This window comes from Corallococcus exiguus, assembly GCF_009909105.1.
Lineage (GTDB): Bacteria > Myxococcota > Myxococcia > Myxococcales > Myxococcaceae > Corallococcus > Corallococcus exiguus.
Window position 1 is genome coordinate 226,517 of sequence record NZ_JAAAPK010000009.1, and the last position, 114,344, is coordinate 340,860.

Here is a 114,344-nt window from a genome sequence, read left to right on the forward strand (position 1 = left end):
ACTCGAGCGCGGCGAAGGGCAAGAACACCATCACCCTCAACAACGACGGCAACAAGCCGATGACGGTGAACTTCACCCCCAACGCGGGCGAGAAGGCCGTCGACTCCGTCACGCTGAAGCCCGGTGAGAGCCGCACGGTGCAGTTCCCGGACAACTGGTCCGGCAACTTCCGCAGCGACAACGGCGACGGCAAGAACGCGACGCTCGGTGAAGTGAAGTTCGATGGCGGGTTCGGGAACACCTACTACGACGTCAGCTACATCGAGGGCCACAACACCTCGATGACCATCCAGCCGGACGGCGGCGGCCGCCTGTCGGGCACGATGGACAACCTGCTCTCCTCCGCGCCTGACTCCGTGAAGGCCAAGGGAGCGGACGGCTCCGCGTACGGCATCAAGAAGAGCACCACGTCCAACGTGCAGGATCCGGAGGTGGTAGACTTCTTCCGCAAGCACGTTGGCGCGGATCAGGGCTACGTCATCCCCACGGACGACGCGAGCACGCTGGGCAGCAAGAACAGCAACCTGGTTGTCCACCTGAAGGACCTGGCCTGATTCCCCTCACCCGAGGCCCCCATCCATGAGCGTCCGCCTTCCGTCTGGTCTTCCCCGCCCGGGCCTGCCCCTGCAGAGCCCCGCGCAGGAGAAGGAGGAGAAGGCGCAGTCCGGTGAAGGCAAGTCATCGGGCAAGGCCACGGGGAAGGGCGGCACCGGAAAGGGAGGCGTCGCCGTCAAGGGCGGCTCCGCGAAGGGCGCCTCCGCCAAGGGAGGCCTCGAGCAGAGCGGCCCCCAGGACGGCATGGACTTCGGCCGCTCGGGCGAGCCGGAGCGCAATGAAGGCGGCGGCGCCAGGGCGCCGCAGCAACAGGCAGGGATGGCGTCTGGCACCTCGCAGGGCGCCGCCAGCCTGGGCACCCTGGAGCAGCCCCCTGCCCTCGCGGCCCAGACCGCGCAGACGGCCCCGGCGCTCCCCCAGCCTCCGCCCATGGCGCAGCAGGTGCCAGTGGCGCCCCAGCTCGAGCGCCGGCCCGCCGCTTCCGAATCCTCCCGCGAGCGCACCGCCTCGGACGGCCAGTCGTCGGACGCCGCGAAGCAGGCGATGGAGGGCCGCGCGAAGCTGCGCATCGCCGTCCTCCACCGGCTCCACCGCGGCCTCACGGAGGTGGAGGGGAAGATGAGCGCCTTCCTCGCAAACCCCGGCCGCCAGGGCGTCGTCACCCTGCCGGTGGTGCTGAGCGTGAGCACCGTCACCTTCGAGTGGTGGAAGTCCGCGAACGCGGTCCCCGAGGACCGGGCCTACCTGGCCCAAGTCCTGGGCGAGCCCGGCACGGCGGATGACGCCACGCTCCTGGCCACGCTGCGCGCGGAGATTGGTCAGGCCTTCGCGGAGTTCCCGCGCACGCCGCAGGGCGTGGAGGCCCGGAAGCTGTACGACGCCGTCCTCCAGAAGTACGAGGCCGCCCGCATCCAGCCCATCATCGCGGGCCACGACAGCGGCCCCGTGGTGGAGGAGTGCGCGCGGCTGGGCCTGTCCTGCGAGATGGACTTCACCCGCTCCCTGCTCTTGTCGCCGTGGATGCTGGCCACCAGCCAGAGCCCGGAAGAGGGCAACGCGACGCAGGTGATGGTGGCGGGACTCACGCTGCCCCAGCTGGGCGCGCTGGTGGGCCACCTGCGCCAGCTCAACCCGCTGCTCAGCAATCCCCAGCTGCGCGCGCTGCTGCTGCGCGCCTCCACGGACAAGCGGCTGGCGCTGCGCAAGGTGATGGGCCTGCAGGAGGTGGAGCAGGTCCAGGAGCTGGCGCGCCAGCTGCTGCGGCTCCAGGCCGTGCAGCACCTCACCGTCTGAAGCCCGCGCGGCGGATGGATGCGAGTCCATCCGCCGTCAGTCTTTACGGCCTATGAGGACTCGCGGCCGAAGTTGGCCATGGCGCGGGAGCCGCCACCGTCCGTGTTGCCCAGCGCGACGGCCTTCTCGCCGCCCTCCTGCGCGGCCTGGGCCTCCGACATGCCCTGGGCGCTTTCGACGATCATCTGCCCGCCGCCCTGGTGCCGGTTCCAGCTGATGTCCACGGAGTCCGCGAGCCTCTGGGCGTCCACCGGAATCTTGGAGCCGGTGCTGGGGTCCTTGAGCAGGTAGCGGCCCTGGTCGTCCTTGCCCTCCACGGAGACCCAGTGCGCGCGGCCCGTCTCGCCCGGCTTCGTGGTGGGGTCCACCAGGCTGGAGTCCACCATCACCGCGCCCTTGGCGCCGCGCGCGAGCGCGTCATCCAGGGCCTTGGTGTCGAGCTTGGACGACGTCTGCGTCACCTTCGTGCCCTGGTTCGCCAGCATGTTGGACAGCTCATGCGGCGACGTGCCCTGGCCCTGCGTGAAGCGCGACTCCAGCGCGGACATCTTCTCCTTGTCCGACGCGGGCTGCGTCTTGCTGGTGCCAATGTCCTTGCCCAGCATCACCGCCACCGCGGCGCCGCAGTCATTCTGGTTGGCCTGCTTGACGACCTCGGGGTCCGTCCCCGCGGCCTCCCAGCCGCCAATCTCCGGAGCCTGGGGCGCGTTCGCGAGCGTCCCCTGGACGCCCACGTCCTGCGCGGAAGCGCCCGACACCGGCTGGAAGCGGTTCGCCCACGCCTGGTTGAGGGCCTGCACCGCCGCGAAGGCGTCCGTGGCCTGCTCCGTCTGCACGGGGGTGGGCGCGCCCTCCACCTGCGAGACGACCTTCTCCTCCGGCAACCCGACCTGCTGCGCGGTCTGCTGCGGCACGGCGGCGGGCTTCACCTCCGCCAGTTGCTGGAAGGTACGGAGGAGATTGGAGGAAAGATTCACGCTCACGGTCGTGCTCCGGGGGGGAGGGGGGATGTCATCCTACCTGTGATGCCGCCCCGTGTTAAGGCTCCCCGGATGGATCCAACCCGTGCTTGCGCAGGAGTTTCCGGAGGTAGACACGGTCGATATCAGCTTCGCGAGAAGCCCTGGAAATGTTGCCTTCGCAGCGCTCGATGAGGTTCTTCAGGTAGTCACGTTCGAACACTTCGATGAGGTGTTCTTTTGCTTCCTTGAAAGGCAGGTCCAGATCCGGACCCTTGCGGCCGTCCGCGCCCTGGGGCGCCTCCAGGTCCGGAAGGGCCTCCTCGCCCAGGTTGACGACCTGTTCCACCACGTTGCGCAGCTCGCGCACGTTGCCGGGCCAGGGGTACTGCATGAGCAGCGCGCGCGTCTGATCCGACAGCGCGCCCGGCTGCCGGCCCATCAGCTTGAGCATGTGGTCGATGAGGAGCGGGATGTCCTCCGGACGCTCACGCAGCGCGGGCAGCGTCACGCGCAGCACGGCGAGCCGGTGGAAGAGGTCGCGGCGGAACTTCCCCTGCTGGACGGCCTGCTCCAGGTTCACGTGCGAGGCGGCCACCACGCGCACGTTCACCGTGAAGTAGTCGTTGCCGCCCACGCGCTTCACCTGCCGGCGCTCCAGCACGCGCAACAGGCGCGGCTGCAGGTCCAGGGGCAGCTCGCCAATCTCATCCAGGAAGACGGTGCCGTTCTGCGCGCGCTCGAAGGCACCGGCGCGGTCGCCCTGGGCGCCGGTGAAGGAGCCCTTCACGTGGCCGAAGAGCTCGGACTCGATGAGGGTGGAGGGCACGCCCGCCAGGTCCACGATGACGAAGGGGCCCTTGGCGCGCGGGCTCAGCTGGTGGATGGCCTCCGCGCACAGGTCCTTGCCCGTGCCCGTCTCGCCGTGGATGAGCACGTCCGCGCCGCCGGGCGCCAGGCGCTCCAGCACGGTGAAGGCCTCGCGCATCTTGCGGCTTGTGCCCACGAGCGCGCCGAAGCGGTCCCGCGAGGACAGGGGCAGTGAGCGCTCGCGCGTGTCCTCCGGCACCAGCTTCAGCTCGGTGGTGCCCAGGGTGATGACGCTGCCGGGGCGCAGCTCCATGGCGGTGAAGCGCAGGCCCTCCACGAACGAGCCGTTGTGCGAGCCCAGGTCCGTGGCGACGACGTGCTCGGCGTGCACCTCCAGCTTCAGGTGCTGGCGGGAGACGGCCTTGTCGGTGAGGACGATGTCACACGTGGGGGCCTTTCCCACTGTGTACGTCCCCTGTTTGAGCGGGTGGGCCTTGCCGGCTTCCGCGCCGGAAAGCACCCGGAGCACCATCCGCACCTGTCCCGCCCGGCCCCGCTGCAGGGTGGCCGTGGCATCCAGGAGCTCCTCGTCCTCGTCTGGGGGCAGCGACACGGCGGGGGACGGTAGCACGCCCCGCCACGGTCGCCAGCAGCCGTGCGTGACGTCCTACCTGCGCCGGCCGCGAGAAGGCTTGCGGGCAGGTGGACGCGGGGAGTCCTTGGGCAGGGTCTCCAGCCACGAGTCCACCTCGCCCACGCGCTCGTCCATCCCGGACTCGCTGAAGCGCTCGCGGGCGCGGGTGGCCTCGCCCCGGGCCTCCGCCAGCGCCTCCGGAGACTGGCCCGTCTGGTACAGCGCCCGCGCCAGCGCGAAGCCGGACTCCGCCAGCGCATCCGGGGGCGCGGACGCGAAGGACACCGCCAGCTGGAGCGGCGCCACGGAGTCTCGCGCCCGGCCCAGGCCCAGCAGCGCCTGGCCCACGCCGTCGTAGGACGGCTGGAGTCCCTCGTCGCCCTCGGGCAGCTGCTCGCGCTTGAGGGCCACGGCCTGCTCGTAGGTCTTCAGCGCGTCGTCGTAGCGCTTCATCCCCAGCTGGCACATGCCCAGCTCGTCCAGCGCCTCCGCCACCTGCGCGCTCTTCTCGCCGTGCAGGGTCTTGTAGAGGTCCACCACCGCCTGGGCATGCGGCAGGGCGCGCTCGGGCTGGCTGGCGCCTCGCAGGGCCAGGGACACCAGGCCGTGCCGGTTGGCCATGTCTGGATGCACCGGGCCCACCGCCGCCTGGGTCTTCGCGAGCGACGCCTCCAGGAGCGGCACCGCCCCCTTCGCGTCGCCGGTGCCCAGCACCAGCCGGCCCAGGAGGAAGAGCGCCCGCGCGCGCTTGGGGTGCTCGGGTGGCAGCGCCTTGTCGTAGAGGGCGCTCGCCTCCGTCAGCCGCTTGCGGGCCTCCTCCATGTGGCCCTGGGACATGGCGAGGTTGGCCTGGTTCACCTTCACGTCTGCTTCCAGCGCGGGCTCACCGCCCAGCCGCTGGAGGGTGGCCTCCGCCAGCTCGCCCCAGTTCGCCGCCGGGTCGTAGTGCTTCTGGCCGTCCTCCACGTAGAGGAGCTTGTTGAGGATGGCGACCTTCAGCCGGTCCGCCCGGCCCGCCTCCGCGTCGAACACGGCGCGCGACAGCAGGCGGGACGCTTCCGGCGACTGGCCCGTCTGCTCCTGGAGCCAGCCCAGGTGGAAGCGCATCTCCGCCTTCAGCGGCAGGTAGCCCGTCTTCTCCACCGGCGCCTCCAGCGCCTTCACCGCCGTGAGCGCCGCCGGGTAGCGGCCCGCGTCCACCTGCGCGCGCACCTCCGCCAGCTGATCCTCCAGCGCTTCAATGGTGCCGCGCAGGGCGGGGTCGGAGGGGCGGCGCTGCTGCTCAGCCAGTCCCTCCACGTCCTCGCACTCATGCAGCGCGGGCAGCGCATGCACCATGTCCACGGACTTCACCACCATGGCGGCGTCCGCGCTCGCGAGCAGGTCCACCGTGGCGCGCAGGTCCTTGCGGCGGCGCTCCAGGCACACCACCTGCCGGTCCAGTTGCTCCTCCGGCTTCACGCCGCTCACGCGCGCGTCCTCGCACGCCTGGACGCGCTGGTGCTTCCACGCGTCCGCGTACTGCCCCAGCACCTGCACGGCGCGGACGGCCATGCCTTCCGCGAAGGGCTTCCCGGTGGCGCGGAAGGCGGACTCCAGCTTCGCCTTCGCGTCCGGCGTCCACACGCTGTCCATCAGCGCGCCCGCGTCCACGCACACCTGGGACTGCTGCCATGCCACGCCGCCCGCCACCGCGAGCGCGGTGGTCATGGCGCCCGCCGCTCCCAGCCAGCGCTTGCGCTGCCCGAGGCGCTGCTCCTGGGAGAGCGCGTCCAGCAGGGCCTGCATGGACGGGAAGCGCGCGTCCACGTCCAGCGCCAGCCCGCGCAGCACCGCCTGCCGCACCCAACCGGGCACCTTCGCGTCGCGCGGGGGCTCGCGGATGAGCACGGGCGGCGGCGCGATGACGGGGATCGCCTTCGCGGGCGCGGCGTTCAGCGACTGCGTGCCGCCCAGGGACTGCGTGCCGGTGGCCTCCTCCAACTCCGCGCTCCGGCTGGCGGACGCGTAGGCCTTGATGCTGCCCGGGTCGAAGGGGCGCGTGCCGTAGAGCGCGCCGTAGAGCGCCGCGCAGAAGCTGAACTGATCCGTGCGCGCGTCCAGCTGCGTGCCCCGGAACTGCTCCGGGGACATGTAGTTGGGCGTGCCCACCAGCAGGCCCGCTTCGGTGAGCGTGGTGTCCAGCATGCGCCGGTCCGAGGACTCCAGGACCTGCGCCTCCTCCGGTGAAACCGGGGCGTCCGGCCCGTCGCCCACCTGCCGCGCCAGGCCGAAGTCCGTCACGTAGACGCGGCCCGCGTGGCTCACCAGCACGTTGGCGGGCTTGAAGTCGCGGTGCACCAGCCCCGCCGAGTGCGCGGCCTGCAGTCCCCTGCCCGCCTGGAGGTAGCGCTCCAGCACTTCCCGCCAGGAAGGCTTCGCCTCCTTCAGCCACGAGCCCAGCGTGCCGCCTTCCACCAGCTCCATGGCGACGAAGACCTGGTCGCCCCACATGCCCACGTCGAAGACGGGGATGACGTTGGGATGGGAGACGCGCGCCATGGCCTGCGCTTCGCGCAAGAGCCGGGACCGCGCCTCCTCGTTGTCGTGGTTGGCGTTCGGATGCAGCAGCTTCAGGGCAATCTTGCGGTCCAGGTCCGGGTCATAGGCGGCGTACACCACGCCCATGCCGCCCTGCCCCAGCTTGCGCAGCAGCAGGTAGCGGCCCACCTGGGGAACGGGCGGGACGTCCTCCGCGCGGCGCGGACGAGGACCCGTTCCATATCCCGAGCCCCGGCCCGTCCCCGCGCCCGAGCGCACGGAGTCCGAGTTGCCGGTGCCTGTGTTTCGCCTTCCGGTTTCTCTCTTCGTCATGGGCCGTGACCTGATTCGCGAGTCTACCGCCGGCCCTCGCCCGCTCCGAACATCCTTCCGCGACGCGTCAGCCCCGCCCGCCTGCCTGGTGACGGCCGTCATCAGGCCCAGGACCGCAGTCACCAGGGGCAGCCCTCAGCGTGGGACACAAACCCCTGGAATCAGGGAGGGCTCGGCAGGCCGGAGGCTGGCACGCCAGACGCAATGGGTACGGACATCGCGGGAAACTTCGGGGTGCGGTTGGACCTCATCCGCAACAGGCCACACGAATATCGCCGAGCCGCATCGCAACTGAATGCGTGGCTCGGATGGAGGCGGCGGTGAACGGAGACACCGCCGCCTTCTTGCTTTTCAGCGCTTCGCACGCAGCGTGCGCTCGTAGTCCTCGTAACGCAGCTTCGCGATGGTGCGCCGGTCGCGGGTGCGGACGACGATTCCCTCCGGATGCTGCCCTGCCCCTGCATCCAACGCGCACCGGGTCGCGGGCGCGTGCGAGCGCAGCCAGGCGAACGCTCCCTCCAGGTCCTTCGGCATCGCGGCGCCGTCCTCTTCGAGGATGCGCGGCGTGGTCTCCAGGCTGTGCTCGCGGGTGAAGGCCATGAGCGCGTCCTCGGTCACGAAGGGCTGGCCTCCGGATTCGCGCCAGCCGGAGAGCTGCTCCGCGGACCAGGTGAGCGGCGTCTCGTAGTCGGTGAGACGAACCACGTCGAAGACGCGGTAGCCCACGCGCTTCTCGCCCGTGTACTGCTTGCTGTGGGCGGTGACGTTGCCGCCGTACACCTCGCCGAAGACGACGGTGATGCCGCCCGCGTCGAGCCGCTTCCCGCGCAGGGCGTCCGCCACCGGGCGCAGGTGCTCCACGATGCCCAGGGCCGGGTTCCCGATGAGGTCACCGCTCGCGTAGAGCAGCTCCTCGCGGCTGCCGAGCAGGTACGTGCCGTCCGGCAGGAACACGATGCGCGCGTTGGTGCCGTCCACCTTCTCCGTGCCGACCACGGGCCCGTCGAACGCGATGGCGGGTTCGGCCAGCCGGCCCTTGTCTCCCAGCGTGTGGTACGTCGGAATGGACGGGTACTTCGTCAGCGAGTTGAGCGTGCGCAGGTTGGCGGTGCGGACGGAGAAGGTCATGGCGCGGCCTCGGGGTGTGAGGGGCGACGGTAGCAAAAGCCCCGGTCAGGCTCGCGGGACGCGGCCGTCCGCCGGGGCCTGACACACGGAAGGTTCGGACGCATGGGCATGTACGGAGAGGTCCTGGGCATCGGTCCGTTCCGCCGCGAGCTGGTGCCCTTCCTCCAGCAGCCGGAAGCGTGGCATCGGAACACCCGCGACGGGGCCATCATCGTCGTCTCCGTGTTCCTGGCGCCGGAGGGCAGCTCGCGCAGCCGGAAGCTGGCGGGATGCATGGGAGCGGAGGCGTGGGACTTCAACACCCACGCGCTCGACCCATGGCGTGTGGACGTGGAGGCGGTGCGGCGGTTCCTGTACCCCGGCGAGGAGCACCGGCTGGAGTGCTTCCTGCGCCTGCGGGACGCGGGTTTCGAGTTCTTCTTCCAACCGAACGGCTAGCCCCATGCCGGAGCTCTCTCCCATCGTCGCGGGCGTCATCGCCATCGGGCCCTTCCGTCAGAGCCTGGTGCCCTTCCTCGAATACTCCGCGCGCGCCTACGAGCACACGCGTGAGGGCGCGCGGATCATCGTGACGCTCCTGCACGACTCCCACGACCCGGTGATGCTCCGGGACGTGGGCGAGTGCCTGGGATTGGACCCCTGGGACTTCAACACGCACGTCATCGACTTCGCGAAGATCGACCTACAGTGCCTGGGCATCGTCTGGGAGGACGACGGACTGCCGGAGCGCATGACCGCGCTGAAGGACGCGGGGTTCCAGTTCTACTTCCGCATGCAGCACTGGAAGTTCGCGGCCTGAGACTCATTTCACCGTGACCACGCGCGTGTCGCTGTTCTTCACGCCCTTCCAGTCCGTCGTGGCGGCGTCGCTGCGCTCCCCTCAGCGCTGGCGCATCCGGACACGCAGACACTCCGCGACGTCCTCCCGCAGCTCCTCCGGGAAGCCGGACAGGCCTGGCGTGTCATTGCATTCCAGCAGCGTGTAGGCGCCGTCCTTCGCCTGGAGGAAGTCCAGGCCCAGCACGTCCGCGCCCAGATGCCGCATGGCCCGGCGCGTGTGCTCCGCGAGCTCCGGCGGCGGGTCGATGACCTGGTACTTGCGCGTGTCGACATTGGCCTTCCAACCCGCGCTCGCCCGCGTCATCGCCCACATGCGCTCGCCCACCGCGAGGCAGCGGACGTCGCGCTCGTAGTCAATGAAGGGCTCGACGACCGCGTAGTCGTCCGCGGCGAAGAGGAGGTCCGCGATCTCCGGCCACGCCCCAGCGTCGCGCACCAGCGCCTTGCCCAGCCCCGCGTGGTGATTGCCAACCTTGACGACGAACGGCACGGGCCGCTCCAGCCGGCGCAGCATGTCGTCGCCGAGCGCGGCGTCGAACGGAATGACCGGCAGCCCCGCCTCACGCATCTCCGCCAGCATCGACAACCGGTCGTGACAGCGCGCCAGCACGGACGCCGGGTTGGAGCAGGGCACACCGCTCAGGCGGATGAGCTCCAGCGTCGCACGGTGCCTGGGGTCCGGGCGGATGGCGCCCACGCGCCAGAGCACGCCGTCCAGCCGTGTCGCGGACTCGCGGTTGACGCACCAGAGGTCGCCACCGCGCAGGACCCAGGAACACTCCTGAAGCCTGCGGAAGACGACCTCGTATTCCGGGAAGTAGCGCTGCCAGTACTGTTCACCGTTGATGACCACGAGGGTGGGCCGCATCCGGTCATCGTTCCATGTCCCGCCCCCTGCTGCTCGCGGACGCACCCTCCGTGCCCGTCCGGGCTGGACGGAAGCCGGACTCCCCGTGACGCGCCGGTTGACGCGCGCCCCCGGCGCCCCTCTTATCTGCCTCTCCCCTTGAGCAGGAGTTCCCGTTGGCAGGCGTACCGGTCGAATTGACCCCGGAGGATTTCGAAGCAGTCACCCAGAAGCCCGGCATGTGCGTCGTGGACTTCTGGGCGCCGTGGTGTGAACCCTGCCATGAGTTCGCTCCGGTCTTCTCCGAGGCCGCCGCGCGGTTCCCGGACATCACCTTCGCCCGGCTCGATGCGGAGGCCCACGAAGCCGTGGCCGAGCCGCTGGGCATCGACGCGTACCCCACCATCGTCGCGTTCAAGGACGGCCTGGAAGTCCGCCGCGTCTCCGAGGCGCTGTCCCCCGAGGCGCTGGACCGGCTGCTGGTCGCGCTGCGAGCCGTGGACGTCTCCGAGGAGGAGCGCCGCAAGACGAACCGCGAGCGGACCGAGGCGGGCGAGCTCCCCACCGGAGTCCCCGAAGGCGCCATCTGGGACGACGGTGACGAGGAGTGGTCCTTCGGCCCGAAGGACGCCAAGGGCCGGCCGCACGGCACGTGGCGGTACTGGCGCGCCGACGGCACCCTCTGCAACGAATGCATCATGGTGCAGGGCAATCCGCACGGCCCATTCAGGCGATTCCACGAGGACGGCGCGGTGTCCCAGGAGGGCGCCTTCGAGCAGGGCCAGCTCCACGGCCCCCGCACCTGGATTGCCTCCGACGGCTTCACCTCCGAGCGCATGCACGAAGGCGGCGTGAGCGAGCGCGTGCGCAAGACGGTGATGCACTACGACCGCGGCACCGTGCGGCAGGTGGAGCACTTCAACGGCGACGGCCAGCGCGTGGTGCCCTCCACCGGCGAGCCCTACCCCACCCGTCCGGCCCACCTGCCCGAGGACGCGGAGCTGCGCGAGGACTTGAACCAGTGGGCCAAGGTCACGCTCAACGCGGACCGCGAGCGCCACGGCCTCACCCGCTTCTGGGACGCGCAGGGACAGCTGCTCTGGGAGGCCGAGTTCGACAACGGACGGCGGCACGGGCGCTACTGGTCGCGCGCGGAGGACACCTACGCGGACTTCCGCGTCCACTTCGAGGAGGGCCGGGCGGAGGGCGACTTCGCGTGCGGCGAGTGGGCCCTGATGGACGCGCAGCGGGCGGTGGTGCTCAAGCGAGACCTGGGCCTGGCCATGGATGAGCAGACGCTGGCGCGCTCGCCGGTGTTCTCCAACCTCCCCCGGAGCGCGGAAGGTTGGCGCGAGCTAGCGAAGGAGGCCCGCGCGGACCGGCGCTACCGTGAGGCCCTGCTGGCCACGGCACGTGCGTGCGCCACGTCGCTGGACGTCCAGCCGCTGAAGCAAGGCCTGGAGGAGCTGACGCTGCCTCGCACACAGGACTCGGCTCGACAGGTCGCGGACAGCGTGGTGGGAAATGCGGGACAGGCGTGGGCCCCCATGGCGGACGCGCTCATGCGCGGCGGTGAGGCGGCCACGCTGCTGCGGGGCTACGCGGTGCTGCTGGACCAGACGGACCGGCCTCGCGCGGCGCTGGACTTCCTGCACGCGGCGATGCTGCTCGCGCCGGAGCGCAAGGCGTACCTGTTCACGCGCGGCCTCATCCTGTTGAACCTGGGCGTGGCGGATCAGGTGCAGAAGGACGCGGAGGGACTCGCGGAAGCGGAGCCGGACACCGCCCGGTTCCTGGCCACGTACGCGCGGGCGTTGTTCCCCCGGTTCGACTTCTGGGCGGGACAGGAGCCTCCGAGCTGCACCTACGACGGCCTGCCGGAGAAGCCCGCCCAGTCCCTGGAGGCCATCCAGCAGCTGGTGCGCAAGTACGCCACGCGGCTCCAGGCGATTCGCGGCGCGCTGCTCCAGCGGTACAAGCCCGGCGCGGCGGTGTCCTGGCTACCGCCGGACCTGTCGGGCCTGCTGGGTAATGGGCCCGTGGAACTGAAGCAGGAAGAGATGGAGTTGGGCGAGGACGAGCAGGTGGAGATCGACGAGACGCTCAACCTGGAGATGGGGTTCGCGGACCTGACGCTGATGCTGCGCGGGGACTGGAGCGCGCTGTCGTGGCTGCTGTGGTCGTGCGGCGAGACGACGTTCAAGATGCCCACGCGCATCGCGCCGCCGGCGGGTTACGGACAGGCCGCGGGACAGGCCTCGCAGCGACTGTGGCAGAGCCGGGACCGCAAGTTCCGGGGCAATTCCAGCGCGACGAAGCCCGGCCAGGGATTCCTCTTCGAAGGCGTGGCGCTGGGCGACCTGCACCCGAACCTGGTGTCCATCGCGGAGCGGCAGTACGCGGAGACGCAAGCGATGTTCTATTGGCTCAATGACCCGGACAATGTCTCTCCGTGGCAGAGCAATCTGAGGGGCAGCTAGGCATGAATCGGATTCGTGAAACCATCGAGGTCGCGGAGCCCCTGTGGCGGGCGCTGGAGCAGATGAGCCACGACCTGGGCGTGGACCGGAATGCCCTGGTCGCGCAGGCGCTGTTCATGCTCGCGAGACAGAACGGGTACGTGGCGCCCACGCCCGTGGCGCTCGGGGCGACGGACGCGGGTGAGCCCGTGCGGGCTCCGGCGGCCCGTGCCCCTGAGCCCGTGGTGCGTGTGGCGGAGCGCCCCGTGGCTGTTGCTGTCCCCGCGGCTGCCGTCGTCCCAGCAGCTGTTGCTGTCCCTGCGGCTGCCGTCGTCCCCGCGAAGGAGAACGTGGCCGCCGCTCCTGCCGCGGCAGCGGTGTCCGAACCCGTGAAGGCACAGTCCTCCGTGGACGAGGCCGCTCACGCGCGGGCGCGCATGCAGGAGGTCCTCGCGGCGGTGGATGCGGTCTCGCAGCCCCGAGACGTGCCGGTGGCGTCCGACGAGGAGGAGGAGGCGGACGAGGAGGAAGAATCCGACTCCGATGAGGACTCAGACGACGAGGAGTCCGACGACGAAGCGGCTGACGAATCCTCGGACGACGAGGAGTCCGACGACGAAGCGGCTGACGAATCCTCGGACGACGAGGAGTCCGACGACGAATCTTCGGACGACGAGGAGTCCGAGGAAGAGGACTCGGACGACGAGGAGTCTGACGACAACGCGGCTGACGAATCCTCGGACGACGAGAGCGCATCCGAGGCGGCGGCCGCCGCGGGCTCGGACGACGATGACGAGTCGCAGTCCTCCGAGGAGGACGACGCATCCGCGGCCGACATCGCAGCGGCGATCGGCTCCGAGGAACGCCCCGGCGCCGACGAGGACGACGACTCCGAGCCCGAAGAGGCCAAGACGGGAGAGGAGGCCACGGGCTCCGAGAAAGACGACGCGGACGATGAGGCCGCCGCACAAGCAGCCGCATCCGGCGAAGATGCCGAGCAGGCCGCCGCGCCCGCCGAGGACGAAGAGCAGGACTCGGGCTCCAACGAATCCGAGGAGCAGGACCTGCCCTTCGTGGCGCCTCCGGCCGCGAAGGCCCCCGCCGCCCGCAAGCAGGGCCGTGTGCTCCGTCCCTCCGAGCCCGAGGACGCCGCGCCCCCGGAGTCCAACCGGGGCCGCAAGCCCGCCGCACGGGCCCCCGCGCGCATGGACCTGTTCGTGCGGCTGAGCCCGGATGGTCCCGCCACGCGGGTGGACGTGGAGCGCTTCACGCTGGGACGCGGCCCGCAGTGCAGCCTCGTCGTGAAGTCCGGCAGGGTCTCCCGAGAGCACGCCATCGTCGTGCGCGATGGCGCTGACTACTTCATCGAGGACCTGGGCTCGTCCAACGGGACCTGGATCAACCACCAGCGCATCAAGCGCCAGAAGATCGCGGACGGGGACACCTTCAACCTGGGGACCGAAGCCGTGTACTTCTCCCTCCAGCCTTCCGAGGACTGACGCGCTCAGGCCTCCCGCGAAGGATTGCGGATGCCCAGGGCGGAGGTGACTCCGCCCAGCACCAGCAGCACGGCGGAGACGAGCATCGCCCGGTGGAAGCCCGCGACGTCCAGTCGCGGGCCCACGATGAGCCCCGCGAACGCGATGGCGATGAGCCCCGCGACCCGGGCGATGGCGTTGTTGATGGCCGAGCCGATGCCCGCCTGCGCCTTGTGCACGGACCCGAGCACCGCCGCCGTCAACGGCGCCACCGTCGTCGTCAGCCCCAGCCCGAACACCAGCACGCCCGGCAGCATCTGCGTCCAGAAGTCCAGCGGCGTGCCGACGCGAAGCATGAGCAGGAACCCGGCGCCCGCGACACACGGGCCCACCGCCATGAACAGGCGCGGCCCGAACCGGCCCGCGAGCCCACCGAACGTCGACGACAGCAGCAACATGATGATCGTCGTCGGCAGCAGCACCAGCCCCGCCATCGTCGCGCGAAAGCCTCCCACCTGCTGGAGGAACAGCGTGATGAGGAACTGGCTCAGCGCCAGCGCTCCGTAGATGAACGTCGTGGCCAGGTTGCCCACCCAGAAGTTCCGCACTCGGAAGAGGCCCAGGGGCATCATCGGGTGTGGCGACCGCCGCTCCTGCCAGAGGAACGCGATGAACGCCGGCACGCCCACGCCCAACGACGCCAGCACCGTGGGATGCGCCCAGCCCACCGTCCCCTGCTCAATCAGCGCGTAGACGGGACCGCCCAATCCCACGCACGCGAGCACGGCCCCCAACACGTCGATGCGCGCGCCTTCCGGGCGGGTGGGCTCCTCCATGCGCGCGAGCAGCGCCAGCGTCAGCCCGATGGGCAGCACGTTGATGGCGAAGATCCAACGCCAGCCCACCGTGTCCACCAGCAGTCCGCCGACCAGCGGCCCCGCGATGAACGCCCCGCCCGTCCAGCCGGTCCACGCACCAATGGCCTTCGCCTGTTCGGGGCCGGAGAAGAAGGACAGGATGAGCGCCAGCGAGCCCGGCACCAGGAGCGCGCCCGTGGCCCCCTGCAACGCACGCGCGAGGATGAGCACCGCGCCCGTCGGAGCCACCGCGCACAGGAGCGATGTGGCCCCGAAGCCCAACAGCCCCAACCGCAGGATGCGCTTGCGCCCAAACACATCCGACAGTGAGCCCGCGGCCAGCATCAGCGAGCCCAGCGTGATGAGGTAGGCATCCACCACCCACTGCTGGAGGCTGAGCCCACCGCCCAGGTCCCGCACCATCGCGGGCAGCGCGACGTTGATGATCGCCCCGTCCAGGAACGTGACGAGCGAGGCGAGCACGGCGATTCCCAGGACCAGCCGCTGTGGAGGCGTCAAGGTATCCGCCGACTCCCCAAGGTGTGCCGCACGCGCCCGGGGAGGTCGGGACGCTCATGGCCTTGTAGCGAGCCTCCTGCCGCGCTGTCTGCCCCGGTCGCCGTGGACTTCCAGCTCATCAACACTGTCGCCCCTGGCGTCCAGGGCTCCAGAAGTTGCACGCCCCCCGTGGGCTCCCACCCCAGGTCGCCTTGACTTACAAATTACGCCGATAATATTACATTCAAAATCAAAGGAGCCGCACATGACCGCCAGCTACATCATCGACGCCGTCCGGACCCCGCGTGGGCGCGGGAAGATGGGCAAGGGGGCCCTGACCGGACTGCATCCGCAGGAGCTGCTCGCCCAGACGCTCAACGCGCTCCAGCGGCGCAGCGGCTGGGATGCTCGGGAGGTGGGCGACGTCATCGCGGGGTGCGTGTCGCAGGTGAATGAGCAGGGCGCGAACATCGCTCGCAACGCAGTGCTCGCGGCGGGGTGGCCGCAGGAGGTGTCCGCCGTGTCGCTCAACCGCTTCTGCGGCTCCGGGCTCCAGGCGGTGAACTTCGGCGCCATGGGTGTCGCCTCCGGCGCCATGGACTTCGTGGTGACGGGCGGCGTGGAGAGCATGTCGCACCTGTCGCTGGGCGCGGACGGCGGCGGCCAGGACGGCGGCAACGTGCGACTGCGCGAGCGCGTCTACCAGGTGCCCCAGGGCATCAGCGCGGACCTCATCGCGACGCTGGAGGGCATCACCCGCGAGGACGTGGACGCGTGGGCCCTGCGCTCGCAGCGACAGGCGGCCCGCGCCATCGAGGAGAACCGCTTCGCCAAGGCCCTCTTCGCCGTGAAGGACCCGGCCACCGGCGCCGTGCTGCTGGAGCGCGACGAGTACCCTCGCCCGGACACCACCGCGCAGGGCCTGGCCGCGCTCAAGCCCGCGTTCGTCGCCATGGGTGGGACGGCCGTGGGCCCGAACGGCGAGACGCTGGATGGCATCGCGCTTGCCGCGTATCCGCAGGCGAAGCGCATCCAGCACGTGCACACCGCGGGCAACTCCAGCGGCATCGTGGACGGGGCCGCCGTGGTGGCGTTGGCGTCCGAGCGCTACGTGAAGGAGAAGGGGCTCAAGCCCCGCGCCCGCATCCGCGCCATGGCGACGCTGGGCACCGAGCCGCTCCTCATGCTCACCGCCCCCGCGCCCGTGAGCGAGAAGGCCCTGCGCATGGCCGGGATGAAGGCCGGTGACATCGACCTGTGGGAGATCAACGAGGCCTTCGCCGCCGTGGTCCTCCAGACGACGCGCGCGCTGGGCATCGACCCGGACCGGGTGAACGTCAACGGCGGCTCCATCGCGCTGGGCCACCCGCTGGGCGCCACGGGCGCGATGCTCCTGGGCACCGCCCTGGATGAGCTGGAGCGAACGGGCAAGCAGACGGCGCTCATCACCATGTGCATCGGTGGCGGCCAGGGCATCGCCACCATCATCGAGCGCATCTAGCGCCTGGCGTCCGGCAGGCGGCCGCCCCCTCGCGAGCACCTCGCGTGCTCGCCGGGCGGATGCGTTGACAGGAACCATCGTCTCCGACATTAGGAAGGGTCGCTCCCGCAGGCACCGGGGCGCGCGGTCCAGTCGTCTTCGCTGGCCGTGAGGCCTGAGAGACTGGAGCGCCCCATGGATGCACCCGCAGAGCTGCCCCCCCTCATTGCCCAGGCGTCGCAATGGCCCATGGCGCCGGTGATGACCCGGGTGGGGCTGGCCATCGCCATTGGCCTCTTCATTGGCCTGGAGCGAGAGCACAGCCGCAAGACGGGCGTGCGCACGTTCGCGCTCACCGCGCTGATGGGCTGTCTGGGCGGGCTCACCGGTCAGTCCTTCGCGTTGGTGTCTGCGGGCTTCGTCACGCTGCTGGTGCTGCTGATGAACGTCCGGGAGCTGATGCTCCACCAGCGCCTGGCGCTCACCACGTCCACCGCCCTGATGGTGGTGGCCTTCTGCGGCATCCTGTGCGGTATGGGCCACACGTTCACGCCCATCGTCGTGGGCGTGCTGACGACGGCGCTGCTCGCCTGGAAGCAGTCCATCGTGGGCTTCGTGGGCGGATTGTCCGACAAGGAGCTGCGCTCCGCCGTCCTGCTCGCGGTGCTGACGTTCGTCGTGTTCCCCGTGCTGCCCGCGCACCCGGTGGACCCATGGGGCCTCATCGAGCCCCAGTCCAACTGGGCCAGCGTCATCATCATCGCGGCGGTGGGCTTCGTGAACTACATGCTCCTGAAGACGCTGGGGCCCAAGGGCATGGAGGTCACCGCGTTCTTCGGCGGGCTGGTGAACAGCCGCAAGGTCATCGTGGAGCTGGCCACGCGCCTGAAGGAGGTGGGCGCGCCGCTGCTTCCTTCCGCCTACCGGGGCATCCTCCTGGCCACCGTCGCGATGCTGCTGCGCAATGGCCTCATCGTCATCATCTTCGCCTCGCAGGCCGCCGTGCACTGCGCCATCCCGTTCACGTTCATGCTGCTGGTGAGCGCGGTGCTGTGGCGCCGCTCTCCCGTGCAGGCGTCCACGGAGGGCACGCCCCGCCTGGCGCTGGAGTCGCCCTTCCGCCTGATGGCGGCCCTCAAGTTCGGCGGCGTGTTCCTGGCGCTCAACGTCGCGGGCGCGCTGGCGCAGCGCAACTTCGGGTCCGGGAGCTTCTACTTCGTCAGCATCCTGGGGGGCTTCCTGTCGAGCGCGTCGTCCATCGCCTCGGCCGCCACGCTCATCAGCCACAACGAGATTTCCGCGGTCACGGGCGTCAACGGCGTCATCCTCTCCAGCCTCACCAGCATCGTGGTGAACATCCCGCTCATCCGGAGCATGGCGAAGGAGGCGTCCTTCCGGCGCCGCGTGTCCACCGCCCTGCTGGCCGTGGCGGTGGTGGGGCTGGTGGGCGTGGGGCTCAACCTGATGGTCTTCGAGACCCTCCTCCACCACACCTGAGGCCGGGCGTCAGGCGTCCACGAAGGACACCAGCGCGTCGCGGATGGCGTCGAACGGCGCGATGTCTCGGCGGGCGCGGCAGAGGATCAACGCGCCCTCCACCGAGGCCAGGATGAGGGACGCCGCGCTGGCCGCCTTCGCCTTCGGCAATCCCGCCGTGGCGAGCCGCGCCTCCAGCTCGCGCTCCCAGGAAATGAAGACCTTCGCCGCGCGCGCGCCCAGCTCAGGGTGCGCGAGCCGCTCGTTCGCCACCGCCGCGATGGCGCAGCCCGCCTGACAGTCGGTCTTCACCAGCACCTTGCGCCAGGCCTCGAAGAAGCGCTGCACCACCTGCGCCGGGGTCGCGCCCTCACCTTCTCTCAATGCCGTGAGCACGCGCTCTCCCACCAGCGCGATGGCCTCCGCCGCGAGCGCGTCCTTCCCATCCGGGAAGTGGTGGTAGATGGAACCCCGGGGCGCACCACTGCGCTCGATGACCTCCGAGAACGACGTGCCCGCCAGGCCCCGCTCGCTGAGGAGCGCGGCGGCCGCGTACACCATCCGCTCCCGCGGGGTCCTTTCGGACGCGACCGCAGCCGCCTCCTCCTGCTTCTTCGTTCGCCGGGCCATCGGTCCCCATTGACTATGACGAGCGTCTTAATTAGTTCTGGGGCACGACTATGACAACCATCATACTGAACGAGGACCCCCGCCCATGCCGATGATCGACATCACCGCTTCCGACGGACTCTTCTCCCCCGCGAACGAGGCCGTGCTGCTGAAGCGGGCGACGGACTGCCTCCTCCAATGGGAGAAGGTGTCGGGCATCCCCTACGCGGTCGCGAACACCGGCGCGTTCCTGAACGTATTGCCGCGGAGGCGGACCACGTCCGGCGGCAAGGGTGCGGGCGTGGTCCGCATCCAGGTGCTCACGCCCGCGAAGTCACTGAACCAGGAGCAGCGCTCGGGCATCGCCGCGGGCCTCACCGACATCGTGCACGAGCTGGCCGACGACGCGGACATCCGCGAGCGCACCTGGGTGCTGTTCCACGAAGCCGTGGACGGCGGCTGGGGCATCGCGGGGAAGGCGTTCACCAACGCGGACCTCGTGGACGCGGTCCGCGCGAGCGCCATCGCCTCCCGCCGCTGAAGGCCCCCGCTGGGTCCACTTCAGCGGGAGCCTCCAAGGTCCTGACTCTCAGGGCGTGGGCGACACCTGGTGGGGCACCACGCGATAGCCCGCGTTGCCGGTGCCCAGCTGTCCTTCGCCATTGAGGCCCCACGCCCACACAGCCCCGGAGGCGCGGCGCGCGAACGAGTGGTAGGTGCCCGCCGCGACGGCCGTCGCGTCGATGATGCCCGGCACCTGGGCGGGCGCGAGCTGATCATCGGTGAAGCCGTCCCCCAGCTGTCCCAGGTCGTTGAGCCCCCAGGCCCACACGGTGCCGTCTGACTTCACGGCCAGCGAGTGCTCATTGCCCGCGGCGATGTCCACCACCACGCCGGTAAGCCCCGTCACCTTCACGGGCGCCAGTCGGTCCGTGGTGGTGTTGTTCCCCAGCTGGCCATACCGGTTGCGCCCCCAGGCCCACACGGTGCCATCCGCCTGGAGCCCCAGCGAGTGCAGCCGCCCGGCCCGCACCACCGTCCACGTGGGCGCCGTCACGGCGGCCCGCGCCACGCCCGGGTCCGCGGCCTCCTCCGCCGGAGCCACCGGGCCCGCGCAGCCCGAAAGCCAACCCAGACACAACACCAGCCCCAGGACGAAACGGTTCCGACCACCGCCGCGCACCGCTGACATGGCAGCCCCCCTGCAAGGAACTGGAATCAAACAGGCGCACCATGGCAGCAAAGCCTGTCTGATTCCAAACCCCGGGGGCCGTCAGGCCACGCAATGCCTTACGGCAGGTACCGCCACGACGCCGTCACGGCCGGCTGGAAGCAGTGCACGTGGGCCTTGGTGGCGCTGGGAATCTCCTGGACGACGCCCGCCCCGTAGCCCTGCGTGCGGCACCACTGGCTCACCTCCAGGCGCGAACCCGGGGCGGTGTAGTCGCCCAGGTTGGACACCGGCCCCAGCACGGACTTCTCCACATCTGTCCGGAGCCCGGAGTTGAAGCAGCCCACCCACGGCCGGGACGTGACCTCGAACACCTGCCCTGTCGTCCAGCCCTGGCCGTTGCAGAAGCGGTGCGCGGCGGCGGTGCAGTGGGTGCTCGTCACGCCGCGCTCGTCGGTGCAGCCCGCGTGGATACGCGTCAGCTCCTCGAACGTCACGGCCACGCTTTCATGCTGGATGGGCGCGCACGCCACCGTCAGGTCCGTGGCCGTGGACGCCACCGGCACGCCCGCCAGCGAGATGGGCGGACGGTTGCTGACGAGCTGCATGATGGTGTCCCAGGTGTTGGTGCTGCTCGCCATGGCGTCGCCCGCGCCCCGCTGCGCGCAGGCCCGGTGCATCGCGGACAGGCACGCCGCCGAGTTCAACGCGCTGGTGCCATTGCACGCCGGAGCCTGGGAGCTCATCACGAACTGACCCGCGGAGGGCGTGTGCTGGATGGCCTCCTCGCGGCAGTTGGCGCCGTGCGCGGTCATGCAGATGCTCCGGTTGGAGCGCGCGTGCGTGAAGATGCGCACCTCGTCGATGGCGCCCCGGAACGAGCCCTCGCCGTTCGCCGGGCAGCGCTGTGTGTCCAGGTTCGCGCCCGCGCCGATGTAGAGCGTCCCCGTGCCCAGCCGGGCCGTCCCCGGAGCGACAGGCAGCGCGCGGTTCGTGGGCACGCCGTTGAGGTACTCCTGGAAGACGCCGGTGGTGCCGTCCCACGTATAGGCCAGGTGGCTCCACTGCCCCACGGGCAGCACCGGGCCGCCGCCCAGTCGCACGCGCTGGCCGTTGACGACCAGGGAGAACTGCGGCTGGTTGCTGGCTTCGTAGATGATGTCCAGCCCGCCGGACTTGTGCATCAGGTAGCGGTAGGGATTGCCGGTGGTGCACCCCTGCTGGATGTCCGCGTCCGGCCGCACCGCGAACTCCACCGACAGGCCACGCACGAACGCGCCCACGCCGGGCACCGTGCTGGATGGATCCGCCAGGTTCACCGCGAGCGCGCTCCCGCCAGGCACCACCAGCGCCTTGCCCTTGCCGTGCGGCTGCCACAGCGAGTCCGGCGAGGAGCGCGTCAGCGCGTTGCCCGGCGAGATGGAGGCGCCCCCCACCAACGTGCCCGTGAAGAAGCGGCCGGACAGGTCCGGCGTGCGCGTGAGGTCATACGCTCCTGCGCGCGTGACGAGCTCGTTCATGGGCAGGAAGAGCAGGTGGAAGGGGTCCATCAACTCGCCCAGGTCCACCTCGTTGTAGTCGGCGGTGTTGCTGCCGAAGAGGGCCAGCACGTCGTGCGTCTTCGTCACCGGCAGGTAATGCGCGGCATTGCTCTGCCCGGGCGGGAAGCTCTGCGAGGGCAGGCGCTCCTGCTCGAAGTTCCACATGGGCCCCGAGTAGAAGAGGTGCGCGATGTCCATGCGGTCCGTGTTGATGGCCCCGTCGATGTGGTACGCGGTCCAGTTCGTGTCCGCGCCCACCAGGCTCACTGCCTCACGTCGCGCGCCGTCCGTGTACGTGACGGCGATGTAGACGAGGTTGCGGCCCTCGTGGTCCACCCACGCGTAGGCACCGCGCACCAGTGCACCGGAAGTGGTGTCGCCGAAGTCCTCGCCCGTGGCCGCCTTCAGCCGCTTCCATGCCAGCGGGTAGCTCTTCACGCCAGCGTTCGTGTCGTTGAACATCATCGACAGCGGACGCGGGTTGCTCCAGCCCGTGGCCGCGCACGGCGTGGGGTTGTACGCGTACATCATGTGGTCGATGCCGCCGGTGTTCGCGGGCGCGCCCTGGTAGATGATCAACCGGCCGTCGGACGTCATCGTGGGCTCGATGCCGCGAATCGTGGCGCCGGTGACGGTGCGCAGCGTCTCCAGCGGACCGGTGCTGAACGATGCAATGTCCGCCGCCGTCGTGAAGGGCTGGGACACGCGGATGTCCGTCGTGCGCCGCCGGAAGACGTTGTCCCCGTTGAACATCATCGAGTCGAAGAGGAACGGCTGGTACACCGCGACGCCGCTCGACAGGGCGTAGGGCTGGGCGGGGTTGGTGAAGCAGAACGCCAGCGCGTTCTCCCCGTTGCGCACGGTCACCGTCTTCCCCGCGGAGAAGGTGCCCGCGAACGACGGCTTGCCCGCCGAGTCGTACGTCACCGCCTCCGGACGGAACACACGGGCAATCCACGTGGTCGTCGTGGTCGCGTGGTCCTCGCCGATGTTGCCCACGAAGATGCGCCCGTCCACCGTGGACGAGTGCCCGTTCGCCCCGAACGGCGTCCCGATGCGCGTGTTCACCAGCGACGGCCGGCCTTGCGCGAACACCGCCCCGGGCAAGCCCGCGAGCGCCGTCCCAAGCATGACACCCAGGGCCCCACTAAGTAACTTTTTCATGGAAATAAGGTTAAGCCATTTTACCTGCTCTGGTCTAAGTGGGGCGGGTCCCGGCTCCCTGTCGGAGCTGGACACACCTTCGAGGAAGACGATGGCGACGAGAGCCGGGAAGACGCTGTGGGCGCTGGCGGCGGTGCTGGGGCTGACGGCCTGTGGTGGGGGTTCCGCTCCCGCGCAGGACTCGATGCTGACGACGCCGGTGGTGGCGGAGCGGGAGCAGTCCGCCACGGCGGCGCCGCTGGGCCAGACGGTGTGGCTGAAGGCGTGCACCACGCAGAAGTTCGTGTCGGCGGACCGGAACCTGGGGGCCACCGCGCCGCTCGTCGCCAACCGTGACAGCGCGCAGGGGTGGGAGCAGTTCCAGGTAGGTGACGCGGGCAACGACTTCATCTCGCTGCGCGTGGTGGAGACGGGCCTGTACGTGTCCGCGGATCCGAACGCGGGCGGTCAGGTGACGGGCTTCCGCACGGCGGTGGGTGACTGGGAGCGCTTCACCTGGGTGCCCTTCGCGGACGGCTCCGTGGGCCTGCGCGCCAAGAGCACCGGCCAGTACGTGTCCGCGGACACAAACCTGGGCGCCAGCGCGCCGCTGTACGCCAACCGTGCCACGGCTGGCTGCTGGGAGTCGTTCTCCTTTGGCGTCGTGGGCGGTGGTGGCGAGGACCGCTGGGTGCAGGTCTGGAGCGACGAGTTCGACGGCAACAGCGTCAACACGGCCAACTGGGCGCCCAACACAACGGTGCACGTGAACAGCGAGCAGCAGCAGTACACGAACTCCGGCGACAACATCTCCGTGAGCAACGGCACGCTGAAGCTCACCGCGCGCCTGCAGTGGAACAACGGCTACCCGTTCACCTCCGGCCGGCTGGAGAGCGCGGGCAAGCGCGAGTTCAGCCACGGCCGCATCGAGGCGCGCATCAAGATGCCGGTGGGCGCGGGCCTGTGGCCGGCGTTCTGGATGCTGGGCAATGACATCAACTCCGTGGGCTGGCCCGCGTGTGGCGAGCTCGACATCATGGAGAACGTCGGCTACGGCGACTGGGTGTCCGGGGCGCTGCACGGCCCGGGCTACTCCGGCAATACGCCCATCAACGGCCGCTTCTACCCGTCGTCCAGCGTGAGCAACTGGCACGTGTACCGCACGGAGTACTCGTCCTCGGACATCAAGTGGTACATCGACGGGGCGCTGGTGAAGACCACGACGCGCGCGGAGGTGCTGCGCTACGGCGCGTGGGCCTACGACAAGCCGCTGTTCATCATCCTCAACCTCGCGGTGGGTGGTGGCTATCCCTTCGGTGTGAATGGCGCCTCGACGCCGTACTACGGCGTGCCGCAGTCCACGGTGGACCTGGTGCGCAACGCGCCGCAGACCATGGAAGTGGACTGGGTGCGCGCCTACCAGTGGCGGTAGGCTCAACGGCATGACGCTTCCGCCCCTCCTCCTGCTGGCTGACAGCGCTCCGCTGTTCTGGCGCGTGGAGGGGCGCCCCTTCCTGGACTACGTGCGCGTGCTCACCGGCGCGGAGCTGCGTGTGCCTCCGGTGAAGGCCGCGTACCTGGGCGCGTCCAACGGTGACGTGCCGGAGTTCTACGACATCTTCGTCGCGGCCATGGAGGGCATCGGGCTCACGCGCTGCCGGAGCATCCCGGCCGCGCCGTCCGGCGAGGACCTGGCGTGGCTGAAGGACGCCGACGTCATCCTGTTGGCGGGCGGTGACCCACGCGTGGGATGGAACGCGTTCCAGGCCCACGGCGTGGACTCGATTCTCCGCGAGCGGCATCAGTCCGGCGCGGTGCTGATGGGCGTGTCCGCCGGGGCCATGCACCTGGGCCTGGGCGCGTGGTGTGAAGATTTGCCCGGCGAAGGCGAGCCCTTCCCGGTGCTGGGCCTCGCGCCCTACCTCATCGGCGTGCACGAGCCGCCCGAGTGGCCCGGCCTCAAAGCCGCCCTCCGGCGCATGGGATTGCCCACGCGGGCGTTGGGCATTCCGCAGGGAGGCGGCGTGCTCCTGCACGCGGACGGCAGCGTGGAGCCCGTGCGGCAGACCGTGGTGGACGTGACGGTGGACGTGGAGGGGCGGCTGCACGAATCGCTGCTCATGCCTCCGGCCACGCCGTACCGGGGCGAGCCCCCCGAAGCGCCGGTGGACCGGCGGACGCTCCAGTAGATGGCTCCCTTTCGAGGAACGACGATGGCGACGAGCACGTACAGGACGGTGACGGCGTGGGCGCTGGTGGCGGGGCTGATGGCGTGCGCGGGGGCGCCGAAGCGCGCGGGAACAGTGGCTGGCGCGGCGGACGGATGGGTCCAGGTGTGGAGTGACGAGTTCGACGGCACGGAGGTGGACGCGAGCAACTGGCGCATCCAGACCGACGTGCACGTGAACAACGAGCAGCAGCAGTACACGACGTCGCCGGACAACGTGTCGGTGAGCGGCGGCACGTTGAAGCTCACGGCGCGGATGCAGACGGCCAACGGATACCCGTTCACGTCGGGCCGGGTGGAGAGCGCGGGCAAGCGGGAGTTCAAGCACGGCCGCGTCGAGGCGCGCATCAAGCTGCCGGTGGGCGTGGGGCTCTGGCCGGCGTTCTGGATGCTGGGCGGAGACATCCACACGGCGGGGTGGCCGGCGTGCGGGGAGCTCGACATCATGGAGAACGTTGGCTACGGCGACTGGGTGTCCGTCGCGTTGCATGGGCCGGGATACAGCGGCAACACGCCCATCAACGGCCGCTTCTTTCCGCGCACGCCGGTGAGCGACTGGCACGAGTACGGCGTGGAGTCGTCGCCGGAGGCCATCCACTGGTACATCGACGGGGAGCGCGTGAAGACGTCCACCCGTGAAGAGGTGGAGCGCCACGGCGCGTGGGCCTACGACAAGCCCCTCTTCATCATCTTCAACTTCGCGGTGGGCGGCGGCTACCCGGAGGGCGTCAACAAGGCGAAGGAGCCGTACTTTGGCGTGCCTCAGGCCACCGCGGACCTGCTGCGCAACGCACCGCAGACCATGGAAGTGGACTGGGTGCGCGTCTCCGAAAAGCGCTGAGGCCTCCCTCCAACGGGGGATGGTTCGCACCGCGGCCGGGTTCCTAGGGTGTTCCTCCTTGGGAGGAGCAAGCCATGGCGGTCACGGTGGTGGTGGTGTCGGGGCCCATTGGCGCGGGGAAGACGACCCTCGCGCAGGGGCTCGCGCGGCGGTTCGTCGCGCTGCATCTCCACTCGAAGGATTTCCTGCGGAAGCATGGCGGTGACGGTTCCCGGCGCACGCGCCAGGAGTTGACCGTCGCGCTGGACCGCGAAACGGGAGGGCGCTGGCTGGCGGACGGAGTGCTCGCCGCGCTTCGGGGCCACGGCCTGGACGCCCCCAGGCTGATCATCGTGGATGCCGCGAGCAGCGAGGCACAGTTGGACGGCCTGCGCGGAAGCCCAGGGCTCCGCGTCGTGCACGTCCACCTGGAAACGCCGGAACCGGAGCAGGCGCGGCGCGACGCGGAGCCAGACAGTTTCGAAGCGGCCTGGGCGCATTCCGCCGAGCGTGCGGTGCACGCGTTGGCCTCGCTCGCGGAGCTCGTGGTCGACACGGCGAGGACTCCACCCGACGCCGTACTCGTGCGGGTGGCCAGTCGGCTCGGACTTTATGGACGGCTTGGCGAACGGCTCGTGGACCTCATCGTCCCGGGGCCCCATGACGGTGTGGATACGCGGCCCCTCACGGCGCAGCTCGCGCCTCACTACGCCGTGCTGTTTCGACCAGACGGGCCAGACCCGAGACCCTCACGTGAGGAACTGGAGGACGCCTTCGCCCGAGGACACCACGTGCTCGTCGAAAGCGAGGGGCCTTCCGCCAGCGGCTGCATCCAGGCGGCGGGCATCGCGCCGGGGCGGGTGCGGCGGGTGGTCCTGGCGTGCCGCTCGGAAGGCCGCGCGTTCGACTGGGTGGGGCTGCGCGAGGCTGCTTCCCTCAATGCACCCACGGACCTGGCGCTCATATTCGCGGGGGACCTGGCCGCGACCAACTGGGCCGCACGGCGCTTCGACCAGCTCACCGACGCGGCCCGTCACCACCTGGAAGAACTCGAGCGCGTCGCGGGTGCGCCCGTGTCCTTCCTCGCCCCCTCGCCGGAGGCCCGCCACCTCATCGAGCGGCGGCCCTGGTGAGCCGGGCGCCCACGAATCGCCGAAACCTTTTCTGATTTTCCGGGTTGGGGTGTCCGTACAGCAACCGTTCCCGGAGCCCGCGTGCCCCTCCCCTTCCCAACACCGAGCCGATGGCTGCTGCCCGGGCTGCTGCTGCTCGGGTTCGCCCCCCAGGCCGTGGCCATGCCCACCGGCCCCGGCACCTTCTGCGCTGAGTACCCTACCGCGCCCGCATGCCAGGGCACCCAGCCCGCCTGCACGTACTGCCACGTGGCCCCGCCCCAGCGGAACGGCTACGGCGCCGCGCTGGAGCCGCACCTCGCCCCTGGCAAGCCGCGCCCCCTTTCCGACGCGGACTTCGCCGCCGCCCTCCCCGCCGCGCTGCGCGCCATCGCCGCCGCGGACACCGACGGCGACGGCGCCCCCAACCAGTTCGAGGTCGAGCAGGGCTCGCTCCCCGGTGACGCCACCAGCGTCCCGCCCAGCGGCGTCTGCGGCGGCGGAGAGAACCCCCAGTTCAAGGTCTGCCAGTACGACCCGCGCTTCGCGTACCGCCGCATGCTCAGCGACTTCTGCGGCACGTCCCCCACCTACGCCCAGGTGGTCGGCTTCCTGGAGCTGGGCAACGAGGAGAAGCAGCGCGCCTTCATCGACCAGGAGCTGGACCGCTGCCTCCAGTCCGATTTCTGGCGAGGCAAGCACGGGCAGCTCTGGAAGGTGGCCCACCCGAAGATCCGCCCCGTCGGCTCCATCAAGTCCGGCGAGGACGCAGGCATCATTCCCCTGGCTGACTACTACGACGACTACGCCCTCTTCACCTGGTCCCAGACGGACGACCACGACGCGCGCGACGTCCTCACCGCCAGCTTCTACGTGAAGCGCTCGGGCTCGAGCCCCACCACGTACACCACCGCCAACAGCCTCTCCTCCCAGTTCGTGGAGGCCTCGCGCCGCGCCGGCAACATGACGAGCGCGTGGACGCTGACCTCGTTCGTCATGTTCACCGCGCTGCCACGCAACGCCGCTTCGCAGATGTACCGCGCGTATCTGGGCCTGGACATCGCGAAGCAGGAGGGCCTGCACAGCGTCCCCAACGAGCCGCGCGACTACGACGCCAAGGGCGTCCAGGCGCCCCAGTGCGCCGCGTGCCACGCGACGTTGGATCCGCTGTCGTATCCGTACCGCAATTACAACGGCCTGGGCGGGTTGCCCAACCGCTACATCCCCAACCGGCTGGAGCTGATCTTCCCCAACGAAGCGGCCACGCTGAAGAACACGCCCGAACAGGGCGTCATCCTGGGCCAGCCCGTGAACAACCTCATGGAGTGGGCCCGGGTCGCCGCCAACAGCGACGCCTTCGCCATCTCCACCGTCACGGACTACTGGAAGCTGCTCGTCGGCCACGCGCCCCTGCCAGAAGAGAACGAAGAGTTCGTCCGCACCTGGCAGGCCTTCCGCACGACGCACGCGTACCGCGTGCAGAAGATGCTTCACGAGCTCATCCGCACGGAGGCCTACGGTGCGCCCTGAACGCCTGCTGTTGACCTGTCTGCTGCTCACGGGCTGCTCCGACAAGCTCCCCCCCGCCGCCGACCTGGGACCGGACGCGAACCCCGGCGTGACGCCCGAATGGGACGGTGGCGTCGCGAAGTCCCAGAAGGGAAACCTGCGCTTCAAGGGCCCCGAGCGCCTGTCGCTCGACCTGGCCCAGGCGCTGGAGCTGCCCGCTGCGTCCGTGTGCAACGAACTGGGTCAGTACCCCTGCCAGAACGTGCACGGCGTAGCGCTGGGCGGCGTGGACCCCTATCAGCACAGCGTCTACGAGACCGCCCCCGTCACGGGCGCAACCACGCCCATCGCAGTGGAGCGCACCGTGCTCTCCGCCTGCAACGCACGCATCGCGCTGGACGTGAACACGCCCGCCGCCGCGGTGGTGTTCAAGAACGTGGTCCTCAGCGCGGACGGCAAGCTGGCGGACGCAGCGAGCCCGGCTGTCGCCACGGCGGTGACATCCCTGGTGCGCCGAGCGTGGTTGCGCGACCCGACCCAGGATGAGCGGGACACGCTGGTGCGTCTGTCCGCCGATGTACAGGCCACCGGTGTGGCCACGCCAGGAGTCGCGTGGATGCAGGCCGCGTGTCTCGCCGTCTTCTCTTCCGCCGAAGCCGTCTTCTACTGAGGAACCCCTCCCATGACCCTCAAGACCACCGGCCGGCTGTCGCGCCGGGAGATGCTGCGGGCACTGTCACTCTGCGCGGCGGGCACCACGCTCGCGCCCTTCCTCTCCGGCTGCCGGGACTCGCTCCAGACGCCCGAGTCCCTGGAGAAGCTGGGCCGCAAGCGCGACGCGCTCGACGGCAAGCCGAAGTTCCTCATCGTCATCGGGGCGGCTGGGGGCGCGTCCATCGTGGACAGCTTCCTCGCGGTACGCCAATCCGAGTCCTCCAACGCCGCCGCGTTCAACACCTTCCCGGACGCGCAGGTGCAGGGCGTGGCGGACAGTCCCTTCCGCGCGGTGAAGTACAGCAACTCGCGCATGGGCAGCATCAACATCCCGGTCGACACCGACCAGTTGGCGTTCGTGAAGAAGCACGCGAGCGAGATGCTGGTGGCCACCTCCGTGGGCACGTCCGTGAATCACGGCATCGCGCAGAAGCGCTCGCTGACCGGCAACGGCGCGTGGCGGGGCCGCACGCTCCAGGAGGCCGTCGCGCTCCAGTGGGGAGGCGGCATGCCGCTGCCCAACGTCAACATGGGCACGGGCGGCTACGCCGAGCGCGGCACCGACGACAGCCTGCCCCTGTCCTGCTTCGGGGAGCCCGTGGTCAACCCGTCGCTGTGGCCCCTGGGCCTGGATGGCTCGCGAGGCATCGCCGGAGCGCCGTCGAAGGACGTCATCGCGCTGGCTCGGAGCACGCGGGACGCCCTGGACCAGAAGTCCATCTTCGGCCGCACATTCCAGGACAGCGGCGCGCTGAAGCGCTGGAGCGAACAGCGCGGCGTGCAGCAACCGAAGCTGGAGGCCCTGGACCTCATCACGAAGCTCAACGTCCTGCCGAACCTGCCGTCCATTCCCCTGTCGAAGTATGGGCTGGAGAGCTCACCGGACGGGGCGCGGCTGCGAGAGGTCTTCCCCGGCTTCTTCACGGATCCCGTGCAGGGCCAGGCGGCGCTCGCGTTCCTGCTGCTCAAGTACCGCGTGTCCGTGTCGGTGACGCTGGGGCCGGACTTCAACGTCGCGGTGGGCGGGCCCAACGGCATCGCCAATCCACCGCTCGCGTTCGACATCAGCCACAACGACCACCGGGGCGGACAGGCCTTCATGTGGGCGCGCATCCTGTCCACGGTGGACTCGCTGATCACGCTGCTCAAGGCGGAGCCATTCGACGCGAACTCAGGCGAGTCCATGTGGGACCGCACGCTCATCTACGTGGCCACGGAGTTCGGCCGCACGCGTCCGCGCCCCTCCGGCGCCACGGAGTTCGGTTCGGGCCACGACCTCAACAATGGCTTCCTGCTGCTGTCGCCCATGGTGAAGGGCAACACCGTGCTGGGAGGCGTGGATCCGAACACCACCCTCACCTACGGCTTCGACGCGCGCACCGGCGAGCGCCAACCAGGCAAGGTGACCTCCAACGAGCCGGACATCTTCTCCGGAGTCCTCACCGCCATGGGCGCGGACCTGAGCGGCAGCGGCCTGCCCGACGCCAGCGCATTCAAGCGAACCTGAAGCCTCCCAAGTCCGGAACCGCCCGAACTGGGGCAACGGACGGAGGCGCCCGCCCGGGACCGGTTGCCTCAAAACCTGTCCGACAGTCGGACAGGTTTTTCTCCGACCGGGCCCGGAGGGTGCCCCCTGGCTGGCAATGAGAAGGGTGGGCCCGCACGTCCATGTCAGACCCCTGTGGTTGGATGGCGATGCTGTGACGAGGAAGGGGAATGGGGATGGAACGGCGAGGACTCGTGGCCTATGTGGAGGCGCAAATCGAGCGCGACATCGCGCTGGGGCGTCTGCACCCGAGCGGACAATTCGGCTCCGAAGCGAAGCTGGCGCGCCGCTATGAGGTGTGTCGGGGCACCATCCGCGAGGCGCTGCGGCGGCTGGCGGCGCGAGGCCTGGTGGTGCAGCGCTCCGGACGCAAGACGCGCGCGGTGCCGCTGGATGAGTCGCTGACGCTGGAGAATCTGGGGCTGGCGCTGCATGACGCGAGCAACCCGGATGCCCGGTGGCTTCTGGAGGGCTACTTCAGCCTCAAGCGGCAGGTGCTGGTGGAGCTGCTGGCCGACTGCTGCGCGAAGGCCTCGGACCTCGACCTGGACCGGCTGGGGAGCACGTGCTACCAGCTCCAGGACGCGGCGCGCTGGGAGTCGGGGGAAACCTGCGCGCAGGCCGAGTTCGAGTTGCTGCGGCATGCGGCGCGGGTGGCGGCGCGTCCCGGGCACGTGCTCCTCGTTCAGTCCCTGCAGCGGGCATTCCTGGGAGGTGCAGCCCAATTGCTGCCGCTTATGGGAGGCGACGCGCTGCGCGAGTGGGCCTTCCGCGTAATGGAAATCCTGCACGAGCGTGACGTGCAAGCACTTCAGCATGAGCTGCCGGCACTGCTGAAGGCGCGCGATGAGCGCGTGCTGAATGCCTTTGCCCCTGCGCCCCAGGAACCTGCGTCCCCCGAGGCCCACCTCACTCAAGAAGGCATCGTCGGTGCGCCTGCGTCAGCCAACGGGCTGGAGGAACCGCCGGCGGAACGCCCTTGCGTTGAGGAGCGTTGCGCCAGCGCCCCCGCGTCAGCCACCACGCAAGTCGAAGCGTTGGATGCATGTCCTTGCATTGAGGCGAGTGGCGCCGAATGCGTCGCGTCCACCGCCGAGCAGGATGATGCGCCGGAGGCACGCCCCTGTGGGGAGAGTCGTGGCATCGGAGCTCCCACGCCAACCATTGAGCCGTCCGAGACGCTGGAGGTATGCCCAAGCGTTGATGCTCATGGCCTCTGCTGCCTTACGCCCATCGCCGAGGACACCGGGCCACTTGGGATTGCACCTTGCCTCGATGTGCAGGCCCTCCTTGTGGAGTCGGACAGCGTGCAGTGGGTGGCTTCATCCGCGCCGGGGCTTGTCTCCTGTGAGGCTGGTGGGGAGCACGCAGGGCGGGACGAGATGGGCGCTGCCTGGGAAGACCTGGCCGACTGTCAGAGATGTCTTGGCGCTTCGCCTCCGGAGGGAGCCTCCATCAGCCCGAGGCTCGACCCACTGGTTCCCGCTGAATCCTCCGCGGGGCGTGTCGCAACGTGGGCGAGACGCTTCATGGACCCCTGGGCTTCGCTGGGGCGCTGGGCCGTACGCTTCTGGCGGTCCATGGCCGATTCCCCATGCCCTCCTGCTTCGTGAGCGACGACAGCCCTTCATGCTCGCTGTCATTCATGAGGCTCTGCGCGGACCCCTGGAGAGGCGCGCATGCTCCGATGGATCGAGGACGCATCCGTCCGTGCCTTGCCGCCGCGCAGGATGTATTCGCGAACTTCTGGCGGAGCGTGGCTAGAACGCTCCGGACAGGCCCACCATCTGGGTCCCGACCATCGGGTTGAGTGACACCGAGGACGGCCGCGCGCTGGCGGGCGGGGTGTCATCCACGCGGCCGTGCAGGAGCAGGGGCACGGCGACGCCGAACGCGGTCCCCAGCACGGCACCGGTGATCACGTCGGACAGGTAGTGCTTGTCCGCGCCCATGCGCAAGAGGCCCACGGAGGCGGCGAGCGGCAGGCCCACGCCCCAGACGACGGCCTGGTGCTTGTAGCCGCGCATCGTGGCGACAGTGCCGGCGGACACGGCCAGGGAGAAGGCCAGGTTGGTGTGGCCACTGTAGAAGGACAGATTGTTGTCGGTGGGGTGCGCGGTGAGGCCCTTTTCCGCCTCCGGGAGGACGTGGACGAAGGGCCGCTCGCGGCCCACGGCGAACTTCACGGCCTGGTTGGCGACGGAGGCGAGGACGGCGCTCTGGACCATGATGGTGGCGTCCTGGGCGAAGAACTCCTTGGAGGCGCCGCTGCTGCGCCCCACTGCGTACTGGGTGCCCAGCAGGCCCAGCGGCAGGCCCGCGAACCCGATGATGTTGCTCCAGGTGTCCGCGCGCTTGCGGGACGCTTCCGTGTTGCCCGCGATGCCTCGGCCCCAGCGGTCCAGGCGGTTGAGCCGGTCAGTGCCGTCCGGTGCACGGTCGCACCAGCGGCACTGTGCCGGGGCCAGGTTGTCCTTGAACACCGACTCGGTGGAGATCCACAGCACGCCCGCGGTGCCGGTGATGATGCCGTCGCGCGTCCAGTTGAAGCGCAGCGCGCGCGGCGCGTCGGAGGTGTCCTGTGCGGCGGCCGGGGTCAGCGGCGCCAGCACGAGCAGGCAGAAGGTGGCGAGGGTCCGGTAGGAAGCAAGCATGGGGCGGCGGAGCATAAGGGCGCTCCGCCCTTTTCCCGCAATCCGGGTGGTGCGGGCTCAGCGCGCCCCGGCTTCGTCCTCTTCGACGAGCCGCGCCAGGAAGTCGCCCAGGGCCTTCACCTTGGGCGGGGTGCGCCGGGCCTGGGGCCACACCAGCCACAGCGCGCCGCGTTCCAGGGAGTGCTCGCGGAGGAAGGGGCGCAGCGTGCCGGCGTCCAGCTCCGGGCGGATCATCAGCTCCACGAACTGGGCGATGCCGAAGCCCGCTCGGGCTGCGTGGGTGACGGCCTCGCTGTTGTTGAAGACGAAGGTCTCCGGGATGCGCGGCGAGGGGGCGCCCGCGGGCTGGCGCAAGGCCCAGGACTCCACGCGGCCGGTGGACACGAAGCGGTAGCGGATGCAGTCGTGTTCCTGGATTGCGTCGAGCGAGCGCGGCGTGCCGTGCACCTGGAGATAGGAGGGAGAGGCGCAAAGGATGAAGCGCTTGGGGCCCAGTCGGCGGCGCATGAGGCGTGAGTCGGTGAGCTCGCCGCAGCGCACCGCCGCGTCCAGCCCGTCTCCGACGATGTCGGCCACGTGGTCGTTGACGTCCAGATCCAGCTCCAGGTGCGGGTACTCGCGGCGGAAGCGCTGGAGGTTGGGGATGATGAGCCGCAGGGCGAGCATCTCCGGGACGGAGACGCGGACGCGGCCGCGAGGGGTGCGCACGGCGTGGGCGAGCTCCGACTCCGCGTCGCGAAGTTCGGTGAGGGCGCGCACGCAGCGCTCGTGGAAGCGGGCGCCCTGCTCGGTGAGATGCATGCGCCGCGTGGTGCGCTGGAAGAGGCGCGTGCCCAGGCGCTCCTCCAGGCGGGCCACGCTCTTGCTCGCGGCGGAAGGGGTGATGCCCAGCGCGCGGGCCGCGGAGGCGAAGCTGCCGGTTTCCGCGACGCGGGCGAAGACGCCGATGGCGGACAGGCTCTCCATGCATTCCTCCCGGGATTGTTGATTCAGGACTTTAATGTCCGGAGTGAGGTGGCAGACAGGGGCATTTCGCGCACGCCTTTTCCACCGCATGAATGCTGGCGAAAGGAAACACGCGCCATGTCCACGCCACGGAAGGCTCCACCCTCGTTCACTCTCCAGTCGTCCATCCGCGATGTGCCACCCGAAGAGCCCGGTCATCGTGAGCCAGAGCCGCAACCCTCGTCCGAAGGCGCGCGCACCGTCACACGGGCGCCTGGGGCTCGTCACCGCCCGTCGGCCGATGAGAAACCAGATTCCGAAGGCCCGCGTATCGCTGTGTGCGAACTGGAGGCTCAACAGCGCGCGTTGGCGGATGAGAGGTCGGATTCCGGGCTCACTCGTGTCTCCGTGCGAGAGCCCGGGGAGCAGCACCTCGCATTGGTTGATGAGAAGCCAGAGTCCGGAGGCACTTGCATCGCTGCGAGGGAGCCAGAGGCTCAACGTCACGTGTCGGGTGAGGGCACTGTTTCCCGTCGCGGAATGCTGAGCGCGGGAGCGGCCATGGTGCTCGCGGGCTGCATGAGCACCTCCAGTTCCGGCCGGCGCGAGCCTTCGGACAGAACGGTCCAGAAGGAACCATCGGCGTTCACCCAGCACCGGTTCACCTCCGCGGACGGCACGTCGCTGTCGTACTTCCGGCACGGGGCAGGGCCCGCGCTCGTCTGGATCTGCGGCACGCTCAGCACGTGGGGCGACTGGCGCGACGTCGCGTCGCGGCTGTCCCCGCGCTTCACGAACTTCGTGCTGGAACGGCGCGGACGCGGCGCCAGCGCGGACGGAGCGGCGTACACGCTGGAACGTGAGGTCGAGGACGTACTCGCGCTGATGCAGGAGGCCGGGCCCGGGGCCGCACTGTTCGGCCACTCGCTGGGAGGCATCCTCGCTCTGGAAGCGGCGGTACGACGGTCCCCTGCGCGGCTGATGCTCTATGAACCTCCATTCCCCATCTCCCAGTTCATCGCGCGCGAAGCCGTGGAACTCGTCCGGACGACCTGGAAGCACGAGGGCCCGGACGCGGCGCTCGTGGCCGCGCAGCACCACATCTTCCGGATGCTCACGCCGGAGCAACTCGAAGCCTTCCGTCAGACGCCGCAGTGGGCGAAGCAGCTCGGCATGATGGAGACCTTCCTGCGCGAAATCGGCGCGGTGGCGGACCTCCCCATGGGCGTGGAGCGCTTCCGCGCCGTTGACACCGCCACCCTCGTGCTCCTGGGCGACCAGAGTCCCCAGGTGCTTCTCGCGGAACCTGCCCATGCCCTGGCGAAAGTCCTCCCCCACGCGTCGCTCCGAGTGCTGCCGGGGCACGGCCACGTGGCCCACGTCTCCGCACCCGCGCTGCTCGCCCGTGAGGTGGAGGACTTCCTCTCCGCGCGCTGAATCGCCTGAGGAGCCTCACGCCCAGGCGCCCCTGGTGGCTTGTCGGGCAGGTTCCCGCAGCAGCGCGGCTCCAGCGGCGGTGTTCCAGAACCTGTCCGACTGTCGGACAGGTCCTGAGCCCTGGGCGCCTCCAGCCTGAACGGAGCTGTCCCGGGTCGGGCGGAAAGGCTTGCGTCCTTGGACTTCCCGGGTTCCGAGGGCGGCAGGCGAGCGGACAACGGGCCAGGGTGTGGGAATGCGCAGAAAGGAGCATGAAAACGGCGCCCCTGGCCGTTCTAGAGTCCTCGCCCCGCATGCCCCGTCCTGGCCGCACACTCCACGTCTTCCCTGATGCCGCGCGCCGCCAGGCTGCCCTGCGGTCGGAGCGGCGTGCGCGGGGCATCTCCGTGGGGACCCACCTGCTCACGTGGGACGACTTCGTCCACGCGCTGGGTGGGGCGCGCGAGCTCAACCGGCGGCCCTGTCCCGCGATGACCGCCCGCGCCGTGGTGGCTGGCCTGGGCGCCACGCTCGGCCCCACGCCGTTCGGCGATTACGTACGCGAGCCCGCCTTCGCCCGCGCCGCGGCGGACGTGCTGCTGGACCTGAAGGCGGGCCGGCTCTCCCCTCGCGAACTCCAGGACGCCGCGGAGGTGCTGCCTCCGGAGCGTCGCACCCGCGCGCGGGTCCTCGCCCGGCTCTATCACCTGTACGAACAGCGGCTGGCGGAGCTGGGGCTCGCGGACCGCGAGGACGTGCTCCGGGGGGCTCGTGAGGCGCTGGACCGGGGCACGTGGCCCTCGGGCTGGGACGGGGTGACGGGGCTGGTGCTCCACGGCGTCTACGACGTGCGCCCGTCGAAACTGGAGCTGCTGATGGGGCTCGCCGCGGCGTGCGAGGCCCGGCGCGTGTCGCTGCGCGTGGAGACGCCGGTGGGCGGCTCGCCGGTGGCCGACGCGGCGCTCGCGGCGCTGTTCCGCGCCTTCGAGAACCGGGGCGAAACCATGCCCCACGTGGACCTCTTCAAGGCGGACGTCACCTTCGAGGGCCGCCCCTTCACCGACCTGGGCCGGCACCTGTTCTCGCCCCGCGCCGCTCGCGACGCGCTGAAGGGCGCGGTGGACGGGCTGTCCGTGTGGAACGCGACGAACGCGCGCGAAGAGGCCCGCGTGGTGGCTCGCGACGTGCGCCGCCTCATCGACGCGGGCAGCGCGCCGGGCGACATCGCCATCGCGTACCGGGACCTGGGCCCGGAGGCGGGCTGGCTCGCGGAGGCCCTGGGCGACCTGGGCATACCGGTGCGTTTGCCGTGGGGTGAACCGCTCGCGCTCGCGGGGCCGGTGCGGCTGGCGCTGGAGCTGCCGGTGCTGATGGAGGACGGATTCCCGGCCGAACGCGTGGCGGAGCTCGTCTCCAGCCGCTACGTGCCCTCGCTGTCGCGCGGTGGGCCGGATGCACCCGCGACCCTCTTCGCGCTCGCCGCCGCGCGCGACGACCGCCTGGGCGCCACGCGAGGGAAGGGCGCCTACGACGTGCGCCTGGAGGGGCTCGCGCGCCGGATGGCCGCGCAGGGCGGCAAGCGCAAGGAGGACGCGGTCAAGGTGATGGCCGTGCGCGCGCTGCGCGACCGCGTGATGCGGCTCATCGACGAATGCCGCCACATCCCCCAGGAGGCCCCCGCCGCGGAGGCACTCGCCGCGTGGTGGAAGGTCGTGGAGCGGCTGGGTCTGCTGGACTCCGCGGGGCCCCTGGAGGCTCGCGAGGCCGGGTCCCTGGGCGCGCGCATCGAGGACGCGAGGGCCCGGGATGACGCGGCGCTCGCGGCGTTCCGTCAACGGATGGAGGCGCTGCTGCGCTCGCTGCGCGCCGTGGGCGGAGGTCCCCGCATCACCCGGCGCGTGCTGGGCCGGTGGCTGGCGGACGCGCTGCGCGACGTGCACCTGCCCGCGCGAGGCCCGTCCACGGGCGCGGTGGAGGTGCTGGACCTGTCGGAGGTTCCGGGCCGCACCTTCCGGCATCTCTTCGTCGCCGGGCTCACCGAAGGCCGGCTCCCCGGGCGAGACCCGCCGTCGCCGCTCCTCGGAGACGCGGATCGCGTGGCGCTCAACCAGCACCTGACCCGGGACGTGTTCCGCCTCACCGGCGGCGAGTTCGACGACCGGGCGCCCTGGCGCCTCACGGAAGACCGGCTGCTCTTCGCCAGCGCGCTCGCCGCGGCGGAGGGCTCGTTGAGCCTGTCGTTCGCGGTGAAGGCCTCGGGCGGACAGGAGCAGGTGCCCTCCGCGTTCCTGGAAGAGGTGCGCCGGCTCACCGGCCACAAGTGGTCCACGCGCACGCTGCCTCCGGTGCTTCCGCTGGACGAAGTGCTCACGCTGCCGGAGCTGCGGCGCACCGTGGCGCTGGAGGCGCTGGCGGGCCTGTCGTTCCCGTCGTTGCGTGTCACGGAGCCGGACCCCGCGGGACAGGTGCTCAAGGATCGCTTCGGCACGGACGACTGGTTCCGCAGCGCCCGCGAGCTGGCCCACATGGAGGCCGCGCGCCTGCGCTTCTTCGGCCGCGAGGACGAACTGCCCGGCGAATTCACCGGCGGCGTGCAGGGCCCCCAACTGGAGCAGAAGCTGCGCGACACGTTCCACTTCGGCCTGGAGCGTCCGCTGTCCGCGAGCGCCCTGTCGAAGTTCGGCAACTGTGGCTTCCAGGGCTTCGTCGCATACGGCCTGAAGGTGGCCGAGCCCGTGGTGGCCAACGAGGAGTTCGACGCTCGGGGCCGAGGCACCTTCTGGCACCGCGTGATGGAGGAGGTCTTCCAGGCGCTCAAGGAGAAGAAGCTCCTGGGTCAGGCGCCGGAGGACATCCCCGAGGAAGTGCTGGAGAAGGCGGTCAAGAAGGCCAGCCGACACTTCGCGGAGCTGTACCACGTGGGCCACCACGAACTGTGGAAGCTCGCGGGCGAGAAGGCCCAGGCCATGGCCCGGCGCATCCTCGCGGATCCGCGACATGGCCTGCCGTTTGATCCGCTGGTGCCCGAGGGCTTCGAGCTGCGCTTCGGCCCCGCCGCCGAGGACAAGCGCTGGAGCGACGTGAAGCTGATGGTGGCGGAGGACGCCATCGTCTTCGAGGGGCAAATCGACCGGCTGGACACGGCCGGTGTGGAAGTGGGCGTCATCGACTACAAGACGGGCCGCCTGGACAAGCGCACGCTGAAGGAGAACCTGCTGCGTTCGGACTTCCAGCTCCCGCTGTACCTCTACGCCGCGCGCGAGGCCGGCCACGTGGGCGCGCGCAACGCGGCGTGGTTCTCGCTGCGCACGGGAGATGCCATCCATCTGTCGGCGGTGATGCCGCCCGCGGAGCTGGAGGACCTGCTGTCCACCGACCCGGAGGTGCGTCAGCGCGTGGCGGACGCCGCCGGACTCAACCTGCCCAACGCGGTGGAGTCGCTGGTGCGCCAGCTGCGCAAGGGTGACTTCCCGGCGCGGCCCAATGACTGCGGCAAGTGCGGCTACCGCGCGGTGTGCCGCATCACCGAGCGCCGCATCTCGGACGAGAGGAGCGGATGAGCGACACCGCGCCCCACATGCTCGCGCTGGAGAAGAACCTGGCCCTGATGGCGGGCGCGGGCGCGGGCAAGACGTACAGCCTGGTCACGATGACGCTGCACCTGTTCGCGGGAGCGCGGCAGGCGGATCCGTTGCGTCCCTCCCGGCTGTGCATGCTCACGTTCACGGACAAGGCCGCCGCCGAAATGCGCAAGCGCGTCCGCGAGCGCCTGGACGCGCTGGCCCAGGGTGACGTCCCGCTCGACGCGGAGAAGGACCTGCGCGCGTCGCTCGCGAGGCTGGAGCGCCCGTTTCCCACGCAGGACGCGTGGCGCAAGGTGCGCGAGGAGCTGGGCGCCGCGACGGTGGGCACGTTCCACTCGCTCTGCGGTCAGCTCCTGCGCCGCGCTCCGCCCGCGGTGGGCATTGATCCCGCCTTCGAGGTGCTCGACGAACTGGAGGCATCGGGCCTGCTGGAGGACGTCACCGAACGCGTCGTCCTGGACGCGCTGGAGGGCGGCGACGCGCGCGTGCGCGAGCTGTGCGCGGAGCTGGGCTTCTCCGGCTCCGGCTTCTCCGACGGGCTCGTGGCCGCGCTGATGGACGTCTACGGCACGCTGCGCGAAGAGGGCCTCAAGGCCGCCACCGCGCGCGTGGGCGACGGCGTGGCGGACAAGGCGCAGCTCGAAGCCCTCATCGACGACTGCCGCCGCCTCTGTCTGGACGCCCGCGCCCAGGACACCAAGGGCGAGTGGAGCAACCTCCTGTCCGCAGCCGAGCCCGCGCTGAAGGGCATGACGCCGGACACGTTCATGCAGCCGGCCCACTTCCCGACGCTGCGCAATGTGCTGCTGTCGGAGCCGCGCAACCTGGCCAACCTGCGCAAGGGCGCGGGCGCGTGCTTGAAGGAACTGCTCTGGAGAGTGAAGGGCAAGAGCGACGGCTCCGTGCGGCGGCTGGAGGACGCCTACGCCGCGTGGCGCACGGCGCCCTTCGAGGCGACCTTCCGCGACCTGTTGACCCAGGTGGAGGAGCGGCACGACGCGGAACTGACCCGGCGCAACGTGTTCGACTTCACCTCGTTGCTGGTGAAGGCGCGCGACCTGCTGCGCGACCATCCGGAGTTCCGTCAGCAGGTGCAGGAGCGGCAGGGCGCGCTGCTGGTGGACGAGTTCCAGGACACCAACCGGTTGCAGCTGGAGCTGGTGCTGCTCCTGTCGGAGAAGCGCGAAGGCGGCCCGCGCGAGCTGGCGCCGGACGCGGACCTCGTGACCGCGCTGCCCCTGGAGCCCGCGTTCCTGTGCGCGGTGGGTGACCGCAAGCAGTCCATCTACGAGTTCCGTGGCGCGGACGTGTCCGTGTTCAAGGTCCTCGCGGACAAGATTGACGCCGAGGGCGGCATGCGCGGCTTCCTCCAGAACAACTACCGCTCGTTGCCCGGTGTCCTGTCCTTCTTCAACCGCGCGTTCGCTGGGCTGCTCGTGGCGAAGGAGTCAACGCCCCGTCCCTTCGAGGTCGTCTACGAACCCGAGACGGACGACCTGTCGCCCACGCGCCCGGACCTGGCGGATGGGCGCGTGGTGGAGCGGCTCACCCTGCCGGAGGCCGACACCGCCCCGGAGCTGCGCGAGTACGAAGCGGACGCGGTGGCCCGCAGGCTGCGGGTGATGCTCGCGCCGGGTGCTCCGCCGGCGGTGATGGCGGAGGACAAGAAGGGCCTGCGTCCCGCGCGCGGCGGCGACGTGGCCATGCTCTTCCGGACCTTCACGCACCTGGAGGAGTACCGGCAGGCGTTGATCCGCCATGGCGTGCCGCACCGGGTGCTGCGAGGCCGCGGGTTCTACGGGGCGCAGGAGGTGCGCGACCTCGCCTCGTTGCTGGCGCTGCTCGCGGACGCGGACGACGCGCTGGCGTTCGCCGCGGTGCTGCGCTCGCCGCTGGTCGGCCTGTCGGACGCGTCGCTGTTCCGGCTCGCGGGGGACCTGCCGCTGTCGCTCGGCTCAGCCCGGTTGGTGGATGAAGAGGTCCGCGCCGCCATGTCCGCGCGTGAGCAGTCGCGGCTCGCGCGCTTCCTGGAGCTCATCCCCGTGCTACGGCGAGAGAGGGATCGGCTGGGCGTGCATGCCCTCCTGCAAGCCGCGCTGGACGCGACCGGCTACCGCGAAGCGCTGGCGGGCTCGCCCTACGCGGAGCAGGCGAGCGCGAACGTGGAGAAGCTCCTGTCGCTGGCGGCGCGCAGGGACGAGCGCGGCACGGGAGGCTGCGTGGCCTTCGCGCGCGAGCTGCGCCAGCTGGCGGACTCCGACCCCAACGAGGCCCAGGCGGACCTGCTGGACGAGGGCGACCCTCGCGCCGTGCAACTGCTCACCATCCACCGCGCCAAGGGCCTGGAGTGGCCGGTGGTCATCGTGCCCGGGATGGGCGGACGCCGCCGCACCACGTCCGCTCGGGCGTACTTCGAGCGCTCCTTCGGCCTGGCCCTGCGGCCGTGGATGCCGGACTCGCTGGACACCTTCACCTCCGAACGCTTCGAGGCCGTGCGCGCCGAGCTGAAGGCCCGCGAGGACGCCGAATACCTGCGCCTGCTCTACGTGGCCCTCACGCGCGCCAAGGACCTGCTCGTGCTGTCCGGCGGCGAGGAGAAGCGCGCGGGCACGGACACGTGGTGGCATCGCGTGGACCGACGGCTGGACGCGGATCCGGACCTGCGTGCGCTCGCCAACGACTTGGACGTGGAGCAGCTGCCGCCGCCCGCGGATCCGGAGCCGCCCACGGAGGAGCAGCTCGAACAGGCGCGGATCCGCCTGGAGTCCGCGCTGGAGCGCATGTCCGTCGAAGCCTCGGGCGCCGGTGCCGAAGTGTTCACCGACGCCCCGGCGGTCGCCTCCGTGCGCGCGGTCCAGGACTTCCTCACCTGTCCTCGCCGCTACCACCAGCTCCACCGACTGGGGCTCGCCGTCGGATCCGAACCGTGGGAGGCCCCCGCGCGCGCCGCGCCCCTCTTCGTGGAGCCCGATGGCTGGCTGCCCGTGGAGCGTCCGGACCAGCTCGTCACACGGCTGTTACGCGAAGTGGACCTGTCACTCGCGGGCGCGGACGTGGAGGCCTCCGAGCGGCGCGCGCACCTGGAGAACCTGCTGCGGAGCGCGGGCCGGGATCCGGACGAGGACGACCTGGGCGACGTGCTCGCCACCGTGGAGCGCTTCCTGGACACGACGTTCGCCCGCCAGCTCGCGGCGGTGCCCGCGTCCACCATCCACCGGGGCTTGGACTTCGTGCTGGACCTGGATGACAGCGCCAGCGTGGAGGGCGCGGTGGATCTGCTCTGGGAGTCGCCGGACGGCGAGGCCGTGGCGGTGCTCCTTCGCCCGGGTGCTCGCCACCCCCTGGGCCCGGCCGCGTGTGTCCATGAGCTGACGGCACTTGCCCTGGCGTCCGCGCGGATGGTTCGCGAGGGGGTGGCGGTGCGGGTGGGCGTGGCCTTCCTGGGCGACGCCTCCCCAGAGCCGGAATTCCTCCCGGCCGGATCCGCCGACGCGGGGGCGGTGCGCCGGCTGGCCGAGGGCGTCCGAGCGCTTGTCCAGGCCGAAATGTCCCGGGCATGGCCGGGGTGGGACAGGGCGGCCTGCCAGGCCCTTCACTGCGGCTTCGCGGAACACTGTCACCCGGCCCCTCCCGCGTGCTAAGCGGCGGGCACCATGCCGAACGTCGTCGTCATCGGAGCGCAGTGGGGAGATGAGGGGAAGGGCAAGGTCGTCGACCTTCTCACCGAGCATGCCCAGGTGGTCGTCCGTTTCCAGGGCGGCAACAACGCGGGGCACACGCTGGTGGTGGGTGGGCAGAAGACCGTCCTGCACCTGATTCCGTCCGGCATCCTTCACCCGGGCAAGACGTGTGTCATTGGCAACGGAGTGGTGGTGGATCCCGCCGTCCTCGTCGGGGAGATCGACGCGCTCAAGCCGCGCGGCTTCCTCAAGGATGACGCCCAGCTGCTCATCTCCGACAACGCCCACGTCATCTTCCCGTGGCACAAGCTGCTGGACAGCTTCCGTGAGAAGGCGCGCGGTGGCAGCGCCATCGGCACCACGGGGCGGGGCATTGGTCCGGCGTACGAGGACAAGGTCGCCCGCCGGGGCATCCGCGTGCGCGACCTGCTCCACCCGGAGCGCCTGCGCCGCCGCATCGACGAGCGCCTGCCCGCCGCGCTGGAGGAGCTGAAGGACCTCTGCGCCCAGGCGGGTGTGGACGTGCCTCGGCTGGAGACGCCGCAGGTGCTGGCGGAGTTCTCCGCCCTGGGCGAGCGGCTGCGCCCCTACGTGCACGACGTGTCCCTCTTCCTCTCCGAGCAGGTCCGCCGCGGCGCCCGCATCCTCTTCGAGGGCGCGCAGGGCACGCTGCTGGACGTGGACCACGGCACCTATCCGTTCGTCACCAGCTCCAACTGCGTGGCGGGCAACGCCGCGGTGGGCTCGGGCCTGGGTCCCACGGCCATCGACAAGGTGATGGGCATCAGCAAGGCGTACACCACGCGCGTCGGCGGAGGCCCGTTCCCCACGGAGCTGAGCGACGAGCTGGGAGACCGGCTGCGCAAGGTGGGCGACGAGTTCGGCGCCACCACGGGCCGCCCGCGCCGCTGCGGCTGGCTGGACGGCGTGGTGCTGCGCTACGCGGTGCGCGTCAACGGCCTGTGGGGCCTGGCGCTCACCAAGCTGGACGTGCTCAGCGGCATCAAGACGCTCAGCATCTGCAACGCGTACGAACTGGACGGCCAGCGCGTCACCGAGCTGCCCGGTGACTACGAGGACCTGGCGCGCGTGAAGCCCATCTACGAGTCGCTGCCCGGCTGGGACGAGAAGATCGCCGGCGTGCGCACCTTCGACGAGCTGCCGGAAGCCGCCAAGCGCTACGTGCGCCGCGTGGAAGAGGTCAGCGGCGTGCCCGTGGTGTGCGTGTCCGTGGGCGCCGACCGCGGCGAGACGGTGCTCCTGCAGAACCCCTTCCGCAGCTAGGAAGGACGCAGGCCGCAGTGGTCCTGGCCCGCCGGGGGCCAGGACGGGAGAGGGACATGGTTCGCACGCGCAGGTTCCAGCTCGGGGTCTCGGCGGTGGTGTGGCTTGGCACGTTGGCGGTGCCGGCCTGGGCCCTGGGCCCCAGCGCTCAGCCCCCGGCCCCCGAGGCGAAGCCCGCCGCTCCAATCGCGCGCGCACCGGGCCCGGCCACCGACACGGCTCCCGGCCCGTTGGAGTCCCAGCCCCAGCGCACGTCGCAGGCCGTGCTGGCGGCCATGCGGATCCGCGACGGGGACGCGTTGATGCGCGAGCGCCGCTACCGAGAGGCCGCCTTCGCCTTCCTCGACGCGGAGCACGCGGCACCGGCTCACGTGGAGGCGCGCTTCAAGCTGGGCAACTCGCTGGCGGTGCTCGGCTACTACGCGCGCGCCATCGAGGAGTGGGAGGCCGCGTCGCGCCTCACCCAGGACGCCGCCATCCGTCAGAGCGCGCAGGACAACATCACCCGCGCGCGTGTGAAGCAGGGCGAGCTCGGGGCGTCGCCGCAGGCCGTGGGGCAGATGCCCGGTTCCGGGCCGGTGGCGGACACGACGCGGGCCCAGGCGCGCCGCGCCTACGAGCAGGGCGTCCAGCACATCAGCCAGCGCGCCTACGCGCCCGCGCTCCAGACGCTGTCGCAGGCCCTTCAGCAGGAGCCGCTCCTGACCGTGGCGTACATCGCGCGGGGCAGCGCCAACATCGGGCTGAGGCGCTACGCGGAGGCCGCGGCGGACTACCAGTTCGCGCTGAAGCTGGAGCCGGACGCGGCCTCGCCACTGTACGGACTCGCGGAGGCGTACCGCGCGCTGGGCCGCAACCTGGAGGCCCGCGACCTCTACGAGCGCTACGCGCGCTCCACCGCCGCCGACGTGCGACCCGAGCTGAAAGAGGAGTCCCGCCAGAAGGCCGAGCGCCTGCGCTGACCGCTCGCCTGGTGAGCAGACGGGCATGGTCCGAGGGACTGTCCGGCCCACTATTTTAAAGGGCATGGACGGACGCGCTCGGACGGTGGAGGGGAAGCAGCCGCAGCAGGTCTTTCGCCCGCGCAGGGTGCTCGCCGCAGTGATGGCGGCGGCAGGCCTGTTATGGCTGGGCATCTTCGCCTGGCTGTTCCACTTCGACGGTGTGCCGCTGCAGACGTTCCTGTCCGCGGCCTTCTTCGTCGTCTTCTTCGGGGTGGCCGTCACCTACTACGGCCGCACCCGCATTGAAGTGGACGCCCGGGGCATCACCTGTCGGGGCATGGTGCGCACCCGGCGCTTCTCCTTCAGGGACATCCGCAAGCTGGACGTCCTCCCCGGGCCGGTGACGGTCTACGCCATCCGGGGCAGCCAGGGCTTCGTGCACTTCACCAGCTTCTTCCTTCACCACCGGTACCTGGCCCGGCTCCTGGTGGAGCGCGCGGGCCTCTCGCCCCTGCCTGCGTAGGGCGCGCGCACTTTCAGCCTGTCGCTGCCACCAGGGAGGTGACGAGCAGCGCACCCAGGGCCAGCGCGACGGCCCCGGCGATGATCCATCCCTCCAGGCGCCGTGGCCCTCCTTCGGGAGGCCGCGGCGTTCCTGCGTCCGCGGGCTCCTCCACGACGGCGACCGGCCGGGGCACGGGCCGCGCCTCTCCTGAGGCCTCGTCGAACGCCGCCTGGAAGCGGAGCAGCGAGCGCCCCAGCTCCACGACGTCCCCATCCGCCAGGGGCGCGGAGGCCTCCAGCCGCACGCCGTTGAGGAACACTCCGTTGGGCGTCCCCAGGTCTTCCAGAACGAAGCCCGAGTCCTCGCGGCGGATCCGCGCGTGCATCCGCGACACGGCCCGGTCGCGCAGCCGCAGGGCCGCGCCGTCGCCCCGGCCGATGTCCGTGTACGCCTCCGCGAGCGCGTGACAGCGGCCCACGTCCAGTCCGGTGAGGCAGGTGAGGGAGGCGGCGCGCGACGGCGGGGTGTCCGCGTCCGTCAGCAGGCCCTTGAGCACCGCGACAGTGCCCACGCCGCGCCCGGGGGCGCTCGGCTCGGCGAGCACGCGCAGACACATGCCGTCCGGAAGGCCCAGCACCTCGCCGGGCACCACCAGGCGCGACACGCCGGGCAGCACGCGCACCGCGTTCACGGTGAAGCTGCGCACCGCCTCCACCATGAGCCGCCCGGAGCCGATGCGCAGGGTCAACAGCCCCGGAGGAAGGCCCTCCAGGTGGACATGGTCATCGGGGCCGCCGCCCAGGAGGTGGTGGCCCTCGGTCAGCTCGAACGGGGTGGGGGTGCCCAGGTGCTCGAATTCGAAGCGCATGCGGACGCCCGGCAGCAAGCGTCACGCCTGCCACCGGACGTCGCATTTTCGCGAGGTTGCCCCCCAGGCCCCATCCAGCCCCGGCCTCCCATGTCCGGAGGCCGGGACGGCGGTGGGCCATCGCTTCTGTCTAGAAGGTGGCACCCAGGTTGATGGTGCCCACGTAGCGGCCGCCGCTGCTGAACGTCTCGTCGCCGCCCAGGTTCACGTCGGACGGCGGCACGGTGAGCGCGAACTCCTGGTCGAACAGGAAGTTGTAGTTCACGCGTGCGTCCGCGGTGAAGCTGCCGATGTGCAGGCGCAGGCCCGCGCCCACCGGCACGTTGCCCACCGTGTCGTCCTGGAAGCCCAGGGCGGCGGAGCGCACGTTGTAGCGGCTCAGGCCCACACCGCCCATGACGTACGGCTGGAGCGGCGTGGCCGTCAGGCCCAGCGTCACCGCCGCCTGCGCGCCGTTGCGCACGATGTCCGGCCCGCTGGTGTCCGTCGTCAGCACTCGGCTGTCGTTGAAGTTGCTGATGGCGCCCGTGTAGCCCAGCTCGATGCCCAGCACGTTCGTCGGCTTGATGGCCACCGTCACGCCGTACGCCAGGCCTGGATCAATCTGGTCTCGCAGCCCGCTGGTGTAGCCCTCCACACCGCCGCCCACGAGGAACGTCAGGCCGCGCATGTCCGCCGACCTGCGCAGCTCCGTCGAAGCCGCCTGTGCGGAACCCGCCGCCAACACCGCCACCGCCGCCGCGCCAGCCAACAATCCCTTGCTCATGTGGTCCCCTCCCTGTGTTGGACCGAAAAGTGGGGTGGACTTTCGTCCATGCCAACCGGGCCTCGGGGGCCCGCAGGCTCGGTCGCCCTCCCTTGCGGACGGGTTGCCCATGCATGGGAAGCGCGCTGCCCCACCCGAGGAAGAACGCTTCCAGGAGGGCAGGGAAGGGTAGACTCCGCGCCTTCGATGCGCCTCCGCTCCCTTGCCCTCGTCCCGTTGCTGTCCTCCGTCCTGTTCGTGGGTGGCGCCTGCCGCGATGAACAGGCGGGCCCCGCCCACCGCACGCCCAAGCTGCCCGCGCCCACGACGCTGCGGACGCTCGACGCGGCCCCGGAGGGGCTCACCTTCCGCAGCGGCGCCACCTTCGCCGGAGGCTCCATCGTCTACCTGGGCGCGCGCGTGACGCCGGAGCAGGCCACGCCGGGGCAGCCGGTGCGCATCTCGCACTACTTCCAGGCCGTGCGCCCGCCGCCCCAGGGCTTCCACTTCTTCGTGCACGTGGTGGATCCGGAGAGCGGCCAGATGCTGGCCAACGCGGATCACGAGTTCCAGGACGGCGCCGCGCCGCTGGAGACCTGGCCCGTGGGCCGGGTGCTGGAGGACGTGCACACCGTCGCCATGCCCGCCACGCCCGCCCGTCTCGCGTTGGGCTTCTGGAAGGGCGACGAGCGGCTCGCGGTGGATGATCCGCGCATGCAGTCGGGTGACAACCGGATGCGAGGCCCGCTCCTCGGCGGCGAGCCTCCCGCGCTGCCGGAGTACACCGTCACGCGCGTGAAGAAGGCGCCGGTGGTCGACGGGGCGCTGGACGACGAGGCCTGGAAGGGCGCGAAGCCGGTGACGCTCGCGGGCAGCTTCGACGGCCGGCCCGTGCGGCTGCGCACCCAGGCGCGCATGGTCTACGACGACGCGAACCTGTACGTGGCCTTCGACGTGGAGGACCCGGACATCTGGGGCACGATGCGCAACCGCGACGACTCCATCTACGAGCAGGAGGTCGTGGAGGTGTTCCTCGACGCCAACGCGGACGGGCGCACGTACAACGAGCTGCAGGTGTCGCCCCACAACGTCATCTTCGACGCGTACTTTCCCGCGCGGCGCCAGGGCATGGACCGCTCGTGGGACTCAGGTATGAAGACGGCGGTGAAGGTGCGCGGCACGCTGGACGACGCGTCCGACCGCGACGAGGGCTGGACGGTGGAGATGGCCATCCCGTTCAACCGGCTCGCGGAGGTGCCGCACATTCCGCCCCAGCCGGGCGAGCGCTGGCGCTTCAACCTCTACCGGTTGGAGCACCACGACCGCCGGCAGGTGGAAGGCCAGTCCTTCTCCCCGCTCTTCATCGGCGACTTCCACGCGCTGCCGCGCTTCGGGTGGCTCGTCTTCCAGTAGGCCGGCGCGTCAGGCGTGGGGCGAGATGTCCCACGGCGCATCCGCCACGGAGCGCTCCGCCGGGTCGCCCAGGAAGCGCACGAAGCCGCGGGACTCCAGCGTGTCGACGAGCTCCTCGGCCTCCAGTTCGGAGAACCGGTTGTCTCGCATGTCGAGCAGCATGTCGCGCATCAGGGACTTGCCGCGCAGGTAGCCCACGGGCTCGCCAGGGCCCAGGCGGGCCTTGAGTTGCGCGGTGAGCTGCCGGAGATCCAGGTCGTCGGAGATCATCACCGTTCAAGCTGGGCCTGCCTCCCACTCCCGGCAACGGGGGGCGGTGCGGAATCCACGCGCGGCAGGAAGGACACCAGCCGGACGTCCTCACCGTCGCTCTCCAGGGTGATGGCCCCATCGCGGTCGGTGCGCCAGCACTCGGTGCCCAGGGCCCGGTAGCGCGCCTCCACCTCCGGATGGGGGAACCCGTATCGGTTGCGCCGGCCCACGCAGAACACCGCGTGACGCGGCCGGGTGCGCTCCAGGAGCGGCGCGGTGGAGGACGTGCGCGAACCGTGGTGCGGCACCTTCAACACCGTCACCGGCCCCAGCGCCTCCTCGAGCGCGGCCTCGCCCTCCGCCTCCACGTCGCCCGCCAGCAGCACGGTGACGTCGCCATGGCGCACGCGCAGCACCACGCTCCGGTCGTTCGCGCCCTCCATCAGCTCGCGGTCCACGGGAGGCCCCAGCACCTCCAGCGTCGCCTCGCCCAGGACGAACGAGGCATGCCCCACCTCCACCTCCTCCACCGTGGCTCCCTTCGCGGCGGAGATGATCCGCCGGGACAGCGGCCCGTCCGCGCTCCCCGCGGACAGCCACAAGCGTTCGGTGGGCACCTGGGCCAGCGTCGACACGAGCCCGAGCGCATGGTCCGGATGCGGATGGGAGAGCACCGCGAGGTCCAGCCGTGACACGCCCTCCGCCTTGAGGAAGGGCAGGACGAACCGCTCCCCGGTATCCGCGCCCTCCGGAACGCCGCCCGCATCCACCAACGCATGGTGTCCCCGGGAGCGCAGCACCACCGCGTCCCCCTGGCCCACGGAGAGGAAGGTGATCCGCAGCGCGGGCTCTGGTGCGAGCACGGGCAGCAGCAGTGCGCCCAGCAAGGCCCCCGGAACGAGCAGGCCCAGCCATCGCCAGCGCCCCGCCCCCAGGGCCCAGGCGCCCAGCCCCACCGCGTACGCCCCGCCGAGCCACGGCCCCAGGCCCGGCACCTCCACCGCCGCGAAGGGCACGGCCGCGAAGACGCGCGTCAGCACGAGGAGGAGCTCCGACGCCCAGGCGCCTGCCCACAGCACCGGCGTCGCCACGACCGGCGCCACGACGAAGAGGGCCGCGCCGCCCGCCGCGAGCCCGGTGAGCACGCCACACAAGGGCAGGGCGACGATGTTGGACACGAGCCCCGCCAGGCTCACCCTTCCGAACGCCGCCGCCACCACGGGCAGACCCACGAGCGTTGCCGCGCCGCTCGCGCACAACGTCTGCGCCACGGTCTCCCGCGCCTGGGCGGCCCACCGTTTCATTCTCCGGGGCTCGGAAGGAGACGGCCGATCCAGGGGAAGGGCCTCGCGCAGCGCGGGCGACAGCAGCACCAGCCCCAGCACCGCGAGGAACGACAGCCGGAGCGACAGGTCCACGACACTGGAAGGCGTCCAGGCCACGAGCACCAGCGCCGCCAGCGACAAGCCATTCAGCCCATCCGCGCGCCGCCACAGCGACAGGCCCAGCAGCACCGCCGTGGCCATCACCGCCGAGCGCACCGCGGGCGCCTGGTTCCCCGTGAAGAGCACGTAGGCCCAGACGAAGGGCACCGCGGCCGGAGCCGCCCAGCGCCGTGCCTCCAGCGTCCGCCAGCGTCCACCCAGCCGCACCATCCCCCGCCTGAGCAGCGCGAGCGTCATCAGCGCGAGCGCCGCCACGTGAAGCCCGCTGACACTGAGCACATGCGCGAGCCCCGCCCGCGAGAACGCGTCCTCCCAGGAGGCATCCAGGTCCGCGCGCTGCCCGGCGGCCAGCGTGAGGAACAGCGCCGCCGCGTCCGCCGAGGGCGCCACCCCATGTACCGCCGTCGTCAGCCGTCCGCGCACGTCCTCCAGCGCGAGCCGCCACGAGGGGGCAGGGGAGAGCGCCAGCACGCGCCCCGGAACGAAGCCGCCCGTGAAGGCCACGCCCTGCCGCCGCCGCGCCGACGAGAAGTCCCGCTCGCCCGGATTCGAAGGAGGCGCATCCGGCACGAGCCGCGCTTCCACCCGCACGCGCTGCCCGGGGTGCAATTCCAGACCCTCACCTCGTCCGGAAAGGCTGACGCGGAAGCGGGCGGCGGCCGGAGGCTCTGGAATCAGCCCCGCGCGGGCCACAACGAGCCGCAGTCTCACGGCGCCATCGAAGCGCTCCACGCGCTCCAGCTCGCCTTCAAGGACCGCGCTGCCGCCTTCTTTCAGGGAGGGAGGGAGGTCGACCCGGGCCTCCAGGGCGGAAAGCCCCGCGCCTGTCAGGGCCAGCGCGCCGAGCACCGCCAGATGCGCTCCAGGCAAGGGGCCGAGCGCCACGCCCAACCCACCCAGGCAAAGCGCGCAGAGGAGAAATACCCCGGCGAAGCTCTCTGTTCCGGTTGCCCAGAGGGCGCCGAGCAAGAGGCTCAGCGCTGGAAAGAACAACGGACGCGTACCCAGGTCGCGCCACGAATAACAAACCAACACCCACCCCCACCCACCGCCCCGTCCGTCTCGCAGCGCTCACACCGAGCGACACCGCACACAAAACCGGACACCGTAGTGTGGCTGTCATCGGGTGGTCAAGGCGATTTCGTTGCCCGTGGATGTAGTTTGTGGTAGTAGTGGCGGGCGTGAAGGCCGGGGTCGAAGCTTTCTCCAAGGAGGCAGTTAGTGCAGACCAGCTTCAAGACTGGTGACAAGGCGGTTTATCCGGGCCAGGGCGTCGGTGAGGTGATGGGCATCGAGCACACCGAGGTCGCCGGGCAGCGCCAGTCGTTCTACGTGCTGCGCATCCTGGAGAACGGGATGCGGATCATGATCCCGATCAACAAGGTCGGATCGGTCGGCCTCCGGGAAATCATCAGCGAAGAGGACGTCAAGCAGGTCTATTCCATCCTCCGCGAGAAGGACATCTCCGTCGACTCCACCACGTGGAACCGCCGGTACCGCGAGTACATGGAGAAGATCAAGACGGGCTCCGTCTTCGAAATCGCCGAGGTGCTCCGCGACCTCTACCTGCTCAAGGGCGACAAGGACCTGTCGTTCGGCGAGCGCAAGATGCTCGATACGGCGCGCTCCCTGTTGATCAAGGAGCTGTCGCTGGCCAAGGACTGCACCGAGGAAGAGGTCGAGTCCGACCTGAAGAAGATCTTCAACCTCGCCTGAGTCCCCGCGTGACGCGAAGGCCCCAGAGGCTGTCGCGTTCGCACCCCGCGCCCCGGGTTCCCTCGATGGAATCCGGGGCGTCGTGTTTCTGGAGCCCGGCACGCGCCAGGCGCCATGCGCATCAAGGCGCCTGGGTGGCCAGTGCCGCCAGCTGTGAGCGGGCCTCGGCGTTGTCCGCGTCGTACTCGAGCGCGGCGGTGAAGGCCGCGCGGGCGTCGGCGAAGCGCTGGGCCTGAACGGCTTCCTGGCCCATGCGCACGTACAGCCCAACGAGCTGGCGGCGGAGGGCGACCCCCTGACGGCTCCAGCCCTGGGACAGCTCCTTGTCCGCCCGCACGGCGGCGCTGAGCGCATCGAGCGCCCGGGGACGGTCCTTCTGCTCCAGGGCGGTCCGGGCCGTGGCCTCGGCGGTCTGGAAGCGGGTGAGCTGTTGCACCAGGGGCGTGAGGTTCGCGCGCTTCGCCTGGGCCAACGCCCCGGCGACGTCACCAGATTCATAGCGAGCGAGGATGTCCGCGCGCTGGCGCTCGTCCGGAGGCCCCGCCTGTTCGGTCAAGGGCAGGGATTTCCGTCCGGACGCGGCAGCGACCTGGCCCGCGCTCGAAGAGAGCGTATGGGGTTCGCCCGCCTTCGCGGCCCCCGAGCCCTTCGCGACCTCCTGGGCGCTCGGAGCGGCGTTCCTCGATGTCGCCCCGGTGCTCGGATGCAGGCCGCGCGCGATGTCCGAGGCACTCGGAGACACCTGGCCCGATTGAGCCCTTCGCGAGATGTCCGAAGCGCTGAGGTCCTTCGCCGCTCCCAGGCTCCCGTGATTGGCATCCTTCGCGGGCGCCGCCTCGGTCTCCTGGGCTTCCTTCGCGGGCGCCGCTGGAGTCCTGGGGGGCTGAGCGGGCGCGCCTTCCACCGGAGCCCGTGCGGGACTCCGGTCCGCCGTCCGCATGGCCACCACGCTGATCAACGCCGCGGCCGCGGAGCCCACGACCGCCGCGGCCACCGCCACGGCGACCCCGTTCAGCCGGCGCTTCGCCATGCGAGGCCGCAGCGGATCCAGCGCCGTCCGGCTCATCGTCGGCCCGGCCCCTGAGCCGCGCAGCCGCAAGGTCGCGTTGCCCAGGCTCAGCTCGTCCCCGGGCTTGATCTCCACCTCGCCCTTGATGCGCAGGCGGTTGACGAAGGTGCCGTTCTGGCTGCCCAGGTCGCGCACCATGAAGACATTGCCTCGCCGGGTCAGCTGGGCATGGCGCCGGCTGATGGACGCATGCTGGAGCCGCAGGTCCGACGTGGAAGACCGCCCGAGCGTGATGGATCCCTGGCGCAGGGGCACGAGCTGCCCGGCACCCGGCCCGCGCTCCACGTACACGAACGCGGGCGTCAGGCCCGGATCCGAGTACTCCTTCGCCCAGTCATACCGGGGAGACAGCTCGCGGTCGGACCGGGCGCGCTCGCCCGGGCCTCGCCGCTTCGCCTTCCGGGGGCCTGCCGGATACTGGGGGACTCGCTGCGGGCGAGGATCATCCGCCTGAAGGGGGGCCACCTCGTCGTCGTCGAACGGGAGCTCCTCCGACGGGTCATCCGACGACGCCTGCTGCCCCGGAGGGCGGGGAGGGCGCGGCGGACGCTTCGGATTCGGCGGAGCCATGCGGCGATTCTCCCTATCCGACGCTTCCAACGCCAAGTGCTGGCCTGTGTGGGACCCGGGATCCTAGAGTGTGTATCGCGTTGCGCAAGTGCCGCGCCCGCCCTGTTCCCAAAGGAGGACCCTCCACCGTGGCCCCCTCATCCATCCGGCTCTTCAACACGATGTCCATGCAGAAGGAGCCGCTGGAGCCGCTCGTGCCCGGCGAAGTGAAGGTCTACGTCTGTGGGCCTACGGTCTACAGCTACATCCATATCGGGAACGCGCGCACCTTTACGTCGTTCGACGTGGTGGTCCGCTACCTGCGCTACCGGGGCTTCAAGGTGACGTACGTGCGCAACTACACGGACGTCGACGACAAGATCATCAAGGCCGCGCATGAGACGGGCGAGGCGCCCGTGGACCTGGCCTCGCGCTTCGTGGAGGCCTTCCGCGAGGACGCCCGCGCGCTGCACCTGCGCGAACCGGATGTGTCCCCGCGCGTGAGCGAGACCATCCCGGAGATCGTCGCCATCATCCAGACGCTCGTGGACAAGGGCTACGCCTACGAGGCGAAGGGCGACGTGTACTTCGCCGTCGACAAGGACGAGGACTACGCGAAGCTGTCCAAGCGCCACCTGGACGACCTGTGCCAGGGCGAGCGCGTGCATCCCGGCGACCTCAAGCGCCAGCCTTTGGACTTCGCGCTGTGGAAGACGGCGAAGCCCGGTGAGCCGTCGTGGGACAGCCCCTGGGGCAAGGGCCGTCCGGGCTGGCACATCGAGTGCTCCGCGATGAGCGAGAAGTTCCTGGGCCGCACGTTCGACATCCACGGCGGGGCGTTGGACCTCATCTTCCCCCACCACGAGAACGAGATCGCCCAGAGCGAGTCCGCCACCGGCCAGACGATGGCGAAGTACTGGATGCACTGCGGCTTCCTGGACCTGGAAGGCGCGAAGATGTCCAAGTCGCTGGGCAACGTGGTGCGCCTGCGCGACGCGCTCGCCAAGGTGGACGCGGAGGCCCTGCGCTTCTTCTTCCTCTCCACGCACTACCGCCACCCGCTCAACTTCGGAGAGAAGGCGCTCCAGGACGCGGAAGGGCGCATGGAGTACTTCTACGAGACGCTGCGCAAGGTGGACGAGCGCGTGGCGGGCAAGGACTTCGGCAAGGGCCCGCTGCACGGCGAACCCGCGCGCTTCCTCACGGAGTTCGAGTCCGCCATGGACGACGACTTCAACACCGCGAGCGCGCTGGGCGCGCTGTCCGGGCTCTTCGGCTTCATGAACGAGCTGACCGACAAGCCGCCCGTGAAGGACAAGCCGCTGGTGGGCCGCACGCTCCAGGCGCTGCGCGAGCAGGTGCGCGAAACGTCCCGCGTCCTGGGCGTCTTCGAGGACGACCCGGGCGAGTGGCTCCTGCGCCGCCGTGAGCGCGCGGTGCGTGAGCGCGGCATCGACGTGGCGGAGGTGGAGCGGTTGCTCGCCGAGCGGACCGCCGCGCGCGCCGCGAAGGACTTCGCGAAGGCGGACGAAGTGCGAGGCGCCCTCAAGACCCTGGGCGTGGACATCATGGACACGCCTGCCGGCACCTCCTGGAAGGTGGCGGCGCCCGCCTCCTGAAAACCCGCTGGGGGGCGCCCGTGCGGCCATGCTACGCACGGGCCCATGAGGCTCCTCCCCGCGCTGTTCGTCTCGCTGTGCTCGGCGTCCGTTCTGGCGGCGGGCACGCCCACCGTCACGCCGCAGGAGAAGACGGCCGAACAGGCCATCACGGCGGACCTCCTGCGCGCGCACGTCCGCTTCCTCGCGAGCGACCTGCTGGAAGGCCGCGGCCCCGGCACGCGCGGCGACGCGCTGGCGCAGGAGTACATCGCCACGCAGTTCGAGGGCCTGGGCCTCAAGCCGGGCGCGGAGGACGGCAGCTACCTCCAGCGCTTCGACCTGATGGGCATCCACAGCCGCCCGGGCCCCATGACCTTCCAGGCGAAGGAGGGCCGCGTGGAGCTCCAGCCGCGCGAGGACTTCATCGCCGTGTCCGGCGTGCAGGCCCCGGAGGCGAAGCTGGACGCGTCAGAGCTGGTGTTCGTGGGCTACGGCATCGTCGCGCCGGAGTACCAGTGGGACGACTTCAAGGGCGCGGACCTGAAGGGCAAGACGCTGGTCATCCTCAACAATGATCCGGAGGACGACCCGCGCCTCTTCGGCGGCAAGGCGCGCCTCTGGTACGGCCGCTGGGACTACAAATACGAGCAGGCGGCGAAGACGGGCGCGGCGGGCGCCATCATCATCCACACCACGCCCAGCGCGGGCTATCCGTGGCAGGTGGTGCGCACGTCGTGGACCGGAGAGCAGTTCGAACTGCCCGCGGGCGACGGGCCCCGCCTCCAGGTGAAGGCGTGGACGACCGAGGACGCCACGAAGCAGGTGATGAAGCTCGCGGGGCAGGACCTGGACGCGCTGCGAGCCTCCGCCCAGAAGCGCGACTTCCGCCCGGTACCGCTGGGCGTGACGCTGTCCCTGCGCCTGTCCAACGAGGTGCGCCGCCGGCCCACCGCGAACGTGCTGGGCCTGCTCCCTGGCAGCGACCCCACGCTGGCGAAGGAAGTGGTGCTCTACAGCGCGCACCATGATCACCTGGGCAAGAAGGACGACGGCAAGCCCGGTGAGGACGTCATCTACAACGGCGCCCTGGACAACGCGGCCGGCGTCGCCTCGATGCTGTCCGTGGCCCGCGCCTTCACCTCGCTGCCCACGCCGCCGCGCCGCTCCATTCTCTTCGCCGCGGTGGCCGCGGAGGAGTACGGCCTGCTGGGCTCCGCGTACCTCGCGGCGCATCCTCCCGTGCCCTCGGGCCGCATCGCCGCGAACATCAACGTGGACGGCGGCAACGTGCTGGGCCGCACGCGCGACATCACCGTCATCGGCCTGGGCAAGTCCTCCCTGGACACCTTCGTCACTGCGATGGCGAAGACGCAGGGCCGCACGGTGAAGGCGGATCAGCTCTCCGACCGCGGGTTCTTCTACCGCTCGGATCAATTCAACTTCGCGCGGCAGGGCATCCCCGCCGCCTACTTCGGCAGCGGCATGGACTTCATTGGCCGGCCGGAGGGCTGGGGCAAGGCGCAGCGCGGCCAGTGGGAGGCGAAGCACTACCACCAGCCCTCCGACGAGGTCCGCCCGGAGTGGGACCTGTCCGGCGCCGTGGAGGACACCCGGCTGTTCTTCCTCGTGGGCGCCCAGGTGGCGAAGGCCCCGCGGATGCCCGTGTGGAACAAGGGGGACGAGTTCGAGGCCGCTCGCCTGAAGTCCCTGGAGGCACTGAAGGCCCCGGCCGTGAAGTAGGCGGGCGCCCCGTCCTTTGTCGGACGGACGTGCACGAAGGTTCAGTACACAAGCAGCGGGGATGTTAGATCTGTCCCCTATGCCGGAGTTCGAACTCGTCAGTGAGCACAAGCCAGAAGGCGACCAGCCCAGGGCCATCGGGGAGCTGACCGAGGGCCTGCTTCGCGGCGACCGCTACCAGACCCTCCTGGGCGTCACCGGCTCGGGAAAGACGTTCACGATGGCGAACCTCATCGCCAACGTGCAGCGGCCCGCGCTGGTCATCGCGCACAACAAGACGCTGGCGGCGCAGCTATACGGTGAGTTCAAGTCGCTCTTCCCCAGCAACGCCGTCGAGTACTTCGTCTCGTACTACGACTACTACCAGCCCGAGGCCTACGTCCCGTCGACGGACACCTTCATCGAGAAGGACTCGTCCATCAACGACAACATCGAACGGATGCGCCACTCGGCGACGCACAGCCTGCGCACCCGCAGCGACGTCATCATCGTGGCCAGCGTGTCCTGCATCTACGGCCTGGGCGCCGCGCGCAGCTACGTGGACCTGGCCATCCGCGCCAGCGTGGGCGAGGACATGGGCCGCGACGGCTTCATGCGCAAGCTGGTGGAGGCCCAGTACGAGCGCAACGACCTGGACTTCCACCGCGGCACCTTCCGCGCCCGCGGCGACACCGTGGAGGTGTTCCCCGCCTACGAGGAAGAGCGCGCCGTGCGCGTCAGCTTCTTCGGCGACGAGGTGGAGCGCATCACCGAGTTCGACCCGCTGCGCGGCCAGACGCTGGGCCAGCTGGAGAAGATCGTCATCTTCCCCGCCAGCCACTACGTCGCGGGCCCCGAAGCGCGGCAGAACGCCATGCGCACCATCCGCGACGAGCTTGCCGAACAGCTCCAGAAGTTCAAGGCGGAGGGCAAGCTGCTGGAGGCGCAGCGGCTGGAGCAGCGCACCATGTTCGACCTGGAGATGATCGAGCAGGTCGGCTACTGCAACGGCATCGAGAACTACTCGCGCCACTTCACCGGGCGCGCGCCGGGTGAGTCGGCTCCATGCCTCATCGACTACTTCCCGCGCGACCTGCTGGTGCTCATCGACGAGAGCCACCAGACGGTGTCCCAGATTGGCGCCATGTACCGCGGCGACCGCGCCCGCAAGGAGACGCTGGTCAACTTCGGCTTCCGCATGCCCAGCGCGCTGGACAACCGGCCGCTGAAGTTCGTCGAGTTCGAGGAGATGGTCCCCCAGGCCGTCTTCGTCTCCGCGACCCCCGCCGAGTACGAGCTACAGAAGTCCAAGGGCGTGGTGGTGGAGCAGATCATCCGCCCCACCGGCCTCACCGACCCGGAGGTGGAAACGCGCCCCGCCGGCAACCAGGTGGACGACCTGCTGGAAGAGGTCCGCGTGCGCGTGTCGCGCAAGGAGCGCGTGCTGGTGACGACGCTCACCAAGCGCATGGCGGAGGACCTCACCGAGTACTACAGCGACGTGGGCGTGAAGGTCCGCTACCTGCACTCGGACATCGACGCCATCCAGCGCATGGCCATCATCCGCGACCTGCGCCGGGGCGAGTTCGACGTGCTCGTGGGTATCAACCTGCTGCGTGAGGGCCTGGACATCCCGGAGGTGTCGCTCGTGGCCATCCTGGACGCCGACAAGGAAGGCTTCCTGCGCAGCCACGTGTCGCTCATCCAGACCATTGGCCGTGCGGCGCGCAACGTGAACGGGCGCGTCATCATGTATTCGGACCAGATGACCGACTCCATGAAGCGCGCCATGGAGGAGACCGCGCGCCGCCGCGACATCCAGCGCGCGTACAACCTGGAGCACGGCATCACGCCGCGGTCCGTGAAGAGCAACATCACCGACTTCACGGAGAACATCCCGGACTACGACGCGGGCGCGGGCGCGCTGCCCATGGCGGCCGAAGGCGAGAACGACCTGCTGGAGCCCAAGGAGATCCAGCGTCTCATCAAGGAGTTCAGCGCCGACATGCTCAAGGCCGCGGACGAGATGCAGTTCGAGAAGGCCGCCGAGTTCCGCGACCGCGTCCAGCTGCTCAAGGACATGGACCTGGGGCTCAAGCCCGCTTCGCGCTCGCTCTTGCGCGCGCCGCCCAAGGCGGTGGACCAGCCCGGCACCACGCCCAAGAAGGGGCGGGGGCGCGGCCGTCCGTCCTCGTCGGGTAGCGGTTCTTCTGGCGCGTCCGGGGCGTCCAAGCCCTCGGCCCGTTCGCGGTCACGCAAGAACTAGCGAGGCCTGCCATGGACATCCGGCTGCAGGAGAAGCTGGACGCGCTGCCCACCGAGCCCGGCGTGTACCTGATGAAGGACAAGCGCGGGACCATCATCTACGTGGGCAAGGCCATCAACCTGCGCAGCCGCGTGCGCAGCTACTTCAACCGCTCCGGAGACACCCGCGTCTTCGTGTCCCTGCTGGACACGATGCTGGGCGACCTGGAGACGGTGCTCGTCCACAACGAGAAGGAGGCGCTGCTTCTTGAGAACGAGCTGATCAAGAAGCACAAGCCGCGCTTCAACGTCCTGCTCAAGGACGACAAGCAGTTCATCTCCCTGCGCCTGGACCGCGCCCAGTCGTTCCCCCGGCTGGAGGTGGTGCGCAAGTACGAGAAGGACGGCGCGCGCTACTTCGGCCCGTACTCCAGCGCGGGCGCCATCCGCGAAACGCTGCGCCTCATCAACCGCTTCTTCCGCCTGCGCACCTGCACGGACCACGTGCTCGCCAACCGCAAGCGGCCGTGCCTGCTGCATCAAATCGGACGGTGTCCGGCCCCGTGCGTCTACCCGGTGCCCCCGGAGGACTACCGCAAGAGCGTGGACGAGGTGGCCATGTTCCTGGAGGGCAAGGCGGGGCAGCTCATCGAAGGGCTGCGCGCGCGGATGAAGCGCGCGTCCATGGAGCTGAAGTTCGAGGAGGCCGCGCGGGTGCGTGACCAGTTGCTCGCCATCGAGCGCAGCCTGGAGCGCCAGAAGGTGGCCACCACGGACTTCAAGGACCAGGACGTGTTCGCCCTGTTCCGCGAGGGCGACCGCATCCTGTTCTACGTGCTGCACGTGCGTCAGGGCCGGCTCAACGGCGGCCAGGCCTTCCCCTTCGGCAGCCAGGAGTTCCCGAACGACGAGCTGCTCGCGTCGTTCGTGAACCTCTACTACGACCAGGGCGGCTTCGTGCCCGAGGAGGTCCTGCTGCCCCTGGAGCCCGGTGACGGCACCGACGGCCTGGAGGCCCTGCTCACGGAGCGCAAGGGCGAGCGCGTGCGCGTCTTCGTCCCCAAGCGCGGGGAGAAGCATGAGCTGGTGAACATGGCGGTGAAGAACGCGGAGCAGGCGTTCGTGGAGCGCAAGCGCACCAAGGACGAAACGGACACGGTCCTGTCCCGGCTCCAGTCCAAGCTGGGCCTGCGCAACTTCCCGCGTCGCATGGAGTGCTTCGACATCTCCCACTTCCAGAGTTCTTCCATCGTGGCCTCACAGGTGGCCGTGACGGATGGGGAGACGGACAAGTCGCGCTACCGCAAATACAAGATCAAATCGGTGGAGAAGCAGGACGACTTCGCCAGCATGTACGAGGTCATCACCCGCCGGCTCAAGCGCGGCCTGGAGGACAACGAACTGCCGGACCTGCTCGTCATCGACGGCGGCAAGGGTCAGCTCGCCAGCGCGCACGCGGCCATGAAGGACCTGGGCGTGGAGGGCGTGGACGTGGTGGGCCTGGCCAAGAGCCGCGATCAAGAAGTTTTTGACCGGGACGCGGAGAGCGCGAAGAGTCCCGAGCGCGTCTTCGTCCTGGGTCGCAAGGATCCCATCATCCTGCCGCAGAATTCAGCGGAAATGTTCATGCTGACGCGCATGCGGGACGAAGCCCACCGCTTCGCCATCACCTTCCAGGGCAAATCCATGCGCAAGAGTTCCTTGCGTTCCGCGCTGGAGGACATCCCCGGCGTGGGGGAAGGCCGGCGGAAGATGTTGCTGCGCCACTTCGGTTCTCTCAAGCGGGTGGGCGAGGCCAGCATCGAGGAGCTGACCGAGGTCGTGGGCCCGGCGATGGCCGAGCGCGTCCACGCGGGTCTGCATGGCGACCCCGAGGACGACACCGAGGACCCGGTGCGCGAGGCGTCCCTGGATGACGCTTCCGAACCCGTGCACGAAAAAGCGGATGGAGGGTCGCCACCCGGTGCGGCATGATTAAGTTCCGCTTCGGACGCCGGGGGGACTGGCCGCTGGAACCCGCGACGTTCCTAGGGTTTTTCATTGCGACCATGCTCCGCGCTGATTTATAGCGGTTGAAGATCCGAGCACGTTTGAAGAGGACGAGGGACCGACATGAGGCTGTATCCGAAGGTGATCCCGATCATCTCGCGCGAGGCCATTCAGCAGCTCATGCAGGACGGGGACATCGAGGTGGAGCCGATGCGCGTGGCCGACGCCGAGATGGATCTCTCCGCCATCATGCGCGAGTACCTCGCCAACGAAGAGCGTGTGAACCAGGCGACGCGCGAGGCCCTGGAGCGTCGGGGATATGACTACTCCAAGTTCAACCAGGTGAAGCGCGAGATGGCGGACGTGCGCGGCTTCAAGATGGGGGACGAGGGCATCGAGTACGTCATCAACCAGATGATTGAGTTCCTCCTCATCAGCCGGAACGTCGAGGAGGTCTACTCCCCCGACAACGTGCTGCGTCAGAAGATGTTCCAGGGCATGAAGAAGCACCTGGACGTCGACGACGAGATCGACCGGGAGGCCCGCTCGCGGCTGAAGCACCTGCAGGAAGGCACGAGCGCCTTCGACATCGAGTACAACAAGACGGTCGAGCAGATCCGCCGCGCCCGCGGTCTGATTTAGTCCCGGGGCGTGCCACGGCCCGCTCCGCTGCCTACCTTCAAGTTCAAGGGAGGCAGCGTCGATGGCGGGTTCAATCACGAGCATCTTGCTGTCCGGTGTCCTGGCGGCGGCGCCAGGGAGCGACGGGTTCACGTTCGAGGGCCGGGAGGCCAGCGCGAGGACCGAGCGGCCGGACGGTTACTTCTTCGAAGGTCCCCTACCGTTCAACGACTTGACCGAGCGGGGCACGGGGCAGGCGTCGTTCTCCGTGCGGGACCGGGTCGGCATGCCGAACGCGACCTTCGGTGACAAGGCGCAGCTCTCCGCGAGCCTGCGCGTGGGTGGCACCGAGTACCGCGTGGAGCTGACGCAGACGGGCTTCCCTCCAGTGCAGGCGATGTCGCCGGTGCCCGCCGGGCCGCTCCCCCCACCGCCGCCGCACCTCATCGAGGGCGGGGTGCTGATGGGCACGCCCATCTACGGCGAAACAGGCATTGGCTGGCGCGCCACGACGCGCGCGCACGCGGCGATGGCCGTCTGGGGCATTGGCAGCGTGTGGCGCAACGGGACGCTGCTGACGGACTCGGCGCTGGTGCACGCGGCGGCGTTGGACGCGGGCACGTTCTCGGATGACGACACGATGCGGCTGTTGCGCGAAGCGCGGCCTGGGGACACAGAGCTGGTGGTGGTGGTGTGGAACCTGCCGCCGCAGGCGGAGCCGCGCGGGTTCATCCAGTTCCTGTTCGACAACGTGTCCATCGAAGTGGAGGGGACGCGGGTGCCGTCGCTGGCGGTGGTGCCCACGACAGGGGAGATGCCCTCGTCGCTCGCGACGCTGACGCCGGTGGCGCCCACGGCGTTCCCGGCGGCGGTGGCGCCCATGTCCGCGCCACGCTTCGCGCAGGGCACGGGCGGCAGCGGCACGGTGGGGACGACGGGTGTCGCGACCACGGCGGGGCCGGGGACCGGCGCGGTGATTCCGGAGGTGGGCGCGGCGGGGACGACGACGGTCATCCTGCCTTCGGCGCCCGCCCTGCCTTCGGAGGCGCCTTCGACGTACAGCGGGTCGTTCGCGCCCTCGGCGCCCACCAATCCGCCCTCGGTGGTGTCGGGAGTTACGCCGGGCTCCGCGGCCCCGGTGGGGCAGGGGACGTTCGCCACGCCGCCGACGGTGGCGGGCGTGTCCGTGGGGGGCTTCACCGCGCCGCAGATGTCCGCGCCGGACTTCAACAACTTCGTGGGCACCAGCCAGGTGAGCCCGGGCATCCTCGCCACGGTTCCCCCGCTGTCGCAGTCCGCCAGCACGCCGGCGTCGCCCATCCTGGGCACGCCCGCGCCGCTCAACACCGGAACGCCCGGGCCGCTCCTGGGGACGCCCGCGCCGCTCAATTCCTCGCCGAGCATCGCGTTGCCGGCCACCCCGTCCCCGGCCAACGCCGCGCCCGCCACGGCTCCCGCGGCGGCCCCGGCACCGGCGGGTGGTGCCGCGGGGCCCGCGCCCTGAGGGAGTGTCGCGACGCCGCCGTGACCTGCCCGCCCGATGCGATTCAAACCTGTCCGACAGTCGGACAGGTTCGCGAGCCGCGCCTCTGACGGGGCCGCGTTTCGCACCGGCGGGCAGGGGGTGGGAAAATTGACCGGGCGCTACGGACCTGTAGCGTCCTGAGCATGCCCCCTCCCGTGGCAGCCCTCGCCACCCCCGCGATGTTGCGCCGTACCGACCCCGTTCGCGGGGCCGTGGAGCGCCTGGCCCGGACGCTGCCCGTGCGCGAGGACGCCACCGTCCTGCTGGACTTCGTGGAGGACGACCTCCGCGAGGGCCTGGATGCCCTGGGCGACGTGCAGGCGCACTTCTACGATCTGCTCCTGGCCCTCCACCGCGAGACACTCACGCCGGTCGCCCTGATGAACGCGGGCGAGAACCTGCACGTGCTCCAGCGCCTGGAGGACCTGAACGAGGTGGTGACGCAGCTGCGCCGCCGCCTGTCGCAGGCCGCCGGGATGATCCGCAACGGCTGAGGCCGGGCGCTACATCGACTGGAGGAAGCGCACCAGCGCGTCCCGGTCGCTGGCGGACAGGTTGCGGAACCCCTCCCGCGCCCGCTCCGCCTCACCGCCGTGCCACAGCACGGCCTCTTCCAACGTCCGGGCCCGCCCGTCGTGCAGGTAGCCCGAGTACGGAAGAATCGTCTGCGTCAGCCCCAGGCCCCACAGGGCCGCGGTGCGCCACTCGGTGCCGGTGGCGTCCCCATCCGGCCGCCCGTCCGCCAGGTCCGCGCCCATGTCGTGCAGCAGCAGGTCCGTGTACGGGTGGATGCGCTGATGCGACAGCTCCGCTACCGGGTGCTCCCCGGTCTCCAGCGTGTCGCGGTGGCACTTCACGCAGCCCAGGTCCTTGAACTTCGTCTCGCCGCGCTTCACCGCCGCGTTGTCCAGCGCCGTGCGCGCCGGCACCCCGAGCGACTGCGCGTAGAACACCGCTGAGTCCAGCGTCTTCATGGGCAGCTCGAAGCCGCCCCCCGCGTCCGGGAAGAGGGGATTCGTAATCCCCATGTCGTTGAAATAGGCCTCCGCTGACTGCTGCCGCAGGTTGGGGCTGTTCGCCTTCCACCCGAAGCGCCCCGGCACCAGCGCGAGCGCCTGCACGTCCCACACGGTGTTCAGCCGGCCGGAAATCCCGTCGCCGTTCGCATCCGTGGGGTCTTCCTGGGCCCGCAGCGTGGCCAGGTCCACCGCTTCCAGCAGTCCCAGGCCCACCACCGGCGGCGGCAGGCGCAGCGACGTGAGCATGCCCGCGGGCGGAGACGACCCGTCCGGCATCACGATGGTGATGCGCGGCGCGCGCAGGCCATACGCCGTCCCGTCCGCGTACTTCCCCGCGCGCTCCTCCCACGCGAGCGTCACGGTGGCCTCCGGCGACGCGCGGTAGACGGCCTGGTCTTGAATCTGGAGCCCCAGCCCGGGCACCGGCACCGAGCCGTTCGGGTGCTCTGGCGTGCCGTCCGGAAGGCTCACGCGCACCAGCAACTGCGTGCGCGTCGGTCCGCCCCCCATCACCGGCATGCCTCGCCCGTTGCGCAGGTGACAGCCATTGCAGGAGGCGTTGTTGTACGCGGGCCCCAACCCCGGGTTCACCGGGGCGGGGCCGGGCACGAAGACGGCCGCGAAGGCGGCGTCGCCCTCGCGGTGAAGCGCTTCATGCTCCGTGGTGAGGTTGGGGGCGGGCTGCGCGAACGCTCGCGACGTGCGGTCGTCGATGGTCGTGTCGCCCCCCGCGCGTGGCGAAGCCCCCGGGGCTTCGGCTTCCGTGCCGCAGCCCGCGAGCCACAGCGACATTCCGAGTCCCAGCGTCTGTCGCATCGCGTTCCCCCGCTCCCACATCAGGGAAGGATGATAGCCTTCACGTCCACCTGGAAGGTGTCGTGCAGCTTGCGGATGGCGGCCTGCGCACCCTCGATTTCATCCGCGGAGGCCGGGTCCTTGATGGACACCGGGAACGGCTCCGGCACCTTGCCCAGCGCCGCGATGGCCGCCGCGATCTCCGCCTTCACGCGCGTGTCCAGCGCCGCGTCGCGCTCCTTCACCACGTCCGACATGGACAGGCCCTTCTGCGCGGTCTCCGGGCGGTGGCCCAGGTAGACGTTCTCCACGCTGCGCATGTTGTTGGTGAAGTCAGACAGCGAGTTGAGCGCGAACTGGCTCTCCACCAGGTTCGCGTCCTTCGCGTCGTACGGGTCGGCGATCTTCCCGTTGGCCACCTCGTCCAGGATGACCAGGATGCCGCCCAGCATCTCCTGCGCGCCCGCCTCCACCGTGGGGTACGCCGTGTTGCCAGACTCACCCGCGGTGGCCAGCGTGTCGCGGTACGGCGCCTGGCCGTTCACGCCCGTCGTCCAGGACGCCGCCAGGTTGCCGGACACCGCCTTCAGCTCCGCCGTCAGCGCGAGCAGGTACTCGAACTGGCGCGCGTTGAACTCCTCCGGCTTCTTCACCTGGCCCTCGCCGAAGAGCAGGTACTCCGTCGTGTGGAAGCCCTTCTGCGTCTCCTGCAGGTTGCTCACGTACTGCTGGGACAGCGTGTCGTTGTTGCCGAGCACCGCGTCCAGGTCCGTGCGGTTCACCGGCCAGCTGTCCATCGCCGGGTCCCACCCGTTGCTGTCCACCGGCCCGAACAGGAAGGACTCGCTCTGCTCCCACGGTACGCGCGCGGCGAACCACGCGTCCTGTGCCCCCTTCAACGTCGTCGTGCTCGGGGCGTTCCTCAGCGCCTGCGCCGCCGCGTCCAGCTCAATCATGCGCGTGGCGAGCAGGTTGTACGTGGGCACCACCAGGTTGTCGGCGAAGTTCACGACGAGCTGCTGATCCAACGACTCCAGGTTGGTGTCGTCGTCATCGCCACAGGCGCCCATCAGGAGCGCTCCGCCCACGAGCAGGGAGAGTTTCAGGGAACGGGAGGACATGGGGTGTACCTTCAATGCCTTTCTTTGCGACAGCGTTTGAGACAGTCGGGGATGGCGGATCAGTAGACGAAGCCCGTCGACATCCGGAGCGCGTTCTCAGGCCGGAAGACGGAGCTGCCCATGCGCCGCTGGCTGAAGTCGAGCTTCAGCACGGCGAGCCCCGCGAGCGTGTAGCTGGTGCCCACCGTGTAGACGGTGCGCTCGAAGCGGGGGTTGTCGAACAGCTCGGCGCGGGGCTTGAACTGCGAATCCATGTAGTCGATGCGGACGTAGGGCTCCAACCGGTGGTTCCCGTCGAGCCCCAGCCAGGGCGCGATGTCGTAGCCCAGCTCGCCCCACGCGGAGAGCGCGTTGTCGGACACCGGCGTGCGCAGCACGTTGAGCAGGTTGGACAGACGCGCGTTGCGCGCGGACACCGCCGCGGCGTTGCCCAGGTGGCCGTACATCACCATCGCGTGCGCGCGCCACCGGTTGCGATTCACCGACAGGTGCACGTCCGCGATGAACAGGGGCGCGCTGATGTAGCCGCACGGCGCCACCATGTTGGGGTTCGCGTCGTCGCACTGCTTCACCAGGTCCGGCTTGGGCCGGTTGCGCGTGGTGCCGCCGTAGTACGCGGACACGCCGAAGTTGAAGCCCTCGAAGCGCCGCACGTCCGCGCGCAGCACCCCCGCCAGGTCCGACGCGCGCACCAGCTCGAAGCGCTGCTGCAGGCCCGTGGCCACCCACGTATTCGAATTGAAGCCCGTGGAGTCCAGCCCGTTCACCACCTGCCCGGTGAGCCGCACGCCCCAGGGCGTGTCCCATCGCAGCTGCATCCCCATGTCGTTCCACGTGTTGGGGATGATGCGCGTCTCCGCCTCGGAGCGGATGGTGGCCAGGTAGGACGTGGGCAGGTAGTCCGCGAAGAGCGTGCCCACCGCGACGTAGAAGCGGCCCACGGACACCTCCACGTCCCGGCCCAGCTTCTTCGTCAGGTACAGCTCCTCCACCAGCGCTTCACCGGCCTTCTCCACGTCGGTGTCGAACTCACCGAACTCCTCGTACTCCAGCTCCATCGCCGCGCCCGCGCCGCCGTGCTCGAACTCCACCTCGAACTCGGCCTCGAGCCCGTACTCCGGCAGCCCCGCTTCCAGCTCCAGCACCAGGCGCGTCGTGTCGAACACGAGCCGCGAGTCCTTCTGCGAGCCGTTCGCCCGGTTCTGGTTCTCGCCGTAGTTGAAGTACGCGAACTGGAGGTCCGCGTACGCGTTCACGGACAGGTCCAGCTTCGGCTTGCTGCCTACCGTCAGGACGCGGTCCTTCTCGTTCTCACCGACGCGGCCTTCGTCGGCGCGGGCCGCGGAAGGCATCAGGAACAGGGGGCGCACAGCAAACTCAGGAGGGGGTTCAAGTGTTGGGGACGCATCGAGCGGCGCGCACCCTATGTTCGGATTTTTGACTTTGCAAATCATTATCAATTTCGAGGCAATGAAAAGCCCGCGCTCCCAGCGGGAGGCGGGCCTGGGGCGGGGGCTCAACCCCGCGTCACCACTTGAGATCTTCCTTGCCCTGAGCCTCCAGGGGTTTTTCACCGGGGCGCTTCACGCCGGTCAGCGTCAGACGCACCGCACCCAGGTCGATGGCGCCCACGGCGGCCAGGGGGAGGCGGCGGTCGTCGTCGGAAATCCACACGTGGATGTCGCGCGTCTGCGACGGCCGGTCGATGCGCACGGCGGTGCCGGCCAGGTGCCAGGCGTCGAACTCGCCCAGGGGCAGCGACACGTGCTCGCGCTCCACCACGGTGGCCGTCATGCGCCACATGCGACGGATGCCGTACACGTCGAAGCACACCGGCATGTCCTTCTTCAGGGGCAGCTGGCGGATGAGGTAGATGGCGCCCGCGACGTCCAGGCCGTCCTTGTCGTAGGCGTAGTCGAAGTGGCCCTTGGGGCGATCCCCAATCTGGTAGTCCACCTTGACGCTCTTGTCCTGCGCGCTGAAGTCCACGTTCACCTTGCGGCGCTGCTCGTTCTCCACGGCCTCCTCGGTGTAGCGCGAGGGGCGCAGCGTCTTGGGGTGCAGGTAGCTGGTCGCGCTGCCGCGCACGCGGCGCACCTTGGAGAACAGCGTGTTCGTCTGAGCCTCCACCAACACCGGCAGCGAGCCGTTGGCGGGGCGCTGCACGCGCATGGTGAGCTTGCCCGCCTTCGCGCCCATGGCGTCCATGTCGAACTCGAGCAGCTCCCCCGGCTTGAAGGCCAGCGGGGAGCGCAGCACGGGCAGGCCCTGCTCACACGGCTTCACCGCGACCACGGGCTCGTCCGGGGCCGGGGTGGAGGACGCGTCGCCGGTGTTCTCCGCAGTCGCCGCGGGCTTCGCCGGGTCGGAGGGGTCCGTCACCGTCGGGAGCCTGGAGGGACTCAGGATGTTGATGGGACGGGGCTGGGCCTCCTGGGCCTGTCCCGGGATGGCGCCAAGAGCGCTGAAGGCGAGGCAGGCCGCGACGAGGGTGCGCATGGGCTTCATTCTGCTTCCTCCCAGGGGGGAGTGACTACGGGGTTCCCCCGGAAGTCCGACGTCCGGAGCGCTTCGCTTGTTCAGCCGATTTCCGCTTCACGATGCGCTCGGTCACTTCCTTGCGCACCGCTTCCCATTCCGCCGGGTCCCGCGTGATTTCGTACCCGGACTTCGCCAGCCGCTTCGCCGCCGCCTTGGCGAAGGCGCCGTCGCCCAGGGAGGTGAGCAGGCGCAGGTATTCGTAGTCCTCCAGGCCGTCACGGATGTGTTTCAGCCGCAGGGAGACCACGGGTTGATGCTGCGTGCCCCCCAGCTTCGCGGGTGTGCCCGGGTAGAAGAGGGTGCCGTCGCCGTTGCCGCCGAACTCGAAGAGGTCCGCCCAGACATCCTTCTTCGTGTTGTAGGCGAAGACGGTGTCGAAATAGAGCTCGCCGTCCACGCCGCTTTCGAAGGCCAGAGGGCCCATGGCGCGGTTGAGCGGGGCAGGGTGGTCCACCATGTACGAGGCCCAATCGCTGTACGCCTTGTCCAGCGCCCTGTCCGGCGGCGGGCCGCCCGTGCAACCATGGGCCATACAGCTCTGGTACCACCACACCTTCGCGCGCGAGCTCAGCTTCGTGCGAGCGGTCGAGGCGTTGGCCACGTTGTGGCACGTCTGCGGGCCTTCGCGCGGGTAGAAGCAGTTGATGATGGGCGTGAGGATGTCCACGGAGCCCATGAGCGCGGGATTCAGCGACGTGGTGACGAGCACCGGGATGTCCCCCCCCGCGTCGCGCACGCGCTTGGACTGCGCCTTCACCAGCGGGAAGTCCGCGGGCTTGGGTTCGTCCTTGGCGTAGAAGAAGAGCTGCGCCTTCCAGCCCTTGTCCTCGAAGTGCTTCTGGAAGGCGCGGTAGTACGCGCTCTTCTCCGCGTCCGTGGAGGCCTTGCGGTTGTCACGCACGTCCGCCGTGGTGAAGCGCGCGCCGGAGGGCAGCACGCTTCCGTCCAGGAAGGGTCCCATCTCCGCGTCGTACGCGGTCCAGTCCAGCACCGCGCGGCCGTCCTGGAACTTCACCGGCGGCGGGTCCATGCCCATGCCGTGCGCGCTCACGCGGTGCTCCAGCAGCGCCTTGCCGTACTCGCGCAGGAGCGCCTTCGCCTCCGGAGACTCCGCCGGGATGCCGTGCCCCTTCGCGATGCTGTACAGCGAGATGCCGAAGCTGTTGGGCAGCGACGACGTCGCGGGCAATTCGAAGGGCTGCACCTCCACGCGGAAGGGAACGGCCGGCAGTTCCTTTCCATCCACCGCCGCGCTCAGACTCCCCGCATAGGTGCCCGGGGCCTGCTTCGCCGGAACGCAGACCTCCACGTAGACGACCGTCGGATGTCTGGGATTGGCGGGCGCCGACAGGGGCACCAGGGCGTCGGGCCACGGGCCCGTCTTGCCCTCGCCGTTGGAGGGCGTCTTCACGTCCAGGTAGGCCTCGCGCCACGCGTCCACGGTGAGCGGCGCGCCCGGCCCCTTGAGGGCCAGGGGCTTCATCGTCACGCGCGTCACGCCCTGGGGGAGCACCAGCTGCGTGCCCTCGCATTCACCCCGGGCCGCGCTGAGGCGGGCCTCCTTCGCGCCCTTCGGCGTCGCGTCCGGCCGCACCTTCACCAGCGGCGACACCACCTGCACTCCGCCCGGCGCGGCGGAAAGCGCCGCCGCCACTGCCCATGCCCAACCCACGCCCATGCCCCCTGCCTTCCCCTGGTTGGCGGACGACGCTTTTCAGTCGCCCGAGTTGTCCGCCCGGGCCACCGCCACCACGCGGCCCGGCTTGTAGTCCGTCAGCTCCGCCACGACGGTGCCCAGCGCGAAGTCCGCTTCGATTCGCACCGGCACGTGATGCGCATCCGCGCTGAGGTACGCCACCAGGTCGCGCTTGGATTCCAGCTTGCCGCCGAAGTCGGTGTGCACGCGCACGCGGAAGGTGTCTCGCGCTCCCGCGGGCGTCGTCACCGTCTCGCGGCCCTCCACCGTGGCGCTCATGGTGAACTGCTTGCTGCCGGTGAACACCGGGTAGGAGTAGGAGCGGCCCACCACCAGCTCCTGGCCGCGCAGCGCGAACGTCGCGCCCGCCACGTCCATGGTGCCCTCGGGCAGCGTGTGCTCGGACTCGCGCGGCGGGTCGCTCTCCTTCTGCTTGATGACCTTCGCGCCCGCTCCGTCCGCGGAAAGCTGGATGCGCTGGCGGCGGCGCTTGCGGTTCTCCTCCGAGTGCAGGTCGCTTCCCGTCACCCGCTGGGTGCCCGCGTCCCAGTACGACACGAAGCGGCTCTTGAGCGGGTAGACGCCCACCAGGTCGTCCGACTTCGCCATGGACACGATGGGCCACACGCTCTGGCCCCACTGCGTCATGGGTGCGCCCACCGTCACCGTCGCCGTGCCGGCCGTCAGCCCCAGGTAGCGCACCCGGTACTGGGCCTGCTCACCCGGGCCAAACGCCGCGCCGGTGGGCTCCTGGGCATGCGCCAGCGTGGACCCCAAGAGTCCCACCACCGCCGCCGTGAACCCCCACCTGGACAGACTGCGCATCGAGTGTGCTCCCTTGCTTGCAAGTTAGGTGGCCGGCCCGCCCAAGCCAACCGCGCCCCTCAACCACCCCCGCCACCGGACATTTCCAGGACGGGCGGCCGTGGGACAGCATTCAAAGCCGTCTGGCCGCCCTCCGGACGCGCCTGGGAAAGACTGACAGGGGACGGAAATGGCGGCCCGCAGGGGTACACGCCCGCAAGGGTCGCTGACAAATGGCGGACAGTCCGGCGCGCCTGCCTGGATGCCTGGCAGGGCACCCCCGGACGCAACGCCCGGTGCTAGCGTCCGGGGCCATGGCCAACGACTTCCACTTCGACGACGACGACTTCGCCAAGGACTCGGGCTCCGGCGGCAGCCGCGTGTTGAAGGAGTTCGACTGTCCCGGCTGCAACGCCAACAACCCCGTGGACGAGACGTTCACCGACGGGGACGAGGTGCGCTGCAACTACTGCGGCTGCGAGTACAAGGCGCTCGTCAACCAGGAGGGGCGGGTGCGGTTCCGCGAGCTGTGAGCGGGCTTCAGGCGCGCTCGCCGAAGATGGCGGTGCCCACGCGCACGGCGGTGGCGCCCTCCAGGATGGCCTGCTCGAAGTCGTGCGTGGTGCCCATGGACAGGGCCGTCAGCGCATGCGTCGCCGCCAGCTCGCGCAGCCGGGCGAAGCCCTCGCGCATCCGCGCCACGTCATCCGTGGGCGGCGGCAGCGCCATCAGCCCCACCACCTGGAGGTTCGGCAGCTCGCGCACCTGCGACAGGAAGCCGCCCAGCGCGTCCGGGGTGAGCCCGTGCTTGGTGTCCTCGCCGCCCAGGTTGAGCTCCACGTAGCAGGGCAGGGGAGGGGAGCCCGTGCGCCGCTTCGACAGCTCCGTGGCGACGTCCATCCGCTCCAGCGCATGGAAGGCGTGCGCGACGCGGGCCACGTACTTCACCTTGTTCGTCTGCAGCGACCCGATGGCGTGCCAGCGCAGTCCGTCCAGGTCCTTGAGCTCCTCTGCCTTGTCCCGCAGCTCCTGGGCGTAGTTCTCCCCGAAGTCGCGCTGCCCCGCGGCGTACGCCTCGCGGATGAGCGCCGCGGGCTTGAGCTTGGACACGGCCACCAGCGTCACCGACGACTCCGGCCGCCCCGCGCTCGCGCAGGCCTTCGCCACGCGCTCGCGCACCCGCGCCAGGTTGTCCGCCACGCTGCTCATCGCTGACCTTCCGTCCAGGGCAGCGGCATGCCCACGCGCTTCAGCAACGCCAGCGTCTCTCCCAGTGGCAGGCCCACGACGTTGGAGTGGCTGCCGTCAATTCCCTGCACCAGGAAGCCGCCCTTGCCCTGGATGGCGTAGGCGCCCGCCTTGTCCAGCGGTTCGCCGGTGTCCGCGTACCAAGCAATCTCATCCGGCGAGAGCGTGCGAAAAGTCACCTGCGTGCGAACCACCTGGGCGTCCCGGGCACGGCCGGCCACCGCGATGCCGGTGAAGACCTCATGGATCCGGCCGGACAGCCGGGCGATCATCCGCCGCGCCTCCGCCGCGTCCCGGGGCTTGCCGAGCAGCTCCGACCCCAGGGCCACGGTGGTGTCCGCGGCCAGCACCCATGCGTCCGGGTGTCGGGTGGCGACCGTGCGAGCCTTCTCCACGGCCAGCCGGAGCACGTAGTCCGACGCAATTTCTCCGGCCATCGGCGTTTCATCGATATCCGCCGCCGCCACGGTGAAGCGAAGGCCCAACTGGGCCAATAAATCCTTGCGCCGGGGCGATGCGGAGGCGAGAACGAAGCGTTCGGTTGGATCCATGGGCGGGTGCGGGATGTTTCGCGCTCGCGGGCCTTAGCAGACTTGCGCTCCAGAGGGCACCTCGATGAACCCCGCGGACCTCCTGTCGGCCATGAAGCGGACAGTGGAGCAACTGGCCGCCTACAACGAGATGGCCAAAGCGCTGACCTCCACGCTGGAGCTGCGCGAAGTGCTCGCGCTGGTGATGCAGAAGGTCAGCGCACTGCTCAAACCGCGCAACTGGTCGCTCATCCTCCAGGACGAGCGCAGCGGAAAGCTCTACTTCGAAATCGCCGTGGGGGAGGGCGCCGAAGCGCTCAAGGGCCTCCAGCTCAATCCGGGGGAAGGCATCGCCGGGGCGGTGTTCTCCTCGGGCGTCGCGCGGCTCGTCCACGACGTGGCCGGCGACTCCAGCTTCGCGCCCCGCTTCGATGAGGCCTCCGCCTTCCACACCCGCTCGCTGCTCGCCGTGCCGCTGGTGGCGCGCGAGCGCGTGCTGGGCGTGATTGAGCTGGTCAACGGCCCCACCGAGCCCGGCTTCACGCATGACGACCTCACCGCCCTGTCCGCCATCGCGGACTACGCGGCCATCGCCATCGAGAACGCACGCAACTTCCGCCGCGTCCAGGAGCTCACCATCACGGACGAGCACACCGGCTGCTTCAACGCGCGGCACCTGCGCGCGCAGCTGGAGCAGGAGGTGAAGCGCTCGGCGCGCTTCCGCCACCCGCTGTCGCTCGTGTTCCTGGACCTGGACCACTTCAAGTCCATCAACGACCGGCACGGGCACCTGGTGGGCAGCGCCACGCTCAAGGAGGTGGGGGACCTGCTCATCAGCCTGGGCCGCCACAACCTGGACGCCGTCTTCCGCTACGGCGGCGACGAGTTCGCGGTGATGTTGATTGAGACGGACAAGGAAGGGGCCCAGGTCATCGCCCAGCGCATCTGCGAGGCGTTCCGCGGCCAGCGCTTCCTGCGCGCGCAGGGGCTGGACGTGGCGCTCACCGCGAGCGTCGGGGTGGCCTCCTTCCCGGAGCACGCCACCACTTCCACGGACCTCATCCGCGCGGCGGACTTCGCCATGTACGCGGCCAAGGGCCGGGGCCGGGACCGCATCGCGGTCTCCGAGGCCCCTTCGGCGGAGGGGACCCCGATGGAGGTCCCCTACGCCCGCTCCGGCGGGTGACTACCCCGCGGCGCCCAACACCGAGTCGATGGCCTCGTTGTTGGTGACGACGTTGCCGCTCTTCTTCAGCGACTTGAGGAAGGACTCCGTCAGCTCGATCTGCTTGGCCTGACGGGCCTGGGTGCGCAACTCCTCCTTGCGCTTGTCGAAGCCCGCGGTGTCCGGCTTCTCGCGCTCCACCACCTGCGCGACGATGTTCGCCTCGCCCACGGTGAAGACCTCGCCCAGCACCGCCGGACCGCTGGCCTCGAAGGTGGCCTTCACCAGGCCCGGCGCCGGACCCAGGTGCGGCACGGAGTCACCCTGAGCGGTGAAGCTGTCCGTCTCCACGGCCTCCGGCTTCGTCTCCGCCTCGAAGCGCAGCAGCGCGGGCTGCTGGCCGGCGGGGACCGGGAACTGCTCCTTCAGGGACTTGCCGGCCTTCGCCGCCGCCAGGGCCTTCTCGGCCTCCGCCTTCGCCAGCCCCTTCGCCTGCTCCTGCTTGTAGAGGCTGGTGGCGATCTCGCCCTTCACGTCGTCCAGCTTCTTGGCCTGGGCTTCCTTCTTCTCCTCCACCTTCACCAGGTGCACGCCCAGCGCGGACTCCACCGGCTGCGTCACTTCCCCGGCCTTCAGGGCGAACGCCGCGTCGGCCAGCGCCGGGTCCCACGTGGTGCGCTCCACCCAGCCCAGCTCGCCGCCCTTCAGCTTGGTGGCGTCGTCGTCGCTGCTCGCCTTGGCCAGCGTGGCGAAGTCCTTGCCGCCGTCCAGCTCCTTGCGCAGGCCTTCCGCCTTCGCCTTCGCCTGGGCCTTCTGCTCGGGCGTGGCATCCGGGGCCACCTTCACCAGAATCTGGCGGGCGCGGATCCGCTCCGGCACGTTGTAGACGAAGCTGTTCGCCGCGTAATAGTCGGCGATCTCCTTCTCGTGCGTCTTCTGGAACTCCGCGAGCTTCGCGGGCGTGGGCGCGGGGACCTTGTCCGCGAACATCGTGGGCAGGAAGCGGGCGAACACCAGCTTCGCCTGGTTGCCTTCCTTCTCGTAGCGGGCGCGGACCTCGTCGTCCGACACCACGGCACCCGTGCGCACCACGTCCAGCATCTTCTGGGCGGCCATCTGCCGGCGCAGCTCCTGCTCGTACTCCTGGGGCGTGCGGCGGTAGAAGTCGCGCAGCACCTGCTGGTAGCGGGCGAAGTCGAACGCGCCTTCCTTGCTATGGAAGTCGGTGTTCTCGTGGATGAGCTTGCGAAGCTCCTCATCCGACGGGCTGATGCCGTGGCGCTCCGCCGACTGGGCGAGCAGCTCCGCGTTCACCAGCCGGTCGAGCACCTGCTTGTCCAGGCCGAACTGGCGGGCCACCGACTCCGGGATGGGGTTGCCCTGCGAACGCAGGAAGTTCATCTGCCGCGACCAGGCCATGCTGAAGTCGCGTACAGGGATCTCCTTGCCATTCACCGTGGCCACCGCGCTGGCGGTGGGCGCCTGGCTGCCCTTGTCCGCGAACCCGTTGCTGCCAGGGCCGAACTGGAGCGTGAACACCACGGCGATGCCGATGATGAACAGGAGGGAGAAGACCTTCCGGGGATTCAAACCGTCCATTGTGGTCACTTCACGGTCGGAAGCGCCCGCGAATCACCTTGCGGAAGGTCTCGCGGCGCCGTGTTGTTGGTAGCCCGGCCGGTGGGGATGCATGAGTGTCAACACCCCCTCATCCGGGCCTTGACTGCCTAGGACAACAGACCGGAAAATGCAAGCGATTCAGCCAGCTTAGCCCGACCCTCTCCCCCTTCCATCCGCGTCCTTCGCCCACCCCGGGAAAGCCCCCGTCCGTGCTGTCTCTTCTCAAGCGGTACCGCCGCTTCCTCCTCGTAGCCGCCCTCCTCCTGTACCCCCTCGGCGCCTTCCTGCTGGGCGGGCGGCGCGGCCGCGACCCGAACTTCGTCGACCGGGGCGTCATCGCGCTCACGGCCCCCGTGCAGCAGGGGCTCACCGCCGGCATCGACGGCGCCGTGGCCGCGGTGCGCAACTACCTGGACCTGCGCGGCGTCCGTCAGGACAATGACGCGCTGCGGCTGGAGAACTTGCAGCTGCGGGCGACGGTGCAGGCCCTGGGCGAAGCCCGCTCGGAGAACGGGCGGCTGCGAAAGCTGCTGGCGTACGCGGAGGCCGTGCCCGGGCCGGAGATTCCGGCGCGGGTGGTGGGCGTCAATCCGGTGGCCAAGCTCCTGTCGGTGCGGATCAGCAGCGGGGAGAAGGACGGGGTGTTCCGGGGCATGTCGGTGGTGACGCCGGACGGGATTGTCGGGCAGGTCATCCGGTCCACGGGCGGCTACGCGGACGTGGCGCTGGTGACGGATCCACAGAGCCGGGTGGCGGTGCGGGTGCAGCGCTCGCGGGCCCGAGGCACGGCGGCGGGCGCGGGCAGCGGCCCCCTGACGCTGGAGAACATGCTGCGCACGGAGGACGTGGAGGACGGCGACCTCATCATCACCTCCGGCACGGACGGCATCTATCCTCCGGGGCTGGTGGTGGGGCGGGTGACGCAGCTGGAGAAGAAGGAGCACGGCATGTTCCAGGGCGCGGACATCACTCCCGCGGTGGACACCAGCCGGCTGGAGGAGGTGTTGGTGGTGGGCAGTCCGTACAGTGAGATGACCGCCACCGGCGGGGCCTCCACGGAGGGCACGCAGAAATGAAGTTCCTGGTGACCGTCATGCTGGCGCTGGTGCTGCTCACGCTGGAGTCCGTGTTCGTCCAACAGGCAGGGCTGGTGCTGGGCCGCGTGGACGTCACGGTGGTGCTGGTGGCCTTCCTCGCGCTCCGGGCGAGCCTCACCGAGGGGGCGTGCTCCGCCTTCGCGGTGGGCTACCTGCTGGACCTGATGAGCGGCCAGCCCACGGGCCTGTTCACGTTCCTCGCGGTGTTCACCTTCCTGGTGGGCCGCCTGGTGGCGTCGTTCGTGGACGTGCGAGGGCCCGTGGCCTTCGCGCTGTTCGCCATGGGCGCGGACCTGGGGCACGCCCTCTTGTCCACGTTCTTCACCTGGCTCACGCTGAAGGACGGCTCCACGGCGCCGCAGCTCTCCGGCATGCCGGTGCAGCTGGCGCTCACGGGCGTGGCGGCCCTGTTGCTCTTCCCGCTGTTCAAGCGGTTTGAAGTGGCGCAGGAGCGCCCGGCGGGGTTGCTCCGTTGACGCCTCCGACCATTGGCAACACCACTCCAGGCCGGGACCTGAAACGCCGCTTCCTGTGGCTGGGCCTGGCCATGTCGCTGGGCATGGTGGCGCTGGCCATCCAGCTGTACCGGCTCCAGCTCATCCGCCATGAAGAGTACGCCGCCAAGAGCGTGGCGAACTTCGTGAAGGAGGTGCGCCTGCGCGCCGACCGCGGCGTCATCAAGGACGCGCGCGGCACCATCCTGGTGGACAGCCGTCCGTCGTTCGACGCCTTCGTCACGCCGGCCTTCTGCACGGACTGCTTCGAGCAGGTGATTCCCCGCCTGGGCGAGCTGCTCCAGTGGGACCCCGAGCAGCGCAAGAAGATTGAAGACCTGGTCCGCTCGAGCCGCCGCAACGCGCCCTTCCAGCCGGTGCCGGTGCGCGTGGACCTGACGCGCGACGAGTACGACCGGCTCAACGCCCGGCGGGACATCCTGGACGGCGTGGAGGTGGTGCCCGTGCCGCACCGCAACTACCGCGCGGACACGGTGCTGTCGCACGTGCTGGGCTACATGAACGAAATCACCCAGGAGGAGCTGGAGCGCCTCAACGGGGACGGCGCGAAGTACGCGCTGGGCGACTACATCGGCCGGCGCGGCCTGGAGCGCTACTTCGAGTCCAAGCTGCGCGGGCGGGACGGCGTGCGCAAGGAAGTGGTGAACGCGCGCGGCCAGACGATTGAAGAGCTCAACGACAAGCTGGGGGAGAACGCCGTCATTCCTCCCACGGCCGGCAGCAACGTGGTGCTCTCCATCGACATGCGCCTCCAGGAGGAGGCGGAGCGCGCGTTCCCGGGCGTGACGGGCGCGGTGGTAGCCATCGACGTGAACACCGGCTTCATCAAGGCGCTGGTGTCCCGCCCCGGCTTCGACCCCAATCTCCTGACGGGCCGCGTGACGCCGTCGCAGATGGCCACGCTGGCGAGGGATCCGCTCCATCCGATGATCAACCGCGTGGCCGCGGAGCACTACAGCCCGGGCTCCACGTTCAAGGTCGTGACGCAGCTGGCGGCCTTCAAGTCCGGGGCGTTCCGGCCGGAGACGGTGGTGCACTGCTCCGGCGGCTACCGGCTGGGCGCGCGCGTGTGGCGCTGCCACAAGGACAGCGGCCACGGGCCCCTGGACGGCCGGGGCGCCATGAAGGCGTCGTGCGACGCGTGGTTCTACAAGGTGGCGGACACCATCGGACTGGACCCCATCGCGGAGATGGGCAAGTCGCTGGGCCTGGGCCGCCCCACCGGCATCGGCGTGGTGGCGGAGGTGCCGGGCATCATGCCGTCCAGCGCGTACCACGACAAAGCCTCGCCGGGCGGCTACACCAAGGGCATGGCGCTCAACAGCGCCATCGGGCAGGGCGACGACAACGTGACGCCCCTGCAGCTGGCGCTGGTGTACGCGGCCGTGGCCAACGGCGGGAAGCTCTACAAGCCGCAGATGGTGCAGCGGCTGGAGAACCTGGACGGGCAGGTGATGGAGGAGTTCAAGCCGGAGGTGGTGTCTCAGACGGACATCAACCCCGCGCACCTGAAGGCCATCGTGGAGGGCCTGGAGGCGGTGGCGCAGGAGCCCGGCGGCACCGCGTACCGCGCGAAGCTCAAGTCGGGCCTGCCCGCGGACTTCCTGGTGGCGGCCAAGACGGGCACCGCGCAGGTGGCGCGCATCGGCGCCGTGCGTCTGAAGACGCACCAGATGAGCTACTTCGAGCGCGACCACGCGTGGTTCGCCGGCTTCGCCCCCGCGAACAAGCCGGAGCTGGCCGTGGTGGTGCTCAACGAGCACGGCGGCCACGGTGGCGTGGACGCGGCGCCCACGGCGCTGGCCGTGATGAAGAAGTACTTCGAATTGAAGGCGCAGGACGCGACGTCACCGCCGCCCCGCGCCAACCAGCCCTACACGCCGTCGCTGCCGCCGGCGCCCAGCCTGGATGAAGCCTCGCTCACCCGCGCGGTGCCGCCGCCCAAGGTGAACCTGCCGGGAGAGCCCATCCAGCCGCCCTCGGAAACCGGAGACGACAGTGCAACTGCGGATTGAGCGCCGGATGATGCCCCACGTGCCGTGGGGGCTCGTCGTGTGCGTGCTGGGCGTGTGCGCGCTGGGCATCTGGAACCTGGCGTCCGCGTCCCGGCCCCCCATGGCGCCGGTGTGGACCAGCCAGGCGCTCTACCTGGGCGTGGGCCTGGGCGCGGTGCTGATGGTGTGCCTGGTGGACTACCGCTGGATTCAGCGGATGGCCTTCCCCATCTACGTGCTCAACATCCTGGCGCTGCTGGCGTTGCGGCTGGTGGGGCATACGGCCAAGGGCGCGGAGAGCTGGTTCGTCATTGGCCCGTTCCGCCTGCAGCCCGCCGAGTTCATGAAGATTGGCGTCGTGCTGATGCTGGCCAAGGTCTATCACGACGACTTCCAGCCCAATCAGCCGTCCTACGGGCTCGTACGGCTGTGGAAGCCGGTGCTGGTGGTGATGGTGCCCTTCACGCTGGTGCTGGTGCAGCCGGACCTGGGCACCGCGCTGATGATCTTCCTGTCCTCCGGCACCGTCATCCTCTTCGGCAAGGTGCGCTGGTACCTGGGCGCCACCATCGTGGCGGGCGTGCTGGTGGGCGGCCTCATCATCTGGAACGACTACGTCCGGGAGATGCCCGAGCCTCGCAGCACCGTCGTGCGCCACTACCTCAAGAAACACCAGAGCCAGCGCATCTCCGGGTGGTTGGACCCGGAAGCGGACCTGCGCGGCAGCGGCTATCACGCCGCGCAATCCAAGATTGCCGTGGGCTCCGGTGGCCTCACCGGCAAGGGCTGGCGTGAGGGAACCCAGACAGGTCTGCGCTTCCTGCCGGAACAGCACACGGATTTCATCTTCTCCGTGTGGGCCGAGGAGCACGGCTTCTTCTCTTGTCTCCTGTTGCTCGTGCTCTACGGCGGCATCTTCATTCTCGGGCTGGGCGTGGGATTCAGTGCACGAGACCGTTTTGGAGCGTTCGTTGCGGTGGGGGTGGTGGCCACACTTTTCTGGCAGGTGTTCGAAAACATCGGCATGGTCATTGGCCTGTTGCCGGTGACGGGCATCACGCTGCCCCTCATGAGCTACGGCGGCTCCTCGATGCTGTCGGTGATGTTGTGCATCGGGCTGCTGGTGAACATCAGCATGCGCCGTCACATGTTCTGACGGCCGTGGAGGCTTCCGATGGTGGTGCAGAGGAAGGGTGTGACGACGGCGAAGGCCGGCACGGCGGTCCGCGGGCCGGAGGACACTCAGGCACCCCGGCCGTTGGTTCCGCCGGTGGGCACTTCACGCAACGTGCCCCTGCCCGGCGCGGTGCCCCGTATCGAGATGAACCAGGGGGAGCCGGAGCACCGGCACTTCCCGCGCGCGCAGCTGGCCACGCACTTCGACCTCTGGATGGAGGACGACGCGGGCGGCCGGCGCTTCTCCGCCGGGCTCACGTCCGTGAACGTGAGCGTCAGCGGTGCCTTCCTCGCGAGCACCTTCTTCCTGCCCATGGGCTCGGTGGTGCGCGCGCGCTTCGCGCTGGAGGAGGGGGCCGCCCCCGTGGAGGCTCGCGCGGAGATTGTGCGGGAGGAGCGTGGCCCGGAGGAGGAGGGCCGCAGCGGGTTCGCCCTGCGCTTCCTGGACTTCTCAGGTCAGACGGAGGTGGCGCTCGCCCGGCTCTTCCTGGGCATGCGCCTGAGGGCCTTCACGGAGGACTACCTCAAGTCCCAGCGCGCCCGCTCCCTGCCCAATGAGCTGGAGCGGGTCATCGACGTGATGGCGGCCTGGGAGCTGCTCAAGGCCACCACGCCCGGAGACCCCTGGCGCGGCGAGTAGGGCCCCGGCCCGGGGTTCAGGCGGGCTTGCCGGTGGCGATCTGCCTGCGGCGCTCGGCCTGGTAGTGCGCGGAACACAGGCCCTTGGAGCGCTGCTCGCGGGTGCAACCACTCACCGTGCAGCGGCGGTCCATGGGCACCGGCCCGCCCGCCACCGTCTTGGGGGGACGGCCGCGGCGGCGACCCGCCATCACCGCGCCATTGCCCGGCGACGCCGTGGCGGCGCCCATGCTCGGCATTCCCGTGTTCAGCGCGCGCAGCATGCCGCGGCCGATGGCATCACCCAGGGCCTCCGCCCACGACGTCAGGGCAGGGGTCAGCGGTGCTTGCGAGGTCAATTCTTTGCGAAGGCGTGCCATGAAAACTCCTGTAGAAACTCGCCAATCAAGACAGGCGTGTACTCGCGACTTCTGTCTGTTGTGGCGAACTCTGTCAACAAGACATGTTGGGGTCGTGTTTGACTCGTAATGCAATTTCAATGTCTGTTGAACAAAACACGACGGGAGGATCGCCCAGTCGTCCCTGTCGGGCGTTTGTCTCAACGGCAGAGAAATGTCTGCGTCAGGGGGCAACCTGCACCCGGTACGTGAAAGCCCTTACCGTCGCGGTGAGTTGTCTTTCTACAGACATATCGAACCGCCAGGCATGTCACGCCGGGGTGTCTGGTTGGGAGCCCAGACGCAGCGTCCCCTCTCACCGGGCGCGGAGTCTGGCGGTGAGAGCCAGCGGCGCCGTGGGTGGGAGGGGACGAAGGAGACGGCCGCGAAGCGCGGGCCCGTCACCGGGGACACACGGACTTAGAGACTCTTCCGGATCGCGTCCTCGATGCGCGACTTCGGCACCGCGCCGACAATCTGCTCCACGACCTTGCCGCCCTTGAAGAGCAACAGGGTGGGGATGGAGCGGATGCCAAACTGCTGGGGCGTGTCCTGGTTCGCGTCGATGTCCATCTTCGCGAACGTCACCTGGCCCTTGTACTGGGCGGACAGCGCCTCGACGGAGGGCGCGATGGCGCGGCAGGGAGCGCACCAGGTGGCCCAGAAGTCCACGAGCACGGGTTGTTGAGAATCCAGGACCTGCTTCTGGAAGTCCGAATCACTGATGTTGATCACGTCGCCAGCCATGTCGTCACCTCGTGTCTACTGCTTGAGTAGGATACGTCCTGAGCTTCGCGTCCGGCGGGTGCCAGGGGGGGCGGGAAGGCCGGGCCGCTTCCGGTGGAACGGATGCCGCATCTGGCCGGAGGTTGCACCCCATTTCCAGGCCCGCCGGACATGAGGGTGGTGTAGTCTGTGGGGCGTGACGAAGCTCTTCCTGTCCCAGGCCCAGCTCGAGGAGTGGGCGCTGGAGGACAAAGCAGACCTGCGCGAGGGCCGCCTGGTGGTCGCCGCCGAAGGTGGGAGCACCTGGCCGCTCACACCCGCTGTCCACGTGGTGCAGCTGGTGTCCGGGGAGGACACGCACCAACTGGTATCCCGGGTGAAGACCGAGGAGCAGCTCGGCCGGCTGGGCGCCGAGCAGATGGCCGACTCCATCCTGGTCGGGGACTCCGCGTACGAAGTCGTTCCGGGTTATGTCGCGGAGGTGGGGGCGCCCGCCCCCGAGCGCAAGCCCAATTCGGAGACCGACCTGCTGGCGGCCTTCATTCTCAATAAAATGTAAAACGGGCTGAGGCAGGACTGAATGCCTCCTCGGCCGGGGTTATGAGCCTGCCGCCATGAGCCATACGCTCGTCTCGCTCGCCTGCCACGCCTACGGCCTGGCCGCGCTCGTCTACCTCGCCTTCCTGGTCCGCCAGTCCCGGGTGCTCGCCGTCACTGGCCGGGTGCTGGTGGGGACCGGGCTGCTGATGCATTGCGTTGCGCTCATGGGCCTTCTGAGCGCGCAGGGGGGCCGGTTGGTGGGTCCCGCGCAGGGCATGTCCACCTTCGCCTTCCTGCTGCTGGCGCTCTTCCTGGCGCTGGATGTGCGCTACCGCAAGCCCGTCATTGGCGCGTTCCTCACGCCGCTGGCGGTGGCGGTGCTGCTCATCGGGATGCTGTTGCACGGCGGGTCCACGCCGCTGCCGGACGCGGTGCGCCAGCCGCTGTTGCCGGTGCATGTCACCATCGCGCTTCTGGGCATGACGGCCTTCGGCGTGGCGGCGGGGGTGGGCGTCATGTACCTGCTGATGGAGCGGGAGGTGAAGGCCAAGCACTTCGGGCTGCTCTTCTCCCGGCTGCCGTCCCTGGAATTCCTGGACACGCTCAACCGGCGGCTCGTGGTGTGGGGGTTCATCGCGCTGTCGCTCACGCTGGCGACCGGCGCCCTGTTCACCACCACGCTGCGGGGGCTCGCCTGGGCGCTCGAAGCCAAGCACGTGGCGACGTTCGTCGCCTGGGGCGTGTTCGCCGCGCTCGTCAACGCGCGCATCTTCGCCGGCTGGCGTGGCCGGCGGGTGGCGCTGCTCACCATGGCCGGCTTCTGCCTGGTGCTGGTCTCCTTCCTGTCGTCCTACGACCTGTCCGCCGCTGGCCCGGGGATGCCGTAGCCATGGAATTCATCTGTATCGGCGTGTCACACCGCACCGCGCCCCTGGGTGTCCGCGAGCGGCTGGCATTGCCTGAAGCCCGGCAGACGGAAGTGTTGCAGCGGCTGGCGCAATCGCCCGTGGAGGCGCTCTGGGTGTCCACGTGCAACCGCGTGGAGGTGTACCTGGCGGCCCCCAGCGCGGAGCTGGCGCGGGAGCGCGCGCGGGAGACGCTGCACTCGCTGGGCGGCGCGGAGGCGTTGGAGCACCTGTACGAGCACCAGGGCGAGGCGGCGCTCGTGCACCTGTTCCGCGTGGCGTCCAGCCTGGACTCCATGGTGCTGGGCGAGGCGCAGATTCTGGGGCAGGTGAAGGACGCCTTCGAGCGCGGTCAGGGCGCGGGCGCGGTGCGCGGTGAGTTGACGCGTGCGTGCGCGGCGGCGTTCGGTTGCGCCAAGCGCGTGCGCACGGAGACGGCGGTGGGTCGCGCGGCGACGTCCATGGCGTCCGCGGCCGTGCAGCTGGCGAGCAAGGTGTTCGACGGGCTCAAGGACAAGACCGTGCTGGTGGTGGGCGCGGGAGAGATGGGTGAGCTGGCGGCGCGGCACCTGAAGAACGCGGGCGCCGGGAAGCTCATCGTGACCAACCGCACGCTCGCCCGAGCGGAGGCGCTGGTGGCGGAGGTGGGCGGTGTGGCGAAGCCCTACGAGGAGCTCTTCACGCTGCTCGGCGCCGCGGACGTGGTGGTGACGAGCACCGCGTCGCCGGTGCCCATCTTCACGCGCGAAAATGTCGGCGCGCTGGGCAAGGCTCGCAAGGGACGGCCGCTGTTCATGGTGGACCTGGCGGTGCCGCGAGACATCGACCCGGCGGTGGGGACGTTGGACTGGGTGCACGCGTACGACGTGGATGACATCCAGAAGTTCGTCGCGGACAACACCGCCGCGCGCGCGGAAGAGGCGCACAAGGCGGGCGGGCTGGTGGCGCAGGAGGTGGCGCGCTTCGCCCGGGAGCGCGCGCTGCGCGACGGCATGCCCGTGCTGGCGCGCCTGCGTCAGCGCGCGGAGGCCATTGCCCGCGCGGAGGTGGAGCGCACGCTGCTGGGCCTGGGCGACGGCCTCACCGACAAGCAGAAGAAGAGCATCGAGGCCATGGGGCGAGCCATCGTGAACAAGCTGTTGCATGAGCCCACCGCGCGCCTGCGCGCCGTGGGTCCGCAGGGTGAGGGCAACCGGCTGGCTGGCGCCGCCGCGGAGCTGTTCGGCCTCACGGAAGCGGAGGCCGCCGCCATCGCTCCGGAGGAGCCCGCCGCCCCCCCACAGCAGGAGGCGCGCAATACCGTGGTGGCCACCGGGAGCCGGCGATGAAGACGGTGCGTATCGCGACGCGGGAGAGCCCGCTGGCGCTGTGGCAGGCGAATCACGTGGCCTCGCTCCTCGCCCGGCACAACCCCGGCCTGGAAGTCACCCTGGTGAAGATGACCACCGAGGGCGACCGCTTCCTGTCCGCGCCGCTGTCACAGGTGGGCGGCAAGGGCCTGTTCGTGAAGGAGATTGAACAGGCCCTGCTTGACGGCCGCGCGGACGTGGCGGTGCACAGCCTCAAGGACATGACGTCGGTGTTCCCGGAAGGGCTCATCCTGGCGGCGGTGCCGACGCGAGAGGACCCTCGCGACGCGTTCTGCGGCCTGGACGGGCTCACGCTGGAGATGCTGCCCGCGGGCGCGAAGGTGGGCACGTCGTCGCTGCGGCGCAGCTGCATCCTGCGCGCGCGCCGGCCGGACCTGGAGATCGTCTCCGTGCGCGGCAACGTGCAGACGCGCCTGCAGAGGACGCGCGAACTGCGGCTCGCTGGCGCCATGCTCGCGGCGGCGGGGCTCAAGCGCCTGGGATTGGACCACCACATCACCCAGGTGGTGCCGGTGGCGGAGAGCCTGCCGGCGGTGGGGCAGGGCGTGTTGGCCATCCAGTGCCGCGAGGCGGACGCGGACGTGCGCGCGCTGCTCGCCCCCCTGGAAGACGCCCTCACGCGCAACGCCGTGCGGGCCGAGCGCGCCTTCCTGGCGAAGCTGGAGGGCGGCTGCACCGTGCCGCTCGCCGGCCACGCCACGGTGGAGGACGGCCAGGTGTACCTGCGCGGTCTGGTGGGCCGGCCGGACGGTTCGCTGGTGGTGCGGGGCGAGGTGAAGGGGCCCGTACCGGAAGCGGAGCGGCTGGGCGAATCGCTCGCGGATGAGCTCCTGTCGCGCGGGGCAGGAGACATCCTGCGTGATTTCGGCCGCCGCGAAGGCGCGTCCCGCGCCTAGAGTGCCGGCCCGTGGACCGGCGACTGGATGGCATCCGAATCTTGGTGACGCGCCCCCGTGAGCGGGCAGAGGAGCTGTGCTTCCTCCTGGAGGACGAGGGCGCGGAGGTCCTCAGCCTGCCGCTGTTGGAGCTGCATCCGCCGGAGGACCCGCGCCCGCTCGCGTCCGCCGCCGAGCACGTGCAGCGCTACCACTGGGTGGTGTTCGCCAGCCCCTCCGCCGTGGAGTCCTTCCTGGAGGCCCTGCGGCTCGCCGGCACGTTGGACCGGCTGTCCCGCGTGAAGCTGGCCGCCGTGGGGCCGCGCACCGCGAGGGCCGTGGAGGGCTTTGGCCTGAAGGTGGAGGCCGAACCCCACGAGGGCACCGGCGCGGCGCTCTTCACCGCCCTGCGCGACGTGCTGGGGCCGGATGACGACGTGCTCCTGCCCGCGGCGGAGGAGGGGCGGCGGGAGCTGGAGGACGGCCTGCGCGACCTGGGCGTGCGTGTCACCCGCGTGACGGCCTATCGCAGCGCGCCGGCCGCCGTCGACCCGGAGGCGCTGGCCCAGCTGGCCGCGTCCCCGCCCCAGGTGGTGCTCTTCGCCTCGCCGCGCACCGCGGAGGCCTTCGTGGAGGGGGTGGGCCGTGAGCCGCTGGCCTCCGCGAAGGTGGTGGCCATTGGCCCCACCACGGCGACCGCGCTGACGCAGCTGGGAATCCCCGTGGCCGCCGTGGCCGAGCGTCCCACGCCCGAAGCGCTGGTGGATGCCACCGTTCGCGCCGTTCACGGGTAGACTGCGCGCCCGGTGACGTCCGGGCGCCCAGTCGGAGCGCCCCGTGCGGACGTGACGTGACGAGGTGCGGGTGATGATGCGTGGGACGCAGCGGAGTGTCTTCCTCCTTGGACTGCTGGCGCTGGCCACGACGGCGCAGGCCCAGGGGGGCTACCAGTTCCTGGATCACTGGGTGCTCAACAACAGCCAGGACCCGTTCCCGTACTACGTGGACGCGCGCAACAACCAGCCGGCGGGCAATGACATCTCGCTGGTGGAAGACGCGGTGAAGAAGTCCTTCCAGGCCTGGCAGGACGTGGACTGCGCGTGGCCCGCCTTCACGTACAAGGGCCGCTCCACCATCGTCCCCATCCCGGACGTGAACGACCGGCTGGACGGCTTCAGCGTCGCCGCCATCTGGGTCACCGACCCGCTCAGCACCCAGTACAAGGACGTCCTCAACGAGACGAGCGTGTCCGTCGCGGTGCCGCTGAGCCACGGCGGCAACGTCTACCAGTGCGACATCTTCCTCAACGCCGTGCGCTACAAGTTCACCTCGTTCACCCCCACGCCCGCGGGCTTCATGGACATCCAGACGGCGGTGATGCGCGAGGTGGGCCACTGCCTGGGCCTGGGCAGCACGTATGAGTACCCGGACTCGGTGATGTACTTCGCGCAGGAGACGGGCGTGCAGCGGCGCACCCTGTCGTCCTATGACCGGGGCGCGTTCTGCCAGCGCTACCCGCAGACGGGAGCGGTGGGCTCGCCCTGTGACACCACCGCGTGCTCCGCGGGGCTCACCTGTGTCACGACCCAGTCCACCACCAGCGGCAACTCGATGAAGATCTGCTCCAAGGCGTGCCCGTCCGGTGCGCCCGGAGCCTGCCCGGACCCCTACCAGTGCCGCGCGTCCACGCTCATCGCCGGCTCGCAGTTCGCCTGTCTGCCGGAGGCGATTGGCACGGGCACCAAGGTGGGCAACCCCTGCGCCAGCGCCTCTTCGTGCGGCGCGGCGGATTCGCGCTGCCTCACGGACGCGGACAAGACCCCCGCCTTCCCGGCCTGGAAGGACGGCTACTGCACGGAGTCCTGCGTCGCCAACGCGGACTGCCCCACCGGCTCCACGTGCGCATCCGTGGGCTCCGTGGGCAAGCGCTGTCTGAAGAACTGCCGCCCGGGAAAGGGTGACTGTCGCGACGGCTATACCTGCAACACGCTGCCCAACGGCGGGGGCGACGTGTGCGTCGCCGACTGCTCCACCAACAACGACTGTGGCTCCAACTACGCCTGCCGCTCGTGCGACCACGCCTGCGTGCAGCAGCTGACGGGCACGCGCAGCGTCGGCGACCCGTGCCTCCAGGATTCGGAGTGCGGCTTCAACCAGCAGTGCCTGAAGCTCAACGGCAACCCGCAGGGCGTGTGCGCGGAGCCGTGCTCGGTGGCCGCTTGCACGTGCGGCCCCGGCAGCACCTGCCGCTCGGCGGGCACTGGCGAGGACCGCTTCTGCTTCCGCGACTGCGGCACGGGCACCTGCTCCTCGCCGCTCCAGTGCGTGCCGTTCCAGGAGGGGACCGCCTGCATCGCCCCCTGCCGCACCAACCAGGACTGCCCCAACGGCCTGTACTGCGGCAATGGCGGCCAGTGCTACGACCCGTACGTGAAGACGGACGGCGGCACCTGTACCCTGTGCAGTGACGGTGGCACGCCGCCGCCCCCTCCGTTGGACGGCGGCACGGGCGGAACGAACAACGACCCCGGCGGTTGCGGCTGCCAGAGCGGCCCGTCCTCCGCGGCATTCCTCGTGGGGCTCGGGGTGTTGCTCCTGGCCACCCGCAGAAGGAGGAACGTGTGACCCAGGCGGTTCCCCCCGGAAGCAGCGGCCCCTCGCGCGGCGCCACGGATTTCACCCTCGGCTTCCTCCTGGAGGCCCTGGTCGCCCAGCGCCTGCTGACACCACAGCAGGCGCAGGAGGTGCTGGCGCGAGAGCCCGCCGCGCGCGCCCGCGTCATCAAGGCGCAGGCCGGAACGGGCAAGGACGCGGCACGCTATGACGTGTCGCCCGTGGAGCTGGTCGCGGCCTTCCAGATTCCGGCACCGGGGGGGCGGGGCGTGCTGGACGAGGACCGCGTCACGGAGGCCGCCGCGCGCGCCGCGGGGCTGGCCTACCGGAAGCTGGATCCGCTGAAGATGGACATGGCGCTGGCCACCCGCACGGTGTCCCGTCCCTACGCGCAGAAGCACGTGCTGCTGCCCCTGGAGCGCACCGAACAGGGGCGGCTGCGCGTGGCGGTGGCCAACCCCTTCGACCGCGAGCTCTTCGAGTCCTTCCACCGGCTCACCGGCGAGCCGGTGGAGCCCGTGCTGTCCGCGAAGACGGACATCCTCCGCTCCATCGCGGACATCTACGGCTTCAAGAAGACGCTGGCCCAGGCCGCGGACGACTTCAGTGGCGCGAACGCGCAGATCGCCAACTTCGAGCAACTGGTGTCGCTCAGCGGCACGCAGGAGCTGGAGGCGTCCGACCGGCCGGTGGTGCAGGCCGTGGACTACCTGCTGCGCTACGCGTTCGACAATCGCGCGTCGGATATCCACATCGAACCGAAGCGGGCCACCGCCGTGGTGCGCCTGCGCATCGACGGTGTGCTGCACCCCGTCTACACGCTGCCCGCGCAGGTGCACCCGCCCATCGTGTCGCGCGTGAAGATGCTGTCGCGCATCGACATCTCAGAGAAGCGCCGCCCCCAGGACGGCCGCATCAAGACGGAGCGCGACGGCCGCGAGGTGGAGCTCCGCGTCTCCACGCTGCCCACCGCGTTCGGCGAGAAGGTGGTCATCCGTATCTTCGACCCGGAGACGCTGGTGCAGGACATCGCCCAGCTGGGCTTCGATCCGGACGAGAAGGGCCACTTCGAGTCGTGGATTGATCAACCCCACGGCCTCATCCTGGTGACGGGCCCCACGGGCAGCGGCAAGACGACGACGCTCTACTCCGCGCTCAAGGCGGTGGCGGGGCCGGACGTCAACGTCACCACGATTGAAGACCCCATCGAAATGGTGTGGGACACCTTCAATCAGGTGCAGGTGCAGCCCAAGGTGGGCCTGGATTTCGCGGGGGCGCTGCGCCACATCCTGCGCCAGGACCCGGACGTCATCATGGTGGGCGAAATCCGCGACGCGGAGACGGCGGAGAACGCGATTCAAGCCGCGCTCACCGGCCACCTGGTGCTCTCCACGCTGCACACCAACGACGCGCTGGGCGCGGTGGCGCGCATGAAGGACCTGGGCGTGCCGGCCTTCCTCCTCGCGCAGAGCCTGCTGGGGGTCATGGCCCAGCGCCTCCTGCGCCGCGTCTGCGTGCACTGCGCGGAGGATGCGGTGCTCACGCCGGACGAACTGCTGGCACTCGATGCGCCGCTGCCGCTGTTGCCCGGCGGCGTGAAGCTGTCCAAGGGCGCGGGGTGCGTGCGCTGCCGCGGCACAGGCTTCTCCGGCCGCACCGGCGTCTTCGAAATCGTCTCCACGAACCGGGAGGTGCGTGAGCTCATCGCCCGCGAGGCGCCCTACGAGCACCTGGTACAGGCGGCGCGCCGCGGTGGCATGCGCACGCTGCGCGAGGCCGCCGTGCGCAAGCTGGCGCAGGGCCTCACCGCCTTCGACGAGGTGGTGCGGATGACGTCCGCCTTCTAGAAACACGAAGGGCCCGCCGTGATGCACGGCGGGCCCCGCGAAGCTGCCCGAAGAGGGCAGGGCGGCCTAGAAGCGCGCCTGCAGCAGCGTGTTGAAGCCCAGCGCGTGCGGCTTCTCGAAGTTCGGCTGCGCGATGCCCGTCACGTCGTCCTCGAACGTGGTCCGGTTGGTGTCGTACGTGTAGTAGACCTCACCCACGGCCGCGACCGTCTCCGACAGGTCCCAGCGGAAGGTGGCCTTCGCGGACCAGATGAGCTCCGCCTCGCAGGCGCTGGTGCCACCGCAGGTGCTGGGCAGGATGCTCAGCTGGTTGGCGTCACGCACCACGACCGTGCGCGTCCCGGTGAGGCTGGGGGGCGGGTTGCTGCCGCCCACGAGCGGAACCGGGCTGCGGAAGGACGCCGGCTGCTGCGCGCCGATGATGAAGCCCGGCGTCAGGTGCAGCTTCTCGATGTTGTAGTCCACGCCCAGCGCGCCGAAGACTTCCGGCTTCAGGACCGTGCCCGTGGGGAAGTCCTGGAACGGGGGGAAGCCCGGCACGTCGAACTGGATGAAGGACAGGCTGCGCACCAGCGCCAGCGCGTTGAAGCGGAACCGGTTCAGCTTCGCGCGGCCCTGGAAGGCGAGCGCCACGGCCCCCTGGGGCTTGGTGGCGCCGAACTTGTCCGGGTCCTGCAGGGTCTGCGTGAGGTAGCTGCCCTCCAGCGACAAGGAGTACGACAGGCCACCCGGGTACGTCTCCGGCGCGAAGAAGCGCTGGTAGATTTCCGGGTCGTTCTTGTAGAGCCGGAAGTCCACGCTCGTGCCCACCGGCACGCCCACGTGGTAGACGACCTGCCCGGACACGCCGGCCGAGTTGACGCCCGCCTCGATGGACTGGTTCGCCAGACCCGGGACGATGCCCTTCTGGAAGTAGCCGCCGCCGGCCTCCACGCGCAGCGTCTCCAGGATGTCCCAGCCCGCGCCGGCCATCACGCCGTAGAGCGTTTCCTGCTCCAGGATGAGGTCGTTGAGCACCAGCGCCGTCTTGCCGCCCACGTACGCGTACCAGCGGTCGCGCGTCACCTGGAACTTGGCGCCCGGCACACCCGCCGCGGACGCGCGGTTGGTGAAGATGGAGCTGCCGCCCCAGGAGATGCGGTACGCGTAGCCCAGACGGAAGCGGTCCGCGGACACCGGGAAGCCGGTGAGCGAGATGCCTTCCTTCTCACCCCAGCCCGGCGGCTGGTAGTTCAGGCGCACGTAGCTGGAGTTGTCGAGGATGTCGACACCGCCAGACGGGCGCTCCAGCACCAGCAGCGTGAGGGCCGCCTCCGTCGTGAGGCCCTCGAAGAACGCCGGCATGCGCTTGTAGAGCACGACGTTCGACAGCGACTCGAAGCCGGAGAACCGGGTGTTGAAGTTGTCGTAGAACTGCGTGTTCTGGTTGCCCGCGCCAAAGCGCGCGTTCGGGCTGTTGGGAGTGGTCTCTCCCGCGCCCGCCAGCACGTTGTCGTCCGCGAAGACGAACGACAAACGGGTGTCCACGAAGTCCCCGGCCCAAGCGGGCGCGGAAAGGGTTGTCAGGCCCGCCAGGGCCAGCGTCTGCAACGTTTTCAAATTCCCTCCAGGAAGCGGTCCGGGGGAGACCGCTCCTCCCAGCGCCCCGGCTTACCGCCGGGGCGCGCAATGCGACTGCTCAAATCAAAGGTGAATGGCGACTACGGGCACGGCTTGATGGGCTTCGGGCACTCCATCCCGGGCCCGGGGTAGCAGCACAGGTCGTCCTGGTCTCTCGGCAGGACGTTCCAGCGCGGACGCGCCGGACCCACGTGCTTCAGGTGACCCACGACGTCGAAGGTGGCCGCGCGCAGTTGCTTGCACTGGAGCGCCTTCGCCGCGTCGGCATCGTTCTCGTTGCAATCCGGGTTGAGGTCCGGCACCGCGTCCTTGATCTGCAGGCTGATGCGCGAGCGCGTGTCCGGAGCGACCTTGCACGCGGCGTTGGCCGTGGCGGCGGCGTCGCGCACCAGCGCGACCGTCACCTCGGAGCCCTTCAGCGTGTACTCGAAGCGGGTGTTGGCCGCGATGAGCGTGTCCGTCTGGTCCGCCGTCACGCTCGCCGGGCCGAAGCGCGCGTGCACCGGCTGGGTGCAGATGATGTTCATCCGGTAGCCCTGGGGCAGCGACTTGTCCGGCCGCACGGGCGTGGTGCCCACGTTGACGTTCATGATGCGGTTGGGGACGGACTCGTCCATGCCCATGGACGCGGGACCGGTGGCGTTCATCTCCACCACGAACTGACCGAAGCTCGTGTACGTCGTCTTCTCCGCGCAGATGGTGCCGGCGTACTCGCCAATGCCCAGCGTGCAGTCGATGACGCACTGGCGCTCCGGGAGGTCCGGATCATCCGGCGGCTCCTCGAAGCAGTTCTGCCAGGTGCGCGACGCGCTGCTGCCCACCGGGCAGAACATGGGCATGTCGTTGTTGCCGTTGGCGTCGCAGTTGCGGAACACCTTGGGGAACTTCACCCGGCGCAGCTTCACCAGCGAAGACTCCAGGCTCTCCATCTTGTAGTTCTTGTAGCTGTAGCCGCACAGGATGTCGTCCAGGTACGGCGAACCGCTGTAGCCGCACAGCCGGCCGTTGATCTCCACGGGCGGCACCTGGTCCAGGTACTTGTTCCACTGGTCCTGCGGCAAGAGGCGCACGTTCTCCCGCAGCGTCCAGGCGGGGAAGCTCATCTGCGTGGTGTTGGTGAACTCCGCCACCGTGCCGGACAGCGTCCAGAGCAGGTCGCCGGAGTCCAGCCCTTCCGGGAAGGAGTAGTTGTAGATGTAGATGCTGTTGAAGCGGCCCGGGTTGAAGCCATCCGGCTCCGCGGTCTGGACGTTCGCGCCCGTGACGCTCTTCTCCAGCACGCGGCAGGCCGTCATGTCCGTGACGTAGAAGCCGCTGGAGTCCGTGCCCGTCACCAGCAGCATCATCTGCTTGCCGTTGTTGGGGTCGGACGGGTCGCAGTTCTGCGTCAGCGGCTCGCCGGACTCCGGATTGCGGCCCACGCGCATGAACTGCTTGATGAAGACGCTCGTCTCCGAGCCGCCCTCGGGCAGGTTGATGGTGGCCAGGGAGGGCTCCTCGAACCGGATGCCGTGGGACAGGCCGGTCGCGAGGGTGCGCGTGGCCGGCTCCTGGGGCAGCTGGGACAGGTCGCCCACGACGCCGCCGTCCGCGTAGACCAGCTCCAGGTCCTGGTCCTGCACCCAGACGTGCGTCTCGCCGTACAGGTGGGCCACGCGCACGGTGCCGGTGCCCTTGCCGTTGGTGAGCTGCGTCCAGCGCTGGCCGTACTCACCGGTGAGGTCGCCCGGGATGACCCGGAAGGACACCGGCCCGTTGAAGGTCGTCATCTCCCCACCGGTGCCGTCCAGCGCGGTGATGGACAGACCGATGTCCACGTCCGACCGGGGCAGGGTGTAGGGGCAGTCCGTGGTGCCACGCACCTCGGGCGGCACCGCGGCCTGGTCGTTGCCGTACTTCCCGGCGCAGGCGTTCACCACCGGCAGCAGCGCCGCGGCGGAGCCCCCGGTGGTGATGCTCGTCACCTCCACGCGGAAGGACGTGAGTCCGGTGGGCTCCTCGGACTCCTTCGTGTAGCAGCCGGCCGCCAGGGCCAGCGTGGACAGCAGGAAGAGTCGCTTCATTACTTCACCCTCCGCCCGATGCGGCCATCCTCGATGGCGCTCGCGATGGGCATGGCTGTGGGCTTCTCACAGAATGAACGCAGCTGGCTCGTCACGTTGCCGCACGTGGGGTTGTTCCCCGTCAGCAGGTCCCGGCAGGTGCAGCGGCCGGTGTAGGGGCCTTGCGGCAGCGCGCACTGCTCCAGGGCCGCCTGCTTCGTCGTGTCCGCCAGGCCGCACCGGGCCATGGCCGCCGGCTGCTCCTGGGCGTTGTCGGTCACCTTGAGCAGGTCCCGGCACGAGCAGCTGCCCACGGTCTTGTCGAGCCCTTCCTCGAAGGCCTTGGACACCTTGCAGGAGTTCAGCGTCTTCTCGTCCACCGTCCACTTGCCGCCGACCAGCGAGCCGCAGCGCGTGCCGTTGCTGGACGTCTCCCGGCCGTTGAGCAGGTCGTCGCAGTTGCAGAAGCCCTGCATGTAGCCGATGAGCGAGTCGCGCAGGCTGATGCCCGTCTCGATGCGCGTGGTGTTGCGCTTGAGCACCGTGAAGCCGGAGCCGCCCTTGGCGATGTAGTCGTTCACCGCGACCTTGTACGTGCCGTTGGTGTCCAGCGGCCGGCCGTTGATCTCGATGTTGATGCCCGGGTGCGCCCAGCAGCGCGAACCCGCGGTGTCCTCCAGGCACTGCCAGGGCGCGTGGCCCTCGCGGTTCTCCTGGGGGCAGGCGGTGGCCACCGTGGCCGGGGTGCACGCGACGCGCAGGTCGTTGAGCTGCACCTGGGCGCAGTCCATGGTGAAGCGGGCGCCGGAGACCTGCGCCTGGCTCACGCACCCGCGCTCCGCGGAGCGCTCGGTGACGAAGTCGAACATCTCCTGCATCTCCGCGCCGGACAGGTACATGATGTTGATGGTGTTCTCGAAGGGGAACACGTTGAACATCGCCTCCTGCGTCACCACGCCCGCGTAGAGGTTGTCGCGGATGCCCAGGGAGTTGGTGAGCGCCATCTCCGCCTCCACGCGGTTGCGCTTGCGCATGGAGTCCGCGGCGATGTTGCCCAGCGGCGAGTCACCGCCGTTGGAGTTGTTGCGCCGCTGCACGTCCAGGGGGGCGTAGGAGAAGATGGAGGTGAGCTGCAGCTTCACGTCCATGCCCAGCAGGTACGGGATGAGCAGGTCCGTCACCTGCGCGTCCTCCTGACGGCCGCACTCGGCGATGGCCTCGCGCACGCCCGGCGCGTTGATGAACTCGCCCGGGTCCCAGAAGATGTTGTCGTCGAAGCGGTACTTGCGCATCGCCTCGTTGCACCAGAGGCCGTCCACCGGGAACGCGTGGTAGTCCTGGCTGACGACCTCGGCGCCCTCGGCCTCGCCCAGCTGGTTGGGCATCTTCACGACCAGCTCCAGGCGGCCCACGTACTTGGCGAACGCGCCCGAGTGCGACAGCACGACCTTGCGGCCGGAGGGGTCCGTCACCAACTGCGGCGGGTTGAGCACCACGTGCAGGTGGCCGCCCAGGATGACGTCCATGCCGTTGACGCCCGCGATGTGCACGCGCACCACCGACTTGTCGTTGCCTTCCGGCCCGAACCACTCCAGCACCTTCCACGCGTCGTGCGAGCGGTTGATGAAGGCCTTCGCGCGGCCGTACTCGTAATAGGCCTCGTAGCCCTGGATGAGATCCTGGTCCTCGGTGAGGCCCAGGTGGCTGACGATGACAATCAGGTCCGTCACCGGGCGCAGCAGCTCCACGTAGGCGCGCGCGGCCTCGTTCTGCTCCAGCGGCGTCACCTGGAGGCTGTTGCCGCCCTCCACGATGGAGTTGAGCGAGGAGATGTTCGCCATGCCGATGACGCCCACCCGCAGGCCCTTCACCGTCCGGATGGTGTAGGGGTTGGTCACCATGGAGGCGCCGTTGGTGCCGGTCGTCTTCGGGTCGTCCCAGTAGTAGTTGGCGGCCAGCAGCGGGAAGTTGGCGAAGTTGCGCGCCTTCTGGACGAAGTTGAGGGCGCCCGCGTCGAACTCGTGGTTGCCCACCACGGCGGCGTCCAGACGGGACTCGGAGAGGAAGCGGAACTCCGCCTCACCCGTGTTCACGTTGAAGATGGGCGCGCCCTGGAAGCAGTCTCCAGAGTCCAGGTGCAGGATGCGGTCACCCTTCGCGCGCTCGCGCTTGAGGATGGATGCGATGCGCGTAGCACCGCCAAAGGGACCGGCCTCCGGGATGAGCTCCAGGTCCTGGTCCGTCTTCAGCGGCGTGAAGTCGTACGGGACGAGCCGCGAGTGGATGTCAGAGGTATGGAGGAGGGTAAGCCGCACCTCCTGACCTTCAAGGTGGTAATCCTGGCCTTCCAGCACAGGCATGCACGAGGCGAGGGCCAGGGCGCAGGCGCAGAAGAGGCCGAGCAGTGCGCGACACATTCGTGGCGGATCCGTGATTCGTAGAGAGTGACGACTTGAGGACGGCGCAACCTACGGGATCAAGGGTGCACGGGCAAGCAACGCCACCGTGGCACCTCCACCTACCAGGACACCAGGAGAGCAGGCAGACATGCGTCCCAGCAGTTCCAATGTAACTGACATCGAGATCATCGAGGATTTCTCCGCCACGGCGCGTTGTGACGAGGGTTTCCTCCGAGTGCGTCGGCTGCGCTGCCGCAACCGGCGCGCGGATGGCTCGTCGTCTTCGGTGTACCGGGTGGATGTGGTGGACCGGCCCCGGCTGGACGCGGTGTCGGTGCTCATCTACCGCCGTGCGTCGGATGGAAACGTGGAAGTCCTGACGCGGATGAACCTGCGCCCCGCGGCGTACTTCCGCCGCGAGCAGACCGCGTCCATGACCGTGCCTGACACGGTGAGCCATCTGCGCGTGGAGGAAATCGTCGCGGGCCTGCTGGAGCCCGCTGACAAAGGTGAGGAGGGGCTTCGCCGCCGCGCGGCGGAGGAAGTGAAGGAGGAGGCGGGCTACACGGTGCGGCCGGAGGACATCCAGCTGTTGGGCGGCGCGTTCTTCCTGGCGCCGGGCATCCTGTCGGAGAAGGTCTTCCCGGCCGCGGTGGACGTCACCGGCGTGGCGCAGGGCGAGGTGGAGGGGGACGGCTCTCCATTGGAGGAGGGTATCCACCTTCAGTGGCGGTCGTTGAGCGCGGTGCTGGACGCGTGCCGTCGGGGTGACATCGCGGACGCGAAGACGGAGGTGTCCCTCACGCGGCTGCTCGCCCGGCTTTCCTGACGCCGCTTGCTGTTTCCGGGGGGAGGACGGACGGGGTAGGGTGCTGCCCCGTTCCGCTTCCTCCTGCAGGCGAGGTTCGTCGCATGTCGTCGCTGCCCCCGTGGCTGGCCCAGCTGCTCCCCATCGTCATCCTGCTCGGGGCCATTGGCCTGGTGCTCTCACGGCTGCCGAAGGTGGAGCTGGGGCATACCGATGCGTTCCGCCGCCGCCGCTTCTTCAACTGGTTCCCGCTGGGCCTGACGTACGCGTTCCTCTATATGGGGCGCTACAACGTCAACGTGGCGACCAGCGCCATGGGCGCGCAGACGTCCAACGCGGACTTCGCCACCATCTTCTTCTGGGGGACGCTGACCTACGGCGCGGCCTTCCTCCTCAATGGCCCGCTGACGGACAAGCTGGGCGGCCGCTTCACCATCCTGCTGTCCGCGGGCGGCAGCGCGGTGGCGAACATCGCCATGGGCGGTCTGGTGTACGCGGTGCTGAAGAACGGCTGGGCCCCGCCGGGCGGCGTGGTGGCGTGGCTCGCGTTCCTCTACAGCGTGAACATGTACTTCCAGAGCTTCGGCGCGGTCTCCATCGTCAAGGTGAACGCGTCGTGGTTCCACGTGCGCGAGCGCGGACAGCTGGGCGGCGTGTTCGGCATCCTCATCTCGCTAGGCCTGTACTTCGCGTTCGACTGGTGCCGCTTCATCGCGGACGCGGCGCCGGTGTGGTGGGTGTTCTTCGTGCCCGCGGCGCTGCTGCTGGGCTTCCTGGTGCTGGACTTCTTCGTCATCCGCGACACGCCGTCGCAGACGGGCCACCCGGACTTCGACACGGCGGACGCTTCCAGCGGGGAGACGGGCCCGGCGCTCACCGTGCCGCAGATGTTCGGCAAGCTCTTGAGCAACCGCGTCATCCTCATCATCCTGGGCGTGGAGTTCTGCAGCGGCTTCCTGCGCAACGCGGTGATGCAGTGGTTCCCCAAGTACGCCAAGGCCATTGGGGAGTCCGGCGGCTTCGTGGCCTCCAACTGGGGCATGCTGTCGTGCGTCGCCGGCATCCTGGGCGGCATGTTCGCGGGCGTCATCAGCGACCGCATCTTCGACTCTCGCCGGGGCCCCGTGTCCGCGGTGCTCTACGCGGGCCTGCTCCTGGGCGCTGTCGGCGCGGTGTTCCTCCTGGGGACGCCGGGCGCCGGCTGGTCCGTGGTGTTCATGTCCCTGTGCGTCATCGGCGTGCACGGCATGCTGTCCGGCACGGCCACCATGGACTTCGGCGGCAAGAAGAACGCGGGCATCGTGGTGGGCATCATCGACGGCGCGGTGTACGCGGGCACGGCCATCCACGCGCTCGTCTACGGGGCCATCCTGCCCACTGGCGACGCCATGAAGGACCCCGCCAACTGGAAGCCCTGGCCTCTGGCCATGCTGCCGCTGGCCGTCGTGGGCCTGGTGCTGGCGACGCGGGTGTGGAACGCGAAGCCCCAGCCCAAGGCGGCGCCCCTGCCGGTGGGCGACGTCGTCCCGGGCGCCGTGCCGGGTGCGTCTTCTCGTACGGGCACCAACGGTTGAGGCTCCAGCGGAAGGGCGTCCGGTGTACCCCCCCCGGACGCTCTACTGCCCCGAAGTGAGGGTGACTCCCGTGTGACAGCCCTGTGACATAGACTGGAGTCTGTGTCCCAGGTACCTGAAGCGCTCCACAGCCGATTCGACGTCCACGATCGCAAGCAGTTCGAGATCAAGCTCGAGTACCAGCCCACGGGCGCGGATGAGACGCGCTACCTGGTGGAGGCCTACCTCTTCCTGCCGTCGAGTCTGAACATCGACGCGGAGACGTACCCTCGCGCGGACTTCTACGCGGACATCCACAACTACGTGCGCTTCAAGACGCCGGTGATGGGGCTGGGGGAGCTCCTGTCCTCGGAGGGCTCGCCGCTGGTGAAGCTGGAGGCGTGGCAGCGCATTGGCCTGGCTCCGGAGTCGGACGTCGTCTACCAGGCGAAGCTCTTCTCGTGCGTGCTGCGCGGCGCGCTGCGCAGGTTCGCCACCACGGTGGAGACGCGCTGTGACGCCAAGACGGGCGAGGCGGGAAGGGTGGACCTGGAGACGGTGGTGCGGCAGGCGGGGGAGTCCGTGCCCGTGGTGCTGGAGCGCTTCCGTGCGTGGCTGCGCGCCACCGGTGAGGCGAAGCTCCAGGAGAAGACGCGCGCGTCGCTGCGGCTGGTGGACGAGTACGTGAGCCTGTTGGTGGAGCAGTTCTTCCGCCGCGCGGTGGCGGACATGGACGCGCTGCCTCGCACGGGGCCGTGGCTGCCCTTGCGCAAGGGGCTGATGGAGGCGGTGCTGCGCGAGGAGTCCTATCGCAAGGAGCACCGGCTGCGCTCCGTGTTGAGCCCCACCGGGGACAACGAGGAGTACATGCAGCGGCTGGGCTTCCTGAAGAAGTTCTGCATGAACGTGCTCTTCCTGTCCTCGCGCCGTCGCCAGCGGCGGCAGGGCTGGGAGGAGGTGCTGTTCGCCATCGCGGCGGGCGTGGCCATGGCCTTCGCCACGTCGGTGGCGCTCTGGGCGCAGGTCCGCTTCACGCAGGTGAGCCTCAACTTCTTCCTGGTGGCCGTGGTCGGCTACATGATGAAGGACCGCATCAAGGAAGGGCTGCGGCGCATGTTCAGCCGCGTGGCCGCCACGCACCTGTACGACCGCACCACGGACCTGGTGGACCCCGTCACGGCGCGCGCCATTGGCATCTGCGAGGAGCGCGTGGACTACGGCGCGGCGGTGAAGGTGCCGCAGGCGGTGTCGTCGCTGCGGCTGCAGGATGACTTCCTCACCGTGTCCCAGGGCGAGCTGTCGGAAGCCGTGATCCGCTACCAGAAGCGCATCGTGCTGGACGCGCGCCTGCTGCCCCGCTCCGAGCGCGGCCTCACGGGCGTCACGGACATCCTCCGGCTGAACGTGGGGCGCTTCCTGCGCGACATGGACGAGCCGGAGTTCGCGCTGGAGTACGTGGACCTGGAGGACTTCTCCGTGGGCCACATCCGCGGCGCGAAGCGCTACCCGGTGGACCTGGTCTTCCGCTTCACGGTGATGGAGGACGGCGTGCGTCATGAATCCGCGCAGCTGGTCCGCCTGGTGTTGGACCGCAACGGCATCCAGCGCATGCAGAACTTCGCCCGGGCCCCAGAGGCTCGGGTGGAGGCCTCGGAGCCCGCGGGGTCGCTGCCCATCCGGCCGGCCGCGTTGCGCCAGGGCGCGTGATTTGATGGCCAGCCTCGCGCCGGGGGCATGTATCTTCCGGCGTCCATGGCATTTGAAGATCTCAAGCAGCGCGTGCGGCCGGACTGGCGCGACACGCTCCAAAGCATCCTGGAGAAGGCCCGCTCGCTCGGTCCGCAGGCCGTCCTGGCGTTCGACCTGGACTCCACCCTCTTCGACAACCGGCCCCGCCAGGCGCGCATCCTGCGCGAGTACGGTGACGCGCGGTCCCTGAGCCTGCTCTCCGTGTGCGAGCCGCGCCACTGGGACACCGGCTGGGACATGCGCGCCGCCATGCGCGCGTGCGGCATGGAGGACGCGGAGGTGGAGCAGCGCTATGCGGACGCGCGCGCCTTCTGGCAGGAGCGCTTCTTCACCAGCGCCTACTGCGTCTCCGACGAGGCGATTGACGGCGCGGCCGCCTTCACTCAGGCGGTGGCCGCCACGGGCGCGCAGGTCGTCTACCTGACGGGCCGCCATGAAGCGATGCGTGAAGGCACCGTGTCATGCCTCGCGCGCTGCGGAATGGTGACGCCCCCCGGCGCGGACGGGCGCGTGCACCTGGTCATGAAGCCCACGCTCGCGGAGAACGACGACGCCTTCAAGCGCGAGGCGCACGCGCGCCTGGGCCGCATGGGCACCGTGGTGGCGGCGTTCGACAATGAACCCACGCACGCCAATGACTACCGTCACCGCTTCCCGGAGGCGACGGTCATCCACCTGGCCACGGACCACTCGGGACGGGTCGTGGAATTGAAGGATGGCATCGTGTCGGTGCCGCATTTCTCCATGGAGGATGTGACGCACCGCGCCTGAAAGAAAGGCACGGTGGACGACGGTTTCTGAAAGGCTTTGGAAGTCCCTTGGCCGCGCGCTAAGAGGCGCACGGCGTTCGCCGCCCTTCCCCCTCGGGTCTTCAAGGGGCGGCCCAGACGGAGGCATGCCGCGGTGGCCAGCGCGTACTCGAAGAACCTGTTGTTGACGATGTACCGGAAGATGTACCTCCTGCGCCGCTTCGAGGAGCGGGCCGGCCAGCAGTACACGCTGGGGAAGATCGCCGGCTTCTGCCACCTCTACATCGGCCAGGAGGCCGTGGCGGTGGGCTGCAACGAGGCCATCCGCCCGGATGACTACATGCTGTCCGCCTACCGCGACCACGGCCAGCCGCTGGCGCGTGGCAGCGACGCCGGGATGGTCATGGCGGAGCTGTTCGGCCGGGGCTCCGGCTACAGCAAGGGCAAGGGCGGCTCGATGCACATCTTCGACATCGAGCACCACTTCTACGGAGGCTACGGCATCGTTGGCGGGCAGATTCCGCTCGCGGCGGGCATGGCCTTCGCCAGCCGTTACCGCAACGAAGACCGCGTCACGGTGTGCTTCTTCGGCGACGCGGCCGCCAACCAGGGCTCGTTCCACGAGACCTTCAACATGGCGCAGAAGTGGAAGCTGCCGGTCATCTACATCTGCGAGAACAACCGCTACGGCATGGGCACGGCCATCGCGCGCACGTCCGCGGTGCCGGAGATCCACAAGCGCGCCTCCGCGTACGGCATGCGCGGTGAAGCGGTGGACGGCATGGACGTCCTCAAGATGTACGAGGCGGTGAAGGATGCCGCCGAGTACTGCCGCGCGGGCAAGGGCCCCGTGCTGATGGAGGCGAACACCTACCGCTTCCGCGGCCACTCGATGGCGGACCCGGCGAACTACCGCACCAAGCAGGAGGTGGAGGAAGAGCGCAAGGGCGACCCCATCCCGAAGCTGCGCGAGTTCGCGATGAAGCAGGGCTTCAACCTCACCGACGCGGACTTCGAGGCCATCGAGGAAGAGGAGAAGCGCGCGGTGGACGCGGCGGTGAAGTTCGCCGACGAGTCGCCCGAGCCCAGCGTGGACGAGCTGTGGCGCGACACCATCGTGGAGGAGGGCGAGCAGGACGTGCGCCCGCGCGAGCGCGTGCTGGGCATGAAGGTCACCAACTGGCCGAAGTACCCGACGGGCCAGGAGCTGAAGGTGACCTGGGATCTGGAGCCCCGCGCCGAGGCCGAGCAGGCGGACAAGAAGGCGGGCCTGATCCGCTAGCGCTCACGTTCCCTCAAGCCACTACCCTTTCGAGATTCGAGTTCGGAGCCGACGATGCCCGAGTTGATGTATCGCGAAGCGTTGAACCAGGCGCTCGCCGAAGAGATGGAGCGCGACGCCAATGTGTTCCTCATTGGCGAGGAAGTGGGCCGCTACAACGGCGCTTTCAAGGTGTCCCAGGGCCTGCTGGACAAGTTCGGGAGCGCGCGCATCATCGACGCGCCCATCAGTGAGCTGGGCTTCACGGGTCTCTCCGTGGGCGCGGCGGCGGTGGGGCTGCGCCCGGTGGTGGAGATGATGACCTGGAACTTCGCCATCCTGGCGATGGACCAGATCGTCAACAACGCGGCCAAGCTGCGTCACATGAGCGGCGGCCAGCTGCGCTGCCCCATCGTGTTCCGCGGCCCGGGCGGCGCGGGCGGCCGGCTCTCCAGCCAGCACAGCCAGTCGCTGGAGGCCAACTACGCGCACTTCCCCGGCCTGAAGGTGATTGCCCCGGCGACCCCGGCGGACGCCAAGGGCATGCTCAAGAGCGCCATCCGGGACGAGAACCCGGTGGTCATGTTCGAGGGCGAGCGCCTCTACGCCATCAAGGGCGAGGTGCCGGAGGGCGAGCACATCGTCCCCCTGGGCAAGGCGGACGTGAAGCGTGAGGGCACGGACGTCACGCTGATCACCTGGAGCCGGATGTACTACTTCTGCATGGAGGCCGCGGAGGCCCTGGCGAAGGAAGGCATCAGCGTGGAGGTGCTGGATCTGCGCACCCTGCGGCCCCTGGACGAGGAGGCCATCCTCGCGAGCGTGCGCAAGACGAACCGCGTGGTCATCTGCGAGGAGGGCTGGGCGCTGGCCGGTATTGGCGCGTCCGTGGTGGACCTCATCCAGTCCCAGGCGTTCGACGACCTGGACGCGCCCGTCGTGCGCGTCACCGGGTTGGATGTGAACATGTCCTATGCGGCGAACCTGGAGAACGCGACCCAGCCGGACGCGCCCAAGATCATCGCTGCCATCAAGAAGGTCCTGTACCGCGAGGGAGCCTGAACGCGTATGGCGACGCCCATCCAGATGCCCAGCCTTTCCCCGACGATGAAGGAGGGGAAGATCGTCAAATGGCTGAAGAAGGTGGGAGACAAGATCTCCTCCGGAGACGCCATCGCCGAGGTTGAGACGGACAAGTCCAACCTCGAGGTGGAAGCCTTCGACGACGGCTACCTCATCCAAATCGCCGTGCCCGAGGGCGAGGTCGCCGCGGTGGGTTCGCCCATCGGCTTCCTCGGCGCCAAGGGTGAGAAGGCCATCAGTGGTGCGCCTTCGGCTCCGGCGCCCCAGAAGGCGGAGGCCCCCAAGGCCGCCGCTCCCGCAGCCCCGAAGCCTCCCGAGCAGGCCCCGGCTCCCGCCGCCAGCGGCGCGGGCGAGGGGATTGCCATCCTGATGCCCTCCCTCTCCCCGACGATGACGGAGGGGAAGATCGTCAAGTGGCTGAAGAAGGAGGGGGACAAGGTCTCCTCCGGGGACGCCATCGCCGAGGTGGAGACGGACAAGTCCAACCTCGAGGTGGAGGCGTACGACGACGGCACGCTCGCGCGCATCACCGTGCGCGATGGCGACATGGCCAAGGTCGGCGCGCCCATCGCGTTCCTCACGCCCAAGGGCGCCAAGGCCGGGGCCTCCGCTCCGGCGGCCGCGCCCCAGGCTCCGAAGGCCCCCGCCGCCGCGGCTCCGTCCGCGCCCGCCGGAGGACAGGTCGTTCCGCTGCTCCGCGAGCCCCAGGCTCCGGCAGCCGGTGGTGGCGCTGGCGGCCGGCTGCGCGCCAGCCCCCTGGCGAAGCGCATGGCCCAGGATCGCGGGCTGGACATCAGCCAGGTGCGCGGCACGGGCCCGCTGGGCCGCGTGGTGAAGCGCGACGTGGAGCAGGCGCTGGGCCAGGGCCTGGCGAAGGCTCCCGCGCAGGCGCCGGCGGCGAAGAAGGCCGGAGCGCAGCCGGAGGTTCGTGCCTTCGGTACGCGTCCGGAGCCGCAGGCGGTGCCCATGTCCTCCATGCGCAAGGTCATTGGCCAGCGCATGTCGGAAGTGAAGCCCGGCGTGCCGCACTTCTACCTCACGGTGGAAGTGGAGATGGACGCCGCGGTGAAGATCCGCGAGGAGGCCAAGGCACTGGACCTCAAGGTGTCCGTCAACGACATCATCGTGAAGGCGGCGGCCATCGCGCTGCGCCGTTCACCGAAGATGAACGTGTCGCTCCAGGGCGACCAGGTGCTGCACTTCGGCACCGTGGACGTGGGCATCGCCGTCGCCATCGAGGATGGGCTCATCACCCCCATCATCCGCGACGCGGACCTCAAGGGCCTGCAGGCCATCTCCGCCGAGTCCCGCGACATGGCGGAGCGCGCCCGCAAGCGCTCGCTGAAGCCCGCCGAGTACACGGGTGGCTCGCTCACGGTGAGCAACCTGGGCATGTTCGGCATCGACCAGTTCATCGCCGTCATCAACCCGCCCCAGTCCGCCATCATCGCGGTGGGCGCCGTGGCGGAGAAGGCCGTGGTGCGCGACGGCCAGCTGGCGGTGCGCAAGATGATGACGGTGACGCTGTCGGGTGACCACCGCGTCATCGACGGTGCCACCGGCGCGGAGTACCTCCGCGAGCTGAAGGGGCTCCTGGAGCACCCCTCGCGGCTGTTGTTCTAGCGGTCGAGCGGTCCGCCGCCTCCGCCCCCGTGTGACACGCACGGGGGCGGGGCATGGCCCGGACTACTCCCGCGTCGGCTCGTCCGACTCGACGTCCTTCTCCAACTTGCGCTGGGCCTCCGTGACGTCCGCCTGTTCCGCGCGGCGCGTGCCCGTCTCCAGGTCCTCCTCGTGCTCGCGGCTGCGGCCCTGGATGCCGGGCCACGGCTCTGGGCGCGTGGCTTCCACGTGCTTCACCGGCTTCACGTCCTCGTTCTTCTTGTTCGCCATGGTGCGTCACTCCTCCCCGAAGTCAGGGGTGTGGGTAGGACTTCCGTGGCGGTACGGTGGGATGCCCACGCTGGCGTGGCCACCCGGTGGGATGGAGGGGCAGAGCGCCTGGCTGCCTGACTCCCTTCGGACGGCGAAAAAAGGTCGGCAGGCGGCGCGGTTCGCTGCTTAACTTCTTACTCAATGAACGACGACATGACTCGCGAGCGCCTGGGACTTGGACTGCGGGAGGTGGAGCCTTCACCGGCTCCCCTGACTCCGGCGGTGTCCCTGGCGCACTCGCTGCAGCAGGCGCTGCGCGGCGCGGTGTATCCGCTCAGCGCGGAGCAGTTGGTCTGGGTGGCGCGCGAGAACGAGGCGCCGTCCCACGTGGTGTCGCTGCTGGGCACGCTGCCGCGGGGCCGTTTTCCGTCGGTGGACACGGTGGCCCTCGCGCTCGGGAACGCCTCCGTCTGAGGCGGAGTGCTTTCGCGCGACGTTCTCTTTCGGCCTGGGTACAAGGTACCCCCAGGCGCGCTGACGGACGTGCGCGTTATCTTCGGCGCGACCAGCCTGTCTTCCGGATGAGGAAGCCATGGTCTGGAGGAGCTCCATGAACGCCTCGGACCTGCCCGCCGTGCTGTACGTGGACGACGACGCCCTCAACCTGAGGGTGTTCGACGCCAACTTCGGGCAGCGGTTTCGCATCTTCCGGTGCTCGTCCCCCAACGAGGCCCTGGCGCTGCTGGAGCAGCGACGCCTGGAGATTGGCGTGGTGCTGTCCGACCAGCGCATGCCGGGGATGACGGGCGTGGAGTTGCTGGAGCGCGCTCGCACCATCGCGCCTGACGCCAAGCGCATGCTGGTGACGGCGTACGCGGACATGCAGGCCGTCATCGACGCGGTGAACCGCGGCCAGGTGACGCGCTACTTCGTCAAGCCGTGGGACCGCGCGGAGCTGCTGGCGGCGCTGGAAGACGCGCTCAAGATTGCCCGGCTGGAGCTGCGCATCCGCGAAGTGGAAGGCCGGATGATGAAGTCCGAGCGTCTGGCCACGCTGGGACAGGTGACGGCGGGCATCGCGCACGAGCTGATGGGCCCGGTGGGCTACCTCACGCAGAACGTGTCGTCGCTCCAGCGCGACATGGAGCGGGTGGTGCAGTACGTGTCGCGGCACCTGGCCACGGATCCGGACGCGGAGGTGTCCTCCACCATCGAGGACCTGCCGTCGCTCATCAAGGACCTGTCCGAGGGCGCCAGCCACCTGCGCGGGGTGGCGCTGGGCCTGCGTGCGCAGGCGCGCGGCGAGGACATGGAGGCCACCGCGGACGTGGCGGAGGTCGTCTCCTTCGCGGTGAAGCTGGCGCGAGCGGAGGTGCGAGACCGGGCGCGGCTCAGCAGCAACGGCGAGCCCCTCCGCATCGTCTTCGGGCCGGTGAAGCTGTGCCAGGTGCTGCTCAACCTCATCGTCAACGCGGCGCAGGCCATGGAGGGCACGGGCCGTCCGGGCCGCATCGACGTGCGGTGGGATGCGCGCGACGAGGAGGTGGTGCTGACCGTGTCGGACAACGGCTGCGGCATCCCCGTGGCGCTTCAGGAGAAGGTGTTCCAGCCGATGTTCACCACGAAGCCCGTGGGCATCGGCACGGGGCTGGGCCTGTCCATCTGCCGCGAGCTGGTGATGCAGTTCGGCGGTCAGCTGCGCCTGTCGTCCACGCCGGGCGAGGGCACCGAAATCGAGCTCATCTTCAAGCGAGCCCTGCTCCCTTGAGCCCGAAGGCGTTGTGCAGGAGCCGCCACACCCGGTAGAGGGTGTCGCTCTCCTGCGCCCGCACGCCCCGCACCAACAGTGCGCGTCTGGGCGCGGTTTCCGGGCCGTACTCCACCACCAGTGAGTATCCGCCCTTCGGAGGCTGGACGATGTGCACCGCGCGCACGTCGTCGAAGGGGAACACCTCCGTGCGCGCCGCGCCCGGGGCCCACGCGAGCGTCTCCAGTCGCAGCGACTCCGTCTTGAAGTGCAGCACGAAGCGCCGCCGTTGAAGCCGCGCCTCCGTCACCAGCGCGCCGCCCACCATGGCTCCCGCCAGCACGAGCAGCAGGGTCGCGGCGCCCGGCGTCCGGGCCGAGTCCAGGACGAGCAGCAGCAACCCCACCCCCGTGCACACGGCGGCCAGGGCCACGAGGAGCGTGGGGAGGAGCCGCAGCGTCCAGGCCGGCGGCAGGGATTCCCCCACCAGGCGGCCCCCGTCGTAGAAAAGCCGGACGTCGCCCAGCCGCGGCGGCACCCGGTTCTCCCGCAGCGCGTCTTCGAAGCTCACCGGGAGAGCATAGTGGTCGCGACTGTTTCCCACCCTCGAAGTTGGACGAGAGCTGTGCGATCCTCCCAATTCATGGATCTCCCGTTCGAGACCGGTGAAGGTGAAGGGGAAGGGCGGGGGACGCTCGCCTCGAAGGTGCTGCTGGTGGATGACGAGCCAGTGGTGCTGGATATCTGCGTGCGCCTGTTGGGGCGGGAGGCGGACCTCATCGTCTCCCCCGTGGGCAGCGCGGAGGAGGCGCTCGTCCTCTTGAAGGACCAGCGCTTCGACGTGCTGGTGACGGACAAGAACCTGCCCGGCATGGGTGGGGTGGAGCTCATCGCGGAGGCGCGGCGGATGCAGCCCGCGCTGGAGGCGGTGATGATCACCGCCTACGCCAGCTCCGAGTCCGTCATCGCCGCGTTCGCCGCCGGTGCCAGCGACTACATCGTGAAGCCCTTCGATGATTTGCGCGTGCTGCGCGCCAAGGTGCGCGCCGCGCTGGAGCGCCGCTCGGAGCGCGTGCGCACGCGTGACGGCGCCCGGGAGATGGCCCGGCAGGCCGCCGCGCTGCTGGACGCCGGGCGGGATGCTCCGGAGCCCGCGCATGAGGCGCTGGAGACGGAGCTGCGCAACTACGAGCAGGCGGTGCGCCTGGGCCACACCGGCAACGTCGCGGTGGTGGGCAGCGCCGAGGCCGTGAAGGTGCTGCGGGACGCGTCCTTCGAGGTGGTGGAGCTGCCGCCGTACTCGCCCCAACTGGAGAGCGCGGACGTGGTGGTGGTGGAGACCGGGGATCCGCAGTGGCACACGCTGGCGGAGCGGCTTCAGGGGCGCTCGCCGGACGTGGTGCTCCTGGCTGGCGCGGACGCGGACCTGAGCGACCTGCTGGAGGCCATCACCCTGCGCATGGACCTGGTGGGCTACGGCCAGTCCAACGCCACCCGCGTCCTGCCAGAGAAGGTGCGGATGCTGCTGATGCGCCGGGGCATCCAGCGCGCCCAGCAGCGGCTCACCGCCGCGTTGGACACCTTCCGCCAGAGCATCGCGACCCCGAACTGAAGAGGAGCAGCGCCCGCGTCCAGGTGTCTGGACGCGGCAGCACCGGAGGCTGGCCGGAAGGGCAGGGCGGAGTGCGGTAGCCCGCAAAGCGAAACGCCCACCTTCGTTTCCGAAGGTGGGCGTCTCTGAGTGACCCTGCCGGGATTCGAACCCGAGTTTGAGCCGTGAGAGGGCTCCGTCCTAACCGCTAGACGACAGGGCCGGCTTGCTTCCCTACAACCGCTGCGTTTCTGCTGCTGCTTCCTACATTCTCCGTTCTGACCAGTCAACCGGAGATTTTCAGCTGGGGAACTAGGATTCGAACCTAGATAAGCAGAGTCAGAGTCTGCTGTCCTGCCGTTAGACGATTCCCCAAGGAGCTGCGTGCTGCGGCGCTGCTTGTTGCGGGCGCTTCTACTACCGACTTCTGCTGCTGACTTCAACTACTTCGTTTTCCTGACCGGCTTGCCTTCAGTCTTCTTCGCCGGCTTCGCCGCCCCCTGCAGCGGGACGACATAGATGCGAACCTCTTCGTTCGCTTCGTAAATGTTCAGCCCCTCGAAGTTCTTCCCCGAGGGGTTGGAGATGTGCACGGCCTTGACGCCCGGCTGGTTGACGATCGACCGCCTCGGGTAGCTCGAGGTCGGGTAGACGTTCTTGTAGTAGTCGAGCGTCGCTTCGAAGTCTCGCGAAGCCCGGTACCTGTTCTCGCCCACCTTCTGGGCACCATCCGGAATCTGTGCGCCGTTCACCAGCTCGGCGCCGGAAGCCGTTGCCCAGAGGGCCAGCAGCACCGCCCCGAGCGGGCGCGCCTTATTGAAATGGGGTCGCAGGCTGTCAAGCGGTCGCGTCATCGCCGGCCAAGATAGGGCCCGGCGATGCCCGCGTCCACCGTCAATCTCACGTCCCGCGAGTCAGCGCCGCGTCGATGCGCCGCAGGGCTTCGTCGCGCCCCACGAGCAGCAGCGTCTCACCGATGCCGGGGCTGGTGGTGTTGCCGGTGATGGCCACGCGGATGGGCTGGGCCACCTTGCCCATGCCCACCTGGGCCGCCTCGCTCACCGTCTTCACCACGCCGTCCAGCGGCTCCACCGTCCATGCGGGCAGGGCGGCCAGCTGCTCCCGGGCCTGGCGCAGCAGATTGAGCGAGTCCCCGCTCAGGTGCTTGGCGGCGGCCTTCTCATCCAGGGTGACTCCGCTCTTGAAGTAGATGGACGCGGTGTTCGCCATCTCGTCCAGGGTGCGCGAGCGCTCGCGCAGCGCGAGCACCAGCGGCTCCAGGCGCGCGTCGCCCTTCGCCTGGAAGCCGCGGGCCTCCAGGAAGGGGACCAGCCGCTCCGCGACCACGGCCGGGGGCAGCAGCTTGAACCACTGCTGGTTGAGCCACTGGAGCTTCTCCGGGTTCCACACGCCGGAGGTGCTGCCCACGCCGTCGAAGTCGAACCACTCCACCATCTGCTCGCGGGTGATGACCTCGTCGTTGCCGTGGCTCCAGCCCAGGCGGATGACGAAGTTGAGCAGGGCCTCCTGCATGATGCCCGTGCGCTTGTGCAGCATCACGTCCGCTTCCGGATGCTTGCGCTTGGAGAGCTTCTCCCGGTCCGGCCCCAGGATGAGCGGCAGGTGCGCGAAGTCCGGCGGCGTCCAGCCCAGCGCCTTGTAGAGCATCAACTGCGGGAAGGTGGAGTTGACGTGCTCCTGGCCGCGCGACACCAGGGTGATGTCCATCAGGTGGTCGTCGATGACGCAGCCGTAGTTGTAGAGCGGGATGCCGTCCGCGCGCATCATCACCCAGTCATCCAGGTCCGAGTGCGCCTTGGTGATGGTGCCCAGCACCTTGTCGTCGAAGGACACGGTGCCCTCGCCCGAGGGCATGCGGAAGCGGAGGACGGCGTCCTCCTGCTTCTTGCCGGGGGGCGGGCCCTTCAGGTCGTGGCAGGTGCCCTCGTAACGGTAGCTGCCCTGGCCCTTCGCCTTCTCCACCGCCTCGCGGCGCTGGGAGATCTCCTCGCGGGTGCAGTAGCACCGGAAGGCCTTTCCCTCCGCGAGGAGCTGGTCCGCGTGCTTGCGGTACGTGTCCAGGCGCTGGGTCTGGAAATAGGGACCGTACTTCGGGTCCTCCTTGCCGGGGCCCTCATCCCAGTCCAGTCCCAGCCAGTCGAGGCCATCCAGGATGGCCTGGACGGACTCGGGCGTGGAGCGCTCCTGGTCCGTATCTTCCATGCGCAGGATGAAGGTTCCGCCGTAGCGCTTCGCGTAGAGGTAGTTGAAGAGCGCGGTACGGGCGCCTCCGATGTGGAGGTATCCAGTAGGTGACGGAGCGAAGCGGACGCGGGGTTTTGACGGAGCCATGGGCAGGCGCGCGATAGCAGGACGGGTGCACGAGGGTCAACGCAAGCCGCCCGCTTGGGGTTAGGCTGCGCGGCCAAGGAGACTATCCATGTCGATTCGACACGCGGTTCGCACGGTGGTGCTGGCCACCCTGCTCGGAGGGCTGCCGGTGGGGGCCACCACGATGCTGCGGGCGGACCTGCCGCAGATGGCGCAGACGTCGGACGCGGTGGTGCAGGGCGTCGTCCGCCGCGTGCAGAGCCGCTGGAGCGGGGACAAGCGCCGCATCGTCACCGACGTGGAGATTCAAGTGACGGAGACCCTCAAGGGGCAGCCCGGCGGCACGGTGGTCGTCACCCAGCCGGGAGGCCGGGTGGGGGACATTGGCCAGGTGGTGGGTGGCCTGGCGTCCTTCTCCGAGGGCGAGGAGGTCGTCGTCTTCCTGGAGAAGCGCGGCGCGGCCGCGTTCCAGCTGGCGGGCATGGCGCAGGGCAAATACCAGGTGCAGCGCACCGGCCCGGGCGCGATGGCGGTGCCGGCGTCCACCGGGGACGCGGTGTTGATTGATCCGAAGACGCGCCAGGAGACGGCGTCCAACGCGAAGACGGTGACGCTGGAGGAGCTGAAGGCGTCCGTGCGCGCGGCGGTCCAGGCGCAGCAGGCGGCGCCCGCGAAGAAGGGGGCGAAGTGATGGGCGCGCTCGCGTCGTGGGTGGTGCTGGCGGCGGTGATGGGACAGAGCTCCGCGCCGTACGTGCGCAGCCGCGTGTCCCCCGGGGATGAGAACACGCAGTGCCTGTACTGGACGCAGACTCGCGTCACCTATCAGCAGAGCACCGTGGGCAACCCGAAGGCGACGAACCACACGGAGTTCGACGCCATCACCCGCTCGTTCCAGAGCTGGCAGGACATCTTCGCCAGCTGCGGCAACCTGACGCTGGCGGAGGGCGCGCGCGTGAACTCCCGGACGGTGGGCTACAACCGCTCCGGCGACAACATCAACCTCATCCTCTTCCGGGGCCGCGCCTGTCGCGAGGTCGTGGACGCCAACGACGCCTGCTTCACCCAGGACACGTGCGCGAACACGTACGACTGCTGGGATGACAGCGACGGCACCATCGCCATCACGCTCACCACGTACGACGAGCGCACGGGCATCGTCTACGACTCGGACATCTCCTTCAACTCCGCGCGCTTCAACTTCACCACCGGCAACGCCGGGCCGTGCGGCATCGTGGCCACGCCGGACTGCGTGGACACGGATGTGCAGAACACGGCCACCCATGAGGTGGGCCACTTCGTGGGCCTGGACCACACGCTGGCGACGGGCTCCACGATGAACCCCAGCGCCCCTCCGGGCGAGACGTCCAAGCGCAACATCGACCCCGGTTCGCGCAGCTTCGTGTGCGCCGCGTACCCCAAGGGCAGCGCGAGCCAGCCCTGCTTCCCGGTGACCAACTCCAACGGCAACGGGAGTGGAGATGGCGGCGGGGACGGCGATGGCTGCACCGCGGCGGCTGGCGGACTGGCGGTGCTGCCGCTGCTGGCCGCGGCCTCGCTGCTGGCGCGCCGCCGGCGGGGTGGACGGTGAGTTGTCGCCTGCTGCTCCTGGGAGTGCTGCTGTGCGCGGGAGCGGCGGGCGCGCAGCAGGACTTCAAGCGCACGCTCGTGCCGGGCCGGCCGTTGTGTCTGGTCTGGCCGGGGCGTGACTACGTCTACCACCTGGACGCGGCCGGCAGCACGCGCACGCCCGGGGACACGGAGGTCGTCGCCATCGAGGCGGCCTTCGACGCGTGGCGGGCGCTGTCCTCGACGTGCAGCGACTTCCGTTTCATCCGGGGCGAGGATTGGTCGCGCCCCGTCGAGATCGGCTACGACGAGGAGCACCGCTTCGACAACTACAACGTCGTCACCTTCCGCGAGCGCAACTGCCAGGACGTCGCCCCTCCGGACGATGCGTGCTGGGCGGAGGAGACGTGCGGCAACGTCTACCAGTGCTGGGCGCACGGGGGCGCCACCATCGGGCTCACCACTTCGTCGTTCAGCTTCAAGGACGGCTCGGTGGTGGACTCGGACATCGAGCTCAACGCGGCGGAGACGGACTACGGTCCCAGCTTCCTCTTCACCACCGTGAATGGGCCGCCGTGCTCGGGCCCACCGTCCACCGACTGCGTCGCCACGGACGTGCAGAACACGATGACGCATGAGATTGGCCACGTCGTCGGGCTGGACCACGTCTACTCCGCGGGCTCCACCATGGAGGCCACCGCCTCCCAGGGCGAGACGTCCAAGCGAGTCATCGACGCGGGCTCGGCGGCCGGCTTCTGCTCGGCCTATCCGCGCGGCCTGCCGCCCACGCAGTGCCGCATCCCGGAGGACCCGGGCCTGAAGCTCGTGGCGGACGGGAAGGGCACCGGCTGCGGCGCTTCCGCGGCAGGACCGGGCGTGGCCGCCGTGCTGCTCTGGAGCGTGGCGCTGATGCGCAGGGGCAGGCGGTCAGCGGCCCCTCGGGCTGGCCTCCCCGGCGCTGCCCCGGGCGGACCTCGCGGTTAGACTCTGACCGTGGCCGTCGCCTTCTTCGACCTGGACAGGACGCTGCTCGCCGCCAACTCCGCGTCGCTCTGGGTGCGCCGCGAGCTGGCATTGGGGCACATCTCCCGCTGGGAGGCCCTGCGCGCCAGCCTGCTGCTCGCGCGTTACCACCTGGGCTTCGTGGCCATGCAGGACGTGCTCCTGCGGGCCACGGCGCTGCTCTCGGGCTCCGACGCCAGGGCCCTGGAGGCGCGCTCCGCGGACTTCTACGCGGAGGCCGTGCGCGGGCAGTACCGGCCCGGGGCCCTGCTCGCGCTGGAGGCCCACCGCGAGGCCGGAGACCAACTGGTACTGCTGACCTCGTCCTCGGGCTACCTGTCCGACCTGGTGGCGCGCGAGCTGCGCCTGGACGGCGTGCTGTGCAACCGCTTCGAGGTGGACGCGGCGGGACTGCACACCGGGCGT

The 114,344-nt window shown here is 69.7% G+C and carries 94 protein-coding genes and 2 tRNA genes (2 of these 96 running past the window's edge); 60 read left to right on the forward strand and 36 right to left on the reverse strand.

Going from position 1 to position 114,344, the window contains the following annotated elements:
* Positions 1–554 carry the 3' portion of a thaumatin family protein gene (locus GTZ93_RS29735; RefSeq protein ID WP_139916969.1) on the forward strand. 478 nt of this gene lie to the left of the window's left edge, so the window shows 554 of its 1,032 coding nt (coding positions 479–1,032); the start codon falls outside the window, past its left edge; it ends in the stop codon at positions 552–554.
* Between the two features lie 25 nt (positions 555–579).
* Positions 580–1,848, forward strand: coding sequence for a hypothetical protein (locus tag GTZ93_RS29740; protein WP_120576994.1), 1,269 nt, complete (start codon positions 580–582; stop codon positions 1,846–1,848).
* A 50-nt stretch (positions 1,849–1,898) separates the two neighbouring features.
* Here the strand turns inward: GTZ93_RS29740 and GTZ93_RS29745 are convergent, their stop codons facing one another.
* From GTZ93_RS29745 to GTZ93_RS29760, 4 genes are all read right to left on the reverse strand, one after another.
* Positions 1,899–2,831 carry a hypothetical protein gene (locus GTZ93_RS29745; protein ID WP_139916970.1) on the reverse strand — a complete coding sequence of 311 codons (933 nt, stop codon included), beginning with the start codon at positions 2,829–2,831 and terminating at the stop codon, positions 1,899–1,901.
* 55 nt (positions 2,832–2,886) lie between these two features.
* Positions 2,887–4,149, reverse strand: a complete 1,263-nt coding sequence (locus GTZ93_RS29750; protein ID WP_254360881.1) for a sigma 54-interacting transcriptional regulator — start codon at positions 4,147–4,149, stop codon at positions 2,887–2,889.
* A gap of 135 nt (positions 4,150–4,284) precedes the next feature.
* Positions 4,285–7,104: a protein kinase domain-containing protein gene (locus tag GTZ93_RS29755; RefSeq protein WP_139916971.1), complete on the reverse strand. Its 2,820-nt coding sequence runs from the start codon at positions 7,102–7,104 to the stop codon at positions 4,285–4,287.
* A 351-nt stretch (positions 7,105–7,455) separates the two neighbouring features.
* Positions 7,456–8,232 (reverse strand): RNA ligase family protein, encoded by a 777-nt coding sequence (locus GTZ93_RS29760; protein ID WP_139916972.1) that lies wholly within the window; start codon positions 8,230–8,232, stop codon positions 7,456–7,458.
* Between the two features lie 102 nt (positions 8,233–8,334).
* Between GTZ93_RS29760 and GTZ93_RS29765 the strand changes: the two genes are divergently transcribed.
* Positions 8,335–8,670: a hypothetical protein gene (locus GTZ93_RS29765; RefSeq protein WP_139916974.1), complete on the forward strand. Its 336-nt coding sequence runs from the start codon at positions 8,335–8,337 to the stop codon at positions 8,668–8,670.
* A gap of 4 nt (positions 8,671–8,674) precedes the next feature.
* Positions 8,675–9,031 (forward strand): hypothetical protein, encoded by a 357-nt coding sequence (locus tag GTZ93_RS29770; RefSeq protein ID WP_139916975.1) that lies wholly within the window; start codon positions 8,675–8,677, stop codon positions 9,029–9,031.
* Positions 9,032–9,112: 81 nt separating this feature from the next.
* On the opposite strand, the gene GTZ93_RS29775 is transcribed toward GTZ93_RS29770, so the two are convergent.
* A complete protein-coding gene (locus GTZ93_RS29775; protein WP_120576988.1) occupies positions 9,113–9,940 on the reverse strand; it encodes an ATP-grasp domain-containing protein in 828 nt (275 codons plus the stop codon).
* Positions 9,941–10,095: 155 nt separating this feature from the next.
* On the opposite strand from GTZ93_RS29775, the gene GTZ93_RS29780 reads away from it, so the two are divergent.
* Positions 10,096–12,399 (forward strand): thioredoxin family protein, encoded by a 2,304-nt coding sequence (locus tag GTZ93_RS29780; protein WP_139916977.1) that lies wholly within the window; start codon positions 10,096–10,098, stop codon positions 12,397–12,399.
* A gap of 2 nt (positions 12,400–12,401) precedes the next feature.
* Complete coding sequence (locus GTZ93_RS29785; RefSeq protein WP_139916979.1) at positions 12,402–13,877, forward strand: FHA domain-containing protein; 1,476 nt, start codon at positions 12,402–12,404, stop codon at positions 13,875–13,877.
* 5 nt (positions 13,878–13,882) lie between these two features.
* Here the strand turns inward: GTZ93_RS29785 and GTZ93_RS29790 are convergent, their stop codons facing one another.
* Positions 13,883–15,232 (reverse strand): MFS transporter, encoded by a 1,350-nt coding sequence (locus tag GTZ93_RS29790; RefSeq protein ID WP_167548477.1) that lies wholly within the window; start codon positions 15,230–15,232, stop codon positions 13,883–13,885.
* 244 nt (positions 15,233–15,476) lie between these two features.
* Here GTZ93_RS29790 and GTZ93_RS29795 point away from each other — a divergent pair, with 244 nt between their 5' ends.
* The gene (locus GTZ93_RS29795) at positions 15,477–16,712 is read left to right on the forward strand and encodes an acetyl-CoA C-acetyltransferase (RefSeq protein WP_139916980.1); all 1,236 of its coding nucleotides are present in this window, start codon (positions 15,477–15,479) and stop codon (positions 16,710–16,712) included.
* Between the two features lie 174 nt (positions 16,713–16,886).
* On the forward strand, positions 16,887–18,188 hold the full coding sequence (locus GTZ93_RS29800) for an MgtC/SapB family protein (protein WP_139916982.1): 1,302 nt from the start codon (positions 16,887–16,889) through the stop codon (positions 18,186–18,188).
* A gap of 9 nt (positions 18,189–18,197) precedes the next feature.
* Here the strand turns inward: GTZ93_RS29800 and GTZ93_RS29805 are convergent, their stop codons facing one another.
* Complete coding sequence (locus GTZ93_RS29805) at positions 18,198–18,797, reverse strand: TetR/AcrR family transcriptional regulator (RefSeq protein WP_233596997.1); 600 nt, start codon at positions 18,795–18,797, stop codon at positions 18,198–18,200.
* An 85-nt stretch (positions 18,798–18,882) separates the two neighbouring features.
* Here GTZ93_RS29805 and GTZ93_RS29810 point away from each other — a divergent pair, with 85 nt between their 5' ends.
* Positions 18,883–19,317, forward strand: a complete 435-nt coding sequence (locus GTZ93_RS29810) for a tautomerase family protein (RefSeq protein ID WP_139916987.1) — start codon at positions 18,883–18,885, stop codon at positions 19,315–19,317.
* Positions 19,318–19,365: 48 nt separating this feature from the next.
* Here the strand turns inward: GTZ93_RS29810 and GTZ93_RS29815 are convergent, their stop codons facing one another.
* Together GTZ93_RS29815 and GTZ93_RS29820 are read right to left on the reverse strand one after the other, a co-directional pair.
* A complete protein-coding gene (locus GTZ93_RS29815; protein ID WP_139916989.1) occupies positions 19,366–19,968 on the reverse strand; it encodes an RCC1 domain-containing protein in 603 nt (200 codons plus the stop codon).
* Between the two features lie 98 nt (positions 19,969–20,066).
* Complete coding sequence (locus tag GTZ93_RS29820) at positions 20,067–22,619, reverse strand: LamG domain-containing protein (protein WP_257979081.1); 2,553 nt, start codon at positions 22,617–22,619, stop codon at positions 20,067–20,069.
* Positions 22,620–22,743: 124 nt separating this feature from the next.
* On the opposite strand from GTZ93_RS29820, the gene GTZ93_RS29825 reads away from it, so the two are divergent.
* From GTZ93_RS29825 to GTZ93_RS42990, 8 genes are all read left to right on the forward strand, one after another.
* Positions 22,744–24,063, forward strand: a complete 1,320-nt coding sequence (locus tag GTZ93_RS29825; protein WP_139916993.1) for a family 16 glycosylhydrolase — start codon at positions 22,744–22,746, stop codon at positions 24,061–24,063.
* A 10-nt stretch (positions 24,064–24,073) separates the two neighbouring features.
* Positions 24,074–24,820 carry a Type 1 glutamine amidotransferase-like domain-containing protein gene (locus GTZ93_RS29830; RefSeq protein ID WP_158624405.1) on the forward strand — a complete coding sequence of 249 codons (747 nt, stop codon included), beginning with the start codon at positions 24,074–24,076 and terminating at the stop codon, positions 24,818–24,820.
* Between the two features lie 24 nt (positions 24,821–24,844).
* Positions 24,845–25,699 carry a glycoside hydrolase family 16 protein gene (locus tag GTZ93_RS29835; protein ID WP_121753763.1) on the forward strand — a complete coding sequence of 285 codons (855 nt, stop codon included), beginning with the start codon at positions 24,845–24,847 and terminating at the stop codon, positions 25,697–25,699.
* A 74-nt stretch (positions 25,700–25,773) separates the two neighbouring features.
* A complete protein-coding gene (locus GTZ93_RS29840) occupies positions 25,774–26,811 on the forward strand; it encodes an AAA family ATPase (protein WP_139916994.1) in 1,038 nt (345 codons plus the stop codon).
* A gap of 81 nt (positions 26,812–26,892) precedes the next feature.
* On the forward strand, positions 26,893–28,320 hold the full coding sequence (locus GTZ93_RS29845; protein ID WP_139916996.1) for a hypothetical protein: 1,428 nt from the start codon (positions 26,893–26,895) through the stop codon (positions 28,318–28,320).
* Positions 28,310–28,969, forward strand: a complete 660-nt coding sequence (locus GTZ93_RS29850) for a hypothetical protein (RefSeq protein WP_257979082.1) — start codon at positions 28,310–28,312, stop codon at positions 28,967–28,969. Before GTZ93_RS29845 ends, GTZ93_RS29850 begins: the two co-directional genes overlap by 11 nt.
* A gap of 12 nt (positions 28,970–28,981) precedes the next feature.
* On the forward strand, positions 28,982–30,520 hold the full coding sequence (locus GTZ93_RS29855; protein WP_139916998.1) for a DUF1501 domain-containing protein: 1,539 nt from the start codon (positions 28,982–28,984) through the stop codon (positions 30,518–30,520).
* Positions 30,521–30,729: 209 nt separating this feature from the next.
* Positions 30,730–32,172, forward strand: a complete 1,443-nt coding sequence (locus tag GTZ93_RS42990) for a GntR family transcriptional regulator (protein WP_261778901.1) — start codon at positions 30,730–30,732, stop codon at positions 32,170–32,172.
* Between the two features lie 147 nt (positions 32,173–32,319).
* On the opposite strand, the gene GTZ93_RS29865 is transcribed toward GTZ93_RS42990, so the two are convergent.
* Positions 32,320–33,213, reverse strand: a complete 894-nt coding sequence (locus tag GTZ93_RS29865) for a phosphatase PAP2 family protein (RefSeq protein WP_139915980.1) — start codon at positions 33,211–33,213, stop codon at positions 32,320–32,322.
* Positions 33,214–33,270: 57 nt separating this feature from the next.
* Positions 33,271–34,179, reverse strand: coding sequence for a LysR family transcriptional regulator (locus GTZ93_RS29870; protein WP_161663152.1), 909 nt, complete (start codon positions 34,177–34,179; stop codon positions 33,271–33,273).
* 558 nt (positions 34,180–34,737) lie between these two features.
* On the opposite strand from GTZ93_RS29870, the gene GTZ93_RS29875 reads away from it, so the two are divergent.
* The 6 genes from GTZ93_RS29875 (at position 34,738) to GTZ93_RS29900 (ending at position 45,589) form a co-directional block, all read left to right on the forward strand.
* On the forward strand, positions 34,738–35,595 hold the full coding sequence (locus GTZ93_RS29875) for an alpha/beta fold hydrolase (protein ID WP_161663153.1): 858 nt from the start codon (positions 34,738–34,740) through the stop codon (positions 35,593–35,595).
* 293 nt (positions 35,596–35,888) lie between these two features.
* Positions 35,889–39,134, forward strand: a complete 3,246-nt coding sequence (locus GTZ93_RS29880) for a PD-(D/E)XK nuclease family protein (protein ID WP_139915983.1) — start codon at positions 35,889–35,891, stop codon at positions 39,132–39,134.
* Complete coding sequence (locus tag GTZ93_RS29885; protein WP_139915984.1) at positions 39,131–42,799, forward strand: UvrD-helicase domain-containing protein; 3,669 nt, start codon at positions 39,131–39,133, stop codon at positions 42,797–42,799. Before GTZ93_RS29880 ends, GTZ93_RS29885 begins: the two co-directional genes overlap by 4 nt.
* Before the next feature lie 12 nt (positions 42,800–42,811).
* Positions 42,812–44,122 (forward strand): adenylosuccinate synthase, encoded by a 1,311-nt coding sequence (locus GTZ93_RS29890; protein ID WP_120566437.1) that lies wholly within the window; start codon positions 42,812–42,814, stop codon positions 44,120–44,122.
* Positions 44,123–44,178: 56 nt separating this feature from the next.
* Positions 44,179–45,084, forward strand: a complete 906-nt coding sequence (locus tag GTZ93_RS29895) for a tetratricopeptide repeat protein (RefSeq protein ID WP_139915985.1) — start codon at positions 44,179–44,181, stop codon at positions 45,082–45,084.
* A 64-nt stretch (positions 45,085–45,148) separates the two neighbouring features.
* Entirely contained in the window at positions 45,149–45,589 is a 441-nt protein-coding gene (locus GTZ93_RS29900; RefSeq protein WP_139915986.1) for a PH domain-containing protein, read from the forward strand.
* Positions 45,590–45,602: 13 nt separating this feature from the next.
* Here the strand turns inward: GTZ93_RS29900 and GTZ93_RS29905 are convergent, their stop codons facing one another.
* A complete protein-coding gene (locus GTZ93_RS29905; RefSeq protein ID WP_139915987.1) occupies positions 45,603–46,439 on the reverse strand; it encodes an FHA domain-containing protein in 837 nt (278 codons plus the stop codon).
* Positions 46,440–46,569: 130 nt separating this feature from the next.
* Positions 46,570–47,205, reverse strand: a complete 636-nt coding sequence (locus GTZ93_RS29910; RefSeq protein WP_120581394.1) for an outer membrane beta-barrel protein — start codon at positions 47,203–47,205, stop codon at positions 46,570–46,572.
* 186 nt (positions 47,206–47,391) lie between these two features.
* Here GTZ93_RS29910 and GTZ93_RS29915 point away from each other — a divergent pair, with 186 nt between their 5' ends.
* On the forward strand, positions 47,392–48,597 hold the full coding sequence (locus GTZ93_RS29915; RefSeq protein WP_139915988.1) for a carbohydrate-binding family 9-like protein: 1,206 nt from the start codon (positions 47,392–47,394) through the stop codon (positions 48,595–48,597).
* A 9-nt stretch (positions 48,598–48,606) separates the two neighbouring features.
* Here GTZ93_RS29915 and GTZ93_RS29920 read toward each other — a convergent pair whose 3' ends face one another.
* Both GTZ93_RS29920 and GTZ93_RS29925 read right to left on the reverse strand, forming a co-directional pair.
* Complete coding sequence (locus GTZ93_RS29920) at positions 48,607–48,867, reverse strand: hypothetical protein (protein ID WP_120566442.1); 261 nt, start codon at positions 48,865–48,867, stop codon at positions 48,607–48,609.
* Positions 48,867–51,164 (reverse strand): DNA internalization-related competence protein ComEC/Rec2, encoded by a 2,298-nt coding sequence (locus GTZ93_RS29925; RefSeq protein WP_390624953.1) that lies wholly within the window; start codon positions 51,162–51,164, stop codon positions 48,867–48,869. The genes GTZ93_RS29920 and GTZ93_RS29925 overlap by 1 nt, the downstream gene beginning before the upstream one ends.
* 351 nt (positions 51,165–51,515) lie before the next feature.
* Here GTZ93_RS29925 and GTZ93_RS29930 point away from each other — a divergent pair, with 351 nt between their 5' ends.
* Positions 51,516–52,010: a CarD family transcriptional regulator gene (locus GTZ93_RS29930; RefSeq protein WP_120533482.1), complete on the forward strand. Its 495-nt coding sequence runs from the start codon at positions 51,516–51,518 to the stop codon at positions 52,008–52,010.
* A gap of 121 nt (positions 52,011–52,131) precedes the next feature.
* Here GTZ93_RS29930 and GTZ93_RS29935 read toward each other — a convergent pair whose 3' ends face one another.
* Positions 52,132–53,649 (reverse strand): FHA domain-containing protein, encoded by a 1,518-nt coding sequence (locus GTZ93_RS29935; RefSeq protein ID WP_139915989.1) that lies wholly within the window; start codon positions 53,647–53,649, stop codon positions 52,132–52,134.
* A gap of 128 nt (positions 53,650–53,777) precedes the next feature.
* On the opposite strand from GTZ93_RS29935, the gene cysS reads away from it, so the two are divergent.
* From cysS to GTZ93_RS29970, 7 genes are all read left to right on the forward strand, one after another.
* On the forward strand, positions 53,778–55,247 hold the full coding sequence (gene cysS, locus GTZ93_RS29940; RefSeq protein WP_139915990.1) for a cysteine--tRNA ligase: 1,470 nt from the start codon (positions 53,778–53,780) through the stop codon (positions 55,245–55,247).
* Between the two features lie 45 nt (positions 55,248–55,292).
* Entirely contained in the window at positions 55,293–56,969 is a 1,677-nt protein-coding gene (locus GTZ93_RS29945; protein WP_139915991.1) for a M28 family metallopeptidase, read from the forward strand.
* A gap of 79 nt (positions 56,970–57,048) precedes the next feature.
* On the forward strand, positions 57,049–59,214 hold the full coding sequence (uvrB, locus tag GTZ93_RS29950) for an excinuclease ABC subunit UvrB (protein ID WP_257979019.1): 2,166 nt from the start codon (positions 57,049–57,051) through the stop codon (positions 59,212–59,214).
* 11 nt (positions 59,215–59,225) lie between these two features.
* Positions 59,226–61,166, forward strand: coding sequence for an excinuclease ABC subunit UvrC (uvrC, locus tag GTZ93_RS29955; protein ID WP_139915993.1), 1,941 nt, complete (start codon positions 59,226–59,228; stop codon positions 61,164–61,166).
* A 138-nt stretch (positions 61,167–61,304) separates the two neighbouring features.
* Positions 61,305–61,823, forward strand: coding sequence for a DUF507 family protein (locus GTZ93_RS29960; protein WP_014398200.1), 519 nt, complete (start codon positions 61,305–61,307; stop codon positions 61,821–61,823).
* A 61-nt stretch (positions 61,824–61,884) separates the two neighbouring features.
* A complete protein-coding gene (locus GTZ93_RS29965) occupies positions 61,885–63,306 on the forward strand; it encodes a hypothetical protein (protein ID WP_139915994.1) in 1,422 nt (473 codons plus the stop codon).
* A 164-nt stretch (positions 63,307–63,470) separates the two neighbouring features.
* Positions 63,471–63,821 (forward strand): hypothetical protein, encoded by a 351-nt coding sequence (locus GTZ93_RS29970; protein WP_120574916.1) that lies wholly within the window; start codon positions 63,471–63,473, stop codon positions 63,819–63,821.
* 9 nt (positions 63,822–63,830) lie between these two features.
* Here GTZ93_RS29970 and GTZ93_RS29975 read toward each other — a convergent pair whose 3' ends face one another.
* The 6 genes from GTZ93_RS29975 to GTZ93_RS30000 form a co-directional block, all read right to left on the reverse strand.
* Positions 63,831–65,162: a di-heme oxidoreductase family protein gene (locus GTZ93_RS29975; protein WP_139915995.1), complete on the reverse strand. Its 1,332-nt coding sequence runs from the start codon at positions 65,160–65,162 to the stop codon at positions 63,831–63,833.
* Between the two features lie 20 nt (positions 65,163–65,182).
* A complete protein-coding gene (locus GTZ93_RS29980) occupies positions 65,183–66,262 on the reverse strand; it encodes an imelysin family protein (protein WP_139915996.1) in 1,080 nt (359 codons plus the stop codon).
* Positions 66,263–66,321: 59 nt separating this feature from the next.
* Positions 66,322–67,632, reverse strand: coding sequence for a hypothetical protein (locus GTZ93_RS29985; protein WP_257979021.1), 1,311 nt, complete (start codon positions 67,630–67,632; stop codon positions 66,322–66,324).
* Positions 67,633–67,789: 157 nt separating this feature from the next.
* Positions 67,790–68,761: a DUF3108 domain-containing protein gene (locus tag GTZ93_RS29990; RefSeq protein WP_371878354.1), complete on the reverse strand. Its 972-nt coding sequence runs from the start codon at positions 68,759–68,761 to the stop codon at positions 67,790–67,792.
* A 34-nt stretch (positions 68,762–68,795) separates the two neighbouring features.
* Complete coding sequence (locus GTZ93_RS29995; protein ID WP_126932956.1) at positions 68,796–70,481, reverse strand: DUF4091 domain-containing protein; 1,686 nt, start codon at positions 70,479–70,481, stop codon at positions 68,796–68,798.
* 36 nt (positions 70,482–70,517) lie between these two features.
* The gene (locus GTZ93_RS30000) at positions 70,518–71,324 is read right to left on the reverse strand and encodes a DUF3108 domain-containing protein (RefSeq protein WP_139915997.1); all 807 of its coding nucleotides are present in this window, start codon (positions 71,322–71,324) and stop codon (positions 70,518–70,520) included.
* Between the two features lie 293 nt (positions 71,325–71,617).
* Here GTZ93_RS30000 and GTZ93_RS30005 point away from each other — a divergent pair, with 293 nt between their 5' ends.
* Positions 71,618–71,836, forward strand: coding sequence for a hypothetical protein (locus tag GTZ93_RS30005; protein ID WP_120574921.1), 219 nt, complete (start codon positions 71,618–71,620; stop codon positions 71,834–71,836).
* A 7-nt stretch (positions 71,837–71,843) separates the two neighbouring features.
* Here GTZ93_RS30005 and GTZ93_RS30010 read toward each other — a convergent pair whose 3' ends face one another.
* Positions 71,844–72,512, reverse strand: coding sequence for a YggS family pyridoxal phosphate-dependent enzyme (locus GTZ93_RS30010; protein WP_139922056.1), 669 nt, complete (start codon positions 72,510–72,512; stop codon positions 71,844–71,846).
* A complete protein-coding gene (locus GTZ93_RS30015; RefSeq protein WP_120574923.1) occupies positions 72,509–73,102 on the reverse strand; it encodes a Maf family protein in 594 nt (197 codons plus the stop codon). The genes GTZ93_RS30010 and GTZ93_RS30015 overlap by 4 nt, the downstream gene beginning before the upstream one ends.
* A 64-nt stretch (positions 73,103–73,166) precedes the next feature.
* Between GTZ93_RS30015 and GTZ93_RS30020 the strand changes: the two genes are divergently transcribed.
* On the forward strand, positions 73,167–74,267 hold the full coding sequence (locus tag GTZ93_RS30020) for a GGDEF domain-containing protein (RefSeq protein WP_139922054.1): 1,101 nt from the start codon (positions 73,167–73,169) through the stop codon (positions 74,265–74,267).
* On the opposite strand, the gene GTZ93_RS30025 is transcribed toward GTZ93_RS30020, so the two are convergent.
* Positions 74,268–75,845, reverse strand: a complete 1,578-nt coding sequence (locus GTZ93_RS30025; RefSeq protein WP_139922052.1) for a peptidylprolyl isomerase — start codon at positions 75,843–75,845, stop codon at positions 74,268–74,270.
* A 230-nt stretch (positions 75,846–76,075) separates the two neighbouring features.
* Between GTZ93_RS30025 and mreC the strand changes: the two genes are divergently transcribed.
* Genes mreC through GTZ93_RS30050 form a run of 5 tightly spaced genes read left to right on the forward strand, consistent with a single transcriptional unit; the run spans position 76,076 to position 81,288 of the window.
* Positions 76,076–76,942 carry a rod shape-determining protein MreC gene (mreC, locus tag GTZ93_RS30030; RefSeq protein ID WP_120574926.1) on the forward strand — a complete coding sequence of 289 codons (867 nt, stop codon included), beginning with the start codon at positions 76,076–76,078 and terminating at the stop codon, positions 76,940–76,942.
* Entirely contained in the window at positions 76,939–77,439 is a 501-nt protein-coding gene (locus GTZ93_RS30035; protein ID WP_120574927.1) for a hypothetical protein, read from the forward strand. Before mreC ends, GTZ93_RS30035 begins: the two co-directional genes overlap by 4 nt.
* On the forward strand, positions 77,436–79,493 hold the full coding sequence (gene mrdA / locus GTZ93_RS30040) for a penicillin-binding protein 2 (protein WP_120574928.1): 2,058 nt from the start codon (positions 77,436–77,438) through the stop codon (positions 79,491–79,493). Before GTZ93_RS30035 ends, mrdA begins: the two co-directional genes overlap by 4 nt.
* Before the next feature lie 7 nt (positions 79,494–79,500).
* Positions 79,501–80,628, forward strand: coding sequence for a rod shape-determining protein RodA (rodA, locus tag GTZ93_RS30045; RefSeq protein WP_167548497.1), 1,128 nt, complete (start codon positions 79,501–79,503; stop codon positions 80,626–80,628).
* A 24-nt stretch (positions 80,629–80,652) separates the two neighbouring features.
* Positions 80,653–81,288, forward strand: coding sequence for a PilZ domain-containing protein (locus tag GTZ93_RS30050; protein WP_390624963.1), 636 nt, complete (start codon positions 80,653–80,655; stop codon positions 81,286–81,288).
* A gap of 16 nt (positions 81,289–81,304) precedes the next feature.
* On the opposite strand, the gene GTZ93_RS30055 is transcribed toward GTZ93_RS30050, so the two are convergent.
* Together GTZ93_RS30055 and trxA are read right to left on the reverse strand one after the other, a co-directional pair.
* The gene (locus GTZ93_RS30055; RefSeq protein ID WP_139922050.1) at positions 81,305–81,646 is read right to left on the reverse strand and encodes a hypothetical protein; all 342 of its coding nucleotides are present in this window, start codon (positions 81,644–81,646) and stop codon (positions 81,305–81,307) included.
* A 438-nt stretch (positions 81,647–82,084) separates the two neighbouring features.
* On the reverse strand, positions 82,085–82,411 hold the full coding sequence (trxA, locus tag GTZ93_RS30060) for a thioredoxin (protein WP_120574932.1): 327 nt from the start codon (positions 82,409–82,411) through the stop codon (positions 82,085–82,087).
* 175 nt (positions 82,412–82,586) lie between these two features.
* Between trxA and GTZ93_RS30065 the strand changes: the two genes are divergently transcribed.
* The 7 genes from GTZ93_RS30065 (at position 82,587) to GTZ93_RS30095 (ending at position 90,540) form a co-directional block, all read left to right on the forward strand.
* Positions 82,587–82,949 carry a hypothetical protein gene (locus tag GTZ93_RS30065; RefSeq protein ID WP_120574933.1) on the forward strand — a complete coding sequence of 121 codons (363 nt, stop codon included), beginning with the start codon at positions 82,587–82,589 and terminating at the stop codon, positions 82,947–82,949.
* Positions 82,950–83,004: 55 nt separating this feature from the next.
* Complete coding sequence (locus GTZ93_RS30070; protein WP_139918064.1) at positions 83,005–83,817, forward strand: cytochrome C assembly family protein; 813 nt, start codon at positions 83,005–83,007, stop codon at positions 83,815–83,817.
* 2 nt (positions 83,818–83,819) lie between these two features.
* Positions 83,820–85,163: a glutamyl-tRNA reductase gene (gene hemA / locus GTZ93_RS30075; protein ID WP_139918066.1), complete on the forward strand. Its 1,344-nt coding sequence runs from the start codon at positions 83,820–83,822 to the stop codon at positions 85,161–85,163.
* The gene (hemC, locus tag GTZ93_RS30080; RefSeq protein WP_139918068.1) at positions 85,160–86,101 is read left to right on the forward strand and encodes a hydroxymethylbilane synthase; all 942 of its coding nucleotides are present in this window, start codon (positions 85,160–85,162) and stop codon (positions 86,099–86,101) included. The genes hemA and hemC overlap by 4 nt, the downstream gene beginning before the upstream one ends.
* Before the next feature lie 11 nt (positions 86,102–86,112).
* Complete coding sequence (locus tag GTZ93_RS30085; RefSeq protein ID WP_139918070.1) at positions 86,113–86,874, forward strand: uroporphyrinogen-III synthase; 762 nt, start codon at positions 86,113–86,115, stop codon at positions 86,872–86,874.
* A 73-nt stretch (positions 86,875–86,947) separates the two neighbouring features.
* Positions 86,948–88,705, forward strand: a complete 1,758-nt coding sequence (locus tag GTZ93_RS30090; RefSeq protein WP_120574937.1) for an MYXO-CTERM sorting domain-containing protein — start codon at positions 86,948–86,950, stop codon at positions 88,703–88,705.
* Positions 88,702–90,540 carry a GspE/PulE family protein gene (locus tag GTZ93_RS30095; RefSeq protein WP_139918072.1) on the forward strand — a complete coding sequence of 613 codons (1,839 nt, stop codon included), beginning with the start codon at positions 88,702–88,704 and terminating at the stop codon, positions 90,538–90,540. The genes GTZ93_RS30090 and GTZ93_RS30095 overlap by 4 nt, the downstream gene beginning before the upstream one ends.
* Before the next feature lie 66 nt (positions 90,541–90,606).
* Here GTZ93_RS30095 and GTZ93_RS30100 read toward each other — a convergent pair whose 3' ends face one another.
* From GTZ93_RS30100 to GTZ93_RS30110, 3 genes are all read right to left on the reverse strand, one after another.
* Complete coding sequence (locus GTZ93_RS30100; protein WP_169820980.1) at positions 90,607–92,139, reverse strand: hypothetical protein; 1,533 nt, start codon at positions 92,137–92,139, stop codon at positions 90,607–90,609.
* Positions 92,140–92,240: 101 nt separating this feature from the next.
* Positions 92,241–94,223 (reverse strand): hypothetical protein, encoded by a 1,983-nt coding sequence (locus GTZ93_RS30105; protein WP_139918074.1) that lies wholly within the window; start codon positions 94,221–94,223, stop codon positions 92,241–92,243.
* On the reverse strand, positions 94,223–96,517 hold the full coding sequence (locus tag GTZ93_RS30110; protein WP_257979150.1) for a bifunctional metallophosphatase/5'-nucleotidase: 2,295 nt from the start codon (positions 96,515–96,517) through the stop codon (positions 94,223–94,225). Before GTZ93_RS30110 ends, GTZ93_RS30105 begins: the two co-directional genes overlap by 1 nt.
* Positions 96,518–96,749: 232 nt before the next feature.
* On the opposite strand from GTZ93_RS30110, the gene GTZ93_RS30115 reads away from it, so the two are divergent.
* The 7 genes from GTZ93_RS30115 to GTZ93_RS30145 all read left to right on the forward strand — a co-directional run bounded on the left by GTZ93_RS30115 (position 96,750) and on the right by GTZ93_RS30145 (position 105,427).
* Positions 96,750–97,430 carry an NUDIX hydrolase gene (locus GTZ93_RS30115; RefSeq protein WP_139918078.1) on the forward strand — a complete coding sequence of 227 codons (681 nt, stop codon included), beginning with the start codon at positions 96,750–96,752 and terminating at the stop codon, positions 97,428–97,430.
* Positions 97,431–97,513: 83 nt separating this feature from the next.
* Complete coding sequence (locus tag GTZ93_RS30120; protein WP_120574943.1) at positions 97,514–98,983, forward strand: MFS transporter; 1,470 nt, start codon at positions 97,514–97,516, stop codon at positions 98,981–98,983.
* Positions 98,984–99,085: 102 nt separating this feature from the next.
* A complete protein-coding gene (locus tag GTZ93_RS30125; RefSeq protein WP_121751815.1) occupies positions 99,086–100,669 on the forward strand; it encodes a hypothetical protein in 1,584 nt (527 codons plus the stop codon).
* 45 nt (positions 100,670–100,714) lie between these two features.
* Entirely contained in the window at positions 100,715–101,482 is a 768-nt protein-coding gene (locus tag GTZ93_RS30130) for a hypothetical protein (protein WP_120574971.1), read from the forward strand.
* 132 nt (positions 101,483–101,614) lie between these two features.
* A complete protein-coding gene (gene pdhA / locus GTZ93_RS30135) occupies positions 101,615–102,742 on the forward strand; it encodes a pyruvate dehydrogenase (acetyl-transferring) E1 component subunit alpha (RefSeq protein ID WP_139918080.1) in 1,128 nt (375 codons plus the stop codon).
* 54 nt (positions 102,743–102,796) lie between these two features.
* Complete coding sequence (locus tag GTZ93_RS30140) at positions 102,797–103,783, forward strand: pyruvate dehydrogenase complex E1 component subunit beta (RefSeq protein WP_120594201.1); 987 nt, start codon at positions 102,797–102,799, stop codon at positions 103,781–103,783.
* Between the two features lie 6 nt (positions 103,784–103,789).
* The gene (locus GTZ93_RS30145) at positions 103,790–105,427 is read left to right on the forward strand and encodes a pyruvate dehydrogenase complex dihydrolipoamide acetyltransferase (RefSeq protein WP_139918082.1); all 1,638 of its coding nucleotides are present in this window, start codon (positions 103,790–103,792) and stop codon (positions 105,425–105,427) included.
* Positions 105,428–105,490: 63 nt separating this feature from the next.
* Here the strand turns inward: GTZ93_RS30145 and GTZ93_RS30150 are convergent, their stop codons facing one another.
* On the reverse strand, positions 105,491–105,697 hold the full coding sequence (locus GTZ93_RS30150) for a hypothetical protein (RefSeq protein WP_120574948.1): 207 nt from the start codon (positions 105,695–105,697) through the stop codon (positions 105,491–105,493).
* Positions 105,698–105,892: 195 nt separating this feature from the next.
* On the opposite strand from GTZ93_RS30150, the gene GTZ93_RS30155 reads away from it, so the two are divergent.
* Both GTZ93_RS30155 and GTZ93_RS30160 read left to right on the forward strand, forming a co-directional pair.
* The gene (locus tag GTZ93_RS30155) at positions 105,893–106,153 is read left to right on the forward strand and encodes a DUF2795 domain-containing protein (RefSeq protein WP_233596674.1); all 261 of its coding nucleotides are present in this window, start codon (positions 105,893–105,895) and stop codon (positions 106,151–106,153) included.
* 136 nt (positions 106,154–106,289) lie between these two features.
* Positions 106,290–107,447, forward strand: coding sequence for a sensor histidine kinase (locus GTZ93_RS30160; protein ID WP_120574972.1), 1,158 nt, complete (start codon positions 106,290–106,292; stop codon positions 107,445–107,447).
* Here the strand turns inward: GTZ93_RS30160 and GTZ93_RS30165 are convergent.
* Complete coding sequence (locus tag GTZ93_RS30165) at positions 107,425–107,997, reverse strand: hypothetical protein (RefSeq protein ID WP_257979151.1); 573 nt, start codon at positions 107,995–107,997, stop codon at positions 107,425–107,427. The two genes, GTZ93_RS30160 and GTZ93_RS30165, sit on opposite strands and share 23 nt — an antisense overlap.
* Before the next feature lie 72 nt (positions 107,998–108,069).
* Between GTZ93_RS30165 and GTZ93_RS30170 the strand changes: the two genes are divergently transcribed.
* Positions 108,070–109,038, forward strand: a complete 969-nt coding sequence (locus tag GTZ93_RS30170) for a response regulator (RefSeq protein WP_167548480.1) — start codon at positions 108,070–108,072, stop codon at positions 109,036–109,038.
* A gap of 130 nt (positions 109,039–109,168) precedes the next feature.
* Here the strand turns inward: GTZ93_RS30170 and GTZ93_RS30175 are convergent.
* The 4 genes from GTZ93_RS30175 to gltX all read right to left on the reverse strand — a co-directional run bounded on the left by GTZ93_RS30175 (position 109,169) and on the right by gltX (position 111,369).
* Positions 109,169–109,240, reverse strand: a tRNA-Glu gene (locus tag GTZ93_RS30175).
* Positions 109,241–109,321: 81 nt separating this feature from the next.
* A tRNA-Gln gene (locus tag GTZ93_RS30180) sits at positions 109,322–109,392 on the reverse strand.
* A 68-nt stretch (positions 109,393–109,460) separates the two neighbouring features.
* On the reverse strand, positions 109,461–109,871 hold the full coding sequence (locus GTZ93_RS30185; protein ID WP_139918086.1) for a hypothetical protein: 411 nt from the start codon (positions 109,869–109,871) through the stop codon (positions 109,461–109,463).
* Positions 109,872–109,917: 46 nt separating this feature from the next.
* Positions 109,918–111,369, reverse strand: a complete 1,452-nt coding sequence (gltX, locus tag GTZ93_RS30190; RefSeq protein ID WP_139918088.1) for a glutamate--tRNA ligase — start codon at positions 111,367–111,369, stop codon at positions 109,918–109,920.
* Positions 111,370–111,457: 88 nt separating this feature from the next.
* Here gltX and GTZ93_RS30195 point away from each other — a divergent pair, with 88 nt between their 5' ends.
* The 4 genes in view from GTZ93_RS30195 to GTZ93_RS30210 are tightly spaced (at most 9 nt apart) and all read left to right on the forward strand, a layout consistent with a single transcriptional unit that may run on beyond the window.
* Positions 111,458–112,039, forward strand: coding sequence for a hypothetical protein (locus GTZ93_RS30195; protein WP_161663154.1), 582 nt, complete (start codon positions 111,458–111,460; stop codon positions 112,037–112,039).
* Positions 112,039–112,938: a myxosortase-dependent metalloprotease, MXAN_2677/MXAN_2678 family gene (locus GTZ93_RS30200; RefSeq protein ID WP_139918672.1), complete on the forward strand. Its 900-nt coding sequence runs from the start codon at positions 112,039–112,041 to the stop codon at positions 112,936–112,938. The genes GTZ93_RS30195 and GTZ93_RS30200 overlap by 1 nt, the downstream gene beginning before the upstream one ends.
* Positions 112,935–113,900 (forward strand): myxosortase-dependent metalloprotease, MXAN_2677/MXAN_2678 family, encoded by a 966-nt coding sequence (locus tag GTZ93_RS30205; RefSeq protein ID WP_139918653.1) that lies wholly within the window; start codon positions 112,935–112,937, stop codon positions 113,898–113,900. Before GTZ93_RS30200 ends, GTZ93_RS30205 begins: the two co-directional genes overlap by 4 nt.
* A gap of 9 nt (positions 113,901–113,909) precedes the next feature.
* Positions 113,910–114,344: the 5' portion of an HAD family hydrolase gene (locus GTZ93_RS30210; protein WP_139918655.1), read on the forward strand. 285 nt of this gene lie beyond the right edge of the window; 435 of the gene's 720 nt are visible here — the first part of the coding sequence; its start codon is at positions 113,910–113,912; its stop codon lies beyond the right edge, outside the window.

Excerpts from the sequence above, each read along its gene's own strand:
- GTZ93_RS29740 (WP_120576994.1), top strand. The coding sequence starts at position 580 with ATGAGCGTCCGCCTTCCGTCTGGTCTTCCCCGCCCGGGCCTGCCCCTG.
- GTZ93_RS29750 (WP_254360881.1), bottom strand. The coding sequence starts at position 4,149 with ATGGTGCTCCGGGTGCTTTCCGGCGCGGAAGCCGGCAAGGCCCACCCG.
- GTZ93_RS29755 (WP_139916971.1), bottom strand. The coding sequence starts at position 7,104 with ATGACGAAGAGAGAAACCGGAAGGCGAAACACAGGCACCGGCAACTCG.
- GTZ93_RS29760 (WP_139916972.1), bottom strand. The coding sequence starts at position 8,232 with ATGACCTTCTCCGTCCGCACCGCCAACCTGCGCACGCTCAACTCGCTG.
- GTZ93_RS29765 (WP_139916974.1), top strand. The coding sequence starts at position 8,335 with ATGGGCATGTACGGAGAGGTCCTGGGCATCGGTCCGTTCCGCCGCGAG.
- GTZ93_RS29770 (WP_139916975.1), top strand. The coding sequence starts at position 8,675 with ATGCCGGAGCTCTCTCCCATCGTCGCGGGCGTCATCGCCATCGGGCCC.
- GTZ93_RS29775 (WP_120576988.1), bottom strand. The coding sequence starts at position 9,940 with ATGCGGCCCACCCTCGTGGTCATCAACGGTGAACAGTACTGGCAGCGC.
- GTZ93_RS29785 (WP_139916979.1), top strand. The coding sequence starts at position 12,402 with ATGAATCGGATTCGTGAAACCATCGAGGTCGCGGAGCCCCTGTGGCGG.
- GTZ93_RS29795 (WP_139916980.1), top strand. The coding sequence starts at position 15,477 with ATGACCGCCAGCTACATCATCGACGCCGTCCGGACCCCGCGTGGGCGC.
- GTZ93_RS29800 (WP_139916982.1), top strand. The coding sequence starts at position 16,887 with ATGGATGCACCCGCAGAGCTGCCCCCCCTCATTGCCCAGGCGTCGCAA.
- GTZ93_RS29805 (WP_233596997.1), bottom strand. The coding sequence starts at position 18,797 with ATGGCCCGGCGAACGAAGAAGCAGGAGGAGGCGGCTGCGGTCGCGTCC.
- GTZ93_RS29810 (WP_139916987.1), top strand. The coding sequence starts at position 18,883 with ATGCCGATGATCGACATCACCGCTTCCGACGGACTCTTCTCCCCCGCG.
- GTZ93_RS29815 (WP_139916989.1), bottom strand. The coding sequence starts at position 19,968 with ATGTCAGCGGTGCGCGGCGGTGGTCGGAACCGTTTCGTCCTGGGGCTG.
- GTZ93_RS29820 (WP_257979081.1), bottom strand. The coding sequence starts at position 22,619 with ATGCTTGGGACGGCGCTCGCGGGCTTGCCCGGGGCGGTGTTCGCGCAA.
- GTZ93_RS29825 (WP_139916993.1), top strand. The coding sequence starts at position 22,744 with ATGGCGACGAGAGCCGGGAAGACGCTGTGGGCGCTGGCGGCGGTGCTG.
- GTZ93_RS29830 (WP_158624405.1), top strand. The coding sequence starts at position 24,074 with ATGACGCTTCCGCCCCTCCTCCTGCTGGCTGACAGCGCTCCGCTGTTC.
- GTZ93_RS29835 (WP_121753763.1), top strand. The coding sequence starts at position 24,845 with ATGGCGACGAGCACGTACAGGACGGTGACGGCGTGGGCGCTGGTGGCG.
- GTZ93_RS29840 (WP_139916994.1), top strand. The coding sequence starts at position 25,774 with ATGGCGGTCACGGTGGTGGTGGTGTCGGGGCCCATTGGCGCGGGGAAG.
- GTZ93_RS29855 (WP_139916998.1), top strand. The coding sequence starts at position 28,982 with ATGACCCTCAAGACCACCGGCCGGCTGTCGCGCCGGGAGATGCTGCGG.
- GTZ93_RS42990 (WP_261778901.1), top strand. The coding sequence starts at position 30,730 with ATGGGGATGGAACGGCGAGGACTCGTGGCCTATGTGGAGGCGCAAATC.
- GTZ93_RS29865 (WP_139915980.1), bottom strand. The coding sequence starts at position 33,213 with ATGCTTGCTTCCTACCGGACCCTCGCCACCTTCTGCCTGCTCGTGCTG.
- GTZ93_RS29870 (WP_161663152.1), bottom strand. The coding sequence starts at position 34,179 with ATGGAGAGCCTGTCCGCCATCGGCGTCTTCGCCCGCGTCGCGGAAACC.
- GTZ93_RS29875 (WP_161663153.1), top strand. The coding sequence starts at position 34,738 with ATGAGCACCTCCAGTTCCGGCCGGCGCGAGCCTTCGGACAGAACGGTC.
- GTZ93_RS29880 (WP_139915983.1), top strand. The coding sequence starts at position 35,889 with ATGCCCCGTCCTGGCCGCACACTCCACGTCTTCCCTGATGCCGCGCGC.
- GTZ93_RS29885 (WP_139915984.1), top strand. The coding sequence starts at position 39,131 with ATGAGCGACACCGCGCCCCACATGCTCGCGCTGGAGAAGAACCTGGCC.
- GTZ93_RS29890 (WP_120566437.1), top strand. The coding sequence starts at position 42,812 with ATGCCGAACGTCGTCGTCATCGGAGCGCAGTGGGGAGATGAGGGGAAG.
- GTZ93_RS29895 (WP_139915985.1), top strand. The coding sequence starts at position 44,179 with ATGGTTCGCACGCGCAGGTTCCAGCTCGGGGTCTCGGCGGTGGTGTGG.
- GTZ93_RS29900 (WP_139915986.1), top strand. The coding sequence starts at position 45,149 with ATGGACGGACGCGCTCGGACGGTGGAGGGGAAGCAGCCGCAGCAGGTC.
- GTZ93_RS29905 (WP_139915987.1), bottom strand. The coding sequence starts at position 46,439 with ATGCGCTTCGAATTCGAGCACCTGGGCACCCCCACCCCGTTCGAGCTG.
- GTZ93_RS29910 (WP_120581394.1), bottom strand. The coding sequence starts at position 47,205 with ATGAGCAAGGGATTGTTGGCTGGCGCGGCGGCGGTGGCGGTGTTGGCG.
- GTZ93_RS29915 (WP_139915988.1), top strand. The coding sequence starts at position 47,392 with ATGCGCCTCCGCTCCCTTGCCCTCGTCCCGTTGCTGTCCTCCGTCCTG.
- GTZ93_RS29920 (WP_120566442.1), bottom strand. The coding sequence starts at position 48,867 with ATGATCTCCGACGACCTGGATCTCCGGCAGCTCACCGCGCAACTCAAG.
- GTZ93_RS29935 (WP_139915989.1), bottom strand. The coding sequence starts at position 53,649 with ATGGCTCCGCCGAATCCGAAGCGTCCGCCGCGCCCTCCCCGCCCTCCG.
- GTZ93_RS29945 (WP_139915991.1), top strand. The coding sequence starts at position 55,293 with ATGAGGCTCCTCCCCGCGCTGTTCGTCTCGCTGTGCTCGGCGTCCGTT.
- uvrB (WP_257979019.1), top strand. The coding sequence starts at position 57,049 with ATGCCGGAGTTCGAACTCGTCAGTGAGCACAAGCCAGAAGGCGACCAG.
- uvrC (WP_139915993.1), top strand. The coding sequence starts at position 59,226 with ATGGACATCCGGCTGCAGGAGAAGCTGGACGCGCTGCCCACCGAGCCC.
- GTZ93_RS29960 (WP_014398200.1), top strand. The coding sequence starts at position 61,305 with ATGAGGCTGTATCCGAAGGTGATCCCGATCATCTCGCGCGAGGCCATT.
- GTZ93_RS29965 (WP_139915994.1), top strand. The coding sequence starts at position 61,885 with ATGGCGGGTTCAATCACGAGCATCTTGCTGTCCGGTGTCCTGGCGGCG.
- GTZ93_RS29970 (WP_120574916.1), top strand. The coding sequence starts at position 63,471 with ATGCCCCCTCCCGTGGCAGCCCTCGCCACCCCCGCGATGTTGCGCCGT.
- GTZ93_RS29975 (WP_139915995.1), bottom strand. The coding sequence starts at position 65,162 with ATGCGACAGACGCTGGGACTCGGAATGTCGCTGTGGCTCGCGGGCTGC.
- GTZ93_RS29980 (WP_139915996.1), bottom strand. The coding sequence starts at position 66,262 with ATGTCCTCCCGTTCCCTGAAACTCTCCCTGCTCGTGGGCGGAGCGCTC.
- GTZ93_RS29990 (WP_371878354.1), bottom strand. The coding sequence starts at position 68,761 with ATGCGCACCCTCGTCGCGGCCTGCCTCGCCTTCAGCGCTCTTGGCGCC.
- GTZ93_RS29995 (WP_126932956.1), bottom strand. The coding sequence starts at position 70,481 with ATGGGCGTGGGTTGGGCATGGGCAGTGGCGGCGGCGCTTTCCGCCGCG.
- GTZ93_RS30000 (WP_139915997.1), bottom strand. The coding sequence starts at position 71,324 with ATGCGCAGTCTGTCCAGGTGGGGGTTCACGGCGGCGGTGGTGGGACTC.
- GTZ93_RS30005 (WP_120574921.1), top strand. The coding sequence starts at position 71,618 with ATGGCCAACGACTTCCACTTCGACGACGACGACTTCGCCAAGGACTCG.
- GTZ93_RS30010 (WP_139922056.1), bottom strand. The coding sequence starts at position 72,512 with ATGAGCAGCGTGGCGGACAACCTGGCGCGGGTGCGCGAGCGCGTGGCG.
- GTZ93_RS30015 (WP_120574923.1), bottom strand. The coding sequence starts at position 73,102 with ATGGATCCAACCGAACGCTTCGTTCTCGCCTCCGCATCGCCCCGGCGC.
- GTZ93_RS30020 (WP_139922054.1), top strand. The coding sequence starts at position 73,167 with ATGAACCCCGCGGACCTCCTGTCGGCCATGAAGCGGACAGTGGAGCAA.
- GTZ93_RS30025 (WP_139922052.1), bottom strand. The coding sequence starts at position 75,845 with ATGGACGGTTTGAATCCCCGGAAGGTCTTCTCCCTCCTGTTCATCATC.
- GTZ93_RS30035 (WP_120574927.1), top strand. The coding sequence starts at position 76,939 with ATGAAGTTCCTGGTGACCGTCATGCTGGCGCTGGTGCTGCTCACGCTG.
- rodA (WP_167548497.1), top strand. The coding sequence starts at position 79,501 with ATGATGCCCCACGTGCCGTGGGGGCTCGTCGTGTGCGTGCTGGGCGTG.
- GTZ93_RS30055 (WP_139922050.1), bottom strand. The coding sequence starts at position 81,646 with ATGGCACGCCTTCGCAAAGAATTGACCTCGCAAGCACCGCTGACCCCT.
- trxA (WP_120574932.1), bottom strand. The coding sequence starts at position 82,411 with ATGGCTGGCGACGTGATCAACATCAGTGATTCGGACTTCCAGAAGCAG.
- GTZ93_RS30070 (WP_139918064.1), top strand. The coding sequence starts at position 83,005 with ATGAGCCATACGCTCGTCTCGCTCGCCTGCCACGCCTACGGCCTGGCC.
- hemA (WP_139918066.1), top strand. The coding sequence starts at position 83,820 with ATGGAATTCATCTGTATCGGCGTGTCACACCGCACCGCGCCCCTGGGT.
- hemC (WP_139918068.1), top strand. The coding sequence starts at position 85,160 with ATGAAGACGGTGCGTATCGCGACGCGGGAGAGCCCGCTGGCGCTGTGG.
- GTZ93_RS30090 (WP_120574937.1), top strand. The coding sequence starts at position 86,948 with ATGATGCGTGGGACGCAGCGGAGTGTCTTCCTCCTTGGACTGCTGGCG.
- GTZ93_RS30105 (WP_139918074.1), bottom strand. The coding sequence starts at position 94,223 with ATGAAGCGACTCTTCCTGCTGTCCACGCTGGCCCTGGCGGCCGGCTGC.
- GTZ93_RS30115 (WP_139918078.1), top strand. The coding sequence starts at position 96,750 with ATGCGTCCCAGCAGTTCCAATGTAACTGACATCGAGATCATCGAGGAT.
- GTZ93_RS30120 (WP_120574943.1), top strand. The coding sequence starts at position 97,514 with ATGTCGTCGCTGCCCCCGTGGCTGGCCCAGCTGCTCCCCATCGTCATC.
- GTZ93_RS30130 (WP_120574971.1), top strand. The coding sequence starts at position 100,715 with ATGGCATTTGAAGATCTCAAGCAGCGCGTGCGGCCGGACTGGCGCGAC.
- GTZ93_RS30140 (WP_120594201.1), top strand. The coding sequence starts at position 102,797 with ATGCCCGAGTTGATGTATCGCGAAGCGTTGAACCAGGCGCTCGCCGAA.
- GTZ93_RS30145 (WP_139918082.1), top strand. The coding sequence starts at position 103,790 with ATGGCGACGCCCATCCAGATGCCCAGCCTTTCCCCGACGATGAAGGAG.
- GTZ93_RS30150 (WP_120574948.1), bottom strand. The coding sequence starts at position 105,697 with ATGGCGAACAAGAAGAACGAGGACGTGAAGCCGGTGAAGCACGTGGAA.
- GTZ93_RS30155 (WP_233596674.1), top strand. The coding sequence starts at position 105,893 with ATGACTCGCGAGCGCCTGGGACTTGGACTGCGGGAGGTGGAGCCTTCA.
- GTZ93_RS30160 (WP_120574972.1), top strand. The coding sequence starts at position 106,290 with ATGAACGCCTCGGACCTGCCCGCCGTGCTGTACGTGGACGACGACGCC.
- GTZ93_RS30170 (WP_167548480.1), top strand. The coding sequence starts at position 108,070 with ATGGATCTCCCGTTCGAGACCGGTGAAGGTGAAGGGGAAGGGCGGGGG.
- GTZ93_RS30185 (WP_139918086.1), bottom strand. The coding sequence starts at position 109,871 with ATGACGCGACCGCTTGACAGCCTGCGACCCCATTTCAATAAGGCGCGC.
- gltX (WP_139918088.1), bottom strand. The coding sequence starts at position 111,369 with ATGGCTCCGTCAAAACCCCGCGTCCGCTTCGCTCCGTCACCTACTGGA.
- GTZ93_RS30195 (WP_161663154.1), top strand. The coding sequence starts at position 111,458 with ATGTCGATTCGACACGCGGTTCGCACGGTGGTGCTGGCCACCCTGCTC.
- GTZ93_RS30200 (WP_139918672.1), top strand. The coding sequence starts at position 112,039 with ATGGGCGCGCTCGCGTCGTGGGTGGTGCTGGCGGCGGTGATGGGACAG.